Source organism: Adhaeribacter radiodurans, from assembly GCF_014075995.1.
Lineage (GTDB): Bacteria > Bacteroidota > Bacteroidia > Cytophagales > Hymenobacteraceae > Adhaeribacter > Adhaeribacter radiodurans.
This window is the reverse complement of sequence record NZ_CP055153.1, coordinates 1,787,816-1,903,158: the sequence shown is the minus strand read 5'-3', so window position 1 is coordinate 1,903,158 and position 115,343 is coordinate 1,787,816. Positions and strand designations below refer to the sequence as shown.

Below are 115,343 nucleotides of genomic sequence, written 5' to 3'. Positions count from 1 at the left end.
TGCTTGCCCTTTATTTTCCTTTCCTCCAATAGCAATTAAAACTCCTTTAGGCGTCGGGCATTCCGAACTTTGCTCTAGCGCTTTCCGCTTTTTTGTCATACAAGGTTAATCGTTTTGGCTTGCAGATGAAATTACGCAACCTTGAGAGAAAAGATAACCAAATAGGACTATTTGGTATTTAAATGAAAATCATCCGTATTTCTACTGAATCGCGAATGCTTGCTTAACCTGTAAATTTTAACAGTAAATGCCTTGTTAAAACAGGTGCTTGACTTATAAAAAAGAATTTAATAAAAACTTAAATACAGATTAAAAAGATTTAGGAATTTTATTCAAACAAGATAAGAACAGCGAAAAAGCCTAAATCAACTATTACTATTTTTAATACCACAAAAGGTTTAAAATCTAAATTTATCGTTGACGAACTAAGCTTAAGGCTTGATTATAAGTAGAAGCAACTGATATAAAACGGTCTAAACCTGTTTCAAAAAAAACTGATTGAATTTTATCTCTTAACCCAAATACAATAATTCTTTTGTTTTTATTTTGAAGTAATCTTTGATAATGCAGCAAGGAGCGTAAACCAGCTATACAAACATGAGTTAAGCTTTCGCAATTAACAAGAACAGCCGGAGCTTCCGTTTCTAAGCATTGGTCTAATTGTTTGTTTAAAGAAGCAAGGGTATCAGAATCTACACTACCAGATATAGTAATTAGTAAATGATCCCGGCTTAAGTTAGTATTTACTTCCATTCTATATTTTCATCCTAAGTTTCTGAAAAGGATAATTTTGTTTATTAATGCTCTTATAGTTACTAAATTATTAGTAGCCGGTAGTAAATGTCTGTTATTTACTCAGATAAGTAAGCCGATAATTTACGTAATTATCAAATGCCGTGTAAATAGCTATTAAATCAGTATTTATACTTTTATTGTATAAATACTGAAAATTTACATTTGTGATATCCGGTCCTAGGTTGAGGATAACAAATTTCTATTTATTTCAGTAATAAGTATTTAATAAATTATATAATCTTATTAACTGAGCCTGTGACGTATCTTCTTTCTAACAAGAAAAGATCAATTACTAAATAAATATAAGTAAATAGACACAGATATCAAGATAGTAGATGTTAGACTTTTGTGCGTATCCGTAATGGAATGGTAATCACTTTTTACTGCAATCCCAACACATAGGATAGTAGATTAATTTTTGTCGAGTTGCTTATATAATTACTTTTAATTTTACTTTTTAATTTCCTATCTCACACTGTTCTTTTTTAGCTCTTTATACTTATTTTAAAATGATTAAAATACTACTAGTAGATGACCACAAAATTATTCGGGACGGAATTCAATCCTTATTAAAAGATGAACCATCTATTATGGTTGTTGGAGAAGCTTCTAATGGCTTGGAGATGGTAGACTTTTTACCTAACAATCCGGTAGATGTAATTCTGATGGATTTAAACATGCCCCTAATGGATGGATTTGAAGGTACAAAGTATGTACGGGAACATTATCCTAATACGAAAGTACTTGTTCTTTCCATGTTGGATCATGAAAATTACATATCGAAAGTTCTGGACTCTGGTGCTTCAGGGTATATCCTTAAAAATACCGGCCGCGAAGAAATGATTTACGCCATTATTACCGTAGCCGCTGGTAATCAATTTATATGTACGGAGATTGCTCTTAACTTATTAAAAAGAGTACAAACCACTACCACTAAATTAGAAACGAATGGTAGCCGGCAACACAGCGATTTATCTAAACGGGAAATTGAAGTTTTAAGATTAATTGCCGAGGGATTTACGAATGCCGAAATTGCGGATAAACTCTTTACCAGCAAACGAACGATTGAGTCGCATAGGCAGCATCTAATTGAAAAAACTCAGGCAAAGAATACGGCTGCTTTGGTAAAATTTGCTTTAGAGAAAGGCATTATTGATTAAATAATGCCTTAAAGATAAATAATGCCTTAAAGAACTTATAATTTACTTTTTCCTGCCCTTATAAGCTGCTTATAGCTGATATATAAATAGCATTTTAACTAAACAAAAAAGGCTTGGTTAAAACCAAGCCTTTTAGAGGTAACGAGCGGATTCGAACCGCTGTAGCAGCTTTTGCAGAGCTGAGCCTAGCCACTCGGCCACGTTACCGTGTATTTGCGAGTGCAAACATAAACATAAATTTACGGGATTCAAAATGGTTTGACCCGGAAAATCGTTTTTTATTATGCAATTCACTTATCTATCTGCTTTCCAGATGGAATAAAAAAAACGCCCTGCAAACAGGGCGTTTTTAATTTTAATTTAAACCGAAACTATTCCGTTTCTGCTTCGTCAGATTCATCCGACTTAGTATCAGCGGCGGCTCTGGCATCCGCAGCGGCCTGAAGTTTGCGGGTACCTACTTCTTTTTCGTTGTTCTGCATTTGCTCTCTTAATGCTGAAAGCGCTTCCAGATCACCTAAAGTAGATTTTACTTCTTCTTTTTTCTTGATATCAGCAGGTTTAACACCTTGCTGACCACCTGTAACACCTGTGGCCGGAGTTGGCTTTTTCTTAAACTTATCGGCTTTGGCAGCGTCCTCTTTTGCATCTTGGAAAACGTTGCTGTGCGATAAAGTAATTTTACGATCTTCTTTCGAGAACTCAACCACTTTAAAGTCTAAAATTTCGCCTGCTTCCGCAACAGAACCATCTTCCTTCACCAGGTTTTTAGGATAAGCAAATCCTTCAATTCCGTAAGGTAACTCCAGAACAGCACCGCGATCGCTCTTTTCGAGGATAGTAGCCCGGTGAATAGAACCTATATGGAACACGGTTGCAAAAGTATCCCAAGGGTTTTCTTCCAGTTGCTTATGACCTAAAGCTAAACGGCGGTTTGGAACATCTAATTCTAAAACTACTACATCTAAGTTTTCACCTACTTTCACGAACTCAGATGGATGTTTAATTTTCTTGGTCCAGGATAAATCCGAAACGTGTACTAAACCATCCACACCTTCTTCTAATTCGATGAATAAGCCAAAGTTAGTCAGGTTACGAACTACACCAGTGTGACGGGTACCAACGGCGTATTTCTCTAATACATCTTGCTTCGTCCAAGGATCTTCGGTTAATTGCTTAATGCCTAAAGACATTTTGCGCTCATCGCGATCTAAGGTTAAAACAACTGCTTCAATTTCGTCGCCTTGTTTAATGAAATCTTGCGGATTGCGCAAGTGCTGAGACCAGCTCATTTCTGAAACGTGAATCAAACCTTCTACACCCGGCAGAATTTCTAAGAAAGCACCGTAATCGGCTACGTTAACAATTTTACCTTTAACGCGGGAACCAACTTCAATGTCAGCTGGTAAAGCATCCCACGGATGAGGAGTTAATTGTTTCATACCCAAAGAAATCCGCTTTTTGTCTTCGTCGAAGTCTAAAACCACAACGTTTACTTTCTGGTCTAACTCCAGGACTTCCTGCGGATGGTTGATACGACCCCATGAAATATCGGTGATGTGCAATAAACCATCTACACCGCCTAAGTCGATGAACACCCCAAAGTTGGTCATGTTCTTGATAACTCCTTCGAGTACCTGACCTTTTTCCAGGTTGTTGAGGATACCTTGACGTTGTTGCTCCAGATCTTTTTCGATAAGGACTTTATGCGAAACAACTACGTTATCAAAAGCAGAGTTGATTTTAACAACTTTCACTTCCATTTTCTTACCCACGAAAACATCAAAATCGCGGATTGGCTTCACATCAATTTGAGAACCTGGTAAGAAAGCTTCTACACCGTAAAGGTCCATAATTAAACCACCTTTGGTACGGCGTTTTACTAAACCTTCCAGTACAGTATCGTTTTCTAAAGCTTTGTGAATATTATCCCAAGCTTTTACAATTTTCGCTTTTTTACGGGATAAAATTAATTGACCGTTTGGATCTTCCTGATCTTCGATAAATACTTCTACTTCGTCCCCAATTTTAATATCAGGTTGGTCGCGGAATTCAGAAAGAGGAACTAACCCATCTGATTTAAAGCCGATGTTCAGAATAACATCCCGATCGGTGATACCCACTATGGTACCTTTAATTACCTCTTCTTCCTGAACGGTATTCAGGGTGTCGGCATACATTTTTTCCAGTTCGGCTCTTTGATCTTTAGAATAAGATCCACCAAACTTCTGGGAATCAAACATGTCCCAGTCAAAATCATCATTTGCACTCATAAAAAGCAGCTCTTTCATACTAACCGGCAGCCGAGCTTTCTACCGGTAATTTAATTATAAAATTTCCGGAGGAGCCGGAACCATTCATTTTGAACGGAACGGCAAAATTAGTAAATTTTTAGCAGAAATAAAAATCTAGTTTGAAGGAGAAGAGTAACTTATCACCCTAAATCAGACATATTAGTTACATGTAGTTTAAAGGATAATTTATTCGATGCAATCAATTTAAAAGGCAAACCTTGGTTAGAAGAGTTTGGCCGGTTCTTTTAAATAGTAACCATTTCTTTTTATAGCAAACAAAGTAATAGTGGCCTTAGTGAATTAAAAAGCAGAAGTTATTAATTTTTCGTGCGCAAATAAGTATGCCAGCTATTATCAATAGTATCTGAATGTAAAACCAAAAAAGAAGTTAAACTTGGCCTTTTGGGTTTATGCCTTAATTGCATGTTCGCCTCTTCGGGGGTACGGTCGCCTTTACGGGTATTACACCGCATACAAGCGGTGCCTAAGTTGGTCCAGTTAGATTCTCCGCCTCTGGACCGCGGAATAATATGGTCGATGGTTAAATTTTTGGTAGAGTCACAGTACAAGCAGCGAAACTGATCGCGGCGCATAATATTCTGGCGGCTAAGCGCAATGCCTTTATAAGGCACATTTACGTATCGTTGTAACCGAATAATAGATGGAATCGGAAACGATTTACTAATTGAACGTAAAGCGCCCGTCCTTTTTTCTATTAATTCAGCTTTATCGAGGAATAGTAGAATAAAAGCTTTATGAATACTGCAAAGAGAAATAGCGGAATAATCTTGATTAAGAATGAGTACTTTCTGATCCATAAACGTGTAAGAAGCTAACCTAACCTACGTAATTTTAATTAGTTAAGCAATAGCAGGTTCTACATTTAAGAACAAAAAAGCCGAAGGTTTTATTTTGCCCCAGGTAAAATTCTTTTTATGATGCGCAAGCGGTGGGTATAACGTTTTCGCTGGTGGTTAAAAATGCCATAATGATCTAAAACGTCTATTCTTACTTCTCCGTGCGCATGAATTATTTGCTGATTTTCCAGCATAATACCCACGTGAATAATTCGTCCTTCGTCATTATCAAAAAAAGCCAGGTCGCCGGGTTGGGTTTGATTCGCAAAATGTACTTCTTCGCCCACCGAAACTTGCTGCCAGGCATCTCTCGGAAACGTGTAACCGCAGATACCATACACTTGCTGCACCAAACCCGAGCAATCAATACCAAAAATGGATTTACCTCCCCACAAATAGGGTGTTTTCAAATAGCTTCTGGCCATTTTGGTAAAGAAATTTATTTTAAAAGGCAAAGTATTATTAGTAGCCCGCCCACTGTAAACATATTTTTGATTGTTTATTCGAACGTTAATGCCATCAAAGAAAGGAAGAACACTCCCCATCATTATGGGAATGCGGATCTCGGGACTGCTGATGGTTTGCACTAAATCTACTGCCCGGGAATGTTGCGCTGCTTTCCATTCCTCGAAATAATTGGAAGTTACCGAGCAATGCTGTTTAAAATCAATCCAACCCTGGTAGTTATCGGCCGCAATTTGAATTTGGTGCCAGTTTCCCTGTGAACCAATAATTTGATAGCACTCTCCGTATAGCAGTTGCGTTACTAATTCACTTTTATCAGAAGGTTCGGCCCGTACAGGTACTAAACTTAAAATACAAATTCCGTAATCCACTATTTAGATGTTAGATGTTCGATACTAGACGTTAGACTTTGAATAACCAGGCAGTGTTAATCAGAGCCTGCCATCAAAATTAATCATATTAAATATAAATTTTAGCATCTAACGGCTAGTGTCTAATTTAAAATCGTTCGCGTTGTAACTCCCGCTTTACATCACGTTCTTTAATGTCTTCGCGTTTATCGAACAGTTTTTTACCCCGGGCCAGGGCTACTTCTACTTTGGCGAAACCGCGTTCATTTATAAAGAAACGAATAGGAATAATAGTAAGACCTTGCTCTTCGGACTTTTTACTTAATTGATTTAATTCTTTTTTATTTAACAGCAACTTACGCGCACGGGTTGGCTCGTGGTTATTATAAGTACCCTCGGTGTATTTAGCAATGGTAACCTGGTGCAGCCACAATTCATTTCCTAGAAAGGTGCAGAATCCATCCTGCAGATTTACGTTGCCTTCCCGAATAGATTTAATTTCGGTGCCGGATAACATAATACCCGCAATATATTTGCTCAGGAATTCATACTCGTACGAAGCCCGTCGATTAACTATATTTACGTTTTTCTTGATTCGATCTTTTTCTTTCGCCATTTATCCGCGTGTAATAGCCAAAAGTTTAGCTATTTTTTCTTTTTTCAAAATTTTATAGTTGGTTTCTCCTGCCATTTATTCAAAATAATTAATCTTATTTACTTTCCGGAAGTATTTGCAACTAAGTGCCAAACATATTCCGAGGGTAACTTTAACTCTTAAAAGGAGCTAACATTACTATCTACGATTTTTAAAAGTAAACAGGAAGTGTTTAACGAAAATAAAGGCTTTTTAAGTAGCAAAGGAAAGAGACACCAATATCAAGTTATTAACGGCTAGACTTTTACGCAATTGCTTAATGGATAATAACAGCAATTCTGAGCCGAGAATTCTAAATTAATTTTGTTCAGCTACTTAGCTATTCAATATTTTAAAAGTATTTTTCAATTAGAAAATTCCTTTTTTAGATATGCATCCTTCTGGAGTAATTTACAATTAAAGTCTAACAAAATCATGCTTTGTAGGGAGGCCTAAACTTTATATAAATAATATATTCTTTACTATTCAGTTGCTAGAATATTTAGAGAACAATTTTACTTTGACTTACTAAACATTGAGTAATTTGTCCGATATTGTCTTTCAACAAACTTAATTATATAATTTTCTTGTGAATTGGAAGTTCTTTTTTCTTTACTGCCCTCTTGTTTCAACCTTAATTTACTTTGTGATATCCGCTATTTCTCCTGTAACAGAAGACAAGGTTAAAAGTAAAATTCCAAAAAAAAATCAGAACTTAGTCTATCCTGACACTTTAGTAAATTCAGCCTCTAGCAACACCAATTATTTAATAAAGAAATCAGCTGAGGATTCGATTAACCGAGGAAATATTGCTGATAGTTTAAACAACACCAGGTTAGGTACTGATGCCAAACTTAAAGGTAAAATCACCTCCTCCCCTTCAGCGGTGGTTGGCCCGGATACCCTGATGGGTTCCATTTTACCCCGGAAACGAATCATTGCTTTTTACGGTAATCCTTTATCTAAGCGGATGGGGATTTTAGGCGAACTCCCCTCGAACGAAATGCTGGCTAAATTAGATAAGGAAGTAGCAAATTGGGAAAAGGCCGATCCGAAAACTCCCGTACAACCAGCTTTACATGTAATTGCCGTTACGGCGCAGAACGAACCAGGTAATAGTGGTAAATATCGGTTGCGCATGGCCAATTCTGTAATTGATACAGTTTTGGCACTGGCTCAGAAACGTAATGCTTTAGTTTTTTTAGATATTCAGGCCGGCCAAAGTACGCTGCAGGAAGAATTACCGGTTTTGGAAACTTATTTAAAATTACCCAATGTGCACCTGGGCATTGACGCAGAATTTGCTTTAAAGCAGAATCGTATTCCTGGCCGGCACATAGGCTCTTTTGATGCTGAAGACATAAATTATGCTACTCAATACTTGGCCGATCTTGCCCAGCAACATCAAATTCCACCCAAGCTATTAATTGTACACCGGTTTACCCAGGCTATGATTACTAATTATAAAAAAATCAAACTAAACCCTTATTGCCAGATTGTAATGCACATGGATGGTTGGGGAAGTCCTGCCATTAAACGTTGGAGTTACCAGAAATACATAAAAGGTGAACCGGTGCAATATACTGGCTTAAAGATTTTCTATAAAAACGATATTAAAAGGAAAGGCTGGCGCTTAATGAATCCTAAAGAAATCCTAACCTTAAGCCCGAAACCATATTATATTCAATATCAGTAAAAGCTTTAAGTATTCGGTTTTAAGTTTTAGGTATTCGATTATAAACTACAAGCCCGCCTGGCACCTGGTATCAAGCGGGCTTGTATTATTTTAGAGATATTATTTAAACTAAAGCTTCAAACAATACTTCCAGGGTATGCAAAGCTTTTCGACCAGTACCATCTTTTATCTGGTGACGACAACTGGTACCAGGTGCCGCAATTATAACTTCTTCCGGCTGTTTCCGAACGGTTGGGAATAAAACCAACTCTCCGATTTTCATGGATACTTCGTAATGTTCAGTTTCGTAACCAAAGGAACCAGCCATACCACAGCAACCCGAAGGAATAACCTCCACGATATAATTTTCGGGCAGGGATAACATTTTTTGAGTAAATGCTACCGAAGAAAGGGCTTTCTGGTGGCAGTGCCCATGTAACTTAATTAACCGCTTTTCCTGGGTAAATTGCTCTTTGGTAATGTTCCCTTTTCCAATTTCCGCGGCTAAAAATTCATCAATTAAAAAGCTGTTTTGAGCTAATTTCTGCGCCTCTGCGTATAAATTATCATCTACTAAATCCAGGTACTCGTCCCGGAACGTTAAAATAGCCGACGGCTCAATACCTACCAACGGAGCATCTGTAGAAACTACTTTACTCAACCGAGTCACGTTTTTAATAGCAAGCTTTTTCGCATCGCGTACTAAACCTTTCGATAAATACGTACGGCCACTTTCTTCGTGCTCCGGAATATGTACCTCGTAACCCAAACGCTCTAACAGTTGCACGGCCTTCATGCCAATTTCAGCATCGTTGAAGTTAGTAAACTCGTCGCAGAATAAATTAATCTTACCTTTAAAGGATGTTGTTTCTTTATTTTGCCGCTGATGCTTTTTGAACCACTGCCGCAAGGTTGTTTTGTGCAGTAAAGGCAATGGCCGGGCAGGAGCAAACCCTACTACTTTTTTGGCTAGTTGTGAAGTTAATTTATTCGTGAATACAAAATTATAGATACCCGGAGCTACCGAAGCCAGATTGTTTAAATTAGTAAAATTACCGACCAAACGGGTGCGCAGGGGAATGCCGTTGGCATCGTAGTAATGCTGCAGAAATTCTGCTTTCAGCTTGGCAACATCTACGTTGGATGGACACTCTGATTTACATCCTTTGCAGGAAATACATAGCTCCATCGCTTCTTTAATTTCGTGATGGTCGAACCGGTTGGCTTTTTCCGAACGGGTCAGGAACTCGCGTAACATATTGGCTCTACCTCTGGTCGTATCTTTTTCGTTGCGGGTAACCATATAACTGGGACACATGGTACCCCCCGTTAAATGCGTTTTACGACAATCGCCGGAACCATTACAAAGTTCAGCGGCCCTTAAAATTCCTTGAGAATCTTTAAATTTAAATACCGTATCAATAACCGGATTTTCTTGCCCGGGTTCGTACCGCAGGAAAGTATCCATGGCGGGAGTATTTACTATTTTACCCGGGTTAAATATATTGTCCGGGTCCCAGGTACGCTTCACTTCCTCCAGTAGTTGGTAGTTTTTATCTCCTACCATCCATTTAATAAATTCACCCCGTAAACGCCCGTCGCCGTGTTCACCGCTAAGTGAACCGCGGTATTTTTTTACTAAACGGGCAATTTCTTCGGCAATTATTCGGAAAAGCTTATTACCGGCAGCTGTTTTTAGATTAATAATTGGCCGCAAATGCAATTCGCCGGAACCAGCGTGGGCGTAATGCACGCAGTATAAATCGTGTTCCTTTAGAATTTGATTAAAATCGGCAATAAAATCGGGTAAATCATTTACGTCCACGGCGGTGTCTTCAATTACGGCCACTGGCTTGGCATCGCCGGGAATGTTAGACAGTAAACCTAAACCAGCCTTGCGTAGGGTCCACACCTTCTTGGTATTAGGCCCCGTTACTAAAGGGTAATGATAACCTAAACCTTGAGCTTTTAAATCGGCGGTTAAAGTGGCGGCAACTTCTTCTACTTCTGCGATAGAATTTTTAGCCAGCTCCACCACTAAAATAGCTCCGGGGTCGCCTTGCACGAAAAATCGGTTTTGACTTTGCTCAATGTTGGCTTTAGTACATTCCAGCACGTAATGATCCATTAGTTCGCTAGCACTGGGTTGGTATTTTAAAGCTAAAAGATTTGCTCGCAAAGATTCATCCACGCTATTGCAATGCACGCAAAGCAAACCAATTTCGCGGGGCGGCAAAGGTACTACGTTTAACTTTATTTCGGTTAAAAAAGCCAGAGTACCTTCCGAACCGGCTATTAATTTACAAAAGTTAAAAGCATCGGTACCCGGAGTAAATGGCTCGGTGTCGAGTAATAAATCTATAGCATAACCCGTATTGCGGCGCTCCACGGTAGGCTTTGGAAACTCGCGCCGGACTTCCTCCTGCGTATCCGGGTGGGAAAGCATGGCCTTAGTTGCCTGGTAAATTCGGGTTTCCAAAGGGCTAACGGAAGTTTCACCTAAACATTTTGCTTCAAATTCTTCCGGGGTTAAACGAGTAAATTCCGTTTCGGTACCATCGCTTAATATTGCATTCACTGATAGTAAATGTTCGCGGGTACTCCGGTATACCACGGAGTTAGAACCACAGGAATTATTGCCTACCATCCCCCCAATCATGGCCCGGTTAGCGGTAGAGGTTTCCGGCCCAAAATACAAGCCGTAGGGTTTTAAAAATAAATTCAGCTCATCCCGGATAACACCAGGTTGAACCCGAACCCAACGCTCCTCTGGGTTTATTTCTAAAATTTGAGTAAACGTACGCGAAACATCTACCACAATGCCGCTACCTACCACCTGACCAGCCAATGAGGTGCCAGCCGTACGCGGAATGAGGGAAGTGCCTTCGCGGCGGGCAAACTGAATTAAGGTTTTTATATCTTTTTTATCAGCCGGAAAGGCAACTGCTAAGGGCATTTCGCGGTACGCCGAGGCATCAGTAGCGTACAAGGTACGCATGGTAGAATCAAAATGAAGTTCGCCGGTTAGCTGTTGGGCAAGTTGCTGTAATTTTTCTGTATTCATTTTTGCATAGGGTATTGGCACTTATTAAACACAAGCTTAGATAAAATGCCATACCCGGATTAGAACGCTAATATATTGGCTAAAGAAACAAGTAAGAAGTTAAACTGTTTCTTTTTAGAAAATTTTAAAATAAACGCCATTCTCTTAGTTTAAGCCAGTTTAGTAACTCAAACTTAATTTATTTACTAATTTCCAAATACAAATTTGTTTTGGTTTTTGACTTAAGGTTTAACTTAAATCAAAATTACTAAATTATAACTTACTGTATTGATTTATGCATCTTTCCCTCCAATCCTGCTCCATCCGTAAATGGCAACCGGGCGACGAATTAGCTTTGGCCAAACACGCAAATAACTACAATATCTGGATAAATCTGCGAAACTCGTTTCCGTATCCGTATACCTTGCAAGATGCGCAAAACTGGATATTAATTGCTAATGCTTCTGAACCAATAACCAATTTTGCTTTGGAAATAAACGGAGAAGCGGCCGGAGGAATAGGTTTAATATTACAACCCGATGTATACAGTAAAAGTGCCGAAATTGGTTATTGGCTAAGCGAAATGTACTGGAACCGGGGAATTGTTACGGAAGCATTAAGCGCGATAACTGATTATGGATTTGAGAATTTACAATTAAAACGCATTTACGCCGCTGTTTTCGACTGGAATATAAAATCAGCCAGAGTTTTAGAAAAAGCAGGCTATCAGTTTGAAGGCAAATTATATAAGAGTGTTTATAAAAACGGGAAGCTAATTGATTCGCTGCTTTATGCGGCTATTAAACCAAATACAGGCGCATAAAAAAAGCTGCTCAAAGTGAGCAGCTTTTACCTTCATTTTATTAAATTTTGATTATCGTAAATCAATTACTTTTACTCCTTTAAATTTAGATTTATCAAAAGCAAAGTAGTTGTTATCTACATTTGGGTTAGGGGCGAAATTAGTGATGGTGTAGGTATAACGGTTTCCATTACTGCGAAACATTTTCCAGCTTTTTAAAGATTTATCTTTTTTGCTGATGTTTAAACGCACTTTAAAAACCGGGTCATTCCGGTCTTCGGGCGAAAGCTCAATAACGTCGCATAATTCCCCGTCTTCTTTTGCTTCTTCTACGTAAGCCGACTTGTAGCCTTTCTTGTACATAGTAAAGATTTTGTCTGGGGTCATGGCCTCATCATCCGGATCGTTCTCCGAGATATTTACCTCGTTTTCTGATTTTATATAGGTCCAGATGGTATTGCCATTATTAATGATTTCCTGATCTTCGGTTTTCAAACGAAACTTATTTCCCATTACTGTAATTTCCCCTTCCAGATTTTCTTTTACCTTACTGGTGGTGTTTTCCAGCGTTTGGTTAAAATTAGCCCGAAAGGCCTTCATGGATTGGTACTTTTTGCTCATCGCATCCAAAATCTGACGAGCCTTTGGGTCTTGAGCCTGCGCAAACTGGTTTATGGTTAAAGCTATAATAAATACGAACAGAGTGATTCTTTTCATAATTTTTTGAAGGACGTAACTTTGGATATTTCTTATTTTTCCATTGTATTCAATAATTGTTCCAAACTGTATTCGTCCGGGATTAAAACATCCCTAGCTTTGCTGCCTTCAAAAGGTCCTACCACTCCGGCTGCTTCTAGTTGGTCAATCAACCGTCCGGCCCGATTATAGCCTAATTTTAACCGGCGTTGCAACAACGAAGTACTGCCTTGCTGGTGCGTTACAATAATTCGGGCTGCCTCCTCAAACAAAGAATCACGCGTAGCCGGATCAAAATCAGCTTTATCGTTACCACTTTCATCTCCAAAAAACTCAGGTAACAAATAAGCATCGTTATAGCCTTGCTGATCGCCAATAAAATCACAAATACGATCTACTTCGGGCGTATCCACAAAAGCACACTGCAAACGAATTAAGTCCGATCCTACCGAAAACAACATATCGCCCTGGCCTACTAATTGTTCGGCTCCGCCAGTATCTAAAATAGTGCGGGAATCTATTTTAGAAGTAACTTTAAAAGAAATCCGGCACGGGAAGTTGGCTTTGATAATACCCGTAATAACGTTAACCGACGGTCGCTGGGTAGCAACCACCAGGTGAATACCAATAGCCCGGGCTAACTGTGCTAAACGGGCAATAGGCGTTTCAACTTCTTTACCGGCCGTCATCATTAAATCCGCTAACTCATCAATTACCAAAACTATAAAGGGCATAAAGCGGTGACCTTTTTTCGGATTGAGACGGCGTTCGATAAATTTTTGATTGTATTCTTTCAGGTTGCGGCAACCGGCATCTTTTAATAAATCGTAGCGCATGTCCATTTCCATGCACAACGAATTAAGCGTATTAATTACTTTTTTGGTGTCGGTGATAATAGGCTCGTCGCTGTCGGGTAATTTGGCTAAGAAATGGCGTTCTATTTTATTAAATAAAGAAAGCTCCACTTTCTTCGGGTCTACTAACACAAACTTTAACTGGCTCGGGTGCTTCTTATAAATCAAAGACGTAAGAATCGCATTTAACCCCACCGACTTCCCTTGACCCGTAGCTCCGGCCATAAGCAAGTGCGGCATTTTAGCTAAATCAGTAATAAATACTTCGTTGGTAATGGTTTTACCAAAAGCAATCGGTAAATCCATCTCGCTTTTCTGGAATTTTTCGGTACTCAGAATAGACTTAATGGCCACCATTTCCTTTTTCTTATTCGGCACCTCAATCCCGATCGTTCCCTTGCCCGGAATTGGGGCAATAATCCGGATGCCCAAGGCCGCCAAACTTAAGGCAATATCATCTTCCAGATTTTTAATTTTGGAAATACGAACCCCGGCGTCAGGCACAATTTCGTAAAGCGTTACAGTGGGTCCAATGGTAGCTTTAATACTGGCAATGCCAATGGCGTAATTAGCCAGCGTCTCTACAATTTTATCTTTATTGGCTTCCAGTTCTTCTTTTGAAACTTGTACTTTGCCAGAATTATAGTCGTTAAGCAGTTCAATATTGGGGTATTGGTAACGGGCTAGGTCCAGAGTAGGATCGTAATTTTCCATTTCCCGGCCCAAAGGCTCTACTGGTAAATCAGTAATTTTAAATTCAGGAGCCGGAGAAAGAATATTAGCTGTATTATTTAAAGGTGCATCTGAATTCTTACCGAGTTCGTCTTCATCCGAAAACAAGTCTTCGTCATCGAAAAGCTCATCTTCGTAATCCGGCATTGGTTCTATATCCAGTTGAATGCCTCCGGTTAAAGGTTTAGTAGGAGACATACTGTTTCCGTTACTAACAGCAGAAGACTCAACGGTAAAGCTGGGCGATTTAGTAATAGTTAATTCAACATTGGCTTTATCCGTAAAAGAATTCTGGGTTAAAACCAGTTCTGGTTCTTCCTCCAAAAGATCTTCTACAACTTCTTCCGGAATTTCCTCTGATTTTATTTCGACAGTAGGATTGGTATATTGATTTATGCCGGTTGATTCTTGCTCGTAAGTAGCCGCATTGCAGGCATTTACAGCCGACCGGTTGTCAGTAGGCAGGTTATTATTAGCGGATTTCTCCACTACTTTTTTACTCGAAAGACTGGTAATATTAAAAAAGAAAACGACAAAAATAATGAGTAAAAAAGCCAGTAAAAAAGCGGTACCTAAGCCAATCAGACTTTCAAACCACAGAGCTGTTTCGTAACCAATGCCCCCACTTAAAAAAGATAAATCTTCGACCCGATTCAGGCGCAGCACTATATATCCCAACAGTAAACTACACCACACCGTAGCAAACATACAAATGGTGTAGGTATACGAAAGAGAAACTTGGGTACGCCGGAATAAAATTTTATAGCCGCTGAAAAAAATAATGGGAATAATAAAGAAGGAGGCAACGCCTACCCACTTATAAATAAAATAATTCGAAATCCAGGCGCCAATCAAACCCAGCCAGTTTTCCGATTCCAGGCCAGAATCCTTTAAGTTATTGGTGTTCAGCGCCTCAACTACACTTTGATCCGCAGGACCGGTAAATAAATAAGAAATAAAGGCAATTAGTAAATACAAAGCTGCCAGCAGCAAAGTAAAGCCAATAAATAAATGAAACCGCCGATCACGGAGAAAGCCGAGGCTAAAAAATTTTAATTTTGGAAAAGAACGTCCCGGAGAAGCTGTTTTTACCGGTTTAGGTGCTTGTAAAGGGCGGCTAACCGGCTCATTGTTAGCCTTCGGGCTATTTTTTGCTTTCGGCACATTATCTGCCTCCCGTTTGTAAGTATTCGTCGCCATGCTTTTGAAGAAAACTCTAATTTACATTTTTATCTTAATTAGCCAGAACAAAATTTAAGGTTACCACTTTGTTCTTTTAAGAAGTGCCTGATTAATTTGCCGGACCAAGCCTGGGCCTTCGTAAATAAAACCCGTGTATAGTTGAATTAAATCGGCGCCCGCATCTAACTTTTCCAGGGCATCCTCAGCGGTCATAATTCCTCCTACCCCAATCAGGCGAATAGCGGGGGGCAAATGCTGCCGCAGGTAACGAATAATTTCAGTGGAACGCTGGGTAAGGGGTTTACCGCTTAATCCGCCAGCTCCCATGGCTAAAACCTGGGCCTGGTTGGTAAGTAAATTATCGCGACTAATAGTAGTATTGGTTGCAATAATACCGCTCAGTTGGGTATCTACGGCAATCTGAATAATATCATCTAACTGATTTTGATTTAAATCCGGCGCAATTTTTAGCAGTAAAGGTTTTGCTTTTAATTTACTTTGGTTGCGGTTCTGCAATTCCGAGAGTAAATGTTGCAAAGGTTCTTTGTCTTGTAAGGCCCGCAAGTCGGGGGTATTGGGGGAACTCACATTTACCACAAAATAATCTACTACCTCGTACAAGGCATCGAAACAATACAAGTAATCTTTTAAGGCTTGTTCGTTCGGCGTTACTTTATTTTTACCAATATTGCCGCCAATAATAATATTCCCTCTTCGGTTGCGTAGCCGGTGCGCCGCTACTTCTACCCCCCGGTTGTTAAATCCCATCCGGTTTATAATAGCCTGATCTTTAGGCAAGCGAAACAGCCGGGGCTTTTCGTTACCGGGTTGGGGCATGGGAGTTAAAGTACCAATTTCCAGAAAGCCAAAGCCGAAATTTTCAAACTCATCTACCAAACGGGCATCTTTATCAAAACCCGCCGCCAAACCCACCGGATTCGGAAACTTTAACCCGAATACTTCGCGTTCTAAAGCAGGATAATCTACCCGGAATATATTTTTCCCGAGTTGTGCCGCAAACGGCAATTTAAAGGCTGTTTTAATTACCGGATACGAAAGATCATGAATCTGTTCCGGATCGATTTGAAAAAGCAGCGGACGAATTAGCGGTTTGTACATACCGTAAAGTTAAGGCACTAAGCGCAAAAATGTAAGAACTGCTTTTACTAATTCGGTGGTTTCTAAAAATTCTTAATACATTATTCTGAATAAGAACAATTTATAATATTAAAATACTGTGCACCTGCTGATAGCTTTCATTATGTGGTTTATATATTGGCCGGTGCCTCGGCAAGAGCTCATACTACCGGCTTTTTATACTTTAACCTGGCAGGAGTTTGAAAAATTGCCCAGTGTCCGGAAAAGTATTCCCCTAAAACAGCCTGATTACGAACTGCTGGACGCAGCCATTTTTCAGGTTACTAATAAAATCCGGGCTAAAGAAGGAGTGCCCCTTTTGCAGTATTTGCCCGCTTTGCACCGGTCCGCTACTTTCCACGCAAAGGCTATGATTGATTTGGATTTTTACGATCATTACAACTTCAAACAACTAGCTTACTTAACCCCAGATAAGCGGATAACGGCTTTTGGCGGCTTTTTTCATTATTCAGCGGAAAATATTGCCCAGTACGATATTATGGATACCAAGCCGGAGTATTGTCCGATACGGGAAGGAAAAGAGTCTTTTAATTATATAAATTGCGATACACGCCAGTTGTTTAAGCCTTATACTTACCTGGCCTACGCCGAAGCATTAGTGTATGGTTGGTTGCATTCTCCTCCGCACCGGAAAAATCTATTAAGTATTAATTTCCAATATATGGGTTGTGCCGCCCGTATTTCTAAAAACCCTTATCAGCAACCGCAGGTACCTTTTGCCCGGGTTGCCCAAAACTTTGGTGGGTACGGTCCGCCCAATTTTACCCCACCTCCCAATTAAAATCTTTCTAAAGTATTAAAGCTGAAATTGGAGTTTGAGATACTACATTCCTTCCTTTTTATAGAAGCTATTTATCCTTCAATTTAAGTAAAACCGTTTAGCTTAACTGTGGCTTACTTCTGGGCTTCGACGGTGTAACTGGTAGTGGCTGTTTTAACTTCACCATTTGGAGCGGTGCTGGTAACTTCAATCAGGAATTTTCCGACCTGATCGTTGGTGGTAAAGGAGAGATTGGTGGCTCCGTTCGCATCTGTTTTAAGCAAAGGGTTCCAAAAAACCAAAGGACCAAAATTCGGAATGGTGGGTTCGGGCCGATTAAATTTGGGAGCAGAAATGGAAGGAGCAGTTCCGGTTACGGTTATATAATTATCGTGTAAAATGGCCGGATTAAAATTGCGGTTTTTGGTGTACAAGGCAATTACGCCTCCCGTACTAATCACATCAAATGGAGCCAAAGCCGTAGTGGTGTTAAATACATCAATCTTTACTAATTGATTGGCCGGCAGATTCAGGATAGTTTCTATATCATAACTTGGAATACCATCTACTAAAAACAAAGGATAATGGGTGTAAAATCTTTTTAATAGCCGGGCGTACAAGCGGGCATGCACTCCATCTTTTCGCTTTATAATTTCAATTGCCGGAATAAGCTCCCGGAATATTTCCGTTACCGTACTAAATTTCTCGTACGACTGTAAATCGTAGCTGGTAGTAGGCTTTAATTTACTTTCGGCAAACTGGCTTGGTCTTAAATAATTACTTTGATCGTCTACGCTTGCTTCGTTTCTCTGCTGAAAAGCCTGATCAATTTGTTTCAGAATTTTAAATTTATTTACTATTTTTTCTTCTGTCGGGTTAAAGGTATTACTGGAATAATTTAGTTGCCAGGGAGTAGTAGGTTGCGTAGAATCAGGAATAAATTCCAGGTTACGTAATTCTACTCCATCCTGAATAGCCCGAAAGAGCAATGGTTTGGTCCCTTCAAAGGGGTCTAATTCCACCTGAATTCTTCCATCTTTATCGGAGTAAACTACTTCTAGTTGATTGGTAGTTGGTACTAATAAATGAATTAAGCTATGGCCTATGGGTTTCTTATCCGTAATGTTAACAATGCGGCCTTTTAAAGTAAAAATATATTCCTGTGTAACAGTAGAGCTGGTTGCCAGAATTTTTTTGAAATTAAGTACGGGTAGGCTTTTTTGCAGATAAAAGGATTTACCTAATGGAGTATTGTGTAAAACAGTAGACGGAATGGAATCTAACATTTCCAGAACCCGCACCGAAATGAAAGAATTAACAACTGGAGACGATTTTTCAGGTGTAAGAGTCAGGTTTACCGGTTCGCGTAGGTTGTAGGTGTTTTTATTTAGTTTTAATTCGAGAGCATTTTTATTAGATTCAGCAGTATAAAGGGTATTGTTAGAAAGAATCTCGCCGGAACTTTGCGCCAGCAATAGCTGAACCTGGTTACTATTAACAACTTCGGAAGGAACCGTAATTTTTCCGTTTAAAGCGGTAAAATCAACTTCCTGCGAGAAGAGCACCTGAGTTAAATCCGTCATTAAAAACCAACCTTTCGTTTCGGTCGGTTTTCCGGAGAGTTGCCAGTTTATTTCCCAGTTATTTGGGTTCTTTAAAATTTGCAAATTCTCGTTATTACCAGATTTTGCCCAATTGCTGGTTTTATACCCGGCAGTTGCCTGACCAGGATTATACACGTGAATAAGCTCCGCCGCTTCCCATCCAACAGAATTAAAAACCCGCAAGATATAATCTCCGCTGGCCGAGTTTTCTGGTAAGGTTATGTAGCTAATGGTAACACCATCTTTTAATAAGACTTTAGTTGCGTTATTGTTCCCCGATTCCGGAGAAAGCAATTGTACTTCTATCAGGTTTTCCGAAGTATTTTGCCAACTATTCACCCGAAAATAAATGGTATCACCTGCTTGGTAAACAGGCTTACTTGTAACCAATGCCAGCTTTTCGGTAGCATGTTGTTTAAAAAAAGTAGATAGTTTTTCGGGTAAAGTTTGAGCCGTAACCGGTTTCGCTAAAAATAGGCACCACCCCATTAAACTTGTTACCAGGTAATATTTAGAAGCTTGAAACATGAAAGCAGGTAATTAAATCTGGTTTACCAAAAATCTGGTTTAGTTGCCGTGCTATTTTTTAAAACCCGGCAATCATCTGCGTAAATAAAGCGGGGAATAGCGAATGGCACCTCGCCCCGATCAATGAAAAAAGCATCTGTGGAAACCGCCGAAGCTCCAAAATAACCTAATACCACTTCTTTTTCATCATCCACGTTAAATATGTTACCATGCACCGACGCGGGTGGCGGATCTTGCACCGAACCTACCCCCGTTACCTGAGAGGTAAGAATCCGCCAGAAATTATAAGCCGGTTCCGTAAGGGAGTATTGCTTTACTCTTAAATGGTATCTGAAACTAAAGTTTTCAGGTAAAATGGGCAGTAAGGCAATGGGTTGTTTAATAATTTTATTACCATTAATTAACGCATCGTTTCGAACGGAAATATTATGGTGGCCTTCCGTTACCCAGCAAACCGCGCAGCAAGGTAATGGATCGGGTACGGGAGTTCCTTGTACATCCCGGGTATGATCCTGTGGCTGCGTGTGCACCTCGTATGTTCCAATCCACCGCCACATGTAATAATTTTTTTCCTCGGCAGGGTCGCTGGTATTTACAAAAGTCTGGAAACTGTATTCAATTATTTCGTCGCCCTGGCTATCTACTTTCGGGCGGGCGCGCAACTCCGCCGAAACTCCATCCACGGGATTGGTAGGAACCATTTTTTCGGGCTTGGATTGGTAAACTTTTTTTCCTTCGGTTATAATAGTTAAGGTGTACGTGTTACCTACTACCCCGGTAAAAGATTCCGGAATGTAGTTACCGGGAGCATTCTCGTAATAATTAAACCGGTTATTATTCTGATCTTCAACATAAATGGTAGCATTCTGTAGGGGTTTGGGAATAACGCCTACTTGCTGGGTATAAGGCTGGGTATAAGCTACTTTTATCGGGGCTTGCGTACTTTCGTTGGTAATTAATCCTTCTACTACCAGTTGGTCGGGTTCCGGTTTTAAGTTAATATTTACCGGGTCAATGCAACTGGTTAAAGCCAATAAAACTAAAAAGTATTTCCAAACGGTAGACTGCATTTTTTAAAATTTAAAATCATAGGTAACAGACGGTATTAAGGTTCCCACTACGGCTAAACGGTAAGGTTGTGGCGGAGCCCCGTATACTTTTTTAAAGAAAACGGAATAAGCATTTTTGCGGGCATACGCATTGTACACACTAAAATTCCAGGAACCGGCCCATTTTTTCTTTTTCTTATAACCGGTTTGTATCCCGATAGATAAGTCCAGGCGGTGGTAGTCTGGTATCCGGTATTGATTGCGTAAAGCGTAATTAGGCACCGAGAAAACATCGTATTGGTAGTAGGAAATAGGAGCTGATATTGGCCGGCCGGTACTATAAGTAAAGTTAGCTCCAAAGTTAACCCGCCGGTTAAATTGGTAATTACTAACAATATTTAATGTATGCGGCTTCTCGTAATTAGCCGGATAGTATTCGCCGTAGTTAATGGTTTCTTCGGGAGTTTTTCCATTAATCTGCAACTGGATGCGGCTATACGTATAATTTACCCAGCCCGATAAACGGCCGGATTTTTTATTTAAAGTAAATTCTGCTCCGTAAGCCCTTCCTTTGCCTTGCAACAATTCTGTTTCTAAATTATTATTTAAATAAAGAACAGCGCCATTTTTATAATCCAGAATATGCTGAATGTCTTTATAATAAACTTCAGCAGAAGTCTCAAAGGTATTTTGGGCCAGGTTTTGGAAAATCCCTAAACTTACCTGATCGCCAATTTGAGGCTGGATGGACGTGCTACTCGTAGTCCAGGTATCCACCGGCGAAGCGGCCGCTGTATTGGATACTAAATGAATATATTGCCGGATGCGGTTATAACCGGCTTTTACCGACGAATTTTCCGTTAATCTAAATCGCAAAGACAGGCGCGGTTCTATCCCTCCGTAAGTTTTCATGATTTTGCCGGAACCGTACTGAAGAGTATCAATAATAGTTTCTTCTTTTTGCGGTTGATCTTCGGCGTAGCTGAAAACCTTACCGGGGCCTAAGTGTTGGTAAACGGAAAACCGGATTCCGGCCATTAAAGATAAGCGCGGCGTAATGGTAAACTCATCGTTAATAAAAATACCTCCTTCGCGGGCTCTTTTGGCATCTAGCGTAATGGGTATTATTTGCGAGTAACTGGAATTCGGTTTTATTTGGCCCGGCGAGAATAAATAATTATTTACCATGGCGCCAAATTGCAACTCATGCGGACCGGTAATATAAGTAAATGTAGCTTTTAAACTTTGTTGCCGGATTCCGTTTTTGTAAACCGAGGCATTATTTGGTTCATCCACATTAATCCGGAAATTATAATCAGAATACACGGCGGCTACATCCAGAAAAAACCGATCGGTAAAAGTATGGCCGTATAATAAACTGGCGGCTTTATTATACCAACTGTAAATAGTATCCACGGCAAAACCAAATTTATCCTGACTGGAATAAGCGGTTAAAGTAATTTTATCTTTATCGGAGAGTTTGTGACTTATCTTAGCCGAAACATCATAAAAAGAGGCTTTACTTTGCCTTAGATCGGAGTCGTGCATGCGGTTAAGAACCCAGTTAGAATAAGAGCTACGACCTGCCACCAAAACCGACGTTTTATTTTTAATAATGGGGCCCTGCAAAGCTAAGCGGCCGGTTATCGGACCAATGCCACCGTTTCCTTCCCATTTCTCAAAATTCCCTTCTTTTTGCTTTACTTCCAGCACCGAAGAAATGCGTCCGCCGTACTGAGCCGGAATGCCGCCGCGGTATAAAGTTATATCTTGCAAAGCATCGGGGTTAAAAACCGAGAAAAACCCAAACAAGTGCGAAGAATTAAAAATAGGAGCCTCATCCATTAAAATTAAGTTTTGGTCTACGTTGCCGCCCCGCACGTTAAAACCACTCGCTGCCTCGCCAATAGAACTTACGCCGGGCATAAGTTTCAAGGTTTTCACCACGTCTATCTCTCCCATAAAAGCCGGTAACTTTTTTACCTGACTTAAATCCAGTTTCGTCACCCCGGATTGAATAGCGGCCAGATTATCCAGTTTATTAGCTCTACTTCTAATCTCAACTTCGGATAACTGAACTGCTGATTTTACTAAGGATTGATTGTAAGTACCATTGCTGTACAAGGCAATTACTTTTTCGGCATTTTCATAGCCTAACGAGCTAAACGTAAGCGGATGGTAGCCCGTACTGAGTACCAAAGAATAAAAACCGTTTTTATCGGTGGCAGTACCAATTCCCTGATTCTTCTCTACCACATTGGCACCAATAATCGGCTCGCCGGAAATACTATCTTTCAAATAACCCATTAAGGTAAGTTTCTTATTTACGCGGGCATATCGCCGATCCCCGATTATTACTTTATCACTTTCAACGAAGGTTTTTTCTTCTTTTATTTCAGCAGCATTATTTACTATAGTAGTGGCATTAGGCAAAATTACTACGGCTGTTGGGTGGTAAATAATAAAATCCAGCGTGATTCCCTGTAAAATTTGTTTCAAGCCTTGACTTAAAGGCACTTGATTGATGTTAAGGGTAACTACTTTTTCTTCTAACCATTCGGGGCGGTAATAGAAACGAATTTTGTACTTCTCCTGAATTGTGGTTAATACCTGAACTAAAGGCTGGTTAGTAGCCGAAGCCGAAATAAGTACCATTGTATCCGGAGTGGAAACGGTTGAAGGCACTACCTGTTGGGCTTGCGCGCGCGAATGAAAAAGAAGGATACAACTAAAAAATAAAAAGCAGCGGTAAACTTTCATCAAATGAATATAATCCGGATGACAAATTCCGTTAAAGTCGACTTTTATGCTGGCATTTTACTAATTTTTTTTGGCAATATTATGCAGTTAAATAAAATAATATAGAACAAATCTATATTAACTGCGCGGATGAAAATCCTGAATGACCTGCTTTAAATAATCCCGGTCTAAATGAGTATATATTTCGGTGGTAGTAATGGATTCATGGCCGAGCATTTCTTGTACGGCTCTTAAGTCGGCGCCTCCTTCAATTAAGTGAGTAGCAAAGGAATGCCGGAAAGTGTGCGGACTAATAGTTTTATTTAAGCTGATTTTTTGCGCCAGATTTTTAATGATGGTAAATACCATTACCCGGGTAAGTGCGGCACCCCGGCGGTTTAAAAAAACATAATCTTCTTGCCCTTTTTTAATGGGTATATGACAGCGAATTTCTTCGAGGTAAATTTTTAAATATTTTAAGGCATCCCGCCCAATGGGCACCAGCCGTTCTTTACTGCCTTTCCCGATAACTCTTACAAAGCCTAAATCGCGGTAAATATTACTTAATCGGAGCTCTACTAATTCGGATACGCGCAAACCTGAACTGTACAAAGTTTCGAGCATGGCTTTGTTGCGGGTTCCTTCTGGGGTAGAAACATCGATGGCATCCAATAATTGAGTAATTTCTTCGTAATTAAGCGTATCGGGTAATTTGCGGTCTAATTTAGGAGCTTCTATAGTTTCCGTGGGGTCGGCAGCCAATAAATCTTCCATAATCAGAAACTTATAAAAAGCCCGGATGCCCGAAAGCGTACGTGCTTGCGAATGAGGAGTCATGCCGAGTTCATTCACCCATTTAAGCAACCCTTGTACATGCGAGGATTGCACTTCCAAAGGTCCCACCGAAAGATTGTTTGCCTCTAAAGATTGAATTAACTTTGGAACATCGCGAAGGTAGGCTTCCACCGAATTGCCCGATAAAGATTTTTCAAGTTGCAAGTAGGCTTTAAATTGTTGCAGTCCGGTGTTCCAGTTCATTATTCTATTTTACATAAAAAAGCAAATAAGCACTATATTAATTAAAGAACCAAACGTAACTAGCTAATTACTCTCCTGTATTTAGTTTGTTTTAGGCAGCCGGACTAATTTTTTCTACCTTTGATTTAGTAAAAACAGAAACTACTTTATGAAAATACTTATTATAAACGGTCCAAATCTAAACTTACTGGGCACCCGCGAAAAATCGGTATACGGCACCCGCTCTTTTGATAATTATTTTGAAGAATTAAAAACTGCATTTCCGGATTTAGAACTGGAATACTATCAAAGTAACATTGAAGGTGAACTGATAAACAAATTACACGAGGTAGGCTTTTCGTATAAAGGAATTTTATTAAATGCCGGAGCCTATACGCATACTTCCATTGCTTTAGCCGATGCTATTGCGGCTATAGAAACACCAGTAATTGAAGTACATATATCCAATGTATATGCCCGCGAAGAGTTCCGGCATAAGAGTTATATCAGCAAAAATTGTAAAGGTTGTATTGTAGGTTTTGGCTTAGAAGGTTACCGGTTAGGCTTAATTTACCTCAATAATCTGAGACCCAAAACAGTAGGTTTCGCCTACAAAAACGCTTAACTAACCGTTGGTAGATCTGCCTTACGCTTCATTTTTCATTAAAAAATCATTATGTCCCTACCTTCTTTAAACTTTTATCCGGGCCCTTCTAAGGTTTACGATCAAGTAAAAGATTATTTAGCCCTGGCCTTCGAGGAAGGTATCCTCGGTATACAGCACCGGAGCGAAAAATTTGTGGAGATTTCGAAAAACACCGTCGCTCTGCTGAAAAAAAAGCTCAATATTCCGCAGGATTACTATGTTTTTTTTACCTCATCGGCCACCGAATGCTGGGAAATTATTACTCAAAGTTTAGTAAAACAGCTTAGCTTTCATGTTTACAATGGGGCCTTTGGGCAAAAATGGCTGGAATATGCCCGTAAATTACAACCAAATTCCACTGGCATTGCTTTTGACCTAAATGCCGAAATAAACGTGAACGAATTAAATATTCCGGCCCAAACAGATGTAATTTGCATTACGCAAAACGAAACGTCTAATGGTACGCAAATAAAAGAAAATAACATTCTGAATTTGCTAAATCGTTTTCCGGATCCGCTTATTGCCGTGGATGCTACTTCTTCTATGGCCGGCATTAATTTAAAATACATTAAAGCCGATATTTGGTACGCTTCGGTGCAAAAATGTTTTGGTTTACCCGCCGGAATGGGAATTATGGTGTGTTCGCCGCGTACTATTATTCGGGCCAAACAGTTAAACGAACGGAGGCATTACAATAGCCTCGTGCCTATGTACGAGAAAATGTTAAACTTTCAGACCACCCATACGCCTAATGTTTTAAATATTTATTTACTAAATAAAGTACTGGAGCAACGCCCCTTAATAAAAGTAATTGATAAAGATTTAGTGCAGCGGGCGCAACAACTTTACGATTTTTTTCAGGAACAAGTAACCAGCAATTTAACTTTGCTGGTCGAAAATCCGGATGTGCGGTCGCATACGGTTTTAGCTATAAAAGCTGATCCTAAACTAGTGGAGGAAGTAAAAAGAAATGCAACCCGCCACAACCTAACATTAGGAAATGGTTACGGTGCCTGGGCTAAAAATAGCTTCCGGGTTGCTAATTTTCCGGCCATTAACGATGAGGAATATGAAATCTTAAAAGAATTTTTTCTGAAATATTACGCTTAAATTTGCGGCTTTATGAAAAAACACGCGCCACCGTCTATTTTGCCTCATGTTTAACTTTAAAGAAATTTTATCAGTTACTTTAATATTATTTGCCATTATTGATATACTGGGTTCCATTCCTATTATTATAGAATTAAGAAAACGCGAAGGAGTAATTCAATCAGAAAAAGCCACCTTAGTAGCAGGCGTACTCATGATTGTTTTCCTGTTTCTGGGACAAGAGATTTTAAAATTATTCGGGCTCGATTTTGAGTCGTTTGCCTTAGCAGGTGCCATAATTTTGTTTTTAATCGGTATGGAAATGGTGTTGGGTATTCACCTTTTTCAATCTAATCCTAATTCTAAGACCGGTTCTATTGTTCCTTTGGCTTTTCCGTTAATTGTAGGGGCCGGTACGCTTACTACTCTCCTATCTCTTCGGGCAGCGTATTCTCTGTCCAATATTTTAGTGGGTATAGTTATTAATTTAGTTTTTGTGTACATCGTACTTAAGTCGTCGAGTTGGATTGAGCGAAAACTTGGTGACAGCGGTTCGGATATTCTCCGGAAAGTATTCGGCGTTATATTACTTGCTATTGCCATAAAATTATTCAAAAGCAATATTCATTTTGGAGTAGGTTAGAAGGTTGAAAGGTTTTTCTGTTTCATAATGGACAAGGTTATTGTAAGAAGGCAAATTTCAATAGCGATTTTATTTTGGTTAACCTTCCCAATTAATGCTTTCGCGCAGAATGAATTTACTTCCAGAAAAGGATCAAAATTTTTCCCGGGCCATTATGATATTGTAATTACCGTTAACAATAGTGAATTAAAATACGAATTGTTCAATCATTGGTATTCGTGGTCGTATGCCAAGTATCGGCAAATGACTATTCCATTGAATAGCTTAGCTCGCTTTAATCAGCAAAATGATTCTGTAAAATTCCATCTGCTTAAGAACAAAGTTATACTGGTTGATAAAAAATACCGGTTAAACAGAAAAATCAAACACAAAAACTTATGTGCTTCGGCGGAAACAATGCGAAAAATAGATTTTGCTTACCAGCTTTCAAGGGCAAATAATATAGGGCATTTAGCCCTTTATGAACGAGAAGACTTAAAATTATCGCAAGTAGAATTTGAGCAAAAAGTAGGGCAAAATTTAAAAGAAAGGTTAAAGTAAAAAGATACATGTATCAGGACATTAGACCTTTTTTAGTTAACTAGCTGAAATCAATTATTTATTACAACATCCAGTATAATAAATAAAGATACAGAATTTAAAAAGTTTGACAGTGAGGACAATGCTAATGCGCGGTGCCGCTGTTTGTGTCTTCACAAACAGCTATAAGTGTGATTTTACGATAGGCCCGATAAAAAATAAAATTATTACACTGCACGCCTTGCTTTATAATGCCTTTTAATTTAACCCTTGCTTTACCAGAACCTAGTACATATAACAATTTAAACTAATAAACTTAATTTAAAGACGTAGGGCTTTGGTCTGTGGACTATCGACCATGGTCTATGGACTAAAAACATGATTCAAATATTTACGGATGGGGCTTCGCGGGGAAATCCGGGACCGGGAGGTTACGGTACTATATTAAAATACAAGCAATTTGTAAAAGAGCTTACGGCCGGGTACCGGCGCACCACCAATAACCGGATGGAATTGCTTGCGGTAATCGTGGGATTAGAAGCTTTAAAAAACGAAAATATACCTGTTACTATATACTCCGATTCCAAATACGTGGTAGATGCCGTGGAAAAGAAATGGGTATTTGGCTGGCAAAAAAAAGGATTCGCCGGTAAAGCTAACGCCGATTTATGGACCCGTTTTCTGCCGCTTTACCGAAAATTTACTATTTCTTTTGTTTGGATTAAAGGTCACGCTGGTCACCCAGAAAATGAACGTTGCGACGAAATGGCTGTGGAAAGTGCTTTAAGCCCTAATTTATTAATTGATTACGGTTACGAAGCAGCCGAGAAATTGACGAAGTAAAAGTGGCTAATTCTTATTTTCAGTTTAAGCAGTTTCGGGTGGAGCAAGACCGCTGTGCCATGAAAGTTTGTACCGATTCTTGTTTATTCGGAGCTTACGTGGACGTAGAAACCGCTAATTCAATTTTAGACATAGGCACGGGCACGGGTTTATTAGCCTTAATGGTGGCGCAACGTTCCTCAGCTAAAATTACCGCAGTAGAATTAGATTTTGCGGCCGCCGAACAAGCCACCGAAAACTTTAAGGCAAGTCCTTGGGCTGATCGGCTAACTTTATACAAAGGCAGCTTGCAAGATTTTGAACGGATAAATAAAGAAAGTTACGATATAATTTTAAGTAACCCACCCTTTTACCAGGCCTCGCAAAAGTCGCCGGACAGTGGCCGCAACCGGGCTATGCATAGCACCGATTTACCTTTTCCGGATTTACTACGGTTTTGTCAGAAGTTTTTAAAAGCAACCGGTTCCTTGTATCTTTTATTACCGCCGTACGAAGCGCAATTAATCAAAAACGCCGCTCCTACTTATCAACTTTTTCTTCGGCAAGAACTTCCGGTTTTTACCAGTGAAACCGGTAAACAAATCCGGAGTATTCTCCACTTTCAACCTCAACCCATTGTATCTCCGGAAGCATCTTCTCCTATTTACATCCGGACAAAAAATAATCAGTATACCGAGGCTTTTCAGCAACTGCTACAACCCTATTATTTACATATTTAAAGCACTTCTTCCTGCTCAGTGAAGTTAATACCCAATTTTTCGAGGCCCTTTAATATTGGTTCGTAAATTTCCGGGTGGGTGGGTATCTGTACTCCGGTAAGAGTTATTTTATTTTGTAATAATAAGCTAGCTGCCAATCCTAAAGGTAAACCTACGGTCTTCGCCATAGCCGTATAGGTAGCGTTTTCTCCTACTACCACTAATGCCGATCTTAACCGCCGTTGTTTGTTCGCCAGCATAAACTCAAACTCGTGCTGCATCACCACTAAATCTTTATCTTCGGCTTGCAGAGGCAATTTTTGAATCAAGCGTTGTTCTAGTACTCGCGCCGGCGTAGCATTTACTAAACCTATAGGTTCTTCTTCCAGCAAACCTAAATACTGAATCGCCTGGATCTCGGCACTATTCTCGGGTAAATCTAAGTAATCGGCTAGCCGATTTAGTAAAGGTACGTTTTGGTAAGAAGCCGGTAAGTAACTCTCCAGCCATTGGAAAAAGGTGCTATTACCAGAAAGAGGGAGAGAATAACTGTCGTCGGTAAGTCCTAGGTTAATTAATTGCCGCCACGCCCCACAAAACCCTGGCCAGCGCAAAGTACCCCGGATAAGCGTAGAAATAGATTCTAGGCCATAAGCCTCCTGGTAGGAAAGTGAATCTCGGTTGGCGTAACCTTCCATTAAACCTAATCCTGCTACTTCTATTTTTTCTGTACGCCGGAATAATTGTGAATACGGAATGTATTTAGGTGAATTATCTTGCAGAAAACGAGCTGTGCTCTGCCCTGCCAACACTACGTTACGCGGATTCCAAGAAATTTTGTAATGCCAGGGGTTTGTATCAGATTCGGGCGCTACTAAACCACCCGTATAGGATTTAAAACTGTATAATTCGCCCCCTTGCTGCCGGATTTTAGCTATCGCGGCCACTGCCGACATGTGATCAATACCTGGATCCAGACCCGTTTCCATTAAAAAAAGTAAATTTTTCTGTTGGGCGGCTTCGTGCAAAGCTTTTAACTCGGGCGTAACGTAAGAAGCAGTTAAAAAATGTTTGCCTAACTCCAAACATGTTTGCGCAATAATTAAATGAAAAGCAGCCGGTAAAAGAGAAATAACTAAATCAGCAAGTTGTACCTGGTTGTTTAAATGCTCCTGATTATGAATATTAATATTTAGTAGGGATACAAAAGTGAACGGATTTAACCGGCTTTGTAAAGGTTGGGTTTGCAAATCGGCAATAGTTATTTGCCAATTTTGAACGGGTGCTTGCTCAATTAAATACTCAATTAAGTAAACCGAAGAACGACCGGCACCTAGTATTAAAATTTGCTTCATTTTTAATAAAGCTTTACGGTTTTTCCCACATACCAGTAATTACTATTTCCAGGCAATGCTGGTCCGGATCCCGGAAATAAAAGGATAAATAACCGTTGCCCCAGTTGTGCTCGTGTTCTATAGAAATTTGCTGCTCATTAATTTTTTCTTTCCATTTAAGATATTCTTCGGGGCTGGTCTCAAAAGCTATATGCAAATGCCCCGAACCAAAATGAGGAGGAACTTCAGTGGATTGACGGGAAACTTCAGCAATGAAAAGAAGCAGCACCGAGCTACCCACCCGTAAAAATAAATGCCGGCCCGGTACTTCACTTATAATGGGCAAGCCTAATTTATTATGGTAAAAAGCTTTGCTTTGCTCTAAATCCGTTACGTAAAGGCAGGTTTCTTTAATTTTTATGAATTCCATCTTATAACTGCACCTTTTACTTTATTGGCACCTGCTACCTTTAATTATGGGCTTGCATTCTGAAAATTAATTTCAGCTAATAGAACGTGGCTCCCGTATATTTGGAGGTCTTATAAAACTTTCTTAACCGTAGTGGCGCTGGCTTGGGCGGTAGGTAAAATAAGAATTTCCGCCAGATTTACATGCGCCGGACGAGTAACCATAAATACAATTAAGTCGGCAATATCTTCGGCCAGTAAAGGTTGAAAGCCTTGGTATACGGTTTCGGCGCGCTCTTTATCGCCTTTAAACCGTACTTCCGAAAACTCGGTTTGTACCAAGCCCGGATTTACCTCCGATACTTTTATACCCGCTTTATTTAAATCCAGGCGCATGCCCTGGGTGAGCGCATCTACGGCAAATTTAGAAGCACAATAAACGTTTCCGTTAGCATACACCTCTTTACCGGCTACCGAACCAATATTTATTATGTGTCCGGCTTGTCTCTTTAACATAAAAGGAATAATCTCTTTCGATACGTAAAGTAAACCTTTTACATTAATATCAATCATCATTTCCCAATCCAGCTCATCGCCATCCTGAATAGGAGCTAAACCGTGGGCATTGCCGGCATTGTTCAGGAGTACATCAATTTGTTGCCATTCCGTGGGTAAACTAGCTATTGCGGCTTTTACCGCCTGCTTATCGCGCACATCAAAAACCAACGGTAAAATTGCCTGGTCAATATCTTTCTGTAAGGCTTCTAATCTTTCGGCACGCCGGCCAGTGGCTATAATCCGGTAGCCTACTTTTGCCAACGCTACAGCAGTAGCCCAACCTATACCCGAGGTTGCGCCGGTTATAAAAGCAATTTTATTCATAGTGTTTAGTCCATAGTCGATAGACGACAGTCCACCGTTATTTTGTATGATTTTTTTCTTTATGTTAGATTAAACTACCCGCCCTTTCATTTTAGACTGAACTATACTTTAATTTTCGAAAAACAAATACAAAGTAACCGTATTAGTAGTAACCCGATCTAAGCTTCTTGCTCCCAAATTATTGCCGGGTGACCGTAAATTAGTAAGTCCATTGGAGAAACGAAGTTCCGGAGCGAATTTAAAGAAAGGATAAAACAAATCTACTCCTACCCCATATTCAATAGCAAAATCATTCGCGTTTATTTCTAGCTGAGTAGCGGCATCACCTTTCTTTTTATTGCCCACGTTTATCGAAGATTTCACTCCGCCTACCACGTACATGCGCACGTTTTTGCGCCGTTCCGATTTTAATTTTACTAATAATGGAAATTCCGCCGCCGTAATTCCAAATTCCTGGGTGCTTTCTTCGCCTTCGCCATTTTTAAAATTCAAGCGGCGCGAATAAAATCCTACGCCCGGCAAAAAGCGCAAATCTACGTAGTGGGTAATTTTCTTGTTTAAAACAAAGCCAATATTAAAGCCCGGCGTGCCTTTTGAAAAAAGCGTACTACCATCGGGTTTGTAAACGCTATCTACAAAATACTGCGAATGCTCCAACTTAAATTTGGCTAGGTTGGCGCTCAGGTGAAAACCATAATGCATGGATTTGGCATCGTGATTCGATAAATTAATTTTTTCGATTTTCTTTTGCGCCTGTACCGGTTGGTAAATAACAGTAAAAAAAAGAAAAAGGAAACCTGCTGTTATTTGGTACCCGCGTAAATGGAACTGATGCCAAAGGTAAGAGAATGCCATGCTGTTGCTTTAAATCCAACTTGTTTTAAAATATTAATAAAATCCGGGCCATCTGGGAAAGCTTGTACCGACTCCGGCAAATACGTATAAGCCGCCCGGTCTTTCGAAATCATCTTACCAAATACCGGCAGAATATGCTTAAAATAAAAATTATAACCTTGCTTAAACGGAAAAGCTCTGGGCTTAGAAAATTCCAGAATTACTATTTGTCCGCCTGGTTTTAAAACCCGGTGCATTTCCGCCAGACCTTTTTCCAGGTTTTCGAAATTACGCACTCCAAAAGCGGCCATTACCACATCAAACGTATTAGCCTCAAACTCCAAATTCTCCGAATCGCCGGTTTTTAATTCAATTAAGTGGCTGATTTGCTTTTTCTGCAATTTTTGACGGCCAACTTCCAGCATTCCCTCGGAAATATCTACCCCAATAATTTTCTTGGGTTTGATTCGTAATGCTTCAATGGCAAAATCGCCGGTACCGGTTGCTATATCCAGAATAAACTCCGGTTTTGATTTTGCTACTAAATCAATGGCCTTTTTCCGCCAGTAAATATCTACTCCGGCACTTAAAAAATGATTCAAAAAATCGTATTTGCCCGCAATGCTGTTAAACATTTGCGCCACCTGCGATTTTTTATTGTCTGCGGTATCTTTATAAGGAACTACGGCCATATTTTATTATTAAATCCTGGATCAAAAGTACGATTGATTACTAGTATTACGTAGCTTCGGTACAAAAAAATAGGCTAAACCGGAGTTTAGCCTATTAAACGCTCGAACTGTATTTTAAGTACAATTCTTTTTATAATATTAAATTAATCGGAGCTCTACTTTATGCCCTTAAATTAAAGTTAATGCTTCTGGTTTTTACTTAAGTAAAGGTGTAAAATTAATTGGATCCTTTAATAAAAAATATTTTAACTGTAATCTTGGTTGGCTATGCGACTGCATTGCTGCCGTATAGGGGTGATTAGGGCACGTTATTTTATTTAAAAGCATTTATTAAAGTTATAATTAAAGCCATTTTCAAGCTAATTCTAATACTTCCATATAGGAAGTCATGAAAGTTTTCCTTTAATTCTACAAATCTTTTCCTTCTTCTTTCCTTCCTTAAAAATCTTGGATTTGCTATAAACATTGGAATTTGAAGTATGCAGATTATAAGTTTTGGATTGAATAGAGATTCAGTCAGAAAGAAAAGAAGTGCATAAAATATTATCACCCCTTCATAACCTATCGTTGTTAATATTTCTGTTAATAGTGCGGTAAGCTGAAGTGGAGTAAAAATATATAACCCAATAATAAAAGCGCTGGGTATAATAATGCAGATAATGAAATAAAACTTAAAAAATTTAAATATTCTGGAATTAATAGGTTCATTAATATTTATCAGGTCTAAGCTTTCTTTAGTCCTGAAGTCAAGTAAGTTTAATATTCCTATTAACATTTTCTTTTTTAATGCGCCCTAATAAGAAGGAATAAAACACATTACACAAACAAGTCTTGTGTCTAATATATTGATAATTATTGGTTTAAACTTTTTTTTAATTTCTTTTAGCTGTTTCTTTGGGCAGTTTGGCTAAGGAAAAACCTTTTTCCAGAATTACGTTTTCGTTTGTAGTTGCCGGCACGTTGCATTCCTGAGTAGGGAATACCTGACCGTTTTTAGAAAAAGTTACCTTATATGTACGGCCCGATTGCACTGGTAATTCAAAAGAACGAGTGCCGGGAGTTATAATTACCGAATAAGTAAGTAATTTATTATGTAAGGGTTTGCTACTGAAAACAACTTCTATTTCAGAATCAGCGCTCCCTTCTAATTGATCAGAAACCAAGCCCCGTATTAAAACACTTTTACTTAAATCTATCGACCAGATATCTTTTTCGCCGTAGCCTCCCATCCGGTACGAAGATAAATAAGCGGTAAGGCCATCGGCACTTAACCGGAAGTACGTGTCGTCGTCGGGTGAATTTACCGGGTAGCCCATGTTCTCGGGTTCTGACCAGGTTTGGCTTGCCTCATTAAAATGCGTTACAAATACATCGCTACCCCCCATGGTAGCATGTCCCCGGGAAGTAAAATATAGGGTTTTACCATCGGCAGTTAGAAAAGGACTGTCTTCGTCAAAAGAAGTATTAATGTTTTTACCTAAATTTTTGGGTTTACCCCAATCTCCTTTAATTGTTTTTTGGGCAACGTACAAATCTTTATCACCCGTTTTAGAAAAATGGTTGGTGGCAAAATACATCGTAGAACCATCTGCCGTTATAAAGGCATCACTTTCGTAGCTGCTGGTATTTACGTGGCCCGGTACTTTTTGCGGAACACCCCAATCCTGGTGATCTTTCATGGAATAGTAAAAATCGCCGTTTTCGGTTTGGCGGTATAAAAGTAACTTAGTTTCGTTATCGTAAAGCTGAATAGAAGCATCGTGGCCTTTGCTGTTCAGGTGCAGGCTTAATGAACGGGGCGCCGACCAATCATCTGCATCCAGGCGAATAGCTTCCACAATTTCTTCGTTATATTCCCCATCGGTTGCTACCGGGTTATTAGTTACATGACTGCTGCGGGTAGTATAAATAAGGGTTTTACTATCTCTTGATATAACCGGGCTATGATCCGAAAAAGGAGTGTTAATGGTTGGCCCTAAATTACGCACAAAAAGGTCTTTCGGCTGACGAACCATTTTATCCGCGAATCGACTTTGGGCAATTAACATAGCCAATTCTTGCCGAGCATTTGCTTTTTTAGCTAAAGTATTGGCGTATTGTTCGTAATGCTGAATTGCATCCTCAAAACGATAGTTAACGTGGTCAACCCGGCCTAGCCAGTATTCAATGTCCGGCGAAATGTGGGCGTTTAACCGCTGGGCTTTATACAAATAATCGCTGGCCCGGTCTTTATCGTAAGCTAAAAAACTCACGCCTGCTTTAAATAAAGCTTCGGCATTATCTGTATTTTCGTTTAGTGCTTGCTCGTAATACGGGATGGCTGCCCGGTAATTTCCTAAAGCAAAATACTTATCACCCGTTTTCATCAGGCTACGCAAGTTTTGTGCCTGGCTGGCAAGAGAAAATAAGAGGGCAATGGTAAGGAGCACTAAAATTCTGGCAGATTTCCCGAAAAGATAATTCATGAAGTAGCAGTTAAAAGAATAGGCAATAACTTAAAAAGAATAAAATAAATTTAGCTCCAGCGCCATTAGCCGGTAATTGTTAAATAATATTATTTTAGAGTTTTTAGTAAATCTTAAAACAGAAACCAGCAAGTATTTCAGTTCTATACACCAGCTTTAACCTAACTTATTAAAATTTGCACAAAAACAATATTAACCTAACCTAATAGCATTTTAAATGCAAATATAAGAGCATTTTTTAAAGATCTTGCATCTCTTACTGCATCCAACAATACTAACCTCGAAAACTGTTCCTTAATTCAGTATTTTATTTTAGGCATTTGTACTTAGCAGATAAAAGGCAGAAACAGCATATTGTATATAGGATTGAGGAAGCCAGGCATTCTTTATACTTTACTTATATTTGTTGCGTAAAACATAACCCGACTAACCGCTGTGTGCTGTTTAGGTTAAAAGTTTGGTTGAGCCGTAAAAGAAAAGTAATGATTATAAAAGAAGCTAAATTTATTTGCAGCAACACCGAAGTAGCCAAATGCCCCGAAACAAATTTGCCGGAATACGCATTTATTGGCCGTTCTAACGTAGGAAAATCTTCGTTGATTAATATGCTCACCGAACGTAGTAAATTAGCTAAAACATCTTCTTTACCGGGCAAAACGCAATTAATCAATCATTTTTTAATTAATGAAAACTGGTACCTGGTCGATTTACCGGGTTACGGCTGGGCCCGGGTAAGTCAAACGTCCCGGGAAAAATGGTCAAAAATGGTAAAGGCTTACCTGCGTAACCGGAAGAACCTGGCTTGTGTGTTTTTGCTGATTGACTCCCGCCTGGAACCCCAAAAATCAGATTTAGACTTTATTCAATTACTTGGCGAAATGGGCGTACCCTTTGTGCTCGTATTTACGAAGTCAGATAAACAATCCATCCAAAAAACGCAGGCAAACATTGCAGGTTTCAAAAGAGCCTTACTGCAAACCTGGGAGGAGTTACCGCCCCTATATGTTACTTCTTCGGCAGAGAAAAATGGTCGTGAGGAGCTATTACAATTCATTGAGCAAACCAACGTTGAACTGGGGAAAAATTAAAATTATTTGGCACTAATCTTGACCCCGGCTGCGTTCTACTTTCATCTTTATAATCAAATAAAAAGTATGCAGTTAAAATTTTCGATTTTGTTTTTAAGTTTTGCTTTCTTTGCAGCCGCTAATTCAGCCATGGCTCAAACTACTGCTCCAACACAAGATGCGCCAAAAACGAATAAGGTTGGAGTGGAGAAGGTATTGCCTTTCGCCGAATTTTACGAAGGTGGGCAGACAGCTATGTACGATTTTATCGCGCAAGAATTGCAATACCCTCCGCTAGCGAAACGGAACCGCATTATGGGTCAGGTTATTATAGGCTTCACGATGAACGAAGATGGTACAGTAGCAAATGCCAAAATTCTTAAAAACATTGGGGGTGGCTGCGGCGATGAAGCATTACGCGTAGTTAAATTATTAAAATTTAATGCGCCTGGTTTTGCTTCTAACTACAGCATTCCGATTAATTTTAAACTTTAATTAAAACTCAATTTATGCCTGTTAATTTAAAAGACATAGCTTCTATAGCTGGTATGAGCGGCTTATACCGGATAGTGAGCCCTACCCGCAACGGGGTTATTATCGAAACGTTAGACGATAAAGCCAACCGACAAGTAGCGCAATCAAAGCATCGGATTTCTTTACTGCACGAGATTTCTATTTATACCGAAGATGCCGAAGTTACCGTACCTCTTGCCGAAGTATTTGAACGGATTCGCCAGAAGTTTGGTGATGAGATAACAGTTAACAGCAAGTCGAGCAACGCGGAGTTATTTTCTTTTATTCAGGAAATTATTCCGGATTACGACCGCTCGCGGGTGTATGTATCGGACATTAAAAAAATAGTAAATTGGTATGGTATTGTAAGCAAATACGTACCTTTTACCGAAGCAGAACCAACCCCTGAAACTGAAAATGCCATGAGTGCCGAACCAGCACTTAGCGAAACCGACGAAGAACCAAGCAATAAAGAATCTTAAATTAAAAATCCTCTTTTCAGAGGATTTTTTTTTGCTAAAAGTTTACCTTTCCGGCTCAATTCTCCGGATAACAAGCGGATCCTCGGAATTAGTAAATCAAAAAATAAAATTTATTGTTCCTGGCCTACTTAAAACAAATAAATGAAAGTATTTAAATTTGGTGGTGCTTCGGTGAAAGATGCGGCGGCTGTACGCAACGTTGGGACCATTCTTAAAAGCCAACCTCCGGATAATAATTTTATTTTGGTAGTGGTATCGGCCATGGGTAAAACTACTAATGGCCTGGAGCAGGTGTTTGAACAAGCCTTCCAGCAACTAGATTTTACCTCCGCATTAAATAACCTGAAACAATACCATTACCAGATACTACAAGATTTATTTACGGCGCAACATCCGGTATATCAACAAGTAGAAAATTTATTTCAGCAACTAGAGACTTATTTACTTACCGTTACTGCTTCTGATTTTTACGATAAGCAATACGATCAGGTAGTAAGTTACGGGGAACTCTTGGCATCGGTAATTTTAAACGAATACCTGGAACACGTAGAAGTACCCAGCACCTGGCTGGATTGCCGACCTATTATCCGTACTGATTCTATCTGGCGTGAGGCTAAAGTAGACTGGAACCTGACCCAAAATAACGTTGAAAACCATGTAAAACCACTTTTGCAGGAAAAGCACGTAGTAACACAAGGATTTTTGGGAGGCACTTTCGATGGATTAACAACTACTTTAGGGCGAGAAGGCTCGGATTATACCGCTGCTATTTTTGCGCATTGTCTCTCGGCTCAATCGGTAACCATCTGGAAAGACGTGGCGGGTTTACTAAATGCCGATCCGAAGTTATTTCCGGATACAGTTTTGTACCAGGAAATTTCTTTTCAGGAAACGGTAGAAATGGCGTATTACGGCGCCAGTGTTATTCACCCGAAAACTATTAAACCATTAGCCACCAGCCGCATCCCTTTATACGTAAAATCCTTTCTGCAACCAGAAGCCCCCGGCACCATTATCCATGATTGCCGGCACGATAAAATAGCGCCGGCCTTTATCTTGAAACAACAGCAATGTTTAATTTCTTTTCAGGAGAAAGATTTTGCTTTTATAAACGAAAGCAACCTGAGCACCATTTTTGCCGCTTTAGCTAATTATCGGTTCAGGATCAACTTAATGCAAAATTCTGCCATCTCATTCTCTGTTTGTACAGATTACGACGCGAACCGGCTCCACCTGTTTATTCAATCTTTACAAGACCACTTTACTATTCATTACAATACCGGTTTAACTTTATTTACCATTAAAAATTACGACGAGCCAAGCATAACTCGTTTAACAAAAGAGAAAGAAATTTTACTGGAACAGCGTACCCGCACAACGTATCAGTTTGTTAGTAAAACCGGCATCAGCTAAGTAATAACAAGTGCAACAGGTAAGTAGTTGTTCGTTATTAGTTTAGTAAATTTTAATGCTCAACAACTTACTATTAATAATCTCAACTAATTTGGTTAAAGTACTTAATCATAAAAGATAAGGGAATTGAAATTACTTTGGAGTTTTACAGTTTTTCACTTTATTCTTTTTACTTTATTTGGTCTAGCCATTGCTATATTTGATAAACTGGATAATGAATTATTTTCGTTTCTGCTATTCAGCACGCTAGTACTAGGAATATCAGGAACAGTTCTTCAGTTTTTGCTTTTTCCAATTTACAAAGCTGTAGTACCAGTTACTAAATCCACGTTTTTTATTTGGGTTCTTTTTATTGAGATACTATTCATGAACATTGTCTACTATCTAATAGAAGGAAGATTAATGTCCTACATTATTGTAAGTGAACTGGGAAATAAAGTAAATGCGTTTTCTTTTAAGGGGGCTATTGCTATGCATGTTTCCATACTTATTTCTGCGTTTTTAGTATCTTCTTTTCAAAAACCTAAAACTTTATTGTAAAAGCTACCTACTATTTAACTTATGGAATTTATTAAAGTAACCAATCCGGTACAACCACATATTGCTTTAATTGAGTTTAACCGGCCAAAAGAGTTAAATGCCTTAAGTGTGCCTTTAATGAGTGAGTTGCGCAATGCCTTACAAGACTTAGATGCCGATAATGAAGTGCGGGTAATTGTGTTAACCGGCAACGAAAAAGCTTTTGCTGCGGGAGCCGATATAAAACAAATGGCCGATAAATCGGCTATTGACATGTACCAGATTGACCAGTTTGCCACCTGGGATCAGATTAAAAAAACGAAAAAACCTATTATAGCAGCGGTTTCGGGTTTTGCCTTAGGAGGTGGTTGCGAAGTTGCTATGCTCTGCGATATGATTATTGCTTCGGAAACTGCCGTTTTTGGTCAGCCGGAAATAAAAATTGGCGTGATTCCGGGCGCCGGTGGTACTCAGCGTTTAACCAAAGCCATTGGCAAAGCAAAAGCAATGGAAATGGTTTTAACCGGCAAGTTTTTATCCGCGGAAGAAGCTGAAAAGCACGGACTAATTAACCGGGTAGTACCCGTTGAACTTTACTTATCGGAAGCTATAAAACTCGCCGCGCAAATTGCTGCTCTTTCTCCTATAGCGGTTAAGTTAGCCAAAGAAGCCGTTTTGCGTTCCTTCGAGACGCACCTCGAAGAAGGATTAATAATGGAACGCAAAAACTTTTACCTGGCCTTTGCTTCCGAAGACCAAAAAGAAGGAATGGCCGCCTTTATAGAAAAACGAAGTCCCAATTTCAAAGGAAAGTAGTTGGAAGGTTGATTAGTTGGAAAGTTAAAAAGTTAGAAAGTTGTAAGGTTGAGGGTTTCTGTCATTTTTATAAGTACAATAGTTTTAATTGGTTGTAAAATGATTCAATCCAAAAACCTATATAATTTAAGTTCAAAGGATACCACATCTATTTAACTTAACAACATAACAACTTTCTAAATTTCAACCTTAAAACCTGACAACTTTCTAATTTTCCAGCTTGCAACCTGTAACTTGCAACCTGTAACCAGACATGCATGACTAAATTCTTTTACAACCTGGGAATTCAATTTTACGGCTTGTTGCTTCAAACCACTGCCCCTTTTCACACGAAGGCTGGCAAATGGATTACGGGCCGGCAAAATTTCTTTCCTGCTATGAAGGATAAACTCGCCGGAAATAAGCAGCCGGTTATTTGGTTTCATTGCGCATCGTTGGGCGAATTTGAACAGGGACGGCCGGTTATAGAAAGAATAAAACAAGAATACCCTGAATACAAGGTTGCTCTTACTTTTTTTTCGCCTTCGGGCTATGAAGTGCGGAAAAATTATGCTGGTGCCGACTACATTTTTTACTTACCGCTCGATACTGCGGCTAACGCTCGTAAGTTCGTGGAGTTGCTGCAACCTCGCCTGGCGGTTTTTGTGAAATACGAGTTTTGGTACCATTACTTACTCGAACTCCATCAACGGCAAATTCCGGTAATATCTATTTCGGCAATATTTAGGGAAAATCAACTTTTCTTTAAATCGTATGGCGGCTTTTACCGCAACATTTTAAAGTTATTTACTCATATATTTACTCAAAACGAAAATTCAGCTCAATTACTTAAGCAAGGCGGGATAAACCACGTAACTATAGCCGGTGATACGCGCTTCGACCGGGTACTGCAGACTGCTGCCCAAGCGCAGCAAATACCCATTGTGGCCAATTTTACAAACCTCGAACCTGTGTTTATTATCGGGAGTAGTTGGCCCGCCGATATGCACGTGTTACTACCGTTTATTCAGGAAAATTTATCTGCCATGCGGTTTATTATCGCACCGCACGAAATTCATTCTGATGAAATAGAAAAACTATTACAGAATTTTGCCGGAAAAGCTATCCGGTATTCCTTAGCGCAACCAGATACCGTTTCAAGTTACCGCGTATTAATTATTGATAATGTGGGTTTATTGGCATCCTTGTACCGTTATGGCACTTACGCGTATATTGGAGGCGCTTTTGGCAAAGGCTTGCATAATACCTTGGAAGCGGCTGTGTTTGGCTTACCGCTTTTCTTTGGGCCGGCATTTACTAAATTTCAGGAAGCAATAGATTTAGTAACTTTGCAGTGCGCTTTTCCCGTTCAAAACACTTCGGAACTAAGGGACAAATTTGAGAAAATAAACGGCGATCCTGAAAAAAGAAAGCACATAAAAGAAACAGCTATACATTACCTGGCGCAACATGCCGGAGCTACTACTAAAATTTTAGCAGCTTGCCAGCAGTGGCTAACAAATTCAGCATGGAAGGATTAGTAATGAAATCAACCGGTTCGTGGTATATTGTCCGGACCGAAGATGGGGAAATGTACCGCTGCCGCTTACGGGGCAAAATTAAGTTAAAAGACTTAAAAGTAAGTAATCCCATAGCGGTAGGCGATTTAGTAGAATTTGAGCTGGAAGAAGCCGGCGAGTCTACGGGCGCTATTCACCACATTGCCGAACGCGAAAATTATATTATCCGGAAATCAACACATAAAACGGCTCATTCCCACATAATTGCTGCTAATATAGATCGGGCTTTACTGGTAGTCACGCTGGTTTCGCCCCGCACTTCGTTCGGTTTCATTGATCGTTTTTTGGTTACCGCCGAAGCATACGACATTCCTGTTACTCTGATTTATAACAAATCCGACTTATACGATCCGGAAACTGCCCAATATCAAAACCAAATTTTAAAAATGTATGACCAGATTGGCTATTCTGGTATTATTTGTTCAACGGTCTCGGGGCAAGGAATTTCAGAGATTAAAGAATTACTGGCTGGTCATAAAACCCTTTTTTCCGGACATTCCGGTGTTGGTAAATCCACTTTAATCAATCAATTATCGCCCGAACTGGAATTAAAAACCAGCGTAATATCCGACTATTCGGATAAGGGAAAACACACTACTACTTACGCTGAAATGTTTGAGCTTGCACCCGATACCTATATTATTGATACTCCGGGCATTAAAGAACTAGGTTTAGTAGATATCCCGAAAGAAGAATTAAGTTATTTTTTCCCGGAAATGCGCGAGCGGCTTAATCAATGTAAATATTACAATTGTTTGCACATAAATGAGCCAGGTTGCGCGGTTTTAAAAGATTTAAAAGCCGGTAAAATTTCGCTTACCCGTTACGAGAGTTACCGCAGCATAATGGACGAAACCGATAACCGCCGGTAATTATTTACCAGTGTTTAATGCTGATTTTCTTCGACTAGAACCCGGTCTATAATATGGACCACTCCGTTATTTGAAACGCCATCTTTAACTATAATACTAGCGTCATCTACGTGAATAATGCCTTTCTTATTTTGTACGTGTAAATTATGACCGTTACCTGCTTTTAATACCACTTCATTTGTTAAATCGGAGGCTACAATTTTTCCTGGTACTATGTGAAGCTTAATAAAATCAAGGCGTTGTTCATTTTCGGAAGTACTGAATAATTCTTGTTGCAAGCCAGGAGGTAATTTTTTGAAAGCCGCATCCGTAGGGATAAATAAAGTAAAAGGTCCTTTGCCAGCAATTATTTCTCTTAAATAGGTTCCTTGTAATACCTTGTTAAATTTTCGAATGTTAGTTGGTTCACTGATATTTTCGAGAAGTACGTGGTTCGGTACAATCCAGGCACCTCCTACCCGTACTCCCTTGGTTTGCTTGGCCGCACTATCGGCAATAATAATATCGGATGTTTCGCTGCTAACACCGCTTATTTCACGCGATTCTTCTACCTGTCCTTTTAGTTGGCAGCTACCGGCTAAAACTACTATCAGGCAGAAAATAAAAACAAGTTTCATCCTAAGGTATGTTATTCATTCATAGCTAATACTTTAAAATAAAATTTTAAGATTTACTTTTTTCTGATTAAGAGCAGAATAAGCCGACTTTATTTTTGTGCTCGGGAATAATGACTAATTTTGCCGATTCAAATTAAATGTATCTTCTATGAAAACGGCAGAAATAAAAACGGCAAAAGGAGTAATGAAAGTGGAGTTTTATGAAAAAGATGCTCCTAAAACCGTTCAGAATTTTATTGATTTAGCTCAGAAAGGCTTTTACGATGGTCTTACCTTCCACCGGGTTATTCCTGATTTTGTGATACAGGGAGGTTGTCCTAATTCGCGCGAAGGTGCGAAAGGAGTACCCGGAACCGGCGGACCTGGTTATAAAATAGATTGCGAATTAACCGGTGATAACCAATACCACGACCGGGGAGTGTTATCTATGGCCCATGCCGGGCGAAATACCGGTGGTTCTCAATTCTTTATTTGCCACAGCCGCAATAACACCGCGCACCTGGACCGTAACCATACTTGTTTCGGCAAAGTGGTAGAAGGTTTAGATGTAATCGACAAAATTAAAGCGGGTGACCGGATCGAGAAAATTGACGTGCAAGAAACAGCGTAAGCTTCTAAAAAATAAAAAACGCCGCCTTTTGCAGTAGCAAAGGCGGCGTTTTTTATTATCCTTCCGTTAAGCGGTTTAATATAAAAGCAGTTAAAAACCCTAATACCGTAATTAATCCGGTAAAATCGTGGGCATGTTCAAATGCTTCTGGAATCATGGTATCGGAGAGCATGGCTAATATTGCCCCAGCAGCTAAGGCCGTAATAGCCGAAATTACTTCTTCCTGAAACTGCCCGAAAATAGTATAGCCCGCCAGGGAAGCTAAGCCGGAAGCCAGGGAAATAAAGGCCCACACTCCAAAAATATATTGCTTAGAACGGCCGGCCTTTTTCATACCCGCCGAACTCGACAAGCCTTCGGGTAAATTTGATAAAAAAATGGCAACAACTGCTACCATGCTCACCGTGCCGCCTTTTATCATGCTAATGCCAATAACTATCGATTCCGGGATGCCATCAATTAAGGCGCCAATAGCTAAAGCCGTACCGCTACCAGCACTATCTTTTTCAGTTAATTGCTGCTTACCCGACCTTTTCCGGTGTTTGGCTCCCTGACGCGCTAAAATCCAGTTGGCTAATGTATAAATGGCCGCTCCTGATAAAAATCCAACAGCCGTAGCAGTAAATCCGCCTTGTTCGTACGCTTCATTCATTAAATCAAAGGAGAGCGCCGATATTAAAACCCCACTACCAAAAGCCATTATTCCGGCTACTATTCTTTGCCGGATAGGAGCAAAATACCCAATGGCTGCTCCTAACAAAAGAGCCGAACCTGCTAATAATCCCCACAAACCTGCTTTAAGCCAAGGAGCTATCATATATTCTGATTTTGTAAAACTTAACTTTTAAGTTTTAGCACTTACGCCTGGCAGTTCTTTATGTTTAAAATAATGCAACTGGTAATTTCTGAATTTAGCGGAAAAGAAAAAGCCGCTTTTCTGGAAAGCGGCTTTTTAAGATTGTAATTAAGTGATACTAGAAATTACTTATAACTATCTTCGTCGTCATCGTCGGCTCCAAAACTAGGCATGCTAAACATACTGCTCAGCAAATCTTTAAATTGGGTACCGGCTGTTAGTTTATTCCGGCTGATTAAACTGTGTTCGGCTAAGCCGTGTAAGCAAAACTCCATCAAAAATAATTTCTCGGCTTCGTCTTTTTCCGGATGAACTTTTTGAATTAAGTCTGTTAAGCCGGGCACACTGTTCAGGGCTTTTTTGTATTCGGCAGTGGTCATGTTGCTTAATATATCCAGCGTATGACTTTCGCCAAACCAATCGGTAACGGGTTTATACGGATTTTTATCTTTTTGCTTTTTCTGTTTATCCGGATCCGGGAAATAATTTAAAAACTGGTTCCGGATGGCTTTGCCCATCAGGTTTTGCGCCACAATGGCGGCTCCTTCCTGCTCCCCTTCGTACACCAATTCTACCTTACCTGTAATAGCTGGAACCGCAGCTAAAAAATCCGATACCCTCACGTAAGTCTTGTTTTCGCCGTTTAATAAAACCCGCCGCTCGGCAGCGCTTATCATGTTCTCGTAAGCGGAAATAGTTAAGCGAGCCGAAACACCACTTTTTGCGTCTACGTATTCGCTGTCGCGGGCTTCAATGGCTACTTGCTCAATTAAATCATTTACTAATTGGTTGGTTTTTACCAGTTGCTTTTGTTCCGGTTTAATTTTTGCCTCCTGCAAGGTAATCTGCTTTCCAATTTCCAGAGTTTTAGGATAGTGCGTGATAATTTGCGAATCAATCCGGTCTTTTAACGGTGTTACAATAGAACCCCGGTTGGTATAATCTTCGGGGTTAGCCGTAAATACGAACTGAATGTCTAAAGGTAAACGCACCTTAAAGCCCCGGATTTGAATATCACCTTCCTGTAAAATGTTAAATAACGATACCTGGATACGGGCTTGTAAATCGGGCAATTCGTTAATTACAAAAATACCCCGGTGCGAACGCGGAATTAAACCAAAGTGAATAACCCGTTCATCGGAATAAGGTAATTTTAAAGTAGCGGCTTTAATAGGATCGGCATCACCAATTAAGTCAGCTACCGAAACATCAGGAGTGGCTAGCTTTTCGGTATAACGGTCCGAACGATGCAACCAGCTTATTGGCGTATCGGCTCCATGGGTTTCAATTAAATCTTTCGCGTACACCGATAATGGCTGCAAGGGATCATCGTTTAACTCCGATCCTTTCACAACTGGTATGTACTCATCCAGCAACTCGACTAATAAACGGGCAATACGGGTTTTAGCCTGGCCGCGCAAACCTAATAGGTTAATGTGGTGCATGGACAGAATAGCCTGCTGTAATTCCGGTATTACCGTTTCTTCGTAACCGTAAATTCCGGGAAAAACGTTTTCGTTGCGGCGTAATTTCTGAATCAGGTTGTCGCGTAGTTCTTGCTTCACTGACCGGGGTTCGTAGCCAGCAGCTTTAAGCTGACCTAGCGTTGTAATTTTATGCAGGTCATGCGGGTCTATGTTTTTATAATTCATTTTAAATAGTTACAGTTTACAAGTTGCAGGTTGCAAGTTATTTTTAATGTTTACTTAATTTATTGTTGGCTTATTGAATGGATAAAATATTGAATCTTTGGTTTTTAAGTGGCTGTATTGTTGGCTTTTTATGAAAGCCTCATAACAAGAATTTTAAACCTGGTTAAAATTTTCTCCTATTATGGAACAACTATGACTTCAACACCTCAACCACCCAACAAGAAATTATAAATTCTTCCGGCGATTTTGTTTATAATCTTCAAAGATCAAGTGGCCTAACCCTTGCAAGCTGCTGAAATAAGCTTTGCCCTGGTTAACGGCGGTAAATTCTTCTACAAATTGCTTTAAGTATGGATCGGAGGCAATCATAAAAGTAGTAACCGGAATTTTAAGTCGCCGGCATTGGGCTGCCAGGTTCAGGGTTTTGTTCACCACTTTCCGGTCTAAGCCAAACGAATTTTTATAATACTTGGTGCCTTCTTTTAAGCAAGTTGGCTTACCATCGGTTATCATAAAAATTTGCTTGTTCGGCGTTTTTCTTTTCCTGAGAATATCCATCGCTAATTCCAGACCCGCTACGGTATTAGTATGGTACGGTCCCACATTCAGGTAAGGCAAATCTTTCACGTTAATTTGCCAGGCATCGTTCCCGAATACAATTATATCTAGCGTATCTTTTGGATATTTCTGGGTTACCAATTCAGCTAAAGCCATGGCTACTTTTTTGGCCGGGGTAATCCGGTCTTCGCCGTACAAAATCATGGAATGCGAAATATCAATCATCAGCACCGTAGAACTCTGCGTTTTGTGCTCATTTTCGGTTACCTCCAGGTCCTTCTCCGTTAGGTAAAAATCGCCTAAACCGTGGTTTACCTGGGCATTCCGGATTGAGTCGGTCATAGCAATTTGTTCTACCGCATCGCCAAACCGGAATTCTCTTCTATCCGTGGATGATTCGTCGCCGATACCGGTATGTGGCGTATTGTGGTTACCTTTACTCGATTTTTTCAGTTTGCCGAAGATTTCTTCTAAAGCGCTTTTCCGGATATTTTGCTCGCTTTTAGGAGTAATTTTTATTTCGCCGCTCCCCGCATCTTCGCTGATGTAGCCTTTTTCTTTTAAATCCTGAATAAAGTCGCCAATTCCGTATTCATCGGAAGTCATTTTGTACTGCTTATCCAGAGAACTTAACCAGGAAAGTGCTTCGCTAACATCACCTGAAGTAATGGTTATTAATTGTAAAAAGATTTTTAGAAGAGATTCAAAGCCAGGATTTTGGGTTTGAGGCGGAACATAATCTGTAAAACGAAATCCAACTGCCATAAAATAAATGCTTAAGTATACTAATATAACAACAAACCTGTGTTTGTTGTTCGTAAATCAGGTCCAGGAAACAAAAAATAACTTTTTAGAAAAGAAAACGCTCCGTTAGTATATAAACGGAGCGTTTTGAAAACTATTGGCTAATGTAACGGACTAAATTAACGAATCCAGCGAAATTTATACTCCAATTGCGGCACTTTCATGCGGTCGGCTACTCGCTTTAAACGATCGGGTAAAGCCATTACGTAATCCCGGGCTTTTTCTCCGGCTTCGTTTAAATTGGTTAAACTCGCAACTTTCCATTCGTCCAGTAATTCTTCCAGAATATCTGTATAGTCGCTTGCTGTATATACCCCAATACGCTGGGCGGCATCAGTAAAATGACCAAAAGTTTTACCAATATCTACTCCTAATTCGCGCATGTAGTGAGCCGGCATTACTATTTTTTTCCGCATCATATCTTCAAAAGCCAGCATCATGTTATTAGGGTCCACTTCAAAAATGCGGCTAACAAACGATTTATACACTTTGGCATGGCGGGCCTCGTCGGAGGCTATATTTCCGCAGATTTTTGCCAGGAGCAAATCGCCGTCTTTCTTGGCTAACTGCGCTACCCGGCGGTGCGAAATATTAGTGGCTGTTTCCTGGTAACTAGTATAGACAAACGCCCGATATGGATCATGACCGGTTTGAATATCGAAACCATCCGCAATTAAGTACTGGGTAGATGCCTCCATTTCGCGCATATTTACGCGGCCACATAAATACAAGTACCGGTTTAATAAATCGCCGTGGCGGTTTTCTTCGGCTGTCCAGGCACGGTTCCATTTAGTCCAGGGGCTATCATCGGCAGCGTTAATATCGCTAATGGCAAAAAGCCAGCTTTCGTAAGTGGGCAAGGCTTCTTCGGTGATGGTATCGCCAATTAAAACGGCCAGTAAATCGTAGCTTAATTCTTTGGCCCGTTCCTGTAAATTTTTTACCTCCTCAAAGAAAGATTCCATACTGGCATCCGGCAAAAAGTCAGCGGGTTGCCACGATTCTTCTACTGTTTTTAAAAATTTAGTAATACTCTCCGAAACGAACGACTCCAAGTATTTTAAGACTTCTACTTTGGAAGCTAAAGTTGCAATCATTTTATTTTTAAATTAAAATGTAAAGTTACCTATTATTTTTAATTAGTTTTTTATTCCCTTAAGTAAACAGTAAGGTATTGTATACTACCTATACTACATAAACCGAAAAGAAAGTTGGAATGCCTATATTGTACGTAACTCGTATAAAATGTTTTACTAGTGTCAGTATTTACACGGAAAGATTTTGTTTTTAGAAGAAAGTCCAATTTTATTGTAAGTAATTTATAATTAACAAATTCCAAATGCTGGCAATTCTCCGGATTATTATTATTTAAGTATATTTACTACTTACTACCAGGTTTTTCAGTTACTTTTTTATTTACAATTTTAAATAAAATCTAAAATACAATGGCGCTAACCAGGCTACTTTCTGACTACCGGAAACTGGGAAATGCGCAAGGTAGTACACCCGTACGGAATGAGGGTTATTTCCTCTTCTTCTTTTCCGGTTTCTAAATTAGAAGTAATGCTGTATGGTAAAGGGCCGGCCATGTCGTTGTATAATTGCCACGACGGAATACGTTTGGCTTTTACTTTTATTTCGACGGGAGCATTAGTTATGCTCCAGGGGAAAATTGAAGTTCCTGCTTTTTTTACTACTTGCATGTTTTCCTCTAATTTATTATCCGGTACTTGCAGCAAACCATAATTCCAGGGAGTAGTAGGGCGAACTTCCATGTATTCCTGACCAAAAGCAATTGGATCTTTCTCATTAGTAATGGTTTTCCAGTCTTCGCCAATTTTCAAGGCATAGGTAATTGGTCCTCGTTCTACGGCCATGGAATTTTCGTACCAGGTAGTTTTAAAAAGGTGCATGGGTAATTGTAATTGCACCACATCCCCCGATTTCCAGGTCCGGTTGATTACCGCTATTTGATTACCAGTTACTTCCTGCCAGAGTTTACCATTAATGGTAATGGTAGCTTTTTTACACCATTCCGGAATGCGCAAATGGAAGGAGAAAGCGATAGTTTTTGTTTTTTTATCGGTAGTTAAAGTAAAAGTGATGGCTTCTTCAAAAGGGTAATTCGTATTTTCAGTAAATTTTACTTCTGAACCATTCCCAACTTTAGCTTTTACTTCACTCGGAGAGAAAACCAGCGCAGCTAATCCATTGTCGGGAGTAGCGTACCATAAATTTTGCGTAAACTTAGGCCAACCCTGGTGCATATTAGAGGTGCAGCACGGATATCCGGTAAGCAATCCATAACAAACATCTGTACCCCCATGATTTTGGTCGAAATTACGGATGTGGCGGGTGAGCATTACCTGATTGGCCTGCTGAAAATACTGGCGACCCAGGTAATCGTCGGTTGTTTGGGTAGGCAAGGCATTAAAGGCAATTTTCTCTAAATGATCGGCAAAACTTACCTGACCGGTAATACCCATTATACTCTCCAGAGAAAACATCATTTCTACCGCGCTGCATAATTCGGAACCCTGCGTTGGATTGTTGCCGTGTAAGGCTTCGTCGCCGCCGTATAATCCTTGTGCCTGGCCGTTAAATTTTCGAATATCAGCAAAGCCTTTGTTAGTGGCATCTAAATATTTTTGTTCGGGGTGCTGTTGATAATAGATAAGCGGTTCTTTAATGCCTTGGGCTAGGTTCACGCAATGAATACTACCTTGCGTTGCCAGCATTTCGCCCTTTAAAAAGGCTCCTGTATAATCAAAAGTTTGCTGATGAATAAGATTGGCTAAATCAAGTAAAAAAGAATCGCCGATAATATTATATAACCAGTAAACTACCATTAAATTATCGCCCCCACGGTAACGGGCCCAAAATGTCCAATGGTCAAGCGGATTCTTTGGTAGTTCCTTTAACTGGTATTTAAAATAATTGGTCATTAAAGTAATTACCCGTTTGTCGCCGGTAGCGGAATAGTATTGCTTTAAAATTTTCAGCATTACCATTTTGGGCCACCAGTCCCGACTATTATTCCGTTGCAAACCCGGTTCCGGGCCATAATCCTGTTTAGGTCCAAAATACCCGTCGGCATCTTGGCTTTTGAGCGTCCATTCAATCCAGGGTTTGGTTTTAGCAATTAATTCTTTATCATCCAAAATATAAGCCAAGGGCAGCAAACCATCAATCCAATACGGGCCCCGCTCCCACTGGTCACCATCCCCGCCTAGCCAGCCATTGCGCTGGTTCATTACCAAGGGATATAATTTATCTAATTGTCCGGAAGCACCGTTTTTTTGCCGAATTAGCATTTCTTTTAACCAACCTTGCGGCTTAATAGCCCCTATGGGTAATTCTAAGTAAGGATTCGGCCGCAAAGGAGCTTTATTTTGTAGATAGAAACTTTTTGTTATTAGGCTGGAAGGCTTGCCGGCTGTTTTTGCTTCTTGCAGGTTCTGAGCGGTAGCAGTACAGTAATTACTTGCATACCAAAAGATTATTGCTAATAGAAAGAACTTGTTCATTCTTACTTAACGTGTGATTAGTAAAAACAGAAACAGAAAATAATTTAAATAAATATTATTACCAGAAATTACCTATAGCTTCAAAAGCTATGTATTCAAAAGCTATATTAGGAATTTTATTTTTGATTATATACCATGCTTTAAAGAAATGAATTTGTAAAACAGTTTTGAATGAAGCTACTTTGGATTAAAAAAGGTGGTTGCAACTTTAAAATTTCAAATCTTAATTGCTTTTATGGCAAGTAAATTTACTTTTTAAGGTTTATAGGATTAATGGTCAGTTCAATACTTAATCATTTAATATTTCAACTTTATAATACGAAAGGCCTTCGGTGGCAGCAGATGCTGGTACGGGCTTAATAAAAGTAAATTGAAAAGTTATTTGATAAAAATGTTTGTAGTAAGCTTCTAAAAAAGCAACCATGAATGCATTGCTGACTACCACTACCTTTTCCCGCTCATGCAAAGTTTTTAAAGCAGGGAGTATGTTGTCCTGCCCGGTTAAGGATTGTAAGTATTTTGAGTAATGCGGGTCTAAAGTTTGCCAGCCCGTCAGGAATAATACGCGTTGATTCTGGAAAGTATAATTTTTAAAAGGCGAAAGGGCTCTTAGTTCATTTTCTAAACCAATTGTTGCTACTACATAACCGGGATAATTGCTATTAATATCCGAGATAATGTTTTCTGATTGTTTTTGCCGGTGCTGTTGCCAAACAGAGCGATGACCGATTTTATATATTTGAAGAGCTAACAATAAAACTCCGCACAATTTAAAAAACAAAAGTACATTATCCAGTTTATTACCAAGCGGTATTACTGCTAAATGTACCAACAACAATAAACTAATGGCAGGAGTTAAAACCCGGGGTGGAATCTTAAATAAAATACCGACTAGTAATAAGACAACCCCAAAAAACAAATGGTATTTACTTAAGTATAAAATCTTGCCAGTGAATTTACTTTTAACAAGCCACAAGAAGTGAGCGAGCAAAAAGCTTAAGGCTAAAAAATGATTAAAAATTACTTCTTGAAGGAGTAACCGCAATTTTGGTACGAGGCTGTTTCTAACAAAATAATCCCAGTCAGGCCGTTGTTGTTGCAAGAACACCCGAATATTAGAATCAGCTAAAAACCAGTTTTGAATACCCGTGTACAAAAGCTTTTCCGAAGAACTTACAGGTGGCGGACAGCACCAATGGTAATCTAGGACTTCGGATTTTAGAATATCTAACCGTTGGTATTCTTGCTGGGCCGGATTGCTCTTTAATAGTAACCAACCGCTGAATAAGAACCCGGCCAGCAAAAAAGGCAAAAGTAAAAGAATGGTTCTTTTTAAGGCTGGACGAGAAAATGCAGAATCTAAGAAATATAATGGCAAGATTAAACCTATACCAAAGCAAGCGAAACTTGGCCGGATGCACAAGGCCAGAAAAAACAAACTGCCGTACCCCCACCTCCATTTACTAAATCCGGAACTTTTTTGTTTTCCATCTAACCAGGCATTCAGGCTGGCCACTCCGGCTAACAGTATGGCTACTCGCGAGTAATTAAACCAGAATACATGTTCGTACCAGTTAGCCAGGTAAAACAGAATAATAGTAAAATACATAAAGCGTTGAGTTGCTTTGCCATTTAATACGTAATAAATAAATCGGAAAGCCAACCCACTAATTCCAAATAGCAAGCTGTACAACCCTAATCCGTACCAAGGCCATTCCGGTAAAATTTGGTATAATGTCGAGAGTAGTGTACTGAAACCATGCAGATAAAGCGATAAGTCGGTAACAGGCTCCATACCCGAAAAGCCACTCAATAAAAAAGTAAGAATGATATCGTCGTTACTTTCGTAGAAACAACCTATTAACCAAAATGTAGCACCAAAAAGCAATACAGTAAGAACCAGAATAGAAATTAAACCAGAATAGAAGGAATGCTTCAATAGGAATAGCTTTACTGGTTTAGAATTATAAAAAAAGATAGTACGTATCCTGCACCACGGTTCGGGTACCGTAACTTGTTTTGTTCCGGAGTAGATTTTGGCTTAATCCGTAAGGTTCCCGATCGTCGTACGACGTACCGAAACTTAAATATTTTTTTTGGCTTTTATACACTTGAATAACGTGGTGCAAGAGCAAATCCAGCGCGTGTACTTTTTTTCCCTTCGGCGACGTGGCCATGTATTGCAAATTTACTACCTGCCGGTGCTCAAATAAGATAACCCCACCTATTAATTCCTCGCCTTGGTAAGCGGTTAACAATTTTATATTCTCCGGAAAAAGTTCTTTTAAATAGCGTAATTCGGCGGTAGTATGCGTGGGAGCTCTAATGCCGGCAGTAGCATGAATTATCTCAACCAAATTCATAAATTCTTCTACTTCATTAGAAAACGCCAGAGTAAGTGAATTTTCTAATGCTTTTTTCAAGCAGCGCTGCCGCAATTTAGAATAATGAAGCGGAACTGTTAAATCTAATACTGAAATATTGGCACGTTTGTAAAGTGAAGCGCCGTGCTGATACAAAGCTACTAGATCTTCCTGGGCGGGTTCTTGCGCGTAAATAGAAGGTTGCGCCTTGTAAAATAAGGTATGAAAAAGCTGAGATTTTAAATATTCCCGGAGCTTTCGGAAAACTTGGAGCATAAGCAAAGTATCTACTTTACGTGAAACCACAAACCCACCAAAGCTTAGGCCCTGGTGCGAGTTAGCTACTCCGTCTTTTTCATGTAAGGGCAATATTGCTATTAGCTGATCTTTCCGGTAAAAAAGTAAAGAATGATCGATAAAACGGTCAGCGTGGTATTCTATAAAATTGCGGTTAAAAAAGAACGTTCCGTTTATAGCTTGTTGGTTAAAGCTATCCCAGGCGGATTTGAGAGTTTTATCGTACCGTTCTATTTGTATCATGCTCCACCTTACCTTTAAAGTTATCCGCAAGTTTACGCAATTGCAGAAACCCGTTAAGTATTGTTGCTACCAGTTTATAAACTCCAGTTAAGGCTTTTAATTGATGCATTATATCCGCTAAAAGCAGGGCCTCTATAAAATTACCAGTACTAACCGCTTTTCTAAACTCGTATTTTACCCGAAATGCTAAAGCTGCCTGCTCGTTGGCAGTGCGGTTTAAACTTAAAGCTGTAGCACAAACCTGCACCGTAGAATGTAGCTGTTTATCGTGTTTTTTGTACAATTGCTTCGATAACTGGTGCGGGTGTAAGCGGCGTTTTGTTAAAACCTTATCTAAAAAATAATACCGAAAATACCTTCCGGAGCGTACCCAAAAATCAAAGTCTTCGTAAGCCAGTTCTTCGTTATATCCACCCAGCTTTTCTAAAACTGTTCGTCGGATGAGCATGGTTGGCGCCGAAATAAAAAATCTTTTTACTAAATCCGCGTAGATCCATCCGCTGGCCGGTGCCGGAGTTAGTTTGCCGTTAGGTAAATTCCGGTAAAAATTCCGGATCGGTTGTGAAAATTCGTCTATTAGCAGCGCATTAGTGTACACTACCCCGTAATCTTCTGCTAGTCCGGCAAAACAGTTTACCTGTTCCATTATCCGGTCCGGCAACAATACATCATCCGTGGCAAAATCAATAACGTATTCGCCGGTTGCGTAAGTTAAAGCCCGGTTAAATGCCCGGCAATTACCTAAGTTAGTTGTATTTAATAGTAATTGAATACCCTGAAAACGAGCGCAATAATCCCGAATAATGTTTACGCTACCATCTGTGCTAGCATCGTCGGCAATAATAATTTCAATATTAGGATAGGTTTGAGTGAATACCGAATCTAACGCTTCGCGCAGAAATGGCTCGTGGTTGTAACATAAACAGATAACTGAAACCAACGGGTATTTCATGCAAACAATAATTTCCGGAAATATAGTACATGCAGAATAAGGAAGAAGAAATAATTGGCACAATGCGCCATGGTGCTACCGGCAATTCCATAATGATCGGTAAAAAAGTAAAAGCTTCCTAAATAAGCTACTGCGCTGATGCCTTCAAAAAAAATAATAACCCAAACGCGTGCTTTTGCCACCAGTATATTGGCCAATAACCAGGAACAAAGTTTAAATAAATCGCCTGTTAATTGAAAGGGCAGCAGATCCTGCGCTTTCAAAAAGTTGGAACTAAACAACCCGGTTAATATAAAGGTGCGGGCAAAATATACCCCGGCCAAACCAACCAAAATTACAGGAATAACCAGCTTCAAAACATTTCTGACAAATACTTTTAATTGCGCATTATCGTGACATAAAGCCGATACTTTGGGGTAAAAGGCATACGAAAGCACCGCTGTAAACAAAGCCGTGTAACTATCCGAAAGCCGCACGACGCCTTGCCACAAACCTGCCTGGTAAATAGAAAAATGCCGGATCATAAAATCGCGAATATAGTAATCGAGCCCTTTGGTAAATAGTAAAACGCTTAATGCCATAAAAATATACCGGCTCAATTGTTTTAAAGCTAAGGAAGAAAAGCGAGTTTGCTTAAATTCAGAAAAGGATAAACCTTGCCAACTAAAAGGCAAAACGAACAAGATTATACTACTTAAAGTAAGTAAGTAACCTACTAAAAAAGAAGATAAAGTAATTTTTTGGTAAGCTACAAACACATATACTATCACCAACAAAGCAGAAAGGCAATTACCTACAACTACCACCCCCGTACGTTGGCGTGCCAGCAGCACCGCATTAAAAAATGATTGTGCGACTACCAAAAAAGCACCAGTTATAAAGAGGGTTAACCAGAATAAATTGAAAGGCAAATAAGTTAAAAACCAATTTCTACCTAATAAAATTATTATACTGGATAGCCCAAATACAATACACGTTAATCCAAAGCCCGATTTTAAATAACGATAAGAGGCAGGTGAATTCGATTCGTTTTGGCTTAAATAAGGTAAAATACCCCGGTTAATGCCATCGTTCGGAATTAAAGTAAAAAAAGAAAGTAAATTTTGAAAATGAGCTAACTGAGCCAAACCAGCCGGCCCGAAATAAGAGGCAATTACTTTATTTAATAACAGGCTACTTACTAACCGAAACCCAACCGAGAGCACTCCCAAAATAGAATTCCGCAGAAAAGTAAACATGCCAGTGGAGCTAAGTTAATTTGGTCGGTTTTTGAATAACCAGTTACGAATTTTCTTTATTTGCCTTAACCATTTAGGATACCGATGCTGTACCAGCAATCCATACGTTTCGGGCTGAGCACCCAAACTTTGGTAAAAATGGGCTATTCCGGGTAAACTACTTCCTTCAAAATCTATAATAAGGTTTGTACCGGCCTCTTTCCGGCAAATCGTATCTAATAAAAAAGTACTGGCTCCTACTTTCTTTCCGGGGGCATTGGCTGCTGGCAACAAATAAGTTAACCGGTTTTTATACTGAATAAAAAATGCTGCGGCTACTATTTGTTTGTTGGGTAAAAAAACAGCTACAATTCGGGCTAAACCTCTATTCCGAACTTCTGATATAAGAGTTGGCATCACGTTTAGCAAGGCAACCTGTTGCTTTAAGTTTAAGAGAGGTACTAAATTTTCGTGTAATAACTGCACTACCGCGGGTTCCAGATCGTTTCCTTCCCGGAAAATTAAATTAGCTTTTACTGCTTTTTTTAAATCGCGCACCCGGTTAGAGCTATAGTGCTGATAAATATCAGCGTACGTTTGATTTAAAGGCAAAATATAGTTTACCCGTTTTTGGAGGGGCAATAAAGCATTCACTTCATTATAATCTGCGGCGTGAAAACTATAATGTTCAACAGATCTTCCCTCCGGAAAAGCGAATAACAACAATAAAGGTAAATTTAAATCTTTGCGGTTTGATTTATCGCTAAATATCCCTAATTGCTGCATTAATATAGGTTGAGAAATAAACGACTTACCCATTATATGGCGCATAGGCAAAGGCATTACCAGCGAATAGGTATTTTCTTTTTCCAAGGTTACTATTCCTTCCCAGGCCGGCGCTACTATATCCAGGTACCAGGAAAACGCATAAACTAATCCGATTGGATCGCGGTGAACACAAGCATCCCAGGCTGCTTTATTTATCTTATTACTTGGCAATCTTTCATAAAGGCTCATTTTGATAATGGTCCGCGTAATAATTTAAATTCTGGATAATCGCGAATATAATCGGCTTCATTAAAGTCAGAGGAAGAGAGCGCCAGCAAAACGCTATTAGGAGCGTACGTTAATTTTGTCCAGCATAAAGCAGGTACATACAACGCTTGAAAGGGTGAATTTAAAATAAACTGCTTTTCCTGATCTGTCTCCGTATTGATCACAATCCGGCCCTTTAGCGCTATTAATACTTTCTGATCTTGCCGGTGGGCGTGATTACCTCTTACATAATTTTCCGGCACTCCAAACGACCAGAAAACGCGCTGGATCGGAAATGGAATAGCCGTGGCTTGTTGCGTAGAAACAATATAGCCTTCTTGTTCTGTACCAGAAAAATCTACGTCGAAAAGGACCGGTTCCTGCCCCATTGTAAACGGATGAACCATTTATTTAGCTTTGAAATTTAAAATACCGTTAGCGACTGCGTGGATGTATATACATAAGGATTAAGCCAAAGATAGCAGCTATTCGTTATAAAATTAAAAATACCTTGCAACCATCTTTCTAAAGTAACAAGAGTAATCGGTTTAGCTTTTACCTTTGGTTATGCATGTTCCATATTTATCTTTTACTTACCAGAATCAACTTTTACGGTCGGCTATTATAGAGAAAAGCATTCAATTTATTGATTCGGAACAATATATCTTAGGTCCATCCGTAAGCGAATTTGAAAAAGCATACGCTGCCTATATCCAAACCAAATTCTGCGTGGGAGTAGCCAACGGCTTGGAGGCTCTTGTTATTAGTTTAAAATTAGTAAATGTTGGTGCCGGCGACGAGGTAATAGTACCTGCCAATACGTACATTGCTTCCTGGCTGGCCGTTTCGCAGGTAGGTGCTATTCCCGTACCCGTAGAACCTGATCCTGCTACTTATACTATTGATGTTACCAAAATAGAAGCGGCTATTACTCCCATAACCAAAGCTATTATACCCGTGCATTTATACGGCCAGCCCTGTAATATGGCCGCCATAATGGTTTTAGCAGAAAAATACGACTTAAAAGTAATTGAAGATAATGCCCAGGCGCACGGCGCAGCTTTTAAAGGAAAAGTAACCGGCAGTTTTGGTCAGGTAAATGCCACCAGCTTTTATCCTACTAAAAACCTGGGCGCTTTTGGCGATGGTGGAGCTATTACCACCAACAATCCGGAATTAGCCAGAAAAGCCCGGCTACTTCGCAATTATGGTTCAGAAACTAAAAATTACAACGAAATAATTGGCTACAATTCCCGGTTAGACGAATTACAAGCCGCCTTTTTAAACGTAAAACTGCCTTATTTAAACCGCTGGAATAATGAGCGCCGGCAAATTGCTGCCCACTACCATTTTCATTTAAAAGATGTAACCGAAATAGTTTTACCTTATTCCTTATCAGATACCGAATCTGTTTATCACATATTTATTATTCTTACCTCAGTACGCGACGAGTTACAGTTGTATTTACGCAACCAAGGCGTAGAAACCGTTATCCATTATCCCATTCCACCGCACCTGCAACAAGCTTATACTTCTTTAGGTTATAAAAAAGGCGATTTCCCGATTACCGAAAATATTGCCGATACTTGCTTAAGCTTGCCTATGTGGCCGGGTTTATCCGAAGAAATGGTACAGTTTGTTTGTCTTAAAATCAAAGATTTTTTTACTAAAAAAGTCAAACATCTACTATCTTGATACTTGTGTTTATTAACTTACATGAGTCAATACCAAACTATTGCTGCTCCCAGTGCCGGAGTTTATAAAGAAAAAGGAAGTAAATTTCTGGCTTTCGCGTTTCCGGTAAACTCCGAAGCCGAGATAAAAGAAATAATAGGTTCTTTAAAAAAGGAGTATTTCGATGCGCGGCATTATTGTTACGCTTACCGTTTAGGCCCAACCGGCAGCGTGTACCGGGCCAACGACGATGGCGAACCCAATCATTCGGCTGGTGATCCTATTCTGGGGCAACTCAAATCGTCGAATCTTACTTATATTTTATTGGTGGTAGTCCGGTATTTTGGGGGCATTAAACTCGGAGTAAGTGGTTTAATTCAGGCTTACAAAACGGCTGCACAAGATGCTTTGGCCACTGCTACTATTATTCAAAAAAAAGAACTAAGCCAGCTAACCCTGTATTTTTCTTACGAGCAATTAAACGAGGTAATGAGTTTAGCGAAAGAACCAGATTTAGTAATTCTAAAGCAAGAATTTGAACAAGAATGTACGCTCGTTATTCAGTTTCCTAAAACCGCCGAGGTAATAATACGCGCCCGGTTATCTAAAATAAAAGATGTTCGGTTTGCGGAGTGATTGCCTGTTTACTTCGGATTACGTAATAAGTCGGAAAGCTTACTCTCAGCATTGAATACCTGCTTTTTACATTTTAAAAAATCTTTTGCCGAAGTTTAATTATGAAAGTTTTTCGTTCCCTTACCAAGTCTAAAGCTCTCCAGGAAAATACTTTTGCCAAAAAAGTGGGCCAGCGGCCAGGGTATTTGTACGTACCCGAAAATGCGCATCCTCCCCGAATGTTTTTAATTTCCTTTGACGACGATGTGTTTGAGGAAAAAGAATATACCGATTATGATGCTTTATTACAATATTACCAGGCTAATCCGCAGCTACAACATTGGATTGATATTAGAGGGTACGGCGATATAACTTTACTAGAAAAAATTTCGGCTGATTTCCAAATCCACCCTTTGCAAATGGAAGACGTAATCAGCGATTACCAACGGCCTAAAATGGATACGGAAGGGAAAAATTTATTTTTTATTTCCCGGATGATAACGTTTTTGCCGGACCATTGTCTCGACGACGATCAGATTTCCATTTTTACTGGTTCTAACTATATTATAACGCTACAGAGCGATTACGAAGATTGCCTGGATATGCTGCGGTCCCGCATTCGGGCAGGCCGGGGAACAATACGCCAACAGCCCATTCAATACATTACCTACGCTATAATGGATGTTACCATTGATAATTATTTTCCGGTATTGGCGCAAGTAGGAGATTACCTCGAAGAGCTGGAAGATTCATTATTTGGGCAGCCTAACAAAAAACTGCTGACCCAAATCTTGAACATGAAACGGGAAATGTTAAAAGTTCGCCGGATTGCCTGGTCGGAAAGGGATAAATTAAATGAAATTCTGCGCAGCGAGAACAGCACTATCCCCAATGAAATAAAAATTTACTTTAAAGATGTGTACGATCATATTGTGCAGGTGCTGGACATTGTAGACAATTACCGCGAGCTAATGGGCAACTTAACCGAATTATACTTGTCGAATGTAAGCAACCGCATGAACGAAATTATGAAAGTGCTTACTATTATTTCCAGCATTTTTATTCCGCTCAGTTTTGTGGCCGGCGTATACGGTATGAACTTTTCGCGCCAAAACCCCGATGGTTCCATTAATTACCTGAATATGCCGGAGTTGTATCACCCTTACGGGTACGTCATTTTGTTGGGTATTATGTTACTTATTTTACTAGGCCAGTTGTATTTCTTTTATCGCAAAGGTTGGCTTAGTTCGTTTTAGTTAAGGCCGGGCTCTAAAAATAAGTTCTTGCAGTAAATTATCCGTAGTTTTAAATAATTGATATTGTTGCAAAGTAGCATTGTATTCTAAATGCACGGGTAATTTATTAGTAAGAGGCTTATCGCCAATTAAGGCTATGTTTATATCGTAAAGGTAAGTTTTTTGTGGACCACGTTCTGTTATCACGTAAATAATATTAGCCGGATCAAAGTAAAAATACTGAATCAGTTTAGGAGTGGAGGTAACGTAATTTTTTTCCATTATTAGTTTCTGATCAGCATCGTACAAATTCACCCTACCTAAATCCTGGCGGGCAATTAAAAAAGATTGACCGCTATTTTCTGAAACCAATTCAAAGGTTGTACGACGGGAAGGCCGGGCAAAAGCCATTCTTTTTTCTACTTGCCCCGCTAAATTAAAAGTAATTAATTCGCCAGCTTGGGTGAGTAATACCATTTTTGAATTACGGAAACTGGAACCAGGCTGGGCTATTAACCTACTCGTAAAAGTTCCTTTCAGATTTATCGGGAACCCCGGATAATTTGCTCCATTAACATCTAAGGCGTATATGTATCCGTTTTCCATTGCCAGTACTATAACCTCGCGGCCTTTAATATTTAAATAATAAGGAGCTATTGCCAGTTTACCAGGCATTTCTTTCGGTTGCCAACCGGGTATTAAATTACCTTGCCTATCATATAAGTAAATATTACCGCGCACATCGTTCACCAGAAAATAATAATTTGCTTGCCCCCGGTCAATTACGGTCAGGTTTTGAATAGTGGTGGTATCACTCAGGTTAAACGGAAAACTTTCGACGTCCTTCCCGGCCTGGTTTAAACAAAAAATACGATTATGGGTCGAAAAAACGTATTTAGGTTGAGCGTCTGCTCCAAAAGTAATCGGGTATACCGGGCTGGTTAATTTACTATCCAAGGAGTCGGACCAGGCAATTTTTCCTTCGGGGTTCACCTGGTGCAATACCAAAGCTGAATCCTGCACCAATATCCTAGTTGCGTTCCCCGGTCGACTTCGCAACAAATCCGGTCCGGTAATAAGTGGCGCCGCAAAAGCAATTTCCTGCTCTAATTTAAATTTTTCTTCGTTTTCGTGGGTGGCACTTGCCTCCATCCGGTGTTGAAGTAAAATTCGGGTCAGAAATTGCTGATTTTGCCGGGAAAATTGCCAACTAATTTGGCCAAACTTTCTAATTAAACTTTCATAGCGTAGCAAACCTACTTTTTTATCCTCCTGCAAGTACCTGTTTAAAAAATTCCAGGTGTTTTGCGTATGAATAAACAAACTCACACTCGATTGCGGCAAAGTTTTTTGAAGAAGTCTCTGTTGTTGCTCCTTATTCGCCCAGGTTTTCTTATCTCGGATATTTTGTACGTATCCCCGCAAGGTTTCTTCGCTGGCCGCAAAAAGTAGAAAACTATCTACCTGCGCCGCAAAACACCTCGGAAAGCCCGTAAACCCTTTTCCAAAAAGCTTAACAGGTAACTCCGGAATCCCTATTTCCTGAATGCGGTAACGACCGGCGCGTTCCGTAGCAAAACGCACATTTGCCGCCGTATTTAACGCTTGTAATACTTGTTGCGTTTTATCTGGATTAGGGGTAAAAGCCAACGCTACTTTTTCAGGAGCTACATTTTCATTGGGGGTAGTTAAATAGCACAAGGCTAGTTCCTGCTGCATGGTTTGGCGCAAAGAATCGAGCCAGGGTATTACTTCCGGTACCAAAGAAGAAATTTGCTTATTACTTTTAGCTAACCCCACGAGCTGCTGATTACCCAAAAAAATTAGAATGGCCGTTCTATCTGGTACGTATGCTTTTAAGCGTAAAGCCTGTGAATTTTTCGGCCTTAATTGTTGATGCAAAGATCCCGGTAAGGTTTCGGGTAATGAAAGTCCGTTTAAGTAAAAATTTTGTTTATCTACTTGCAATGCAAGCAAACTGCTGCGGCACAAACTAACTAAATAATCTACATCCGATTGAAGTTCCGGTTTTAAAAACAAGCCTATAAAAGGCGCTAAGTGCCGGTAATTAATAAAAATATTGGCGTATACACCTCGTTCCTTCAGGTAATTTATTTTGCGGAATTCCTGCACCGGCGATTCTAATTTAGCCCGGTTAATTTTACGAATAACTTGTTGCAGTAATCCGGTATTAGAACTAAAAATGATGTTGTTACGGTAAGTAAAAAAAGTAAACGCATCTTTATTTTGGGCGTTCTGCACCTGAGTAAGCAAATAGCCTTGGTAGTCTTGTTCTTTGGTTTGGAATAAAGGGCTTTTTGCAACGTTTTCGATAAAACTACGAAGGTACCGGTGTTCGGCTACGGAGCTAACCGGTAAATACACCACAAAATCAAAATCAGTTTTACTTGTAACATGAACCGACGTAACAATTCTCTTTTGCCGGATAAATTCACGTAAGGTTAAACGCCGCTCCGAAGCGCTATCTAACAAACGAATATCTTCCTGTAAATTAGTAAAATACGGTAGCCGCGAAATGTTTCCCCAAAGGTTTGTTTGCCTTAATTGATTGATAAACCGTTCGTGCCGATTAGTTTCGAACACAAATACAGCATCATCGGGCACTAAAGTCCAAAGGTTAACTTTTTCTTGTGCTTTACTCCATTTATAATAGCCGTATAATCCGGCGCTTGCAAGCAAAAAGAACCCTATTAGGTAAAAAATATATTTTTTGGGCATTCAATCGGTTTAGTCGCAGTACAAAAATAGGAATTTAACTCAATCGTACCAATGTAACGGATTTTGCCTCAACGTGGCTAAAATAAGCAATTACCTAAAGTTTGTTTCAGGTTTTACCCGTACTTTTAGCTGATTAAACAAATTTGTTTAAAATTTATTAAAGTAAATTCCGGGAGCAAATTGCTCAAAATTATTTACTAACGCTCATGAGATTAGTTATTCAACGGGTAAGTGAAGCCGCCGTTCGCATAAAAAATAAAGTAGCCGGCCAGATAGAAACTGGTTTACTAATTTTGGCCGGAATTACTTCTGATGATACCGAAGAAGATATTCGTTGGATAAGCCGGAAGGTAGTACAAATGCGTATTTTTAGTGATGCAGAAGGTAAAATGAACCGCAGCGTGCAAGATATAGACGGCAATATTTTACTTATTAGTCAGTTTACTTTGTTGGCTAATACTAAAAAAGGCAATCGTCCGTCTTTTATCGAAGCGGCTCCTCCGGCCATAGCTATTCCGTTGTACGAGAAACTAATTAGCGAATTAGAATCTGAACTGGATAAAAAGATTGCTACCGGCGTATTTGGGGCAGACATGCAAGTATCGCTCATAAACGATGGCCCGGTAACTATTTACCTGGACTCAAAGAACCGCGTTTAGTAAATAGACCATGGACCATAGTCGACAGACCATAGTTAATGGAGGGAGCAATGAAAATTGCTTTTACAGCTGCGTGATGTAAAGTTCAAGCAACGGACAAAGTGTAACATTCAACGTATTACATACAACCTAAAACTCTCAACATTTTAACCTTCCAACTTTAAAACTTTCAACTAAAAAAATGACCTTAGCCGAAGCACAGCAAACCGTTGATACCTGGATTAAAGAAAACGGGGTGCGGTATTTTAATGAATTAACGAATATGGCTATTTTAACCGAAGAAGTAGGTGAAGTAGCCCGGATCATCGCGCGTCAATACGGCGAACAATCATTTAAAAAGTCGGACGAAGGGAAAAATCTAGGCGATGAATTAGCCGATGTTTTATTTGTTCTAATCTGTTTAGCAAATCAAACCGGCATAGACTTAACAACTGCCTTAACCAAGAACCTGGAAAAAAAGACGAACCGTGATCAAAACCGCCATTGGCAAAACGATAAGTTGAAGTAAAACTGAATCAAGATTTTTCGGAATGTTAGTTTAGAACAAATTCATCTACTTTCTATCATCCGCCCTAAAGGACTGAATTTGTAGGAACTGCCGCATTATTTAGAAAATAATTTATTTCTTCTCAGCAGTAATCCCCTATTAATGGCAATCCGTTCTTCTTTTCGGGTTGTTAGATCCTTTGCAGGATAAAACAAAAGGAAGAAGTATTTATTACTCGGCTAAAAATCAGAAAGCTTTCGGGCACCATTACCAATATTATAGAAGAAAGTAAATACGACGGAAAATAGTAATTATTTTAATTTTTGATAACCTCGGGTATATAGGGTACTAGAAAATCACCTTCCATAATGGGCACAATATCGTAAACATCCTGTTGCAAACAGAACGTAATATCCTTGTGTATATCCAGGTTCTTTAAACGTTGTACGTGCGATGCCTTACTTAAAAATCCCGCTAAATCGTTTGTCGCTGTTTCGTAAAGATGCCACGAAGCTAAAGTAGCGTCGTTCTCCGATTCAAAAGAATCTTGTAGTTTATGCGCCAACGCACCGGCAAATAAGGTATCTTCTAAGTTAAATTTTCCTTTCCAGCCGGCGCAAACTATTAATACATCTTTCTGTTGTTCTTGTAAGTAAGCTGCTACACTGCTCAAATTTAAAAAAGCACCTACCACTACTTTATCTGCCTCCGCCGATAACCGGATAGCCCGAGTTCCATTAGTAGTTGTCATGGCCAGAGTACGGTTTTTTACTAAATCTGCCATGTAACTGAACGGCGAATTACCAAAATCGAAATCTAAGGCCATTTTGCCATCGCGCTCTGCTGCCGTTAAATAACCTTGCTGAGAGTAAGATTTGCATTCATCCAGATTACTTACCGGTACTATTTTTTCCAGACCGTGCGCCAAACCTGTTACCATCGATGAAGTAGCCCGTAAAATATCTACTACCACCACTATCCTACCCTTTAAATCGTACAAATGAATCAGTTCGGGGCTAAAACAAACATCCAGAAGAGGCATGGAAAAAGTTGAGAGTTAAAAGTGAAAAATTTAAAGTTTTGAATTATTAGGATGAAAAAAGGTAAACGTTATTATCCGGCAAATACGAAAACCGGAAACCTTGTTCAACTGCTTAATAGAATTATTGCTTTATTTACTTTTTGGCTACTAGCTGGAAGCTTGTTTAACAAAGGGTAATTTTACAACTTTCGCTTTCAGCGTTTTATTTCGTATTTTAATGTAAATTTCTTGTTCAGGGTTACTGTATTCAGTTGTAACATAGCCCATTCCTATGCCTCTGCCTAAAGTTGGTGATTGCGTACCTGAAGTTACTTCTCCAATTTTTTCATCGGCCTGGTTTACAATTTCGTAGTGCGCTCTTGGGATACCTTGTTCCTGCATTTCAAATCCAACGAGTTTTCTGGCTAATCCCTTTTCTTTTTGCTCGCGCAAATAAGGAGCATTCGTAAATTCTTTCGAAAATTTAGTAATCCAACCTAAGCCTCCTTCCAAAGGCGAGGTTGAATCATTAATATCATTTCCGTAAAGGCAATAACCCATTTCTAACCGGAGCGTATCGCGGGCACCTAAACCAATGGGCTTTATGCCAAAGGGCGTACCCGCCGCCATAATTTTATCCCACACTTCCCGGGCATGTGCATTCGGCACGTAAATTTCAAAACCACCCGCGCCGGTGTAGCCCGTGGCCGATAAAATTACGTCCGGAACTCCGGCAAATTCTACTACGGTAAAAGTATAATAAACCATTCCGGAGAGGTTTACCGAAGTAAGTGACTGCAGGGCTGCTATGGCGTTAGGACCTTGAACGGCAAACAAAGAAACTGAATCAGAAATATTTACCAGCTCGGCTCCATTTGTATTGTATTGATTCAGCCAATCCCAATCTTTCTGGATGTTAGACGCATTCACTACCAACATGTACTCCTCGGCATGAAACTGGTACACCAGCAAGTCATCTACAATTCCGCCTTGCTCGTTCGGGAAACAAGAGTATTGCACTTTGCCATCGGTTAACTTGGCGGCATCGTTGGTGGTAACCCGCTGAATTAAATCTAAAGCTTGCGGACCCCGAACCATAAATTCGCCCATGTGCGATACATCAAAAATACCTACATTTTGCCGTACGGTGTGGTGTTCTTCCAGATCAGAAGTGTATCGAACCGGCATATTATACCCCGCAAAAGGTACCATTTTAGCACCCAGTGCCGTATGCACCTCGTTCAGGGCCACTTTTTTTAATTCGTCCATAGTAATTTGAGTAGCTGCAACCGGCGCAAAAGTAGATATTTTATACAGGTTCTGGAAATCGTTTTTAGTAAATTTAAGCCTGCCCCAAACACCCTTTTCTCCTCTTTAACCGCAGTAATCGTTACGGTTGGCTTTTATCACCAAAATTTAAGTCGTAAATTTGCGCATTACTTTTCTGGTCCTTCCTTCACCCCCGATTATTCCTCATGAAATTATCAACCAGAATCTTTGCCGGTTTTATTATAATATCCATCTTTTTTACATCCGTTATTTACATCAATTTTAAACTTTCCGAAGAGGTACTCGAAAACAGCCAGTGGGTAACGCACTCGCAAAGTGTAGTAAGAGCTTCCTCGGCTTTACAACGCTACATAGTGGATATGGAGACTGGCATGCGTGGCTTTCTATTAACAGGTAACGAAGTATTTTTAGAACCTTACTACGCCGCCAAAAAGCAAATACCGGCTCTATTCTCAAATTTAGAGACTTTAGTAAAAGATTCGCCGGTACAAATCCGACAGGTGCAGCAAATTGAAAACACGCATAACCGATGGGTAACTACTTTTACCGAAGCCTTAATAAGTCAAAAAAGAAATCAAAACCTGGAAAGCGACGATTTAAAAAATTCGGGTCTTCAGAATTTAAAAAATGCCGATAATGCTATGGTTTCCGGCGGCATGAAAATGATGGACTCCATGCGTTCTATGTTTATCGGGCTCAATAATATAGAAAATCAAATACGCGAATCCCAATTAACGCGGCTGCGCAACAGCATTGATAATACACGCTTATTTTCTACCATAATGACCATTCTATCGGTATTAATTGGTTTAGGTTGGTCGTATTACATTGCCCGCATTATTACGCGCCGGATAGGTTCCATGGTTAGTCTGGCCGAAAGAATTTCATCGGGAGAGTACAAAACCCAAATTTTAGATACTTCGCGCGATGAATTAAGTAAGCTATCGCATTCGCTGAACCGAATGGCGAACAAAATTAACCAAACCATTACCGAGTTAGAAGCTAAAAACAAAGAATTGGACCAATTTGCCTACGTAGTATCGCACGATTTAAAAGCACCTTTACGGGGAATTGAAAACGCTTCGCGCTGGGTAGAAGAAGACATGGGCAAAGATTTACCCCGGCACATTCAGGAATATTTAAAATTAATGCGGACGCGGGTACACCGCATGGAAAATTTGATCAACGGCATTTTGGCCTTAGCCCGGATTGGCCGCCGTAAATTAGTAGAAGAAACGGTAGACACCCGGCAATTACTTTTTGAAATTTATGAAATGCTGGCGCCACCACCCGGAATTAAACTTCAGGTAGGCGATACTATGCCGGTATTGTTTACGGTACGGGTTTATTTGCAACAGGTATTTACGAACTTAATCAGTAACGCTATTAAGTACCACCACCAAACAGAAGGTTTAATTCAGGTGAAATACGCCGAATTATTAAATTCCCATCAATTTACCGTTACCGACAATGGCCCCGGAATTGAAGAAGAATATCACCAGCGGATTTTTGTAATTTTCCAGACTTTACAGGAACGCGATGCCGTAGAAAGCACAGGGGTAGGACTTGCCATAGTGAAAAAAATTATTGAACAACAGGGCGGAAAAATAACGGTAAAATCCAGCCCCGGAAAAGGTTCCTCGTTTGTATTTACCTGGCCAAAAAAATTAAATTCTGGCTCGGATTTTGAACCAAGCTAAGAATAATACTACATATTTATTATTTCTGTATTACATTCTTGATTATATGAACGAAACACTACCCAGCATACTTTTGGTTGAAGATGATTACTTGGATATTATGAGCGTAGAGCGCGAACTGCGTAAGCTAAACATAAATTTGCCTCTGCATATTGCCCGTAATGGCCGTGAAGCTTTGTCGATGTTAAAAGGAGAAGGTCAGGCCCCTTTAAATCCTTTACCCAGCGTTGTAATGCTCGATATTAACATGCCTAAAATGAATGGCTTAGAATTACTCACGGAAATCCGGAACGACGTGGATTTGCAGTATTTAAACGTATTTATTACTACTACTTCCATGGAAGATTCGGACCGGACGAAAGCGGAAGATTTAGAGGTAAGCGGCTACATCGAAAAACCCTTAACCTTTGATACTTTTGGTCATCAATCCAGCTCCCGTATTGATTCTTTTAGTTTATTTCTGGATCTATTAAAACTGAAGAACTAAAATTTTAAAATTTACTTTAGCTCTATAAGTATCTTTTTACTAAAAATTGCAGGTAATTAAAAGAATAAAATTTTAGCACTACCGAATTTAAAGATTTAGATTCTGTATAGTTTAATAAAAGTAAAATATACTTAAAGTAATAGCTGATTATAAAGTCTCAGCCCCAAGTAAACCCTAGTATTAAGGTTTTATTTGGGGCTGAGACTTTTTATAACTTTACTAATTAAATTTTACTTTATAAGATAAACGATTCAGGTAATAACCGGAAAGATAACCGATGGTACGGTGTAGTTCCAGTTGCCTGAATGGCACTCCGGTGCAAGCGCGTGGGATAACCAGCATTTTGTTCCCAACCATAACCCGGAAATTGTTCGGCTAATTTAGTCATGATATCGTCCCGGAATGTTTTAGCTAAAACGGAGGCCGCCGCAATAGAAAAATATTTACTATCTCCTTTTACAATACATGCGTGCGGAATACCCGGGTAAGGAATAAATTGATTTCCATCAACAATTAAATACTCGGCTTGGATTTGCAACTGAGCTACCGCCTGGTGCATGGCCAGAAAAGAAGCTTTCGAAATATTAATTAAATCGATATCAGTGGAGGAAACCTCGCCTACGGCCCAGCTAATGGCTTCGCGGCAAATCTCTTCCCGCAGATTTTCTCGTTGTTTTTTAGTGAGCTGTTTAGAATCGTTTAAGGTAGGATGATAATAATCGGGTGGTAATATTACGGCTGCCGCTATTACCGGCCCAGCCAGGCAACCCCGTCCGGCTTCATCCAAGCCAGCCTCCAGTTTATGGCCGCTGTAATTAGCCAATAAAATTGTTTTTTCTTTAACCAAGGCGAGCAATTTATATTAAAAACCTAAAGTAGATTAAATTTTATAGCACTTCATAATGCAGGAAGATTATATAAATACTTTCCAGGTTAGTTTCCCCAAATCAGTCCCGTAAAATTAATTATAACTCTTATAAATGAAAGGTCAGAATCTACTTATTCAACATCTATATTAATAAATAAAAATATTAATTTTTTGTAATTTATACTTTTTCTTTAAACCACGTTTACTATTTGGTTTTTAAGTCAAAATAAGCTATATAATTAAAAATTTAATTATTAATAATTTGATAAACAAAAACTTATAAAAAGTGTTGAAGCTTAAATTTAACGAAAGCTCATCTTTAATATTACCAATTTGTTAATTCTACAATATTAAAAAATAATAAATTTCCGATACGAAAGTAAACATTACCAGATGAGTACCGTAAGAGCCTTTACACTAGTAAACATTACTAGAATAAAAAATATTAGAAATAGAAATCCGTATAATGGAGGAAAACCTGAACGAGAATTGGCACAAAGAAACTGAAAAAACTACTCATGTTATTCCGGTAATTGAAGAACATGTACAGGTAGGTAAAAGAGTAGTAGAGACCGGTCGCGTTCGGATTATTAAAACCGTTAACGAAGAAGAAGCCCAGGTAGAAACGCCTCTCTTACAAGAAGAAGTACAGGTAGAACGAGTACCGGTTAACCAGTACATAGAAGCGGCTCCTGCTGTGCGTTACGAAGGCGATGTCATGATTATTCCGGTTATTCAGGAAGTTGTGGTTATCGAAAAACGCCTAATGTTAGTAGAAGAAATTCGGATTAATAAACAACAAATACAAACCAATGTGTCGCAAACGGTTACGCTTCGGAAAGAAGAAGTAAAAATAGAACGAACCGACACCAGTACCGTAAACAACGAAAATTTTTAATTTTTTTATAATTCTTATAATCTAACCTAAAAACACATAAAACTATGGCACAAACAGTGATAGGAATATTCGACAATTCAACAGAAGCGCAACAAGCATTACAACAACTAATAAGCTCAGGCATTTCACAAGATAGAATAGATATTTCCACTCCCGGAGCAACTGGTAATTCTTCTACCGATTATAGCACTGGTAGTACTACCTCTAGTTATAGTGGAAGTACTACTTCTGGTTATAATACCGATAGAGACGATGATGATAGTGTAAGCAATTTCTTCCGCAATTTATTTGGTTCCGATGATGATGATAACGTTAGAACCTACAGCGAAGTAGGCCGTCGTGGCTCCATTATTACCGTTCATGCTCAATCTGCCACCGAAGCTGAAAGTGCTGCCCGGATTCTGGATCAGTACGGCGCAGTAGACGTAGATGAGCGTTCGCAGCAATACCGTACCAACACAACTGATACTGCTAACACTACTGGCTCTATTCCAATTATAGAGGAAGAATTGCAAGTAGGTAAGCGCGTAGTAGAAACTGGCGGCGCCCGTATCCGGAGCCGGATTATTGAACGCCCCGTTGAAGAAAATGTACGTTTACGCGTAGAACACGTGCGGGTAGAACGGACCCCGGTAAATCGTCCGGCTACTGAAGCAGATTTAGCTAACTTCCGCGAAGGTGAAATTGAGATTAGAGAGCAAGCCGAAGTAGCAGTAGTTGGTAAAGAAGCCCGCGTAGTAGAAGAAGTAAGTTTAGGTAAAGAAGTAGAAGAGCGGGAAGAAACCATTCACGAAACCGTACGCCGCACCGATGTAGAAATAGAAGATCTGGGTACCGATGTTAATCGCACCAGCACTACTAACACTACCAGAACCAGTGATTTAGATAATCTAGATAGAAATCCTAATTTATAAGTGTTTCTGAGTTCATTTTAAGTAATAAAAGCAGCTATTAAATTTAATAGCTGCTTTTTTATTTTAAGTAATTATTAACTGTTCGTTTTTACAAATCTGCAAATTGATCTTACTTTTCAGGTTACCGCAGGATATACAATTTACCGTAACCTTTCGTAAAGGATTTATCACCGGTCGTGTTACGGTGCGAAAACAAATCGGTATCCATTACTACGCGGTATAAATAAACCCCATTCGCTAATTTATCTCCAAACTCATCGGTGCCGTCCCAGGCGTATTCGCTGGTATTGTTGCCAATTTTAATCGGACCAAGTTCTTCTTTTGTTATTTCGCGGATAACTTTACCGGTTATGGTTAAAATTTGCACTTTCAGGTTTTGGGGTATTTGAGCGCCGGTTACCGTAAAAACAAACCGGGATTTGCTGGAGAGCGGGTTCGGATAAGGATAAAAGTTGGTGATGGTAGATTCGTTAATTACATTAAAACTAATCTCGTAAGGTTCAAACCCTGCTTTATTATTACTAACATCTCTGGCTTGTACGCGAAGTTTATAAATGCCATTTGCCAGATTTTGAGGAGTAAATTCTACCCGAAAATCATTTTTCTTATCGGCCGGAAATACTTTTACTTCGCTCCCGGTTAAATTTACTTGTTCATAATTAGAGCTAGTAGGCTTTAATAAAAGCATTTCCAAGCCTTCGGTATTCTGCAAAAAAGAGTACTTGTCTTCGTCTTTTACTAAAACTGTAATTTGTGGGTTCGGTGAAACAATATCCCCGTCTAAAATATGCTGGCCATCGAACGCTACATCCAACAAAGGCGGAATATTGGTACCTACGGTAAAGGACACTTCAAATACATTGTTGGTATAAACCAATTCGGGCTGTAAATACGGATTAACAAATAAACGTAAAGTATATTTACCGCTTAAGCCGCGGGTAGGAAAAGTAACCGGAATATCTACCAATTCGCCTTTACCCAGCGGTTTTACTTTTATATCCTGCGTGAACCCGCTGTTTCCTATTAAAGTTAGCCGCGCCACTAAAGAATCCGGAAAATTGTATTGTGAAATATTCTGAAAAGTAAAACTGGTACTTATGTTTCCGGTGGCGGCCTGGGCTCCTAAATTTTTATATTTATCGGTTCCCATTGTATCGGCCAAAATTAAACCTTCGGGAGTACCTTTATATAAAACCAGCCATTCACTAAGTTGGGGGGCCGTTCGGTCGAGCGTATCTGCTACTGCTAGTTGTAAACGTAAATAAGGATAGCGTTTAGCTTTTAAATTTACTAAATCTAAGATTCGCAGGCTGGTGTTGGAATAAACTAAAGTGTCTTTACTTTTTTGGGCGTCGAAACCCCGGACAGTTAAGAAATAATTATCTTTTCCGGCTCCATTTTTCTTAACTAAATTCTGGATTTTGCTCCACTCCGTTGCTGGCCCAACGAAGGTGGAGGTTATTTCGCCGTAAACGCCGCGGGTAGTAAGGTCGGTACTTAGCTCTATGGATTGCAGAGCTGCTCCGGTTGGTTCGCTGCGCACGTACGTTCTCTCCTGCGCTGTTCCTGCTGCTCCATTCTTTCTACCTACCAAAGCTATTGGATAACCGGTTTGTACACTATCAATCAGGCGGGAGCCTAGGTTTCGGAATTCTGCTTTAAGTGCAGGCGAAAACACGCTGAATGGCACATTCTGCACCGAAATTAAGGCCACGTAATAACCTGACGGCACTGCTTCTAAGAACCGGCGTAAATTTTCCTGATTTTGCAGTTGATTAAGATTCACAAAATGGTACATGGTTTTGGGCGAGTTGCCGCACAGGGCTGCTCCCGAATTGGCCGGCATAATATACTGCTCCAGGGTTTTATCGTTAAAAACAACGGCCAGTATATTAGGCTGGGATAAACCGCAGGTACCATCAAAGCGGGTTCTCCCATCTATTAAAATTCCATTAGGTGGAAATGCTGCCGCTACTTTACCACCCCTGGTTTTTAAAATTAATTTTCGGGAGTTAGGAGTAAATTCCCATTTTTGGGAAGTTGGATCTAAAGCAATTCCCTGGGTATTGGCGCTGCGTAATTGAGCTGGCTGACTTTGGGACCAACCATCCGGACTGCCCGGAATGTAACGAAAAGAACTGTGCCCCCACACCACCGAATCCTGACCCGGCGCCAACTCGTTCGTCCGGAATCGCCAGTAATATACCACACTGTCTTCGGGAGTTTGGCTGGCCGGTAGCGTTACTTGCCAGGTTGGCAATAAACCCGCTCCGGCTATTAGGGTAGATTGCTTTTGCGAGGAACTAAATTGAGGCGAAGTATCTAATTCAAAATAATAATCCTGGTTTTGGGACTGCCTCTCCAAAGCTTGCCCGATTAATTTAACATTTGCCTCAGACACAATAGCATATTCGGGAGGATAAAGCGCCTGCACCGTATTAGCAGGGAAATAATATTCAAACGTATAACTATTATTGGTTTCGTCCGATTCGCTTATTTTATTTAGGTGATCTAACAAAATAGTAAATTGGTTTACCCCGGGCGTATGGCCAATTTTATCAACAAACTTAAAATAAAGCGTATCCTGGTTATATACGGCCGGAAAAAATACCGAATCAATGATTAATGCATTATTGCGCCTTACCGAAACAGAAATAGAATCTGTAACAGCTTTTCCTAAATTTTTAACTGGAATAGCAATGGTGAACGAATCAAGGGCGGCAGTTAATCGCTCGTTATTAAAAGTTTGAATAAAAGGACCGTTTTCTTGTACCAAGTAATCCGGCTTTTGCGGCGAAAACAACCGGATGGCTGGATCGCCCTGCAAAAACATTTGCATGGCTTGGGCTATTGCATTTGGGCTTTGAGTTTGAGTTAAAAAGCGTTTAATGGTTTCTTGCTGAATAATACCAACGGGTTTTCCGTAAAAAGTAGAATCGGTAAATGCTACTTCGTAAAACTTTTCGCTGTAAAGCTGCAAGATGTTGGCGTAACCAATACTGGAATGCGCTAAATATAAAATAATTCCTTTTTTAGGAGCCAATAACCAATTTACCCCGAAAGTATTGTCGTAAAAGGGATTACCGGTGGCGCAACCATTCATAATCATCATGGGGTATTTACCGGTATTATTGTACCCATTAACCGGATCGGTTACCAGTCCAATATCAATATCATTTATGGTTGGAGAGGAATGTCCGAAAAAAGTAACTAAAGACACCCCGGCATTTATATCAGCGGAAACATTCATTTTTTCGGTGCCGGCGGTAGTTAACCGGTAAATGGTTTTTACTTTTCCACCTAAAAAAGTTTTCTCCACCATATTTTCCCAGCGGGTTAAAGCATTGCGGATATATGTTTTTAATTGCTCCGTGTCGCCGCCCCCTAAATGCAGGATATTTTTTCGCCACTCCAAGTTGTCGGGTAGCGCTTCGTGTTCTTTCACTTTCTCGAAATAGGCCGCTAGTTCTTCGGGGTTTTGCGCTGCCACCCGGCCAGTAGCAACTTTAGGGTAATATTCATCTTTATCCCAATCGGCGGTAAAAAATATATCGGACACTGGGGCCACCGTCGGAATCATGTCGCGTTGCCTAGATGCTGGGGTAGGAAAGGTGCGCGAACGGCCATAATTGTCGTAATCAGGAAGTAAGCTATACCCTAATAGCAGTAAGTATTGCGGTTTGCCTTGAACCAATAAATATTGCATTAAATGCCGGATAGCTAAGGTCGATTTCTCGCCGTAATGAAACTGATCATACACTTGTTCAATTTCTAAAGATAAGGTATCGTGTTTGCCGCCCCCCTCCGAAGCTCTATAATCGTTGTAAGCTTTTACCGGATTAGAGTAGGCAGCAGTTGGTTTAGCTAACCGCTTATGATACAATAAAATAAAATCGGCAGAATTACTGGCAAGGCTACGAAAAATAATTCTTTGCGGAGGAGCCGGCCTGTAAATGGTACCGGCATTTACTAATAATATTTTTTGCTGTTGATTATTGGAGCTAGGGCTAACGAAAGTTGCCTCCGTAGCAGTATTAATAACATTAATTTTTGTTATACTATAAGGATCTGTAACGTTGAATCCTAGAAGAGTTTGGTTGTTGCTTTTTTGCAATACATAATAAGAAGGAGTGCTTTTTAGGGTATCGGAGGGCGATATGGTTATACCTGGTGCCAGGAAAATATTTTTACGGGCATAAGATACCCGTAAATACCGCACCCGAACAATATCAGCTACTCCCTGGGCATTAACCGTTATTCTTAATTTTACTTTTCCGGCGCTGGAAATATCGGCCGCTTGCAGCAGATACAACTTTTTAATTTTATCAAAAGGACTAAAAATAATATTACTTTCTAGCTGACGCACCGCACCGTTTGGAGTTACTATAGCAATGGTAACGTTGTGCGCATCGCGTAAAACTCCTTCGAGCAAAATTTCTATAAGGGGCGGGGAACCGTTGGGTTCTAAATTCAGCAGAGAATCTACTTCAAATTCTTTTACCGGAGCGCGTACGCCACTGCCAATAGTTCCGAACCACACATCGCCATAGCCTTCACTGGCATCGCCCCACGACATTTGGTTATCGCCGTAAAAAGCGCCACCCTGGTACTCGGCAGTATACAATTTAAGTCGCTCGGCTCGGTGCCAGGGTTCGGGTTGTAAACCGGTTGCCGGTAAATTAAAGTTTTCTGCCCGCTTGCCAGGTAAAGGTGCTACGGTTAAAAAATAAGCCGCCGTATCTGTATACAAACTAAAATAAGAATTTGCGTGATCTTGCGGGTTTTTATAAAACTCCCGGTCGAGCTGACCATCATTGCGCTGCCCGTAAAACTCCAGGTAATCTCCCGGATTTAAAACTCCATCTTCCTGGCCTTGAACATAAATGGCTACTTCTCTGCCCCTGCGCCAAAGCTGTAAATTTTGCGGATTAACATTGCTTAAACCTGCATTAGCTAAATAAGCCTGATCTAAGCGGTAAATGCCGGTTTTGGCAACTTTAATTTTATAATATGCCTGTCCGTAATTGATCCACTCGTTGCCGTACTGCGATTGGCCAAAAACAGTTAAAACAAAAAGCTGGCTTAATAAGCCACTCAGAAATATTCTTTTTAAGCTAGAAGAAAAATAAAAATCAAACATCTTGTATGCTAGCTATTAATCAAAAGCGTAACCCAACGAAACCATAATCGACGAAACATTGGCATTATCCGCTATTTTAGATAAAGCTAAATCTAGTTTTAAGCCATTGGTTGCTACCCCTACCCCGAAATTAGGTTGAAATTGCCAGGTTTCCTGCCCGTTAAATTCTTTTATCTGTTGTAAATTATTTATTCCAGCCCGCAAAAAAACCAGGCGATTATAACTTAACTCGAAGGCCACTTTAGGATCCAGGGAGAACAGGTTAGTTTTAAGAAGTACATTCCGTTTTCCATCGAAGGTAAAATCCAGGTCAGCAGCAAGCAGTAAAAGTAAATTTTTGGGCAAAGGAATGGTTCGCGCTACTCCCAGGATTAAACGCGGCAAGGTAATTTCAATCGTGTTTTTGGGTAAACCCGCCGTAGAATCCACAAGTAACTGGGTGTACTTCATTTCGTCGGGGTTATGGCTCCAGGCATTAAAAGTAGTGGTAATATCGCGGGCCATGAAGCCAAATTGCCAATTCTGGCGCTGCAGCTGCGCTCCTGCATCCAGGCCAAAACCCCAGGCAGTAGCAAAAACGCCCACATTGCGGTAAATAATTTTAGCGTTTGCCCCTACTCGTAAACCTTTAATCAAATTACTCCGGCGAGCATAAGATATCAGGAAAGCGTAATCGGCAACCGAAAAAAACCGAATACTGTCGTACTGGTAATAACCGTATTCGTGATTTTTTAACCGGCGGGTATCCGCTATATCATCTACCCCCGACCGGATAAGGGAAAAACCCAGGATACTGTTGGTATCTAAAGGTAAGGCAAAAGCGGCAAAATCATTTTTAACTATGCCCGCAAATAATTCGGAGTGCATTAAAGCTAAGTTGTATTTATTTTTTACTTGCAGCAAACCGGCTGGGTTCCAGTAACCGGCATTCGCATCGTCGGCAATACCAACTTGTACATTTCCCATTCCCAAAGCCCTACCTCCTATTCCCAGGTTCAGAAACTCATTGCTGTACTTAGGAGCCGTAATCTGGCTTAGAACCGCAAAAGGTAATAAGGTAAAAAGCAGTAACAGAACTGGTATTAAAAATATAACCCGCTTAAGCATTACCTTTTAAGGTGAAATAAAAGTGTTTTCTGATGAAAAGTAGTTTTTAATTTATCTGTTTTAAATCTTCCTTTTAAAATTTATCTAAAAGCAGTATTAAAATTTTTGTAAGAAAGATTCTAGGTTGTTTTGCTTAAAAATTTATTTGGATGAAAATATATTTGTTTTAAACAATATTTAATCTTAATAAAATCCTATCAAATCCTTATTATAAAGCAATATACTAAATTTATTCCTTTAGAAATTATACTACTAAAAATAAAATTTTAAAAGTTTATCCCCGAAAAAATTGAACAGAAATGTGAAAAATAGCAAAATAAAAAATATTTTTATCAAGTACCTTGTTTTACATAGTACCTTCCATTATATTTGTATCGAACATTAAACGCAAACCATCATGAAAGTAGAAAACACTCAAGTGCAGATGCGGAAGGGAATTCTGGAGTTCTGCATTTTGGAAATTATCTCTCGTGGTGAAGTCTACGCGTCGGATATGCTGGACGAGCTAACCGCCGCGAAAATGATTGTGGTAGAAGGCACGCTATACCCGCTGCTTACCCGCCTCAAAAATGCTGGACTTCTCGACTATTCCTGGGTGGAGTCCACGGCAGGACCACCCCGTAAATATTATACTCTTACTGAAACGGGTAAAGACTTTCTCGAACAGTTGCGCCAGACTTGGCTGGAAGTAATTGCCTCCATCGAATTCATAACGAAGCATAAAAAACAAGCATCATGAAAAAGAATATAAGTATCAATCTGCAAGGCCTTATCTTCCACATTGAGGAGGATGGTTACGAGCAATTGCGGCAATATTTAGCCGCTATAAAAACATACTTTTCTAATTATGCGGGGCACGAAGAAATTGTAGCAGATATTGAAGGCAGAATAGCAGAAGTATTTTCGGGCAAATTAAACCCCGGCAAACAGGTAATTACGCAAGAAGACGTACAGACTTTAATTGCTCAGATGGGTAGCGTGCAAGACTTTGCCCAACTCGAGGAAGAAGAAGACCTGAATCAAAAGTATAGTTCTACCCAAAGTACTTCCGAATCTTTTAATCAAACTACTTCGGATAACACGCAAAGTGGCCCTATTCCTAACCAAGGTCCTAAACGTTTGTTCCGCGACGAAACCAGAAAAGTTATTGGCGGGGTATCTGCCGGTATGGCCAATTATCTAGGCATCGATCCACTTTGGATTCGCTTGGTTTTTGTGCTCTTTTTCTTACTAGGAATATTTACTGCTGGAGTTTCGGCGGGGTTCGTAGCCTTTATTTACGTTATCTGCTGGATAGCTTTACCAAAAAGTTATACACTGGCCGAAGTAAACGCGAAAAAGCTTTTCCGCGATCCCGAAGATAAAAAATTAGGCGGGGTTTGTAGTGGCCTAGCGCTTTATTTTGGCATGGATGTGGGCATTGTGCGGCTGATTTTCTTATTATCAGTGCTGTTTGGTGGTTTGGGTATTCCTATTTATATCGTGTTGTGGCTAGTGGTTCCGCTAGCCACCACCATTACCGACCGCGTGCAAATGCAGGGCAATCCGGTAACTTTATCCGGCATTGAAGAATCGCTCAAAAACAACTTGCGGATGCGCGACGAGAATGGTCAGGAAAGTGGTTTAGCCCGGATTTTATTATTTCCGGTTCGGCTGGTAGCTCAAGTATTAGAAGTTTTATCTAAGACACTTCGTCCGTTTATTAATTTTCTAGGTTCGGCTATTCGAATTATTGCAGGTATTATTTTACTAATTACCTCCCTGAGTTTTATTTTTGCTTTATTTCTTGGTTTAGGAGTAGGTACTGGTTTGTTTAGCGAACAAATTACGCAGTCCGACTTTCATGGACCCATGCAATTATTTACCCGTGATTTTCCGGGCTACGGCATGGTGGCCGGGTTTCTGGCAGGTTTTATTCCGAGCTTATTTCTCTTGATAATTGCGGTGGGTTTGCTCACTAAACGCTTTTTCCTGAAACCCTTAGCCGGCTGGTCGATGTTTGCGGTGTGGGTGGTAAGCTTGTTTGTAATGGGAAGTGCCATTTTCGTATTTAAGCAAAATTTTAACGAACAAGGTGAAGTTATTACAGAAAATTCTTATCCGGTAACCAACTTTCAAACGGTGTTGTTAAATGCCCGCAATGTTAATTCTGCTACGGAACAGTGGCTGAACGAATTTGAACTGGAAAGTACTACTGGTTCTAATATCCGGGTGGTGCAGGAATTTCGTGCCAAAGGTAGAACCGAAGCGGAAGCTAAAACAAATGCCCAAATGCTTACTTACCGGATACAACACCAAGATTCAACTTTAATATTTGATCGTAAAGCCAGGCTGAATGAAAATGCAGCTTTCCGCGAACAGCAATTATCGTTAAAAGTATTTTTACCTGAAAATAAGAAGTTTCGCCTTAATCAGGAATTTGTTGACATGATTCCCAACTACTTCGACGAGGACTATGACTTTAATAATCCGGTTACGAAAAGAGCCGTTTGGGAATTTCGCAACGATAAATTTTCCTGCCCTACTTGCCCGGTAAAAGAAGCTCCAGTTGAAGACGAAACGCAAAATGAAGAAGACTTAGTCGATATAGATATTAATGTGGTGGATGATAACTTAATGGCCGATTGGGATGACTACGGACCAGAAGAAAAAACTTTTGACTTTAAAGATTTTGATGCCATAACCGTAGGAGGAGCGTACCATGCCCGAATAAAAAAAGGCGATGAGTTTTCGGTACGGGCCCGGGGAGATCAGGAAGGAATCTCTAGCCTGAAAGCGGAACAAAATGGTAGTACCATTGAATTTAAATCGAACGAAAATTTCTGGGATTTTGCTAAAAACGATCGTTCTAATGTTTTGATTGAAATTACTTTACCTACTTTAGAGCGGGTAGACCTTTCCGGGGCAGTTAAATCTGAAATTTCCGGCTTCGAAGAAGATAAATGCCGTATTAGTCAGTCGGGGGCAGTACAAACCAGTGTTGCCCTGAATACCGATGAATTGGAACTGGATTTATCCGGAGCAGCCAGAACTACCCTTACCGGAAAAACGAATGATTTAAGAATAAGTGCTTCGGGCGCCTGCAACGTGCAAGCCACCAATTTTAAGGCTAAAACTGCCGATTTAGATTTATCGGGTGCATCAAAGGCTAATATTTACGTAACCGAAAAATTGAAAGCTGGGGCCTCAGGCGTTAGCCATATAAGTTACAGTGGTAACCCAGCCAATGTAAGTTCAGATGCCTCCGGCGCATCGAAAATTCAACGGAAGGGTTAAAAAACTATTGAACAGATATAGTGAAAAGACTAAGGTAGCAGCACCTTAGTCTTTTTTTGTCATTAAATACACGTACCTAAAAAGATACAAGAATTAAGATATAAGATGTTAGACTTTTTTGTGTATTAGTAACTACATGTTAATGCTGTTTATTCCAATTTCAATGGAATGTTTAGTAAATTACTTGTGTCCCGTTATTTAAATAAAAAGACTAATTAAATTATGGATGATAAGTAGGAGTGAAAGCTTCTCTCCTAAGTTTAAGAGGATAAGGGTGCTTATTTTTCTATTAAAGCTGTGCGTGAGAATGAATATTTATTTTGTCCAGGTATTTAGTAGAAATATAAGCCACCTAAATAACTTTTTACTTAACTATTTGCCTTTTAGTAAACGAATAAACTATTTATCCGAATTTTAATACTTATAATACCGCTCCGTTACTCTGAAGTTTTTCAGGTTTTGGGTGATCGACTAAGCGGTGAATATTTTTGTTAGTAAACAATCCACGTTAGTTTTGCTAGGCCGCTTTCTTGGATATGAAATTTTCGTTACAGAATAATCAATATTGGGTACTTTGGCTTTTGTGGCTTGTTGCCACTATTTTAAATAGTACTAAGGCTTTTCATATTGATGATACTTTCCATATCGAAGCGGCTCAATGGATAGAGCGGCATCCATTTAAACCTATGTCGGGGTTAATATTTTGGAGTAATGGCTACGCACCTATTTACACGTATAATCAACCTCCTTTATACTTCTATTTTTTAGCTGTAATTGGCCATTTTTTTAGTTACAGCGAATTTGTTCTGCATCTTTTTCAATCTGGTTTTACTTTTCTGGCTATAATTTATTTTTATAAACTAACCCAGATTGTAGTTCCCAAACATGCCCTTCTAACAACTTGCTTCTTAGTTTTAAATCCTGCTTTTTTAGTTAACCAAAATGTAATGGTGGATATTCCATTATTAAGTTTACACCTTTTATTTATCTACCTACTTATTAAACCCAGTTTTAAAAATGAATGGCTGCGCTACGGATTTGCTGCTTCTATTTTAAGTTTGGCTTTGCTCCTTAAATACACTTCGCTTCCTTTACTTATTGTATTAGCCGCTCACCCAATTATAACCAAAAAGTTTAAATACCTGGCAACTATACTGTTGCCATTGGGAGTTTTAGCTTTATGGTCTGGGTTTAACATATCTGAGTTTGGTTCTATTCACCTTAATCGCCCTACTTCCTCTTTAACGCTTTTGGGAGTTGCATTAAACCTAATGGCATTTATTGTGTGCTTAGGCGCTATTACACCTTTTTCTTTGTTGTTTGTGGCCGGATTTACTAATAAGTACCGGAAAAACTTTGGGTTTTTAGCCTTTATTACTATTCCCTTATTTATAGCCCTTGTTGTTTTAACTTACTTTGATTTTATACCGGAAAGAGAGGCAAAAAGAATTTTATGGATGTGTTCTTTCGCTAATGGATTTACTTTATTGTACCTCCTTTTAGATACGCAGCCACTCGTTCGTATTTTTTTTACCACGGCAAAGAGCATAAATCAGCCATACCATCTTCTTTATTTATGGCTGGTTGTTATTAGCGGTTTTATAATCTTTTTTGCTCCTTTTACGGCAACGTGGCATGTTCTTTTAATTATGCCAGCCATAATTATTCTGGGCACAAATTTAATAGACTATGCTTCCCAAAAATTAAAAGTAATAACAATAGTATTTACCGGCACTTTCAGTTTACTCTTGGGTGCATCTGATTGGATATATGCCAATACTTACAGAACCCAGGCTTATGCTATTAAAAGCAAATTATTGCCGGAAAATACCACTTGGTCCGTTGGATTTTGGGGTTGGCAGTGGTACAATAAAAAAGCAGGCATAAAACCCTATGTAGCAGGTAAATCAAAGGTAAAACCCCATGATTATTTTGTTATTCCCGCAAACATAGCTCCCCCTAAAGTGGTAGATACAGCTACTTTAAAGCAAGTAGATGAAATTATAGTAAAAAGTAACTTCTGTACTTTTTTTTCATGTTCTAATTTTCCCGGAATGTATTCCTCTGATTACGCCAATCCACCCTAGATACTTTCTAAAAACCCAATAGATACCCTCCGGATTTATCAGGATAAAACTACTTATTAATAAGTAAGTAAATCTATTTATCTGCTCGTACGGGTTGTAATCCCATTTCTTGGCCTTTTTGCAGCATATACGCAAAAGCCTGGTCGTATTCATTCTTAATGTAGCCTTCCAGGATTGCTTCGGTTAAACTTTCTTTAATTATACCTACTTCCCGCGAGGGTTTTATACCGAAAGTAGCCATAATAATTTCGCCGGTAATAACCGGCTGAAAGTTACGTAGCTTGTCTGTTTCTTCTACCTGTTTTAATTTCTGATTTACTTTTTTAAAATTTTGCAGATAGCGCTTTACCTTGTTTGTGTCTTTGGTAGTAATATCGGCGTTACAAAGAATCATTAAATCGTCGATATCGTTGCCCGCTTCAAAAAGCAGGCGCCGCACCGCTGAATCGGTTACAGATTCTTTTACCAAAGCAATGGGCCGTAAGTGTAATTTTACTAATTTTTGCACAAAGCGCATGTGTTCATTTAAAGGCAACTTTAACTCAGCAAATAGCTTTGGTACCATTCGGGCACCCCGGTCTTCGTGGCCATGAAACGTCCAACCTACTTTTTCGGAATAGCGCTTGGTATCAGGTTTAGCAATATCATGCAAAATAGCCGACCAACGCAGCCATAAATCATTCGATTGTTTCGCTACATTATCGAGTACCTGCAGGGTGTGATAAAAATTATCTTTGTGCGAATTTCCATTCATGGTTTCCACTCCATGCAGTTGCGTCATTTTCGGAAAAATCAATTCCAGTAAACCCGTTTGGAACAACAATTTAAAGCCGTAAGAGGGAGTAGCGGCTAAAATAATTTTATTTAATTCATCAGTAATCCGTTCCTTCGAAATAATATTAATTCGCTCTTTATTGCGGCTTATGGCATCGTAGGTATCCGGTTCAATATCAAAATTTAACTGGGTAGCAAACCGGATGGCACGCATCATACGCAAAGGATCGTCGGAAAAAGTAATATCTGGACCTAACGGGGTTTTAATAAGTTTCTGCCGGATATCGCCTAAGCCATTAAACTGATCGATAATAGTGCCATAATCCGATTGGTTTAAAGATATGGCTAACGCGTTTATGGTAAAATCGCGCCGGTTTAAATCATCGGTTAAGGTACCTGCTTCTACATCGGGTTTGCGGGAATGGCTGCGGTAAGATTCTTTACGGGCGCCCACAAATTCCACTTCCCAATCGTCGGCGCGCAACATTGCCGTACCGAAATTCTTGAAAACAGTAACGTTTGGTTTTTCGGGTAATAAATCGGCTACTTTCTGGGCCAATGCCGGACCATCGCCCACGCATACCACATCAATATCTTTAGAAGGCCGTTGCAAAATCAAATCGCGCACAAACCCACCAATTACGTAAGCTTCTGCCTGTAATTGGGCGGCAGCAGTTGCTATAATCGGGAAAACACGATGTTCCGGTAACAAAATGGTTTGCATAAACTAATTTAAGTACTACCCGCAAAGGTAGGCATTTATTTTTTGCTCGTATAGGTTAAGCGCTCCCACAGTAAATAGTTGTCTTGACTCATTTAGAATATGTTTAAGAATTAGGAAAATAGAAATTAGGAAAAGTACCTGACCTCAGAAATGAGTTGTTGTGTTGATTTCTGAAGGGTGCCTTATTAGGTTTTAAATCAAAAAAATGACTGATTGATTTATCAAAGTTTAGAAAATAATATTTAAATCTATAACCACTTATTTTTGAAACTGACTTATTTTGATTAAGGCCAATAGCTCTTTTAATTTAAAATCAAATTTATAATTTAATAAATATAACTATTATTATAAATTTTAATATCACAGCAACCTTCATTTAAAATTTATTTTAATCTAGATAATCAAATTTTATTTCATTTAACGAGCAAAATTTACTATTCATCGTTTAATTAGTACAATTTAACAAGTTTTTAGTTATTTACCATTAATGATATAAACTTAATTATAACAATTGTATATATTTGCATACTTTCGCTTCTATAGTACTATTCTTATATGATTGTTGCAAAATTATATCTTTCGGTAATTTGGAAGACTAGTATTTGTTTTATTTTATTTTTATTTCTGATAAATCAAGCTTGGGGGCAAACACCAGGGTTAATTTACAAGAAATCTACTGCCCCTTCTCCGCAAGTTTTAGATCCAAACGGTGATGGTTACGTTTCAACTTCTACTTCTGGATTTGTTGGTAGTGACGTAGGTACCAACAGTGAAATTCCTTACCGGGCCTTGCCTTTATTTGGTTCCGAGCCTCTTGGAGATGTAATTACGGGAGCTACCGGGGGCCATACGGACTTAGCCCAACCACCTTGGGGAATATACTTTGATGGCACCAATATTTTATGCCGGGTTCGGGTAGGTGGTACCTCTACGGCATCTAAAGGGTTTAGTATTTTCCTGGATACAGATAACACTTTTGCCACTCCTACTAACCCCTCCAGCCCAACCGGCTATGCTACAGCTAATCCGGGCTTTGAATTTGAGCTATTGCTGGCTACTAACTTTTCGGTACAATTAATTGATCACCGGCCCGTAAACGGAGCTGTTTCACAAAAAACTCTATTTACCGGTGACGTTAATTATTATTCACAAAGAAGCGTTGCCCTAACCAGGAGCGGAGGAGACGCCGATTATTTTTATGATTATTATATTCCGCTTTCAAACTTCAACGGTGCTGTTACTGCCAGTACCCCAATGCGAATGTCGGGTACTACTATAACCAGTGCGCAAAGTGGCATCTCTGGAACGGCAGCCGATGTGGGAGGCGTAGATGACCGTTTATACGGCAATGATCCTAAAAATATTTGGCGCAATGTTATCAACAGCTTTCCTCCAACTAGCTTAACTCAACTGCAAAATGGAGAATTTTGTAAAGGAACTCCAAATTCACCGGTACTCAATTCTTCCATTCGAATAACCTCAACTTCCTTTTCGGGCACTTCTACCGAAATTGGAGGCACCGTTAGAATTTACCGGGCTACTTCTACCTCTGCTACCCCTACCGAAATTATAGCTACTACTCCGGTAACCGTAGCCAGTAATGGCACCTGGACTTTTCCAATTACCGCCGGGGTTACGTTAACTACGGGTGAAATTATCACGGCTAAAATTAGTTATGCTGCTACTAGTTCGTGTCCGGCTGTACTTTCGGCGGCTTCTAATGCAGTAATTGTAGCGAATGCTCCATCGGGGGTATGTACTACTCAAGCACCCAGCAGCATCGCCACCCAAAACGGTTCCAAAACGGTACTTATTACAACAGCATATGCTGGTTTAACTTCAAGTACTTTAAAGGTTTACCGGGATGGTGTTCTTCTTGCAGGAACAGTTGCATTATCGAGTTCCACGGCTGGATCGTATGTTTATGAATTCATACCAACTAGTTGTCCAGGTTCCCAATTTGCATTTAGTTATTCTTGTAGCAACGCTACGAGCTATGCAACAATAACGGCTACTGTTACGGCAAATGGATGCGAATCACCACGATCTACTCCACAATATTTAAGTGGTAACTCTTTAACGCCAACTACTAATCCCACAAAAACCACCGCAACCCCTGTAATTTCCACATCATTTGTTTGCTCTACTACAACAACAATTACGGGTACTTCCGAGGCAAATTCTTTGATATATTTATTTGTAAACGGCGAACCAGCCAATGTTGCCGCGGATGGGAGCTTGGTATCTGCTGCTCAGGCTAGTGCTACAGGCGCTTGGTCCATAGATTATACACGTTATGCTTATGGTTCCGGTGTAGTTTTAACTGTAAAGGCCAAAGCGCCTGATAATACTTATGCTTCCGGCTTTAAAGGTCTTTCGGCTGCCTCCAATAGTATAACAGTGGGAACAAATTGTGGAGTAGCTAGCACGGTACCTACTATTACGGGTACCTATTGTACTTCCACCTCTATCACATCTGTTTCCGGTACTTCCACAGAAGCTGCTGGTACCACTATTATTATTTACAAGACCGGAGTAGCCACAGCTTTAGCAACTACAACCGTTAGTTCCGCTGGATATTGGACCGCTACGATTCCAGCAGGTCAGTTAACCGGAGGATCTACTTTTTATGCAACTGCCACGGCTCCTAACAAAAATGTAAGTAGTAATTCGGTTACGGTGTCCGTAACAACCAAGCCAAGTGGCGGTTCCATTACAATTAACCAGGTTACCGAAGGTGCTACTTCAATTTCTGGTTCAATTTCTGGAACGGTTACTAACCCCAGCACTATTCGGCTATACATTGATGGCTCACCCCTTTCTCAAACAGCAACTATTACCGGACCTGGAACTTGGACAGTCACAGGAATATCAGCTAGTGAGGTGGCAGCTGGGCTTCGGGTTACGGCCACTGTTGCCGCTAATGCTGGTACGGGTTGTAGCGAAAGTGATCCTAGTACAGGCATTATTATTTCCTGTATACCACCTGGTACTGCTCCCCCAACTTCTTTAGCAACTGTTAATGCTTTTTGTAACAGTGGCGTAGCTAGAATTTCAGTGGCTAGTTCTGAAAATGGAGTAGTTTACGAAATTTACGATGTTAATACGAATGCCGTAAGTGGTTCGTCTGTTTTAGGAACGGGTGGTACGATTATTTTAACATCAGCTACTTTAACTGCTAATACTACCCTTATGGTAAGAGCCTACAAAGTTGGGGCTTCTTGTGGAACTGTTCCTTTAACAGGAAGTTATGTAATTACTATTAGTACCCCACCTACCGTTTATAACGTTACTCCAGCTACCCAATCCATTTGTAGTGGGGGTACGGCAACAGTTACTTTATCTAATTCCCAAACTGGGGTTAATTATCAAATATACATTAACGGCGCTGCAAGTGGGCTTCAAGTTGCAGGGTCAACAGGGAATGCTATTCAGCTAACTTCAGGCCCTTTAAATGCTAATGCTACCTTAACGGTACAGGCAATACCCACCAGCGCTTGTAGCAACGTTACCATGAATGGATCTTCAGTGGTCACCGTAAATCCGCTTCCAACCGCTTATACTGTTGCTCCTGCTACCCAATCTATTTGCACTGGGAATACGGCATCTATTAATCTATCTAATTCCCAAAGTGGTGTTAGCTACCGGATCTTTATAAACGGCTCACCCAGTGGAAATGCAGTAAATGGTACAGGAGGCACTATTACGCTTATTTCTGCGGCGTTAACCGCTAATGCAAGTCTTTCGGTTCAGGCAACATCTTCTACTGGTTGCACTAGCACTATGACCGGTACTTCGGTTGTTACAGTAAATACACCTCCTACCTCTTATAATGTAACTCCAGCAACTCAAATTATTTGTAGTGGCAGAACAGTACAGCTTACTTTATCTGGCTCCCAAACAGAAGTCCAATATCAGATATATAATGGCAGTACGCCTACCGGCAATCCAGTAAATGGGTCTACAGGAAACAGTATTAACTTAATTTCCGGAAGTTTAAGCACCAGCACTACATTAACCGTACAAGCTATTGGTCCTGCCGGTTGTACTAATGTTAACATGAATGGGTCTACAGTGGTTACGGTAAATAACCCTCCTGCAGTCTTTAATATTACATCCGGAAATCGAACCATTTGCAGTGGAGGTACCGCTCAAGTGACTTTGTCTGGCTCTCAAACAGGAATTCAATATCAATTGTATAATGGTAGTACACCAACCGGTAATCCGGTGAGTGGCACTTCCGGAAATAGTATTACCTTAACCTCAGGAAGTCTAAGTTCTAGTACTACATTAACCGTACAAGCTTTTGCGCCTACTGGTTGTACCAATGTTAATATGAGTGGGTCTACGGTGGTTACGGTAAACAATCCTCCAACTATTTATACTTTGTCTACCAGCAATCAAACAATATGTAGTGGCGGCACAGCTACTCTTACTTTAGCTAACTCCCAATCGGGTATTTACTATCAAATTTATAATGGAAGTACTCCTAGTGGAGCACAAGTATTAAGTTCAGGTGGGGCCATCAATCTTATTTCCGGTCCCTTAACTACCAGTACCACCTTAACAGTTCAGGCCATTGCCCCTGCTGGTTGTACTAATATTAACATGACTGGTTCAGCCGCTATAACAGTTAATAATCTACCTGTTGTTTTTAATATTTCGCCAGCTTCTCAAACTGTTTGCAGCGGAAGCACTGCCCAACTTACTTTATCCGGTTCCCAGTCTGGAGTTCAATATCAGATTTTCGCTGGCACTAATTCTACCGGTAATCCAGTTACGGGAACCGGTGGTTCCATTACATTAACCTCCGGTTCTTTAACCGCCAATACTACCTTAACGGTGCAAGCTAGTGCGCCAACTGCTTGTAACAACGTAACTATGTCGGGTTCATCAGTAATAACAGTAATTACTACAGTTGTACCCACAATTTCCAGTTCACCAACTTCCTTTTGTGGCAATGGAACTACGGTAATTTCGGTTACTAATCCGCAAAACAACTATACCTATCAGTTATTCCGCAATAACAGTACAACACCCGAAGTTTCCTGGGGAAGCTATAGCGGTTCTGGACCCATTGACTTTTACGTGAATATTACCCAGAATGCTTCCTTTACCGTGAAAGCCTCCAATGAAAATTGTGCATTGGTACCTTCCAACATTGTTTCTTTAACAGTAATTAATTGTGCTATTAATTACATAGTAAATCCAGCTTACCCGCGCAGCGAATATGTATTTAAAGAAATTATAGCGGCACCTCAATTACCTAACAATAACCAATATACTTTTACCGGCACTGGTTTTCTACCGGGAACCAGTATAGATCTCACCACTGGTAAAATATATGTTTCTGATTTATCAACCTTAATCTCTGGCACGCGAACTGTTACCATAACGGCGACTGAAGTAAGTACCGGAATTAGTACGAATATACCGGTTACCTATAGTGTAAGCCCCGATGGAAACCCATCGGCAGCCACTCGTTTTAATTCACCCATACTATTGCCAGTATCTCTCCTATATTTTAAAGGTATGTATCAAAATGGAAGAGCAAGCTTAACCTGGGCTACAGTTACAGAAAAGAATAACCGTTATTTTGCTATTGAAAGAAGTGTAGATGGAATTACTTTTTCTCAGGTTGGTCAGGTAGAGGGTGCCGGAAATAGTAATGCATTGCTTACCTATTCCTATGAGGATGTAAGTGTAGCTGCCTCAGCTATTTATTATCGCCTTAAACAGGTTGATTTTGACGGCAAGCACGTTTACAGCCAAATTATAGCTCTGAATAGTCAAAGTGGGACAAAAATTGAAAATTTAATTGCTTATCCTAATCCAACCCACAAGGAAGTAAGAATTTTTGTTCCCAATAAGTTGGATGGAAAAACAACTATTCTTGTTTGGGATGTGGCCGGAAAATTAGTAAAAACAGATGAAAGAAAAGATGTAATTGAAGCTAATTACCTGGATTTGAATCTGGAGAGTTTAACCATTGGCACCTACATAGTATCCATACAATCCGGTACAAAAAATTATATTCTTAGAGTAATTCGGCACTAATTAAAATGCCGAATTACCTTTTAATTAAATTCATTATATCCTTAAATCAAATATGGTTAATTTTTATAATAACCCCACCTTGGTTAAAGAATTAGCCTTATAAAATTTAAAAATAAAGGAGCTTGCATTCTTGAATCTCGGTGCTTAAGATTATTTAAAATGAGGTTTTCTCCTGACACAGTTCAATTAATACACCACTGGCATCTTTAGGATGAACAAAACAGATTAATTTATTATCAGCGCCGGGTTTTGGAGTTTCGCTGAGTAAAGTGAATCCGGCTTGTTTTAATCTACTCATTTCGGCTTCAATGTCGTCTACGGAAAAAGCAATATGATGCAGTCCTTCTCCACGCTTCTGAATAAAAGCAGCTATTACACTGGTTTCATCAGTAGCCGCCAGCAATTCAATTTTAGATTCGCCGCATTGGAAAAAAGAGGTAATTACTTTTTCGGAGGTTACCTGTTCGCTTTTATAAGGTTCAGTACCTAATATTTGCGTATAAATAAGATTTGCTTTTTCCAGATCTTGGACCGCAATACCAATATGTTCTACTTTGTTCATATACCGGAAAGGGTAATTTATTTTGTTGATTAGTTAAGCGATAGTTTATAGCTAATTTCTATTAACCTACCACTAATAACTACTTATCTATCTATTTTTACGGTAAATTAAAACTTATACTGGTTAACTCCTGTTTTTTAAGAAGCAATTCGTTAATCTATATTCTACATTTAATGCTCAAATTACCTATCTATTTAGATAATAATGCTACTACTCCTTTAGATCCGCGGGTTCTGGAAGCCATGCTTCCCTACCTAACGGAGCATTTTGGGAATGCTGCATCCCGGGATCATGCTTTTGGCTGGGCGGCTAAAGAAGCGGTAGATTATGCCCGGGAGCAAATTGCAGCCTTGATTAATAGCAACCCCAAAGAAATTATTTTTACCTCGGGCGCTACCGAATCAAATAACCTAGCTATTAAGGGAGTGTTTGAAATGTATGCGGCTAAAGGAAATCATATTATTACGGTTACTACCGAGCATAAAGCGGTTTTAGATACCTGCAAACACCTCGAAAAATTAGGCGGTGCAATTACTTACCTGAACGTAAACAAAGAAGGTTTAATTGATTTGAACGAACTGGAAGCCGCTATTACGCCTAAAACTATTTTAATCTCGGTTATGTACGCCAACAACGAAACGGGCGTAATTCAACCCATCCGGGAAATTTCGGCAATTGCTCATAAATACGGCATTCTTTTCATGACCGACGCCACTCAGGCAGTAGGTAAAATTCCGGTAGATGTAGAGGCAGATAAGATTGATTTAATGGCGTTTTCTGGTCATAAGTTGTATGGTCCGAAAGGAGTGGGTGCTTTATACGTGCGCCGTAAAAACCCGAGTGTAAAAATTACGGCTCAAATGGATGGGGGCGGACACGAACGCGGAATGCGGTCGGGTACCCTTAACGTACCCGGAATTGTTGGTTTAGGTAAAGCCTGTGAATTGTGCCGCTTAGAAATGGCGAATGATGCCGAACGGATTGGGAAATTACGCGACCATTTAGAAACCGAATTGCTCCAGATAGAAGAAACGCAGCGTAATGGCTACAAAGAACATTGTTTGCCCCACGTTGCCAATATTTCATTTAAATACGTGGAAGGAGAAAGTTTAATGATGGGATTAAAAGATTTGGCTGTTTCGTCGGGCTCTGCCTGTACGTCTGCCTCTATGGAACCTTCTTACGTTTTAAAAGCCCTCGGATTAAGCGACAATTTAGCTTACTCATCGCTCCGGTTTAGTTTAAGTCGTTTTACAACTGCCGAACAAATAAAATACGCCATTTCGCACGTACAGGAAGTAGTAGAGAAATTGCGGAACATGTCGCCGCATTGGAAAATGTACAAAGAAGGTATTGATACGAACCCGATGGAATGGGCCGGATAGTAGCTAATAAATAGTAAATAGTAAAGCAGCCATACACTAAAAAATTCTAATTTATATAAAGGATAAGCTCTATTTACAAAGTATTTTAATTGCTTTTACCCTAAAATAACAATAAACCAGATTCATTTAAAAATTTCTGGAAAATAAAAAAGAGCTACTTCTGGTAGCTCTTTTTTATTTTTATTTAGGTCGTCTTCCTTATTCAATTACCAACCGCGACTGAGTTTCGCCGGAAATTGCTCCCCGACCTCTCAATATATATAAACCGCTGGATAATTGTTTATTAGTAGCCATCTGAGTAGAAACACTGCCGTTTTCGTCGGTAACTAAAGTTTTTACTTCTATGGTGTGACCAACTAAGTCGTGTAAAGAAAGGGTCACTTCTTCTTGTTGCGCAAAATTAGAAGCTTCTACAAAAACTTTTTCGCCGTTGCTGGGGTTCGGGTATACTTTCAATTGCAAATCTTTCATTTCTTCCCCAACATTATCGGTTAAATTTAAGTCAGAAATGGTATTAGCAGCAGATCCTGACGAAGATTTAAAAATTTCCACCCCGCATAGAGCCAAGCGGTTTACAGTTGGGTTAAATTTCAAATTCAGAACACCTCCGCTTACTGTTACCGCAAAATCTTTCACTAAAGCGGAACGGTAACCTACCTCTTTGTGGATATCAAACCCGGTTAAACGGTTAGTTCCTTCAATATTAATGTTGAAAACCCGGGAATTGTTAGATGGGAAATAGTTTTCGGCAAAGTGCAACCGCACGTAATAAGAACCATTCGCCATAGGAATTTCTACCCTAGTTTCAGCTAAGTTCTGGGTAGCCGATAAGTACGTTTGATACAAAACATCTTGGTCGGTAGCCGAAATTGGTCCAGGAGTTACTTGCTTATCTAACCGAACTGAACCTTTACGGTAATTTTTATCTGATTCCCAAACTTTACCCGCAATAGTCATGCTCGCATCCGAGCCACCTTTTACCCGCTTCACTACGGTTATAGTAGAACCCGATTCGTTGGCAATACCGTAAAGCGGAATACGCAGTGGAGAGCCAGGAGCATTGTGGTACACTAACAAGGCAGCATTTTTTATGCCTTTCGCCGTAGGTTTAAAGCTAACACTAGCACTAATGCTGGCCTGAGGAGCCAAAGTTGTAGAAATAGCTTTAGCAATAAATTCTGCTTTATTAGGACCAGAAAGAGCCACGCTGCTGATTTTTATACTAGACTGGCCACTTCTACCACTGTTTTTTAGAGTAACAGAAAGTGTCTTGGTGCTTCCTTTTAATACAGAACCAAAATCCCGATCAGAAGGAGTTACCGCTAATTCAACATTAACCTGACCAGATTCCGGTCTGATATTGGTAACATAATATACGTTATCCTGGTAATCGTAATTAGTAAATTCAGTACCCAGATAATCCGCACCAATAATGTAGGCATTAGCAATAATTTTACCATTGGCATCCACGGCTTTCCAGATACGCATACCAATTTTATTTTCGAAATTTTTAGCTCGGTCTGAGTAAGCACTACCTACTTTAAAGCCAAATGCGCCACTTGGGTTGAAAGTGCCTTGCGCTATAGCCGAAGAAGATCCGGTTTTTCGGGGCAACAACGACTGGCTATCTAAAAAATAATGGCTGGTAGCAATAGCTACATTGTTAGTACCTTTAGGGTACCAGGCAATTTTTTCTCCATAATAGCAGCAGCCATGGTAAGCTCCCAGTTGTGTTACCGTAACCGGTTTGCTGCCATCAACCCGCACAAAGTTTGCCGATAAAATTTCGTCAGAATTGGGAACGGTATAATCACCATCGCTATCACCATCATGCTGTGCGTACCCGGTTTTAGTAGTATAACCAAAGGCATTAATAATTTCCTGCGCCCAAGGTTCGCGGTTACCTTCACCTCCTTTTTGCCATAAGCCATGGAGCTTAACAACTTTAGACGGAGTAGTTTTGTCGTTAGAAGTAATAGTTAGCAGATCGTGCAGAACTTTAACCCGTGTAGCTTGATCTTTTGCAATAAACTCTACTGTAGTTTCAATGGAGCTACCCGCACTAACAGATATAGGCAAAGCTTTGGGCAAAGTAATTTTCCAGCGAGAAGTGCTGGAAAGAGTAAATTTGCTAATAGTAAGCGTACTGGAGCCGCGATTATAAATCTTCAGTTTTACTTTGTCGTGGTTGGCATTGTAAGGAGTGTAGGTACCATCTAAGTTCTGACGGCGCCACGGATTTTGAACCCGGGAAAGAACCATTTGGTCAAGTGCCGGAAATTTATCGGTATTTTCTACCGCAATGGTTTGGGCGGATCCTTCCAAAGAAATTAAACTGCCGAATAAGAGGAATACGCTAAAGAATAAATAAAACAGAGGTTGTGATTTTGATAGATTGAAAGGAAAAGTAGAAAGCTTTTTCATTTGAAAGGTAATCTGGTGTATTTAAATCAGTTTATAAGAGCTAATACAGTCGAAACACATAGTATTTCTAAAATTAATTTTAGAAATAGGTGGAGTAGTTGGATTGATTACCAGCCATTCTTTACAATTAAAATAGGAATTTTTAGTGAGAATCCTTAAAGGAGAACTATCGCTATTTTAAATTTAAAAAATGAACTGGAAGTGGCGCTAGTGCTTTAAAGCAGGATTTAAGTTTAATATAATTATTCGTATAAGTGTTTTTTGTTTAGTTAAGTAGTTTAATGCTAATTCTGGAATATTGATGAAGTTTACGCATACTAACAGACTTATGCAAGAATTATTTTAATTTATTATAGTTTTCGTATAATATTTTTCATAAACTAAATTTTATTGAAGCTTTTAGCGGGATTATAGATATTTGTATTTAACTCCGAGTACGGCTGTTTCGAATAAAAGGAAGCCTAGGGAATCTAATTTTTTTACAATGCCGAAGCTTTACCTACTATTTACAAATATAAAATAATAGTTAATATCACATATTATATCTTCTAATTTATAAAAAGGATTATTAATTGATCTTCACCAAAAGCCGTTTTCCTTATTTTATAAATTTTAACTCGGCTGTTCGTCTTCTTTCTTCTTGAAGTTGTTTCGCATTTATAAAAAAAGTAAAAAATTTCGCCTAAGGTGGTGTCTTCAACACCTTATAGAAGCTTGTTGCAACGAACTAATTGTTGCGGCAATTACCAAATAATGAATAAACTTCTAAAAAGGCGAAACAGCTTCCTTATTAAAAATAATATTAAGCAAATATTTTAAGGATTTATTTTGGTTGAAAAGGCTTTTGAGTAGTTTTTAGCCGGAATACTAATCGTGTATTTTTCGCCATTTGGCTCTACAGTCATTTTAATAAAATTTGCCTCACACTTTTCTTTCAGGTTAGCAATAAATTGACTGTTAGTATTATAAACTGAATCGGCGCGAATGTTTTTATGCAGCTGAAAATTACCTTGCAGAGAAGAAATACCTTTTAAAGTTTGAATTGTTTCGGGTCCGCCACCTTTACGCGGACCATTGTTCATAATAGCTACCGTTGGTGCTAAAGTTTTAATTAACGCCGGATTATTGCTTTGATCTAAGCCATGGTGATTTACCTGATAAACATCTACTGTACCTACCAGGTTATCCGGGCACACCAACGTTTTTTCTATATTCCAGGTTAAATCACCGCCATCAAAAAACCGAAACGGGCCATAGTCTAGCACTAGTACTGTGCTGTTTGCATTATCCGTAGTATTAATGGGTTTATCCGTTACATTACAATCGGCACCCGGAGTACGGGATTTTGTTATCGGAATAAATTTTTTATCAAAACCTAGTACCCGGAGGCTCAGTTTCGAAAATTTGGCAGGCAAACTTTCTAAATTTATTAATTGATTTGCTTGTAGCTGCGAACGCTTCTTTACTAACATATCTCGGTAAGGCTGAATGCGGGTGGTAAACTCTTTATCTTCAGGTAATGATTCCGGAATGCCTTTATCGTGTACTTCCAAAATGGGTAGTTTTGTCACCAATTCGGCCGCTCCGCCATAATGATCAACGTGCCAATGCGTAATAATTAAATGATCAATCTGAGTTAAACCGGCCACGTCTTTTGCTACGTGGTAAATTCTATCCGCATCCCGACCACCAGGATTGCCCGAATCTATTAGTATTGATTCGCCGGCTGGGGTAACGAGTAAAGTAGCGGCTCCGCCTTCTACATCTATCCAGTATAAAGTTAAATGTTGTGCTTCCTTTTTTACTAAATTCAAACTGCCCGCCTCGTTTTTAGCAGTAAGTGCCTTGGTTTTAGGGGAAGAACAAAACTGCAACGGCAAAGCAATTAACACGAAACTTACTAAACGGAAGACATTATTTTTCATACCAGAAGTTTTGGTTTTTAAAGAGGACGATAAACTATTTATTAAAAAACTGTAATTTGCTCGGAGTTATAAAGAACCCGCTAAGGCTTTACCTACTAATTGTTTTGCTTCATCGGACATAGGCAAAGTAAGAGCTATTTGTTGACCGCGCGTAGTCATTTTACGCCAGGTTTTTTGAACAATATCCACTACTTTTTCTTCTTCGTGCTGACGGGCAAAATCCAGAAAATAATTTTCCAGAAACACCAAACAAACAATATCTTCCAACAATTGGACCTCCGGATCAATCTTTAATTGTCTTTTTAAAACCAGAAACTGAACCCGGTCAATAATTTCCGGATTGTAGCCAACTTCCTGCAACTCTTGGCCAGCTAAATCGGCGTGGTATTTCCGGAGCGTGTTGCGCCATTTATTATAACCTGCCAAGTCCATGGAATACTCCCGGCGGGGAATAGTCCAGCGGCGTAAGTGCTGGCATCGCACCGCTAATTGCAAGGCTTCTGATGGATTGGGCTCTACTTTAAACAACCACTCTGTCATGCGCTGGGCATACAATAATTCTTTAGGATAAATTTTATCGTTATAAATCTCTGTATTAGGATCTTCGCTATTTAAGGCATCAAAGCGGGCAATAGCCGCGTTAAAGCGCTTTTGGTCCTTTACCATAAAAATCTTTAAAGTTTTGTTCGTTAAAGGTAATTAATTTCGGGTAACCGCTGTTAGCGGGGTAGTACAAACGTAACTTAGATTTAAGAATATGTTTGTATTTTTGTAGAGCATGTTACAAAATACCCCTACCCTTCTTACCAGTAAATTTATTCTTGGCGTAGACCCTGGCACCAATGTAATGGGTTATAGCATTATTGAGGTGAATGGTTCTAAAGTGAAAGTACTTGAATACGATGCCCTTTCGTTTAAAAAAGCACCCAATCACGCGGTAAAATTAAAGCGTATTTTTGATAATACACTTTTGCTCATTGAAAAATACTTGCCCGATGAAATGGCTATTGAGGCGCAGTTTTATTCCAATAACGTCCAAAGCATGCTTAAACTTGGCCGGGCGCAGGGAGTAGCCATTGCTGCGGCCTTATCGCGCGATATTCCTTACGTAGAATACGCTCCCAAACGAATTAAACAATCTATTACTGGTAACGGAAATGCCTCGAAGGAGCAGGTGGCACACATGCTCAGTCAAATTTTAAAGCTACCCAGCGATTCCCCTAAATTATTTGATGCTACCGATGCTTTAGCTGTAGCTATGTGTCACCATTATCAGAAAGGAATAAATACTCAGGCGGGCACCAAATCGTGGAAAAGCTTTATTATAGACAACCCCGGAAGAGTAAAATAATAGTAGATTTAAAAAAGGTGATTTTTGTAGTTAACCTTCAGTATCGATTCCCGGTGCTAATGCGGATTGAAAGGTATTTGTATGCTCTTTGGCTAGTTGGCTTCGTTTGGCTCTTTCGGGCGGGTTAAGCTTATCTTCCTCCTATTCTCAGAATGCACTGCGCATTAATGGAATCTTAGAAGGCCCTTTATAGCCAAAAATATAACTGGTTTTCTTAGCTAATTATACCAAATAGTAATTGCCCAGTTTCATAGATAATCAAAAGAAGTTCGAGCGCCTGCTTGCAATAAGTAAAAAGAAGTAAAGAATAATTAACGTGAGTTCGACATAAGCATATAATAACAAAAAAGCATACCTGTATTAGCCAAATGAATTAAACAATAGAGTTTCCCGTTAATTCTGTCATTCTGGAAGAATCTAACCAGCAAGTAACCGGTTAGATTCTTCCAGAATGACAGAATTAAAGAAGATGAGCTTACTATTTATGTGGGTTTTTCTTATCTCGAACTCACGTTAAGTTACAATATCCGCGTCGTTCAGGAGGAACCTATTTCGCTACGTAGCGAAATAGATTCCTCCTGAATAACGCGATAAATAAGTCAACTAAATTACTTTAGCAATTTATACTGTTGTTTACTTAGCCAGAATAACTTTTTGGGTGAGGGTTTGGGTAGTTGAGCGTAGGCGCAGCAAGTACAAACCCGCCGCTTGGTTGGTCTTCGGCTGCCACTGCACCTGGTACGTTCTGCCACTTTCGGCTTGCCCCTGAAACAAAGTCGTCATTTCCTGTCCCTGGCTGTTATAAACTTTTACACTTACCCCTTCGGATTGCGGCAACGTGAAACTTACCTGCAAGTGCTCCGTGAATGGATTTGGACGTACCGCTAAGCTACTTTCTAGGATTTTGCCATTAGCTAATTCCATTTCCGTACTCTCCCGCTTCGCCCCTATTATTTCTTCTTCCTCTACTGCAGCGTTGCTACCGGAAAGGGCTACCTTCACCAGCCAGTAATCCTGCCCGCCTTGGCTCGGCTGACTCTTATCCCCACTGATGCCCGACTCGGACCGGCCTCCCAGCAAGTACCCGCCATCCGGCGTACTCACCATATTACGCAGCTCCTCGTAACCTACCCCGCCAAACCGTTGGTCCCACTGCTTACTCCCACTACTCGTCAGCTTCACAATCCAGTAATCACTGCTGCCTCTACTGTTCTGGCTCTTCTCCCCGCTGAGGGGTGAATCGGACTTGCCCCCCAGCAAGTAGCCGCCATCGGCTGTTCGGATCACCGACCGCAGTTCATCGTCTAAGCTACCGCCGAAGCGTTTGTCCCAGAGCTTTTCGCCGGCACTATTAATAACTACCAACCAATAATCTTTGCCGCCCTGGCTGTTCTGGCTCTTGTCCCCGTCCTGGCCCGAGAGGCTGTAGCCGCCCAGGTAAAAAGCCGTGTTGGACAACCGACCCATGGAAAACAAATGATCTTTATCGCTGCCCCCGTACCTTCTATCCCACACTTTGTTACCTTCGCTATCCAGGCGAACTACCCAGTAATCTTCCCCGCCCCGGCTCAACTGACTACGGTCGCCACTCAGCCCCGAAGCCGAAGCGCCCCCCAGCAAATACCCGCCATCGGGGGTAAGCAGAAAGTTCTCTAAGTTATCGTTCAGGTTACCGCCAAAGCGCCGGTCCCAGAGCTTGGTGCCCGCCGCATTGAGCTTCAAGACCCAGTAATCCCGGCCACCCTGCGAGCCCTGGCTTTTCTCGAAACTAGCCGGCGAAGAACTATAACCTGCCACGAAATACTCGCCCGTGCTGAGTTGGGTAATTTTGCTCAGCTCATCGTAGCCCGAGCCGCCGTAGCGTTTGTCCCATTGTTTGACGCCCGCGCTGTTGATCTTTACCAGCCAGTAATCCCGGTCGCCGCGGTTGTTCTGCGTTTTATCGCCACCCGCCCCCGATTCGGAACTGCCGCCTAAGAGGTAGCCGCCATCTAAAGTAGCAATTAAGCGGTTGAGGTAATCGTTGCCCGGACCACCGTAGCGTTTGTCCCAGAGTTTGTTGCCGGCGGCATCGAGCTTAACAATCCAGTAATCGATAGCACCGCGGCTGGGCTGGCTCTTGTCGCCGGTGTCTTCCGAACCAGTGTAACCACCAACTAAGTAGCCCCCATCCGTGGTGCGGATCACATCCGTATAACTATCCCGGCCTAAGCCTCCAAACCGCTTGTTCCAGGCTGCATAGATGGCCGAATTGTTAATAGTTATTATATAATCTTCGGTTTCACCGTAGTCAAATTCTGTACAAGATTCATCGCTGGTTATTTCGTTAGCAAAATGCGACCTGACCCGTAAACGGTGTTGACCAGGCATAGCCGTAGCGGGAATAACTATTGTTCCGGTATATCCATCAAAAACTATCGGCGTACTTAATACAAACTCTCCTGCATCATCAAAATCATTGTCGTTGTTATAATCAATCCAAACGCCAAAGCCTTGCTCAAAATCTTCGGTAAGGGAAGCTTGTACAGTAATGGTATAGGTTTGATCGCGGGTAACGGTTGTGGTAAAATTGCCCGTGGGCGGATAACTACTATAACCTTTGCCTTGCGGATCACAGCCGGAAGCATTGTTAGACAAAGTGTTAAATTGGAAGCTCTGAATAATATTTAAATCATCGCAGCCATAAGTAATTACCGGAATGCAGCTCACCTCCTGTAATTTTACTAACCAGTAATCGTACAAGCCTTTTTTTGCCCCACTTTTATCATTTCCCATTCCGGAATCGGACCAACCTCCCAGTAAAATCTCGTTGGTTTCGGTAGCTAGAATACTAGTTAAATAATCTTTACCCACGCCCGAGATATATTTCTCCCAAACAGTATTACCGATACTATTTACTTTGGCTACCCAGTAATCATCTACATCATTCATTTCATCGGTAGGGTTACCTCCGCCTACCAGAAATCCGCCATCGGTAGTAGGAATTAAAGAATTTACAACGTGGCTCGTACCATTTACAGTTTTATCCCAAAGTTTATTACCCTTACCATCTATTTTAATTAACCAATATTCGCCAATACCCACTTCAAACCAGCCTTGCGTATCTGTTTTATCGCCTTCCGGGAAAGAATAAGAAAGACCACCCAATACATAACCGCCATCTGGCGTAGCTACTAAAGCTTCGAGTTCGTCCGAAGACTTACCTCCCAGCCGTTTATCCCAGATTTTAGTGCCGCTACTATTTACTTTTATAACCCAATAATCGGGTTGAATGCCTCCCCAAGCGGGTTCACTTTTATCGCCCCCAATGCCGGAGCTAGAAGAACCGGCTAACAAAAACCCGCCATCTAAAGTAATTACCAAGGATTTAAATACATCATTGTCCGAACCGCCATAGCGCCTGTCCCAAATTTTGTTGCCACTTTCATCAATTCTTATAATCCAAAAATCATTACTGCCCCGGCTCGCCTGCGTTTTATCGCCGGTTGCTCCGGAATTAGAATACCCACCTAAAATAAAACCACCGCCGGGTGCCGCCACTAACGCTTTCAGTACATCGTTCCCATTACCCCCGAAACGTTTATCCCACAGCTTACTACCATCGGCACTTATTTTTACTATCCAATAATCCTGGCCGCCCTGGCTCGCCTGGGTTTTGTCGCCGCCAATACCCGAAGAGGAAGTGCCTCCCAGCAAATAGCCGCCATCGGCGGTATTTACTACTACTTGCAAATCTTCCTGGCCGGAACCGCCATATCGTTTATCCCAAAGTTTATTTCCTCTATTATCGGTACTTACCAGCCAGTAATCGTAGTTACCGCGGCGCCCCTGGGTTTTATCGTTCCCAATGAGAGAATTAGATCGGCCACCGAGCAAATAGCCGCTATTGGTAGTAATAACACTTTGCAGGTAAGAGGAGCCATAGGTTTGAGTTCCACTGGTGATAATTACTCCGCCATAGGTTTGATCCCACTCTTTGCTCTGCGCATATGCTCCCGAGGCTATATTTAACAGAAATAGAATTGCTAACCAATGTTGCCAATTACTAAAAAAAGCAAGAGGTTGAGTGGGGTAAAAAAATACTTTCATACAATGGAGTTAAACGTTAAAGGTGCTAACAGATAAACATCAAAGAGAAAGCAGCTCCGGTAAAGCCTAATTATAATAACAGTTTAGCGCAGATAAGCAGCCGAGCAAAAAAGTTAGAGGAGAATAACTTACAAAAAAATATTTTGCTCTTTACAAACTTAACCGACAGTTTGATTTACTATTATTAAAAAACTTAAAACAAGATTTACGCTACCGGGCAGCCCGAAGAAGAGAATAAAAAATAGTTCTCTCCGCGAAGAGTCAAAAATTATGTAGAGGTGGCCAAAGCAAATAATTGTAAGCTACCAGGCCGGTATTTATAACATTCCCAAAAGGAGGGCCAAATTGAAACTACTAGAATCCCTCCTACCGGGTATCTATTAATTTAATTATAGAATTACGAAAAATAATTAAATAAATATAATGAATTTGTAAATTAAATGGAAAGTATTTTCATTCAGAATTATATTATACCTGATTGTACCTTTTTTGCAGCAAATCTTTCATGTATAAGTTAATTTCCCACAAATCAGCCAATGGTTCGCGGCTGTAAGGTTTTTCGGGCATGTAGGGATACGGACCAAATTCCGGACAAATAGTAAATACCTGGGTACCTTTTTGGCGGTGCGTGTTCACAATGGCATCCCACCAATTTAAATGGTGTTGCAAAGCTTCCTGCCACTCCGGAGCGCGCGGATCGCTAACTTGCGTCGATTGGGTATGTCCTACCCGGGCGTGAATATGATCTACCCGCGAAATAGCCAGGTCCATAATTTCGGGCTGGTCGTCCAGGAAAGACTCGCACACATTGCACCAATGCGAAAAATCGGCGGCTAACCTTAAATCTGGGAATTTATGCAGGAAATATTCGGTGCTGCGGGTATGAAAAGTAAATTTCCCGCGGTGCGTTTCGTGCAGTACGGGCACGCCAGTTTCCTGCGCAATTTCGGCGGCACGTTGAATAAGTTGGGCGGTTTGGTCGGGCGAATAATAATCTTTGCCAGTTTGTGAATTACTAAAAAGTGGCTTTAATAAAGCATTCGTGTACAAATGTTCTTCAAAAGAACGCAAATATTCCGTATAGGTGCGGCCGCTGGCAGCCCATTGCGAAGCAATTAAATCTAATCTAAATTCTTTTAATAATTCGCGTAATTCTTCCTGGCTTTTTGTGTCCAGGGGCACCATCATTTCTACCCCATCAAAACCGGCCTCTTTTATCTTGAGTAAATTGGCCTGAAGGGTAGGTTCCTCCATTCCCCAAATTGCCCGGAAGAATTTTATCTGCATCATTTAAATGGTTGCTGGTTATTAGCTGTTCAGTGTTCGATAAATAAATATAATTTATTTAATCAGTATACATTTTAACGAAAACTAATTTCATCGAGGCACCTAATTAATTAGGTAGTTTCGCTTTAGGTAAAGTTGTAAAAGCTTTTACTAATTCCGGAAATGAATTAAAACTATAAGCCGCATTTTCTACTTTGCCAAAACCATAAGAAACAAAAACAAAAGGCACGTGGGCTAATTGCGCGGCTTTGCTATCTGATTCAGTATCGCCCACGTACACCGGGCTTTGCAAATTATTGCGTTGCACTACCGCCTTAATGTTTTCGGCTTTTGATTGGCGCGTGCGGCCATGGGTTTCGTAATCAATAAAATAATTTTCTAACCCAGACCAGCTTAGGAAATCGCGGACGGTATTTTCGGGGCAATTACTTACTACCAGCAAACGGTATTTTTGGCTTAAATCTATTAAACCCTCACGAACGTTTTCGTATAAAACGCCTCCATGAACGGGTATGTACGCATCCTGATTTTGGCTTACCAATTGCGCTATTTGCCGCCTGTGGTCTAGGGAATAGTGTGGGAACATTTTTTCAAAAACCGCTTTTTCCTCCCAACCCATCATACTTTCTAAATCCGGACGAGTAATAGTTTTTTCTATACCAAATTGTTGCAGCGCTAAATTCCAGGAAGCAACGTAACTGTCGGTGGCGTCCCAGAGGGTACCATCCAGGTCAAATATGATACTATCAACCTGTTGTAGGTTCATAAAAAATTTAATATTTAAACAAAAACAAGTTTAATCATTCTGTCCTTCAGAAGGAATCTTATTGACTACGTAGTAAAACAATGTTTTCTTCTGGAAGAACAATTATACAAAACAGGGATTTACTTTAAATTGAGTTTTACCCTTTTATTTATAAGTAACAAAGTAACTAGGCAAAATTAATTTACTAAACTTAATGGCGAAATTACTAAAAAACGATTCTGATAGTTGATTGATTGCGCAAAAGTTAAATATCAAATTTCTTACTTGGCCTGTTTACTTATTACTCGGTTTTAGTATTCAGGGTAAGTAAATATTCCGAGAGGTTGGCCAAATCCTGTTCCGAAAGCTTTAGGGTAGCCGGGTCGGGCATAATGCTGGTGGTAAATTGTTTACGCGATGCAATGTCCTGGGCTTTAATTTGGTGTCGTTTACCCGCGGTATCTTTCAGAATTACTGTTTCGCCATCGGCCTGTAAAAAGCCGTAAGTAGCAGTACCGTCTTTGGAGGTAATCAGCCACGACTCGTACCCAAAAGCCATGGCCGCACTGGGGTTAATAATGGCACCGAGTAAACCGAATTTATCAAATTTTTGCCCGATAAACGTAAGTTCCGGCCCAATATCGGTGCCCATCTCTCCTATCCGGTGGCAAGTGGCACATTTATTTTGAAAAACAGCTTTGCCAGCCGCTACCTGGGGTTGGAGTTTACTAACCTGAGCCACCGATACATTGCGGTAAGTACCCGGCTTTTTAAAATAATCGCCCGCCAGTGTACGCACCGTTTGATCGGGATTGGTAAAAATAACTTTACTTATTTCCTGAGAAAAGCTGGATTCCAGTTTGTTTTGCGCTGCCAGGCTAATCAGCATCTGCCCTCCAACCTGATCGGCGGCCATGGTTAATGCCGCTTGCAAACGCTCTGGCTGGGGTTTTTCTTTGTTTTGTACCAATGCCTGCAAGGCTACCATTTTCTGATTTAAAGTTGTACCCCTTTTACCCGATATTCCAGTCCAACCAGCTAAAGCATACTTCGACCAGTCGTTTTCCTGACGGAATTGCAACCACCAATTGGCCTGCTGGGCTACATCTGGTAAAGTACTTTTGCTTAAGGTTACCATGGTAGCGGCGGCTTTGGAGTCCTTGGTAAAAGCCAGCGTTTCAATAGCTTGTTTGCGGGCAGCGGGTGTTAACTTAGTAGAGGAAGCCCGTTTTTGTACCGCTGCAATTGCTGCTACCGGGTGCAAGCGCCAAATTAAATCAGCAAAGCTATCCGTCCATTCCAGAGAGTTAGAATTTCCTAATTGCGCTAACAACACCCGGTACAATTGCTCTTCTTTTTTAGTCATGCCTGCTCCCAGGGCTTCCAGGTACATCCGATCTGTGCCATCGTATTTTTTAGCTAATTCAACTAAAATTTCTTTGGATTGTGTAAAAGGCACTTTCTTTAGCGCAATCGCTACTTCGCGCCGCACAGCCGCAGATGGATCTTTCGCCAGTCTAGAAGCGTAGGTCAGCACTTCTGGTTTTACGGAACGTAATGCCCGGAAAGCCGTGACCCGAATATCCGGATTTGGATCTTGCAACAGCTTTTCTACTTCTTGCTGACCTTGTGAGCCCATGGCAGCTAATAACCAGATTGCCCGGGCCTGATGATACGGATTAGTAGAAGTTAATACTTTTTTTATTGGTTCTATGGCTTTATCGCCTTGCGATTCTAAGGCTTGGTAACCAGAATACCGCACGTTCACCGCGGGACTTAGTAAGGCAGCTATTTGCCCTTCCGTAGCATTTAAATTGAACTGCGGCGTTTTGAGGTTTTTACCTTTGGGTGTTATGCGGTAAATACGTCCGTAACCGCGGGCATCATGCATTTGGTGGCCGCCTACAATCGGGTCGTACCAATCGGCTACGTAAATAGCCCCATCTGCCCCAATGGCCACATCACTCGGCCGAAACCATTTGCTTTCATCCTGCTCGGTTTCGTGCCAAACATAATTTTCGGTAGCATCTTTTAAAGAAGTTATGAAATTAGTCCGCTTTAAACCAAATCCGGCACCCTGCGCTTGCGGGTGATACCCAAATATAACGTTGCGGCCAGCATCGGCACTGAGCAACAAGCTCCGGTATTTTTCTCCTAAAGCATCGCTTTCATTAATTGTAACCCCCGTTGGGGAACCGGCCCCGGTATTATCGCCTGCCGGTTGTACCCCCGGATCGTCCTGGTGCCAATGCGCAGTAAATACACTTTGTCCGGGTCTCCGGTCGGGTTGCCAGTACCGGGAACCATCGGCGCTAAAATAACCGGCATTACCACCTTCCATCAGCCACGAAGTACGACAGGCAACAACCTGATCATCGTTATCATTTTGCCACATATTCCCGTACGAATCCACGGCCAGTTCGTAAGCATTCCGGAAATTATGCCCTACTACTTCCAAGCCCCGTCCATCCGGACCAATGCGCAAAGCTAATCCTCCTACATAAATATTTCCGTCGTCGCTCACCAAGGCGGGAGTGTTGGATTTAGAATAAGGCGTACCACCCGTGTACAAAGAACCGGAACGTAAATTCCAGCCGGCTTTATCTTGCACCAGATGAGGCCCGGCATTACCCGTGTTAAAATACCATTTTCCATCCGGGCCAGCCTGCACCGAATGCAGTCCGTGATCGTGATCCAAACCACCAAATCCTTTCAGAAAAACTTCTTTTTTGTCGGGTTTATCGTCGTTGTTTTCGTCGGTGTAAATAATAATTGACGGCGAACAGGATACAATTACTTTATTACCTAAAACTGCTACTCCCAAAGGAGAAACTAAATCTTTGTCTTGCACAAAAATTTTAGATTTATCGCTTTTACCGTCCTGATCACTGTCTTCCAGAATAATGATTCGATCGCCTTGCGGATGATGCAACACTTTTTCGGGCGAATTATTAAAATCGCGGTAATTTACGGCTTCGGCTACCCACACGCGGCCTTTAGCATCTATATCGATATTAGTGGGATTATAAAATTGCGGCGATTCGGCCCACAGCGTAGCTTCTAAATCGTCGGGCAAGAATAAGGTTTGCTGCCCGGCAAAGTTGGCAGGAGCCGATACAATCCGGGGTTTGTGCCCGGAAGTTGAAATTAAGAGGCAGGCAAGCGCCACAACTTTAGTAAATCTCATTCCAGCAAGGCTTTAATAAGCTTAGAAACAAAATAAAAAGTTTCGTAAATCGGGTGAAGTAATGATTATTTTAAAAGTAAATTTTGTTTAATTCTAAGGATAGCTATTAAGTAAAGTGACCCAAGTATCAGCTAGTAGCTATTAGCCTTTTATGCGAACAAATAATTGATTATTAACAGTATACTACAACAGCCTCTGCATCCAGTTTAGTAAATTAATCTGGTTCCGTTACTTATTTAATAAAATTTTAAAAGAATGGATCAGGAAAATATACTTCGGATAAATTTATTATTAGCCTGGTAGCTTTCCAGCATGGCTTGTTTAGGCGGCACGGCTCCTTCAATCTGAATCCAACCGGTATAGCCAATAGCATCTAATGCTCGTCGCACAGCTTTAAAATCTATTTTTCCCTGACCTAATAAACTACCGTTTTCTTTCGCGTGGATTTCGCAAATGTACTCCTTCCCTAACCACCGGATTTCGTCGTAAATATTGTACCCCATTTGGGTAGAGTTGGCCACATCGTAGTACACCCGTACATTTTTAGAATTTACCGCATCTACTAAATCTTTACTTTCCCGGGCACTTAACCACGATTCTATTCCCAGAATAACGCCCGCTTTTTCTGCTTGCGGTACCACTTTTCGCAAACGCCGGATAACTTCCTGCTGGCCAGAAGAATCCTTTAATAAATCGCCTTTTTCAAAGAAGGCGAGTAAAATAACTTTAACTCCTAAATTACGGGCTACTGTCATGGCATCACTTACCCACTGTTCCGTTTCGGGTGCTGATTTGTAGGGCACATTATTTAACTCCCCAATGGCCAGGCCCCCTATAGCCAAACCGGCTTGCCGGGCTGCTTGTCTGTATTGTTGTTGTTTTTCCGGCTGGCGAAGTTGCATGTTATTTGCGGCTGTACCTAAGCTTACCTGCACGCCATCCAAGCCAATTTGTTTGGCTACGGCAAAAGCTTCCGGTTTTCCCATTTGGTTGATGGACCAATCGCAAGCTCCAATTTTAAACTGTTTTGTTTTAGAAATAGCAAACAAATCCAGCGCGTGCAACAAACCTAAACCGCTCAGATAGGCACTGGTACGTAACACATCACGACGGGAATACAAAGTCATTCTTCTAAACTTAAACGGCGGGAACTCTACAAATTAACTTTCAACCGAAACTAGTATCTACTCCTTATTCCTCAAAATCTAATACAATTTTTACTTTTTTACAAAATATGAGGTCTGCTATTATTTACGATTAAAAAGTACTTACCAGAAACGACAGCGCAAAATGCGGGTAAAGCAGAAAGGGCTTACTTTTTTCAAAGTAAGCCCTTTTATATAACTTCTGATAAAATTGCTTCAGATATTCTCCCTGATTTGGTGCGCTAATTCTTCAAACTCCTCTTTAGTTAATTTTAACTTTGGATTAGCAAAATTCATATCATCCATGTTGTTAATCGGGATTAAATGAATATGCGCGTGCGGCACCTCAAATCCAATCACGGCCATTCCAATCCGGGAAGCGCCGGTAGCTTGTTTAATACCTACTGCCACTTGTTTAGCAAATACGTGCAAATCGGCGAGTAAAGAATCTTCCAGCTCAAAAATCTCATCAACTTGCTTCTTAGGTACTACCAAGGTATGACCAGGCTGCAGCGGACTTATATCCAGAAAAGCCAGAAAACGATCATCTTCGGCTACTTTGTAGGCCGGAATAGTTCCTTTTACAATTTTAGAGAAGATAGATTCTATAGCCATAACTACTAACGGGATATTTCTAGAACTTCGAACCGGATTTTACCTGCCGGAATAGTAATTTCGGCAACTTCACCCACTGATTTTCCCAGCAATCCTTTGCCAATCGGCGATTTTACAGAAATTTTACCCTGGGCCAAGTTAGCTTCTTCTTCTGAAACCAGCACGTAATCCATCACCATGTTATTGTTCAGATTCTTAATTTTCACCTTCGAAAGAATCAGGGCTTTACTTACATCCAGATTCGAATCATCAATCAGGCGGGCATTTCCTACTACTTCTTCCAGTTTAGAAATTTTTAATTCCAGGTGACCTTGAGCGTCTTTGGCAGCGTCGTACTCGGCATTTTCACTTAAATCCCCTTTATCGCGGGCTTCGGCCAACTGGCGCGCCACTTCCGCCCGTCCTTTGGTTTTTAGCTCGGCTAGTTCATCTTTTAACTTTTGCAAGCCTTCGGCGGTATAATACGATATAGATCCCATACATTTAGTTTTTCAGCAATAAATAAAACAAAAAGAACGGCCAATGCCTGACCGTTCCTTCTGCAAGTTAATATTTTTTTTAATATTCCTGTCAAGAGTACGAACAAGATTTTACTGGTTCGCGCTCTAAAATACCCTTGCTGCTTTCCGGGTGGTTTGCCGTTTACAGAAGTTTAAAAATAGTAAATTTTAAGACATATTTTCTAAAAAGGCCTTGATTTTACGCGTAAGCACCTGATTGATTTTATAATAAGATTCGTGGGTCCAACCGGCAATATGCGGCGATAAAATTACATTCTGAGCTTTAACCAGGTACTCGAAAGCTGTTTTTTGTTCAGCGGTTAACGTATTTAATTTTTCATTTTCCAGCACATCTAGCCCGGCTCCTTTTATTTTTCCGGTCTGCAATAAACTTACTAGTGCTTTTAAATCGAGTATTTCGCCCCGGGAAGAATTTAATAACCAAATATTTTTTCGGAAGCTATTTAAAAACGCTTCGTTGGCTAAATAACGGTTGGCCGGAGTAAACGGAATGTGAAAACTTAGGACATCTGCTTGTTCTTTTAATCTCTCCAGCGAACACAAGGTAGCGTTTTGGTCCGGCACCACAGAAGAATCATGATCGTAGGCAAGTACCTGGCAATCGAAACCGCGCAGCCTTTTGGCAAATGACCGCCCCATGTTGCCATAGCCAATAATTCCAATGGTTTTCCCCATTATCTCTTCTCCCCGGTTCGCCTCGCGGTACCATTCATAATGGCGTACTTCCCGGTCGGCTTTTACAATATTACGCAGTAAAGCCAGCAACATGCCCAAAGTATGCTCGCCAACGGCATCCGAATTTCCTTCGGGTGCGTTTAAAAGTTCAATGTTGTATTTTGCCAGAGCGGCTTCATCAATATTATCTAATCCGGCACCCGCCCGGCCAATAAAGCGTAATTGCTGATCTCCGTTTAGTAATTCTTCGGTAATTCGGAGTTTACTGCGTACAATTAATCCATCGAAACCAGGCAAGGCATTTTTTACTTCCACTGCTTTTAGTTCGGGTTGATACGAAACAGTTATCCCTATTTCTTCCAGCATGGGAATAATGCTGGGATGCATTTGGTCGATAATTAAACAGGAAATTTTAGGCGATGGCATTACAAAGATGGAATAAGTAATCGGTTTTAAATTTCACTAATAATCAGGATATAAAAATAAAGTTTCTTATATCCAGATTTTCGTGCAAACATAAGATTGTTCCGCCACTTAATTCAGAAAAGCAAAATATTTTAATCAACCGGATCGGATATTCTAAATTTGCTTAAGAGGCAAAAAACCAGAATTACACTCCAGATTTAAAAATTGGCTGATGGCAGACTGAAATTTAAAGTAATAACAAATGCGCCACAAAAAAGTAAACGGCCAGACCCAGTAAGTCGTTGGCAGTAGTAATAAACGGTCCGGCGGCAATGGCCGGGTTAATGCCGAATTTATCCAGCACCATGGGCGTAACCGTACCCATTACCGAAGATAATAGCACCACACTAAACAAAGCGGTTGAAACTACGAAGGACAAGCGTAAATCTTCTTTAAACAGTATATTAAAACTTAATACTAAGCCGGAAATTATTACAGCGTTAATTAAAGCTACTAAAATTACTTTTAACAAGCGCTGCATTAAATTATCGAGGATAATGGAATTATTCGCCAGGGTTTGAATAATGAGCGAAGAGGATTGAATGCCCACGTTACCTCCGGTAGCGGTAATAAGCGGCGTAAACATGGCCATAGCGGGTACCAAAGAAATTTCTGCTTCAAATACTTTAATCAGGCGCGCCCCTACTAAACCTCCGAGCATGGCAATTAATAACCAAGGCAATCGCGCCCGCGACAACCGAAAAATGCTGTCGTCTTCCTCAATATTTTCGGTAACACCAGTAATTAGCTGCATGGTAGTTTCGGCTTGTTCCTGCATTACATCCAGCACATCGTCGATGGTAATACTTCCGAGTAATTTACCTTGCGCATTTACCACCGGAATGGAATCCAGATCATACTTTTGCATGATATCCACTACTTCGGTATCTTTTTTATAAGTTTCAATAGAAATAACGTCCGGATCGTATAGCTGCCGAATAGGCGTACTATCGTTAGCCAAAATTAAAGCTTTAAGCCCCAGCCTACCGAGTAGCTTATTTTTATCGTCTACCACGTACACGCCATAAACTTGTTCTACATTCTCGGCTTGCCTTCTTATTTCTTCAATACATTGCCCTACGCGCCAGTTAATATTTACTTTAATCAGTTCTTTAGCCATTAAGCCACCCGCACTATCTTCTTCGTAGTGCAGCAGGTCAATAATATCGGCGGCTTTTTCTTCGTTGTCGAGCAGCGAAATTACTTCTTCCCGTACCTGTACATTTTGCTCGTTCAACACGTCTACCGCATCATCCGACTCCATCAGGTTCACGTAACGGGCAATTTCTTCGCTGGTAAAGTTTTTTAGAAAATTGTTACGGGTATCGGCATCTAGGCCGCTTAATATTTCAGAACTAACTTCGGGGTCCAGCAAATCTAAAACGTACTTCGACTTTTCGGCATTCAGCTCATATAAAACCGTAGCAATATCCGCGGGATATAGCTCTTCCAGGTTAGTTAAAACAGAAGTAGCATCGTTCAGCTCAATGGCTGTTTCTATTTCTTCAATAAAGAATTTTGTTATTTCCCGCGGCATAGGTTACGAGGCATTTGCTTCTACCAGTTGAGTTAAGTAAACAAACTCCGCTACCGATAATTGCTCGGCCCGCTTGTCGAATATGGGTTCTTTCGTAATTTCTTCTGGTAATTGGTACGGGCGTAAACAATTGCGTAAGGTTTTGCGGCGGGTACCAAAGCTCAATTTTACTACTTCAAAGAATTTCTTCTCGTTGCAGGGCAATTGTTCCACCTGGTTACGCACCAAGGTAATAACACCCGATAACACTTGCGGCGGAGGATCAAACACTTCCCGGCCCACCGTAAACTTGTACTCAATGGTATAAAACGCTTGCAATAGAACACTTAAAATGCCGTAAACCTTAGAGCCCGGCCCGGCGGCAATTCGTTCGGCCACTTCTTTTTGCAACATGCAAATTACCTCGGCTACTTGTTGCCGGGAATCCAACACTTTAAAAAATATCTGACTCGAAATATTATAAGGAAAATTACCGATAATGGAAAATTTACTCGGAAACAACTTACTTAAATCCAACCGCAAAAAATCAGCTTCCACTATCCGGTCGGTTAATTGCGGGAAATGCGCCTTCAGGTAACTTATCGATTCCCGGTCAATATCAATGATGGTGGTCTGGTAATCGGAATGCTGCACCAGATATTTTGTTAAAACGCCCATACCGGGTCCAATTTCTAGCACTTCGTTAACGCCAGAGGGTAAAGTCAATTGCTCCACAATGCGCGCCGCAATATTTTCGTCGGTTAAAAAATGCTGGCCGAGGTGTTTTTTAGGATTTACCTTCTTCACGCAATTAAATAGTAAAATTTAGTGGAACGTATCAAGAACAACACTTTTCAGGAAGGCACAAAACAGATTTCGTAACCTTAGCTAAAAAATTTAAAGATTATTACCGGGAATTTAGCTTTTGAGCAAACTTTAACTGTTTACCCATTGCTTCAAACGGCGGTTTAACCAGGTTAATGCACCTAATTTCGAGAACGAATATTTATTTTACTTTGAATAACTTCCCTAATGCACCTTAACCTACAATCACCCGTAAACTTTTAAACTTTTAGTATATTGCGCACCAAAGATACGACAGAACCATGCCTACGCAACTGAAACACGACACCAAGTTAGATAAAAATAAAAGTTTGGTTTTGATCATCCACTCCGCCGAAGATTTAAGTGGCACCGATTTTACTTCGGAAGAGAATGCTTACGTAAAAGAACAAATAGGAAATAAATCTAAATTAATTACTTTAAACCGGTATTCGCGCCGTATTTATGTACTCGTAACTACGAGCAAGCCAGCATTTTATTCTTACCACGAAGAGTTGCGCAAAGCTGGTTTTAACTTACTAAAATTACTGCAAGCTGAAAAAACCGTTGACATTTACCTGTCGGATTTAACGGGTTCTAAAGCCTCTTTTTATGTAGCCGAAGGTTTGTTTCTGAGTAATTACCAATTTGATAAATATAAAACAGATAAAAGCAGTGCTTCTTCGCTCCAGAATATAATAATAACCGATAGCACCATAGCAGAAGCAGAAGTAAACGAGCTGAATAATTTACTAAATGGCGTATACTTAGCCCGCGATTTAGTAAACGAGCCGCACAACTTCCAATCAGCGGAACAGTTAGCGGAAACTATTACGGCTGTAGGCGATCATGCTGGTTTTAATACCGAAATACTGGATATTCTTAAAATACAAGCGTTAAAAATGGGAGGTTTATTGGCGGTTAATCAAGGCAGCCTCGACCCGCCCACTTTTTCTATTTTAGAATACAAACCTGAAAATGCCCGAAACGAAAAACCATATATTTTGGTCGGCAAAGGAGTAGTTTACGATACCGGCGGCTTAAGCCTAAAACCTACCCCCAACTCCATGGACATGATGAAATCGGACATGGCCGGCGCCGCCAGTGTAACTGGCATTTTGTATGCACTGGCTAAAAATCAAATTCCTTTACATGTTATAGGTTTAATTCCGGCTACCGATAATCGTCCGGGAGGACGGGCATTTGCTCCCGGCGACGTTATTACTATGCACAGTGGAGCTACCGTAGAAGTTTTAAATACCGATGCGGAAGGCCGTTTATTATTAGCAGATGCCTTACATTTTGCCAAAAAACACGAACCGGAATTAGTAATAGATATGGCTACCTTAACCGGGGCTGCTGCCCGGGCTGTGGGTCGGGAAGGAATTGTAATGATGAGTAACGCCGCCGAGGAAACCAAACAGAAATTTAAAAAGGCCGGTGAAACTACTTATGAAC

The 115,343-nt window shown here is 40.2% G+C and carries 89 protein-coding genes and 1 tRNA gene (2 of these 90 running past the window's edge); 35 read left to right on the top strand and 55 right to left on the bottom strand.

Annotated features, from left to right (window positions below):
* Together HUW48_RS07960 and HUW48_RS07955 are read right to left on the bottom strand one after the other, a co-directional pair.
* Positions 1-99: the 5' portion of a cyanophycinase gene (locus HUW48_RS07960; RefSeq protein ID WP_182415173.1), read on the bottom strand. The gene continues 795 nt to the left of window position 1, outside the view; 99 of the gene's 894 nt are visible here — the first part of the coding sequence; the start codon lies at positions 97-99; its stop codon lies beyond the left edge, outside the window.
* 312 nt (positions 100-411) lie between these two features.
* Positions 412-753: an STAS domain-containing protein gene (locus HUW48_RS07955; RefSeq protein WP_182415172.1), complete on the bottom strand. Its 342-nt coding sequence runs from the start codon at positions 751-753 to the stop codon at positions 412-414.
* Between the two features lie 551 nt (positions 754-1,304).
* Here HUW48_RS07955 and HUW48_RS07950 point away from each other — a divergent pair.
* On the top strand, positions 1,305-1,955 hold the full coding sequence (locus HUW48_RS07950) for a response regulator transcription factor (protein WP_182415171.1): 651 nt from the start codon (positions 1,305-1,307) through the stop codon (positions 1,953-1,955).
* Between the two features lie 136 nt (positions 1,956-2,091).
* Here HUW48_RS07950 and HUW48_RS07945 read toward each other — a convergent pair.
* From HUW48_RS07945 to smpB, 5 genes are all read right to left on the bottom strand, one after another.
* Positions 2,092-2,162 (bottom strand) — tRNA-Cys (locus tag HUW48_RS07945).
* A 164-nt stretch (positions 2,163-2,326) separates the two neighbouring features.
* Positions 2,327-4,228, bottom strand: a complete 1,902-nt coding sequence (rpsA, locus tag HUW48_RS07940) for a 30S ribosomal protein S1 (protein ID WP_182415170.1) — start codon at positions 4,226-4,228, stop codon at positions 2,327-2,329.
* Positions 4,229-4,566: 338 nt separating this feature from the next.
* The gene (locus HUW48_RS07935) at positions 4,567-5,067 is read right to left on the bottom strand and encodes an HNH endonuclease (protein ID WP_182415169.1); all 501 of its coding nucleotides are present in this window, start codon (positions 5,065-5,067) and stop codon (positions 4,567-4,569) included.
* A gap of 89 nt (positions 5,068-5,156) precedes the next feature.
* Positions 5,157-5,942, bottom strand: a complete 786-nt coding sequence (locus HUW48_RS07930; protein WP_246343773.1) for a C40 family peptidase — start codon at positions 5,940-5,942, stop codon at positions 5,157-5,159.
* A 127-nt stretch (positions 5,943-6,069) separates the two neighbouring features.
* A complete protein-coding gene (gene smpB / locus HUW48_RS07925; RefSeq protein WP_182415168.1) occupies positions 6,070-6,537 on the bottom strand; it encodes an SsrA-binding protein SmpB in 468 nt (155 codons plus the stop codon).
* A gap of 664 nt (positions 6,538-7,201) precedes the next feature.
* On the opposite strand from smpB, the gene HUW48_RS07920 reads away from it, so the two are divergent.
* The gene (locus HUW48_RS07920; RefSeq protein WP_182415167.1) at positions 7,202-8,251 is read left to right on the top strand and encodes a hypothetical protein; all 1,050 of its coding nucleotides are present in this window, start codon (positions 7,202-7,204) and stop codon (positions 8,249-8,251) included.
* A 103-nt stretch (positions 8,252-8,354) separates the two neighbouring features.
* Here the strand turns inward: HUW48_RS07920 and HUW48_RS07915 are convergent, their stop codons facing one another.
* Positions 8,355-11,294, bottom strand: coding sequence for an FAD-binding and (Fe-S)-binding domain-containing protein (locus tag HUW48_RS07915; RefSeq protein ID WP_182415166.1), 2,940 nt, complete (start codon positions 11,292-11,294; stop codon positions 8,355-8,357).
* Between the two features lie 274 nt (positions 11,295-11,568).
* Here HUW48_RS07915 and HUW48_RS07910 point away from each other — a divergent pair, with 274 nt between their 5' ends.
* Positions 11,569-12,096 (top strand): GNAT family N-acetyltransferase, encoded by a 528-nt coding sequence (locus HUW48_RS07910; RefSeq protein ID WP_182415165.1) that lies wholly within the window; start codon positions 11,569-11,571, stop codon positions 12,094-12,096.
* A gap of 51 nt (positions 12,097-12,147) precedes the next feature.
* On the opposite strand, the gene HUW48_RS07905 is transcribed toward HUW48_RS07910, so the two are convergent.
* From HUW48_RS07905 to HUW48_RS07895, 3 genes are read right to left on the bottom strand one after another with little or no spacing between them, the layout of a single operon-like run.
* The gene (locus HUW48_RS07905) at positions 12,148-12,792 is read right to left on the bottom strand and encodes a LolA family protein (RefSeq protein WP_182415164.1); all 645 of its coding nucleotides are present in this window, start codon (positions 12,790-12,792) and stop codon (positions 12,148-12,150) included.
* A 32-nt stretch (positions 12,793-12,824) separates the two neighbouring features.
* The gene (locus HUW48_RS07900) at positions 12,825-15,557 is read right to left on the bottom strand and encodes an FtsK/SpoIIIE family DNA translocase (RefSeq protein ID WP_182415163.1); all 2,733 of its coding nucleotides are present in this window, start codon (positions 15,555-15,557) and stop codon (positions 12,825-12,827) included.
* Positions 15,558-15,617: 60 nt separating this feature from the next.
* Complete coding sequence (locus HUW48_RS07895) at positions 15,618-16,658, bottom strand: quinone-dependent dihydroorotate dehydrogenase (RefSeq protein ID WP_182415162.1); 1,041 nt, start codon at positions 16,656-16,658, stop codon at positions 15,618-15,620.
* A gap of 142 nt (positions 16,659-16,800) precedes the next feature.
* On the opposite strand from HUW48_RS07895, the gene HUW48_RS07890 reads away from it, so the two are divergent.
* Positions 16,801-17,478 (top strand): CAP domain-containing protein, encoded by a 678-nt coding sequence (locus tag HUW48_RS07890; protein WP_182415161.1) that lies wholly within the window; start codon positions 16,801-16,803, stop codon positions 17,476-17,478.
* A 113-nt stretch (positions 17,479-17,591) separates the two neighbouring features.
* Here HUW48_RS07890 and HUW48_RS07885 read toward each other — a convergent pair whose 3' ends face one another.
* From HUW48_RS07885 to xerD, 4 genes are all read right to left on the bottom strand, one after another.
* Positions 17,592-19,589: a hypothetical protein gene (locus tag HUW48_RS07885; RefSeq protein WP_182415160.1), complete on the bottom strand. Its 1,998-nt coding sequence runs from the start codon at positions 19,587-19,589 to the stop codon at positions 17,592-17,594.
* Positions 19,590-19,612: 23 nt separating this feature from the next.
* The gene (locus tag HUW48_RS07880) at positions 19,613-20,659 is read right to left on the bottom strand and encodes a DUF4249 domain-containing protein (protein WP_182415159.1); all 1,047 of its coding nucleotides are present in this window, start codon (positions 20,657-20,659) and stop codon (positions 19,613-19,615) included.
* A 3-nt stretch (positions 20,660-20,662) separates the two neighbouring features.
* On the bottom strand, positions 20,663-23,398 hold the full coding sequence (locus HUW48_RS07875) for a TonB-dependent receptor (RefSeq protein ID WP_182415158.1): 2,736 nt from the start codon (positions 23,396-23,398) through the stop codon (positions 20,663-20,665).
* 117 nt (positions 23,399-23,515) lie between these two features.
* Complete coding sequence (xerD, locus tag HUW48_RS07870; RefSeq protein ID WP_182415157.1) at positions 23,516-24,415, bottom strand: site-specific tyrosine recombinase XerD; 900 nt, start codon at positions 24,413-24,415, stop codon at positions 23,516-23,518.
* 148 nt (positions 24,416-24,563) lie between these two features.
* Between xerD and aroQ the strand changes: the two genes are divergently transcribed.
* The 6 genes from aroQ (at position 24,564) to HUW48_RS07840 (ending at position 28,853) form a co-directional block, all read left to right on the top strand.
* Positions 24,564-25,019 carry a type II 3-dehydroquinate dehydratase gene (gene aroQ / locus HUW48_RS07865; protein WP_182415156.1) on the top strand — a complete coding sequence of 152 codons (456 nt, stop codon included), beginning with the start codon at positions 24,564-24,566 and terminating at the stop codon, positions 25,017-25,019.
* Between the two features lie 51 nt (positions 25,020-25,070).
* Entirely contained in the window at positions 25,071-26,150 is a 1,080-nt protein-coding gene (locus HUW48_RS07860) for an aminotransferase class V-fold PLP-dependent enzyme (RefSeq protein WP_182415155.1), read from the top strand.
* 46 nt (positions 26,151-26,196) lie between these two features.
* Positions 26,197-26,772 carry a MarC family protein gene (locus tag HUW48_RS07855; protein ID WP_182415154.1) on the top strand — a complete coding sequence of 192 codons (576 nt, stop codon included), beginning with the start codon at positions 26,197-26,199 and terminating at the stop codon, positions 26,770-26,772.
* A 27-nt stretch (positions 26,773-26,799) separates the two neighbouring features.
* On the top strand, positions 26,800-27,312 hold the full coding sequence (locus HUW48_RS07850; protein ID WP_182415153.1) for a hypothetical protein: 513 nt from the start codon (positions 26,800-26,802) through the stop codon (positions 27,310-27,312).
* Positions 27,313-27,669: 357 nt separating this feature from the next.
* Positions 27,670-28,134 carry a ribonuclease HI gene (gene rnhA / locus HUW48_RS07845; RefSeq protein WP_182415152.1) on the top strand — a complete coding sequence of 155 codons (465 nt, stop codon included), beginning with the start codon at positions 27,670-27,672 and terminating at the stop codon, positions 28,132-28,134.
* Between the two features lie 2 nt (positions 28,135-28,136).
* Positions 28,137-28,853 (top strand): tRNA1(Val) (adenine(37)-N6)-methyltransferase, encoded by a 717-nt coding sequence (locus tag HUW48_RS07840; protein WP_182415151.1) that lies wholly within the window; start codon positions 28,137-28,139, stop codon positions 28,851-28,853.
* On the opposite strand, the gene HUW48_RS07835 is transcribed toward HUW48_RS07840, so the two are convergent.
* The 7 genes from HUW48_RS07835 to HUW48_RS07805 form a co-directional block, all read right to left on the bottom strand.
* Complete coding sequence (locus HUW48_RS07835) at positions 28,850-30,187, bottom strand: saccharopine dehydrogenase C-terminal domain-containing protein (protein ID WP_182415150.1); 1,338 nt, start codon at positions 30,185-30,187, stop codon at positions 28,850-28,852. The genes HUW48_RS07840 and HUW48_RS07835 overlap by 4 nt on opposite strands.
* A gap of 13 nt (positions 30,188-30,200) precedes the next feature.
* A complete protein-coding gene (locus tag HUW48_RS07830; protein WP_182415149.1) occupies positions 30,201-30,596 on the bottom strand; it encodes a VOC family protein in 396 nt (131 codons plus the stop codon).
* 110 nt (positions 30,597-30,706) lie between these two features.
* The gene (locus tag HUW48_RS07825) at positions 30,707-31,456 is read right to left on the bottom strand and encodes an SDR family NAD(P)-dependent oxidoreductase (RefSeq protein WP_182415148.1); all 750 of its coding nucleotides are present in this window, start codon (positions 31,454-31,456) and stop codon (positions 30,707-30,709) included.
* Between the two features lie 108 nt (positions 31,457-31,564).
* Complete coding sequence (porT, locus tag HUW48_RS07820; protein ID WP_182415147.1) at positions 31,565-32,311, bottom strand: type IX secretion/gliding motility protein PorT/SprT; 747 nt, start codon at positions 32,309-32,311, stop codon at positions 31,565-31,567.
* Positions 32,260-32,982 (bottom strand): bifunctional demethylmenaquinone methyltransferase/2-methoxy-6-polyprenyl-1,4-benzoquinol methylase UbiE, encoded by a 723-nt coding sequence (gene ubiE / locus HUW48_RS07815; RefSeq protein WP_182415146.1) that lies wholly within the window; start codon positions 32,980-32,982, stop codon positions 32,260-32,262. The genes porT and ubiE overlap by 52 nt, the downstream gene beginning before the upstream one ends.
* Before the next feature lie 313 nt (positions 32,983-33,295).
* Positions 33,296-33,757, bottom strand: a complete 462-nt coding sequence (locus HUW48_RS07810) for a hypothetical protein (protein ID WP_182415145.1) — start codon at positions 33,755-33,757, stop codon at positions 33,296-33,298.
* A 97-nt stretch (positions 33,758-33,854) separates the two neighbouring features.
* Complete coding sequence (locus tag HUW48_RS07805; RefSeq protein WP_182415144.1) at positions 33,855-35,447, bottom strand: PD40 domain-containing protein; 1,593 nt, start codon at positions 35,445-35,447, stop codon at positions 33,855-33,857.
* 482 nt (positions 35,448-35,929) lie between these two features.
* Here HUW48_RS07805 and yihA point away from each other — a divergent pair, with 482 nt between their 5' ends.
* From yihA to rsgA, 8 genes are all read left to right on the top strand, one after another.
* Positions 35,930-36,535 carry a ribosome biogenesis GTP-binding protein YihA/YsxC gene (gene yihA, locus HUW48_RS07800; protein ID WP_182415143.1) on the top strand — a complete coding sequence of 202 codons (606 nt, stop codon included), beginning with the start codon at positions 35,930-35,932 and terminating at the stop codon, positions 36,533-36,535.
* Positions 36,536-36,601: 66 nt separating this feature from the next.
* On the top strand, positions 36,602-37,009 hold the full coding sequence (locus tag HUW48_RS07795) for an energy transducer TonB (protein ID WP_182415142.1): 408 nt from the start codon (positions 36,602-36,604) through the stop codon (positions 37,007-37,009).
* 14 nt (positions 37,010-37,023) lie between these two features.
* Entirely contained in the window at positions 37,024-37,509 is a 486-nt protein-coding gene (locus HUW48_RS07790) for a DUF5606 family protein (RefSeq protein WP_182415141.1), read from the top strand.
* A 141-nt stretch (positions 37,510-37,650) separates the two neighbouring features.
* Complete coding sequence (locus HUW48_RS07785) at positions 37,651-38,922, top strand: aspartate kinase (protein WP_182415140.1); 1,272 nt, start codon at positions 37,651-37,653, stop codon at positions 38,920-38,922.
* A 126-nt stretch (positions 38,923-39,048) separates the two neighbouring features.
* Complete coding sequence (locus tag HUW48_RS07780) at positions 39,049-39,462, top strand: hypothetical protein (protein WP_182415139.1); 414 nt, start codon at positions 39,049-39,051, stop codon at positions 39,460-39,462.
* Positions 39,463-39,483: 21 nt separating this feature from the next.
* Complete coding sequence (locus HUW48_RS07775; RefSeq protein ID WP_182415138.1) at positions 39,484-40,257, top strand: enoyl-CoA hydratase-related protein; 774 nt, start codon at positions 39,484-39,486, stop codon at positions 40,255-40,257.
* Between the two features lie 257 nt (positions 40,258-40,514).
* Complete coding sequence (locus HUW48_RS07770; protein ID WP_182415137.1) at positions 40,515-41,777, top strand: 3-deoxy-D-manno-octulosonic acid transferase; 1,263 nt, start codon at positions 40,515-40,517, stop codon at positions 41,775-41,777.
* A complete protein-coding gene (gene rsgA / locus HUW48_RS07765; protein WP_182415136.1) occupies positions 41,765-42,688 on the top strand; it encodes a ribosome small subunit-dependent GTPase A in 924 nt (307 codons plus the stop codon). The genes HUW48_RS07770 and rsgA overlap by 13 nt, the downstream gene beginning before the upstream one ends.
* A 14-nt stretch (positions 42,689-42,702) precedes the next feature.
* On the opposite strand, the gene HUW48_RS07760 is transcribed toward rsgA, so the two are convergent.
* A complete protein-coding gene (locus HUW48_RS07760; protein ID WP_182415135.1) occupies positions 42,703-43,305 on the bottom strand; it encodes a fasciclin domain-containing protein in 603 nt (200 codons plus the stop codon).
* A 148-nt stretch (positions 43,306-43,453) separates the two neighbouring features.
* On the opposite strand from HUW48_RS07760, the gene HUW48_RS07755 reads away from it, so the two are divergent.
* Positions 43,454-43,915: a peptidylprolyl isomerase gene (locus HUW48_RS07755; protein ID WP_182415134.1), complete on the top strand. Its 462-nt coding sequence runs from the start codon at positions 43,454-43,456 to the stop codon at positions 43,913-43,915.
* Between the two features lie 55 nt (positions 43,916-43,970).
* Here the strand turns inward: HUW48_RS07755 and HUW48_RS07750 are convergent, their stop codons facing one another.
* The 11 genes from HUW48_RS07750 to HUW48_RS07700 form a co-directional block, all read right to left on the bottom strand.
* Positions 43,971-44,732 carry a ZIP family metal transporter gene (locus HUW48_RS07750; protein ID WP_182415133.1) on the bottom strand — a complete coding sequence of 254 codons (762 nt, stop codon included), beginning with the start codon at positions 44,730-44,732 and terminating at the stop codon, positions 43,971-43,973.
* Between the two features lie 164 nt (positions 44,733-44,896).
* Complete coding sequence (locus HUW48_RS07745) at positions 44,897-46,423, bottom strand: sigma 54-interacting transcriptional regulator (protein WP_182415132.1); 1,527 nt, start codon at positions 46,421-46,423, stop codon at positions 44,897-44,899.
* 225 nt (positions 46,424-46,648) lie between these two features.
* Positions 46,649-47,746, bottom strand: a complete 1,098-nt coding sequence (locus HUW48_RS07740; RefSeq protein WP_182415131.1) for a vWA domain-containing protein — start codon at positions 47,744-47,746, stop codon at positions 46,649-46,651.
* A gap of 158 nt (positions 47,747-47,904) precedes the next feature.
* Positions 47,905-48,882: an acyl-ACP desaturase gene (locus HUW48_RS07735; protein WP_182415130.1), complete on the bottom strand. Its 978-nt coding sequence runs from the start codon at positions 48,880-48,882 to the stop codon at positions 47,905-47,907.
* A gap of 363 nt (positions 48,883-49,245) precedes the next feature.
* Complete coding sequence (locus HUW48_RS07730) at positions 49,246-51,312, bottom strand: beta-L-arabinofuranosidase domain-containing protein (RefSeq protein WP_182415129.1); 2,067 nt, start codon at positions 51,310-51,312, stop codon at positions 49,246-49,248.
* A gap of 289 nt (positions 51,313-51,601) precedes the next feature.
* Positions 51,602-53,251 (bottom strand): hypothetical protein, encoded by a 1,650-nt coding sequence (locus HUW48_RS07725; protein ID WP_182415128.1) that lies wholly within the window; start codon positions 53,249-53,251, stop codon positions 51,602-51,604.
* 25 nt (positions 53,252-53,276) lie between these two features.
* Entirely contained in the window at positions 53,277-54,215 is a 939-nt protein-coding gene (locus HUW48_RS07720; RefSeq protein WP_182415127.1) for a GNAT family N-acetyltransferase, read from the bottom strand.
* Positions 54,190-55,167 carry a glycosyltransferase family 2 protein gene (locus HUW48_RS07715; RefSeq protein ID WP_182415126.1) on the bottom strand — a complete coding sequence of 326 codons (978 nt, stop codon included), beginning with the start codon at positions 55,165-55,167 and terminating at the stop codon, positions 54,190-54,192. The genes HUW48_RS07720 and HUW48_RS07715 overlap by 26 nt, the downstream gene beginning before the upstream one ends.
* Positions 55,164-56,405: an MATE family efflux transporter gene (locus tag HUW48_RS07710; protein WP_182415125.1), complete on the bottom strand. Its 1,242-nt coding sequence runs from the start codon at positions 56,403-56,405 to the stop codon at positions 55,164-55,166. Before HUW48_RS07710 ends, HUW48_RS07715 begins: the two co-directional genes overlap by 4 nt.
* A gap of 15 nt (positions 56,406-56,420) precedes the next feature.
* Positions 56,421-57,401, bottom strand: a complete 981-nt coding sequence (locus HUW48_RS07705; RefSeq protein ID WP_182415124.1) for a hypothetical protein — start codon at positions 57,399-57,401, stop codon at positions 56,421-56,423.
* Positions 57,398-57,826, bottom strand: coding sequence for a sugar 3,4-ketoisomerase (locus tag HUW48_RS07700; protein ID WP_182415123.1), 429 nt, complete (start codon positions 57,824-57,826; stop codon positions 57,398-57,400). The genes HUW48_RS07705 and HUW48_RS07700 overlap by 4 nt, the downstream gene beginning before the upstream one ends.
* Positions 57,827-57,986: 160 nt before the next feature.
* Between HUW48_RS07700 and HUW48_RS07695 the strand changes: the two genes are divergently transcribed.
* The 3 genes from HUW48_RS07695 (at position 57,987) to corA (ending at position 60,964) form a co-directional block, all read left to right on the top strand.
* On the top strand, positions 57,987-59,114 hold the full coding sequence (locus HUW48_RS07695; protein WP_182415122.1) for a DegT/DnrJ/EryC1/StrS family aminotransferase: 1,128 nt from the start codon (positions 57,987-57,989) through the stop codon (positions 59,112-59,114).
* A 21-nt stretch (positions 59,115-59,135) separates the two neighbouring features.
* Entirely contained in the window at positions 59,136-59,729 is a 594-nt protein-coding gene (locus tag HUW48_RS07690; RefSeq protein ID WP_182415121.1) for an IMPACT family protein, read from the top strand.
* Between the two features lie 101 nt (positions 59,730-59,830).
* Complete coding sequence (gene corA / locus HUW48_RS07685; RefSeq protein ID WP_182415120.1) at positions 59,831-60,964, top strand: magnesium/cobalt transporter CorA; 1,134 nt, start codon at positions 59,831-59,833, stop codon at positions 60,962-60,964.
* On the opposite strand, the gene HUW48_RS07680 is transcribed toward corA, so the two are convergent.
* Positions 60,965-63,643: a DUF3352 domain-containing protein gene (locus HUW48_RS07680; RefSeq protein WP_182415119.1), complete on the bottom strand. Its 2,679-nt coding sequence runs from the start codon at positions 63,641-63,643 to the stop codon at positions 60,965-60,967.
* Between the two features lie 245 nt (positions 63,644-63,888).
* On the opposite strand from HUW48_RS07680, the gene dtd reads away from it, so the two are divergent.
* Both dtd and HUW48_RS07670 read left to right on the top strand, forming a co-directional pair.
* Positions 63,889-64,341: a D-aminoacyl-tRNA deacylase gene (gene dtd / locus HUW48_RS07675; RefSeq protein ID WP_182415118.1), complete on the top strand. Its 453-nt coding sequence runs from the start codon at positions 63,889-63,891 to the stop codon at positions 64,339-64,341.
* A gap of 181 nt (positions 64,342-64,522) precedes the next feature.
* Positions 64,523-64,849, top strand: coding sequence for a nucleotide pyrophosphohydrolase (locus HUW48_RS07670; RefSeq protein ID WP_182415117.1), 327 nt, complete (start codon positions 64,523-64,525; stop codon positions 64,847-64,849).
* A 295-nt stretch (positions 64,850-65,144) separates the two neighbouring features.
* On the opposite strand, the gene HUW48_RS07665 is transcribed toward HUW48_RS07670, so the two are convergent.
* Together HUW48_RS07665 and gcvT are read right to left on the bottom strand one after the other, a co-directional pair.
* Complete coding sequence (locus HUW48_RS07665; protein ID WP_182415116.1) at positions 65,145-65,870, bottom strand: 2-phosphosulfolactate phosphatase; 726 nt, start codon at positions 65,868-65,870, stop codon at positions 65,145-65,147.
* Positions 65,871-66,017: 147 nt separating this feature from the next.
* Positions 66,018-67,118, bottom strand: a complete 1,101-nt coding sequence (gene gcvT / locus HUW48_RS07660) for a glycine cleavage system aminomethyltransferase GcvT (protein ID WP_182415115.1) — start codon at positions 67,116-67,118, stop codon at positions 66,018-66,020.
* 206 nt (positions 67,119-67,324) lie between these two features.
* Here gcvT and HUW48_RS07655 point away from each other — a divergent pair, with 206 nt between their 5' ends.
* A complete protein-coding gene (locus tag HUW48_RS07655) occupies positions 67,325-68,839 on the top strand; it encodes a sensor histidine kinase (RefSeq protein WP_182415114.1) in 1,515 nt (504 codons plus the stop codon).
* 46 nt (positions 68,840-68,885) lie between these two features.
* Positions 68,886-69,326, top strand: coding sequence for a response regulator (locus tag HUW48_RS07650; protein WP_182415113.1), 441 nt, complete (start codon positions 68,886-68,888; stop codon positions 69,324-69,326).
* A 235-nt stretch (positions 69,327-69,561) separates the two neighbouring features.
* Here HUW48_RS07650 and HUW48_RS07645 read toward each other — a convergent pair whose 3' ends face one another.
* Positions 69,562-70,155 carry a ribonuclease HII gene (locus HUW48_RS07645; RefSeq protein ID WP_182416309.1) on the bottom strand — a complete coding sequence of 198 codons (594 nt, stop codon included), beginning with the start codon at positions 70,153-70,155 and terminating at the stop codon, positions 69,562-69,564.
* Positions 70,156-70,660: 505 nt separating this feature from the next.
* On the opposite strand from HUW48_RS07645, the gene HUW48_RS07640 reads away from it, so the two are divergent.
* Both HUW48_RS07640 and HUW48_RS07635 read left to right on the top strand, forming a co-directional pair.
* On the top strand, positions 70,661-71,092 hold the full coding sequence (locus HUW48_RS07640) for a YsnF/AvaK domain-containing protein (protein ID WP_182415112.1): 432 nt from the start codon (positions 70,661-70,663) through the stop codon (positions 71,090-71,092).
* A gap of 44 nt (positions 71,093-71,136) precedes the next feature.
* Positions 71,137-72,006, top strand: a complete 870-nt coding sequence (locus HUW48_RS07635) for a YsnF/AvaK domain-containing protein (protein ID WP_182415111.1) — start codon at positions 71,137-71,139, stop codon at positions 72,004-72,006.
* A gap of 121 nt (positions 72,007-72,127) precedes the next feature.
* Here HUW48_RS07635 and porU2 read toward each other — a convergent pair whose 3' ends face one another.
* Entirely contained in the window at positions 72,128-77,146 is a 5,019-nt protein-coding gene (porU2, locus tag HUW48_RS07630; RefSeq protein WP_182415110.1) for a putative type IX secretion system sortase PorU2, read from the bottom strand.
* A 15-nt stretch (positions 77,147-77,161) separates the two neighbouring features.
* Positions 77,162-78,253: a putative type IX sorting system protein PorV2 gene (locus HUW48_RS07625; RefSeq protein WP_182415109.1), complete on the bottom strand. Its 1,092-nt coding sequence runs from the start codon at positions 78,251-78,253 to the stop codon at positions 77,162-77,164.
* A 397-nt stretch (positions 78,254-78,650) separates the two neighbouring features.
* Between HUW48_RS07625 and HUW48_RS07620 the strand changes: the two genes are divergently transcribed.
* From HUW48_RS07620 to HUW48_RS07610, 3 genes are all read left to right on the top strand, one after another.
* Positions 78,651-78,992 carry a PadR family transcriptional regulator gene (locus tag HUW48_RS07620; RefSeq protein ID WP_182415108.1) on the top strand — a complete coding sequence of 114 codons (342 nt, stop codon included), beginning with the start codon at positions 78,651-78,653 and terminating at the stop codon, positions 78,990-78,992.
* Positions 78,989-81,529 carry a PspC domain-containing protein gene (locus HUW48_RS07615; protein ID WP_182415107.1) on the top strand — a complete coding sequence of 847 codons (2,541 nt, stop codon included), beginning with the start codon at positions 78,989-78,991 and terminating at the stop codon, positions 81,527-81,529. The genes HUW48_RS07620 and HUW48_RS07615 overlap by 4 nt, the downstream gene beginning before the upstream one ends.
* A 536-nt stretch (positions 81,530-82,065) precedes the next feature.
* Entirely contained in the window at positions 82,066-83,616 is a 1,551-nt protein-coding gene (locus HUW48_RS07610; protein ID WP_182415106.1) for an ArnT family glycosyltransferase, read from the top strand.
* A gap of 73 nt (positions 83,617-83,689) precedes the next feature.
* Here the strand turns inward: HUW48_RS07610 and HUW48_RS07605 are convergent, their stop codons facing one another.
* Positions 83,690-85,114 (bottom strand): CCA tRNA nucleotidyltransferase, encoded by a 1,425-nt coding sequence (locus tag HUW48_RS07605; protein WP_182415105.1) that lies wholly within the window; start codon positions 85,112-85,114, stop codon positions 83,690-83,692.
* 555 nt (positions 85,115-85,669) lie between these two features.
* Between HUW48_RS07605 and HUW48_RS07600 the strand changes: the two genes are divergently transcribed.
* A complete protein-coding gene (locus HUW48_RS07600; protein WP_182415104.1) occupies positions 85,670-91,171 on the top strand; it encodes an Ig-like domain-containing protein in 5,502 nt (1,833 codons plus the stop codon).
* A 154-nt stretch (positions 91,172-91,325) separates the two neighbouring features.
* Here the strand turns inward: HUW48_RS07600 and mce are convergent, their stop codons facing one another.
* Complete coding sequence (gene mce / locus HUW48_RS07595) at positions 91,326-91,733, bottom strand: methylmalonyl-CoA epimerase (RefSeq protein ID WP_182415103.1); 408 nt, start codon at positions 91,731-91,733, stop codon at positions 91,326-91,328.
* A gap of 173 nt (positions 91,734-91,906) precedes the next feature.
* On the opposite strand from mce, the gene HUW48_RS07590 reads away from it, so the two are divergent.
* Positions 91,907-93,118 carry an IscS subfamily cysteine desulfurase gene (locus HUW48_RS07590; protein ID WP_182415102.1) on the top strand — a complete coding sequence of 404 codons (1,212 nt, stop codon included), beginning with the start codon at positions 91,907-91,909 and terminating at the stop codon, positions 93,116-93,118.
* 198 nt (positions 93,119-93,316) lie between these two features.
* Here the strand turns inward: HUW48_RS07590 and HUW48_RS07585 are convergent, their stop codons facing one another.
* The 3 genes from HUW48_RS07585 to HUW48_RS07575 form a co-directional block, all read right to left on the bottom strand.
* Positions 93,317-95,542, bottom strand: a complete 2,226-nt coding sequence (locus HUW48_RS07585) for a malectin domain-containing carbohydrate-binding protein (RefSeq protein WP_182415101.1) — start codon at positions 95,540-95,542, stop codon at positions 93,317-93,319.
* A gap of 815 nt (positions 95,543-96,357) precedes the next feature.
* Complete coding sequence (locus HUW48_RS07580) at positions 96,358-97,467, bottom strand: ComEC/Rec2 family competence protein (protein WP_182415100.1); 1,110 nt, start codon at positions 97,465-97,467, stop codon at positions 96,358-96,360.
* A gap of 66 nt (positions 97,468-97,533) precedes the next feature.
* Entirely contained in the window at positions 97,534-98,133 is a 600-nt protein-coding gene (locus HUW48_RS07575) for a DUF4202 domain-containing protein (protein ID WP_182415099.1), read from the bottom strand.
* Between the two features lie 112 nt (positions 98,134-98,245).
* Here HUW48_RS07575 and ruvC point away from each other — a divergent pair, with 112 nt between their 5' ends.
* Positions 98,246-98,818 carry a crossover junction endodeoxyribonuclease RuvC gene (gene ruvC / locus HUW48_RS07570; RefSeq protein ID WP_182415098.1) on the top strand — a complete coding sequence of 191 codons (573 nt, stop codon included), beginning with the start codon at positions 98,246-98,248 and terminating at the stop codon, positions 98,816-98,818.
* Positions 98,819-99,451: 633 nt separating this feature from the next.
* Here ruvC and HUW48_RS07565 read toward each other — a convergent pair.
* The 10 genes from HUW48_RS07565 to rsmA all read right to left on the bottom strand — a co-directional run bounded on the left by HUW48_RS07565 (position 99,452) and on the right by rsmA (position 113,870).
* Positions 99,452-102,907 carry a GEVED domain-containing protein gene (locus tag HUW48_RS07565; protein ID WP_182415097.1) on the bottom strand — a complete coding sequence of 1,152 codons (3,456 nt, stop codon included), beginning with the start codon at positions 102,905-102,907 and terminating at the stop codon, positions 99,452-99,454.
* 468 nt (positions 102,908-103,375) lie between these two features.
* On the bottom strand, positions 103,376-104,197 hold the full coding sequence (locus HUW48_RS07560; RefSeq protein WP_182415096.1) for a sugar phosphate isomerase/epimerase family protein: 822 nt from the start codon (positions 104,195-104,197) through the stop codon (positions 103,376-103,378).
* 103 nt (positions 104,198-104,300) lie between these two features.
* Positions 104,301-104,960 (bottom strand): HAD family hydrolase, encoded by a 660-nt coding sequence (locus HUW48_RS07555; protein WP_182415095.1) that lies wholly within the window; start codon positions 104,958-104,960, stop codon positions 104,301-104,303.
* A gap of 280 nt (positions 104,961-105,240) precedes the next feature.
* Positions 105,241-108,126, bottom strand: coding sequence for a PVC-type heme-binding CxxCH protein (locus tag HUW48_RS07550; protein ID WP_182415094.1), 2,886 nt, complete (start codon positions 108,124-108,126; stop codon positions 105,241-105,243).
* Positions 108,127-108,386: 260 nt separating this feature from the next.
* On the bottom strand, positions 108,387-109,253 hold the full coding sequence (locus HUW48_RS07545; protein ID WP_182415093.1) for a sugar phosphate isomerase/epimerase family protein: 867 nt from the start codon (positions 109,251-109,253) through the stop codon (positions 108,387-108,389).
* Between the two features lie 234 nt (positions 109,254-109,487).
* A complete protein-coding gene (locus tag HUW48_RS07540; protein WP_317173777.1) occupies positions 109,488-109,886 on the bottom strand; it encodes an HIT family protein in 399 nt (132 codons plus the stop codon).
* A 5-nt stretch (positions 109,887-109,891) separates the two neighbouring features.
* Positions 109,892-110,365, bottom strand: a complete 474-nt coding sequence (gene greA / locus HUW48_RS07535; protein ID WP_182415092.1) for a transcription elongation factor GreA — start codon at positions 110,363-110,365, stop codon at positions 109,892-109,894.
* A 189-nt stretch (positions 110,366-110,554) separates the two neighbouring features.
* Positions 110,555-111,508 carry an NAD(P)-dependent oxidoreductase gene (locus HUW48_RS07530; RefSeq protein WP_182415091.1) on the bottom strand — a complete coding sequence of 318 codons (954 nt, stop codon included), beginning with the start codon at positions 111,506-111,508 and terminating at the stop codon, positions 110,555-110,557.
* Positions 111,509-111,734: 226 nt separating this feature from the next.
* Positions 111,735-113,084 carry a magnesium transporter gene (gene mgtE / locus HUW48_RS07525; protein ID WP_182415090.1) on the bottom strand — a complete coding sequence of 450 codons (1,350 nt, stop codon included), beginning with the start codon at positions 113,082-113,084 and terminating at the stop codon, positions 111,735-111,737.
* Positions 113,085-113,087: 3 nt separating this feature from the next.
* Positions 113,088-113,870 carry a 16S rRNA (adenine(1518)-N(6)/adenine(1519)-N(6))-dimethyltransferase RsmA gene (gene rsmA, locus HUW48_RS07520; RefSeq protein WP_182415089.1) on the bottom strand — a complete coding sequence of 261 codons (783 nt, stop codon included), beginning with the start codon at positions 113,868-113,870 and terminating at the stop codon, positions 113,088-113,090.
* Between the two features lie 299 nt (positions 113,871-114,169).
* Here rsmA and HUW48_RS07515 point away from each other — a divergent pair, with 299 nt between their 5' ends.
* Positions 114,170-115,343 carry the 5' portion of a leucyl aminopeptidase family protein gene (locus tag HUW48_RS07515; protein ID WP_182415088.1) on the top strand. 272 nt of this gene lie beyond the right edge of the window, so 1,174 of the gene's 1,446 nt are visible here — the first part of the coding sequence; the start codon lies at positions 114,170-114,172; its stop codon lies beyond the right edge, outside the window.

Coding starts and splice junctions, on each gene's coding strand:
- HUW48_RS07775 (WP_182415138.1), top strand. CDS start 39,484: ATGGAATTTATTAAAGTAACCAATCCGGTACAACCACATATTGCTTTA.
- HUW48_RS07935 (WP_182415169.1), bottom strand. CDS start 5,067: ATGGATCAGAAAGTACTCATTCTTAATCAAGATTATTCCGCTATTTCT.
- HUW48_RS07885 (WP_182415160.1), bottom strand. CDS start 19,589: ATGTTTCAAGCTTCTAAATATTACCTGGTAACAAGTTTAATGGGGTGG.
- HUW48_RS07875 (WP_182415158.1), bottom strand. CDS start 23,398: ATGAAAGTTTACCGCTGCTTTTTATTTTTTAGTTGTATCCTTCTTTTT.
- HUW48_RS07695 (WP_182415122.1), top strand. CDS start 57,987: ATGCATGTTCCATATTTATCTTTTACTTACCAGAATCAACTTTTACGG.
- mce (WP_182415103.1), bottom strand. CDS start 91,733: ATGAACAAAGTAGAACATATTGGTATTGCGGTCCAAGATCTGGAAAAA.
- HUW48_RS07950 (WP_182415171.1), top strand. CDS start 1,305: ATGATTAAAATACTACTAGTAGATGACCACAAAATTATTCGGGACGGA.
- rnhA (WP_182415152.1), top strand. CDS start 27,670: ATGATTCAAATATTTACGGATGGGGCTTCGCGGGGAAATCCGGGACCG.
- HUW48_RS07540 (WP_317173777.1), bottom strand. CDS start 109,886: ATGGCTATAGAATCTATCTTCTCTAAAATTGTAAAAGGAACTATTCCG.
- rsgA (WP_182415136.1), top strand. CDS start 41,765: ATGGAAGGATTAGTAATGAAATCAACCGGTTCGTGGTATATTGTCCGG.
- HUW48_RS07895 (WP_182415162.1), bottom strand. CDS start 16,658: ATGTACAAACCGCTAATTCGTCCGCTGCTTTTTCAAATCGATCCGGAA.
- HUW48_RS07665 (WP_182415116.1), bottom strand. CDS start 65,870: ATGCCTCTTCTGGATGTTTGTTTTAGCCCCGAACTGATTCATTTGTAC.
- HUW48_RS07720 (WP_182415127.1), bottom strand. CDS start 54,215: ATGATACAAATAGAACGGTACGATAAAACTCTCAAATCCGCCTGGGAT.
- porT (WP_182415147.1), bottom strand. CDS start 32,311: ATGGCATTCTCTTACCTTTGGCATCAGTTCCATTTACGCGGGTACCAA.
- dtd (WP_182415118.1), top strand. CDS start 63,889: ATGAGATTAGTTATTCAACGGGTAAGTGAAGCCGCCGTTCGCATAAAA.
- aroQ (WP_182415156.1), top strand. CDS start 24,564: ATGAAAATACTTATTATAAACGGTCCAAATCTAAACTTACTGGGCACC.
- rpsA (WP_182415170.1), bottom strand. CDS start 4,228: ATGAGTGCAAATGATGATTTTGACTGGGACATGTTTGATTCCCAGAAG.
- HUW48_RS07735 (WP_182415130.1), bottom strand. CDS start 48,882: ATGATTGCAACTTTAGCTTCCAAAGTAGAAGTCTTAAAATACTTGGAG.
- HUW48_RS07555 (WP_182415095.1), bottom strand. CDS start 104,960: ATGAACCTACAACAGGTTGATAGTATCATATTTGACCTGGATGGTACC.
- HUW48_RS07890 (WP_182415161.1), top strand. CDS start 16,801: ATGTGGTTTATATATTGGCCGGTGCCTCGGCAAGAGCTCATACTACCG.
- HUW48_RS07915 (WP_182415166.1), bottom strand. CDS start 11,294: ATGAATACAGAAAAATTACAGCAACTTGCCCAACAGCTAACCGGCGAA.
- corA (WP_182415120.1), top strand. CDS start 59,831: ATGAAAGTTTTTCGTTCCCTTACCAAGTCTAAAGCTCTCCAGGAAAAT.
- HUW48_RS07835 (WP_182415150.1), bottom strand. CDS start 30,187: ATGAAGCAAATTTTAATACTAGGTGCCGGTCGTTCTTCGGTTTACTTA.
- HUW48_RS07825 (WP_182415148.1), bottom strand. CDS start 31,456: ATGAATAAAATTGCTTTTATAACCGGCGCAACCTCGGGTATAGGTTGG.
- HUW48_RS07670 (WP_182415117.1), top strand. CDS start 64,523: ATGACCTTAGCCGAAGCACAGCAAACCGTTGATACCTGGATTAAAGAA.
- HUW48_RS07575 (WP_182415099.1), bottom strand. CDS start 98,133: ATGGTAAAGGACCAAAAGCGCTTTAACGCGGCTATTGCCCGCTTTGAT.
- HUW48_RS07855 (WP_182415154.1), top strand. CDS start 26,197: ATGTTTAACTTTAAAGAAATTTTATCAGTTACTTTAATATTATTTGCC.
- gcvT (WP_182415115.1), bottom strand. CDS start 67,118: ATGGACGAATTAAAAAAAGTGGCCCTGAACGAGGTGCATACGGCACTG.
- HUW48_RS07635 (WP_182415111.1), top strand. CDS start 71,137: ATGGCACAAACAGTGATAGGAATATTCGACAATTCAACAGAAGCGCAA.
- HUW48_RS07850 (WP_182415153.1), top strand. CDS start 26,800: ATGGACAAGGTTATTGTAAGAAGGCAAATTTCAATAGCGATTTTATTT.
- HUW48_RS07530 (WP_182415091.1), bottom strand. CDS start 111,508: ATGCCATCGCCTAAAATTTCCTGTTTAATTATCGACCAAATGCATCCC.
- HUW48_RS07600 (WP_182415104.1), top strand. CDS start 85,670: ATGATTGTTGCAAAATTATATCTTTCGGTAATTTGGAAGACTAGTATT.
- HUW48_RS07585 (WP_182415101.1), bottom strand. CDS start 95,542: ATGAAAAAGCTTTCTACTTTTCCTTTCAATCTATCAAAATCACAACCT.
- HUW48_RS07700 (WP_182415123.1), bottom strand. CDS start 57,826: ATGGTTCATCCGTTTACAATGGGGCAGGAACCGGTCCTTTTCGACGTA.
- HUW48_RS07565 (WP_182415097.1), bottom strand. CDS start 102,907: ATGAAAGTATTTTTTTACCCCACTCAACCTCTTGCTTTTTTTAGTAAT.
- HUW48_RS07560 (WP_182415096.1), bottom strand. CDS start 104,197: ATGATGCAGATAAAATTCTTCCGGGCAATTTGGGGAATGGAGGAACCT.
- HUW48_RS07755 (WP_182415134.1), top strand. CDS start 43,454: ATGAAAACGGCAGAAATAAAAACGGCAAAAGGAGTAATGAAAGTGGAG.
- mgtE (WP_182415090.1), bottom strand. CDS start 113,084: ATGCCGCGGGAAATAACAAAATTCTTTATTGAAGAAATAGAAACAGCC.
- HUW48_RS07590 (WP_182415102.1), top strand. CDS start 91,907: ATGCTCAAATTACCTATCTATTTAGATAATAATGCTACTACTCCTTTA.
- HUW48_RS07580 (WP_182415100.1), bottom strand. CDS start 97,467: ATGAAAAATAATGTCTTCCGTTTAGTAAGTTTCGTGTTAATTGCTTTG.
- HUW48_RS07900 (WP_182415163.1), bottom strand. CDS start 15,557: ATGGCGACGAATACTTACAAACGGGAGGCAGATAATGTGCCGAAAGCA.
- HUW48_RS07805 (WP_182415144.1), bottom strand. CDS start 35,447: ATGAATTATCTTTTCGGGAAATCTGCCAGAATTTTAGTGCTCCTTACC.
- HUW48_RS07810 (WP_182415145.1), bottom strand. CDS start 33,757: ATGTTAATAGGAATATTAAACTTACTTGACTTCAGGACTAAAGAAAGC.
- HUW48_RS07550 (WP_182415094.1), bottom strand. CDS start 108,126: ATGAGATTTACTAAAGTTGTGGCGCTTGCCTGCCTCTTAATTTCAACT.
- greA (WP_182415092.1), bottom strand. CDS start 110,365: ATGGGATCTATATCGTATTATACCGCCGAAGGCTTGCAAAAGTTAAAA.
- HUW48_RS07785 (WP_182415140.1), top strand. CDS start 37,651: ATGAAAGTATTTAAATTTGGTGGTGCTTCGGTGAAAGATGCGGCGGCT.
- xerD (WP_182415157.1), bottom strand. CDS start 24,415: ATGAACTGGAACACCGGACTGCAACAATTTAAAGCCTACTTGCAACTT.
- HUW48_RS07705 (WP_182415124.1), bottom strand. CDS start 57,401: ATGAGCCTTTATGAAAGATTGCCAAGTAATAAGATAAATAAAGCAGCC.
- HUW48_RS07655 (WP_182415114.1), top strand. CDS start 67,325: ATGAAATTATCAACCAGAATCTTTGCCGGTTTTATTATAATATCCATC.
- HUW48_RS07740 (WP_182415131.1), bottom strand. CDS start 47,746: ATGGCAGTTGGATTTCGTTTTACAGATTATGTTCCGCCTCAAACCCAA.
- HUW48_RS07640 (WP_182415112.1), top strand. CDS start 70,661: ATGGAGGAAAACCTGAACGAGAATTGGCACAAAGAAACTGAAAAAACT.
- ruvC (WP_182415098.1), top strand. CDS start 98,246: ATGTTACAAAATACCCCTACCCTTCTTACCAGTAAATTTATTCTTGGC.
- HUW48_RS07650 (WP_182415113.1), top strand. CDS start 68,886: ATGAACGAAACACTACCCAGCATACTTTTGGTTGAAGATGATTACTTG.
- HUW48_RS07770 (WP_182415137.1), top strand. CDS start 40,515: ATGACTAAATTCTTTTACAACCTGGGAATTCAATTTTACGGCTTGTTG.
- HUW48_RS07610 (WP_182415106.1), top strand. CDS start 82,066: ATGAAATTTTCGTTACAGAATAATCAATATTGGGTACTTTGGCTTTTG.
- HUW48_RS07545 (WP_182415093.1), bottom strand. CDS start 109,253: ATGACTTTGTATTCCCGTCGTGATGTGTTACGTACCAGTGCCTATCTG.
- HUW48_RS07715 (WP_182415126.1), bottom strand. CDS start 55,167: ATGAAATACCCGTTGGTTTCAGTTATCTGTTTATGTTACAACCACGAG.
- HUW48_RS07760 (WP_182415135.1), bottom strand. CDS start 43,305: ATGAAACTTGTTTTTATTTTCTGCCTGATAGTAGTTTTAGCCGGTAGC.
- HUW48_RS07620 (WP_182415108.1), top strand. CDS start 78,651: ATGAAAGTAGAAAACACTCAAGTGCAGATGCGGAAGGGAATTCTGGAG.
- HUW48_RS07790 (WP_182415141.1), top strand. CDS start 37,024: ATGCCTGTTAATTTAAAAGACATAGCTTCTATAGCTGGTATGAGCGGC.
- HUW48_RS07910 (WP_182415165.1), top strand. CDS start 11,569: ATGCATCTTTCCCTCCAATCCTGCTCCATCCGTAAATGGCAACCGGGC.
- HUW48_RS07690 (WP_182415121.1), top strand. CDS start 59,136: ATGAGTCAATACCAAACTATTGCTGCTCCCAGTGCCGGAGTTTATAAA.
- HUW48_RS07710 (WP_182415125.1), bottom strand. CDS start 56,405: ATGTTTACTTTTCTGCGGAATTCTATTTTGGGAGTGCTCTCGGTTGGG.
- HUW48_RS07730 (WP_182415129.1), bottom strand. CDS start 51,312: ATGAACAAGTTCTTTCTATTAGCAATAATCTTTTGGTATGCAAGTAAT.
- porU2 (WP_182415110.1), bottom strand. CDS start 77,146: ATGTTTGATTTTTATTTTTCTTCTAGCTTAAAAAGAATATTTCTGAGT.
- HUW48_RS07750 (WP_182415133.1), bottom strand. CDS start 44,732: ATGATAGCTCCTTGGCTTAAAGCAGGTTTGTGGGGATTATTAGCAGGT.
- HUW48_RS07745 (WP_182415132.1), bottom strand. CDS start 46,423: ATGAATTATAAAAACATAGACCCGCATGACCTGCATAAAATTACAACG.
- HUW48_RS07615 (WP_182415107.1), top strand. CDS start 78,989: ATGAAAAAGAATATAAGTATCAATCTGCAAGGCCTTATCTTCCACATT.
- HUW48_RS07880 (WP_182415159.1), bottom strand. CDS start 20,659: ATGCAGTCTACCGTTTGGAAATACTTTTTAGTTTTATTGGCTTTAACC.
- HUW48_RS07625 (WP_182415109.1), bottom strand. CDS start 78,253: ATGCTTAAGCGGGTTATATTTTTAATACCAGTTCTGTTACTGCTTTTT.
- HUW48_RS07955 (WP_182415172.1), bottom strand. CDS start 753: ATGGAAGTAAATACTAACTTAAGCCGGGATCATTTACTAATTACTATA.
- HUW48_RS07905 (WP_182415164.1), bottom strand. CDS start 12,792: ATGAAAAGAATCACTCTGTTCGTATTTATTATAGCTTTAACCATAAAC.
- yihA (WP_182415143.1), top strand. CDS start 35,930: ATGATTATAAAAGAAGCTAAATTTATTTGCAGCAACACCGAAGTAGCC.
- HUW48_RS07605 (WP_182415105.1), bottom strand. CDS start 85,114: ATGCAAACCATTTTGTTACCGGAACATCGTGTTTTCCCGATTATAGCA.
- HUW48_RS07795 (WP_182415142.1), top strand. CDS start 36,602: ATGCAGTTAAAATTTTCGATTTTGTTTTTAAGTTTTGCTTTCTTTGCA.
- smpB (WP_182415168.1), bottom strand. CDS start 6,537: ATGGCGAAAGAAAAAGATCGAATCAAGAAAAACGTAAATATAGTTAAT.
- ubiE (WP_182415146.1), bottom strand. CDS start 32,982: ATGGCCGTAGTTCCTTATAAAGATACCGCAGACAATAAAAAATCGCAG.
- HUW48_RS07860 (WP_182415155.1), top strand. CDS start 25,071: ATGTCCCTACCTTCTTTAAACTTTTATCCGGGCCCTTCTAAGGTTTAC.
- HUW48_RS07830 (WP_182415149.1), bottom strand. CDS start 30,596: ATGGAATTCATAAAAATTAAAGAAACCTGCCTTTACGTAACGGATTTA.